Here is a 115,343-nt window from a genome sequence, read left to right as displayed (position 1 = left end):
GACTGTAACCGAAGGGTATAACCAACTGGTAGTGAGAGTTAATAAAGGCATTGGTCGCGGAGATAAACGCACTCAAGTGAAGTCGGCACCGTATATTATCGATTTGGATCTCGGAGCAGGTAAGCTTTATATCGACATGCCTGCGTTTAGAAAGGAGCGCCAAGCAGAGAAGCTATTTGAGCAAGATAAAATGGACTGGAAAGTGAACCTCAATGGCCAGTCGATCAAATACACTCAATACAAAATGCTAGGTAAGAAAGGAGCCTTCCCGTACTCAAACCTTGATGAGCAACTTTTGGAGTACAATCAAGCCAATGGCATCTATTTTGTAAATGGCAGCAAAGTGGACTTATCTACAAATGAATTGATTGAAGCTGGTGGTGTGAACCACGATAACCGCCAAGTGACGTCCTCTATGACTAGAGCAAAGATTGCTTACCTAGAAATGTCTGATACGGAGCGTCAAGAATTTAAAAAATGGATTAAACAACAATAGTAGTTATAACTAAATGACTTCAATATACATCGTTGATATGACGTTAAAGCAACGAACAAAGTGTCATTACAGGTTCTTTTAGAGTTGTTTTGAGTTATTTGGGTCTATTTCCAGCGAGAAAACATAAAACCAGACGCTTGTCTGATTTTATGTTTTTTTATCTCGCTTTATTCTAGAGAGTGATTTCTTTCCATTCTCCAGGCTGAAGACCCTCTAAAACAATATTTCCCATTGAGTGACGTACCAAACGTAGTGTTGGGAAACCGATGTGTGCGGTCATACGGCGGACCTGACGATTTCTTCCTTCAATAATGGTAATGGCAAGCCAAGTTGTTGGTATATTAGTGCGAAATCGAACCGGAGGTGTTCTTTCCCAAATCGCTGGCTCTGACATGATTTCAACCTGGGCAGGTAATGTCATACCGTCTTTGAGCTCTACGCCTTTACGTAGCTTATCTAACTCTTCTTCTTGTGGGGCACCATCGACTTGTACCCAATATGTTTTCGGTGACTTTGATTTAGGCTGCGTTAGTTTGGCCTGCAATACACCATCATTAGTGAGCACCATTAGGCCTTCACTGTCACGATCCAACCGACCCGCTGCATAGACGCCTTTGACAGGAATATAGTCCGCTAAAGTCTTACGTCCATCGCCATCAGTAAACTGACTTAGCGTGTCGTAAGGCTTATTAAAAATAATCACTTTACGATCTTTAGGATCGATCTTGGATCTGTGGTTTCTGGTTGAGCGAGTAGGGCGACGCCCTTTTGGGGCCAGAACTTCTTGACCACTGCGCGAGGCAGAACGTTTAAAATGGCTGGTTTTTGAATGGTGATTACGATGACCTTTTTCATGGCCTGGACGAGGTGACATGTTAACTACCCTACAAAAATGTAAATGAACTGTGTTTGAAAGTTTTAAGTTTTTCTATGATCGGATATGATTTGCGCGCCTAAAACTAACAAACGCGCATAGAATGATAGACTATTTCGTGTTATTTGTTTAATTATATCAGTGCACTTATGGATTCAGAGCCCAGAGCTTCAAACGACAACAAAGAGTGCGAACCGCATGTGGCGTTAGTAAGAAGAATGTACTGCTAACGCGCAGTAATGCGTCAATAAACCAACTCAGACGCTGAGTTGATCAGCCAACAAGTTGATTAAAATAGGGAAATTTCATGCCTACAGAAAAACCTACAATTATCTACACCATCACTGATGAAGCGCCGGCGCTAGCAACTCATTCATTACTACCAATCATTCAATCGTTCACAGCATCGTCTGGCATCAATGTAGATACTCGTGATATTTCACTAGCAGGTCGAATTATCGCTAACTTCCCAGAGCATCTAAAAGAAGAGCAGCGTATTGGCGATGCGCTCACAGAGCTTGGTGAATTGGCTCAAACACCAGACGTGAACATCATTAAACTTCCTAATGTTTCTGCTTCACTCCCCCAGCTAAAAGCCGCAATCAAAGAGCTTCAGGCAAAAGGTTACGACTTACCGAACTATCCAGACGAGCCAAGTACGTACGAAGAAAAAGCGATCAAAGCGGCTTACGACAAGATTAAAGGCAGTGCAGTTAACCCAGTACTTCGTGAGGGTAACTCAGACCGTCGTGCGCCACTTTCTGTTAAGAACTACGTGAAGAAAAACCCACACTCAATGGGGGCGTGGTCAGCCGATTCTCAATCACATGTATCAAGTATGTCGGGTGACGATTTCTTCGGTAGTGAAAAGTCGACAACCATCTCTGGCGCAACAGAGGTTAAAATCGAGTTCGTCGGTACTGATGGCGCAGTTAAAGAGTTGAAATCTGCTTTCCCATTGCTAGATAAAGAAGTCATTGACACTTCAGTAATGAAGAAGAAGGCGCTGGTTGAATTTTTCGAAAAAGAGATTGAGGACGCGAAGTCAAAAGACGTGCTTCTTTCACTACACATGAAAGCGACCATGATGAAGGTGTCAGACCCTGTTATCTTTGGTCATGCTGTTAAAGTTTACTACAAAGAGGTATTTGATAAATACGGTAAACTATTCGAAGAGCTTGGCGTTGATGTGAACAATGGCATTGGTGACGTTTACTCGAAAATTGAGACACTGCCAGCAGAGCAGAAAGCAGAGATTGAAGCTGCAATTCAAGCCGTTTACCAGACTCAGCCAGAACTCGCGATGGTTGACTCTGATCGCGGTATTACCAACTTACACGTACCAAGTGACATCATTGTTGATGCCTCTATGCCAGCGATGCTTCGTTCTTCTGGTCAAATGTGGGGACCAGATGGTAAGCAGAAAGATGTCAAAGCGATGATTCCTGATCGTAGCTACGCAGGTATTTACCAAGCGGTTATCGACTTCTGTAAAGAGCATGGTGCCTTTGACCCAACAACAATGGGTAGCGTGCCTAACGTTGGTTTAATGGCTCAAAAAGCGGAAGAATATGGTTCTCACGACAAAACATTCATCCTCGATGCGACAGGAATTGTTCGCGTAGTCGATACAGCGGGTAACGTTTTATTAGAGCAAGCGGTTGAAGAAGGCGATATCTTCCGTATGTGCCAAGTTAAAGATGCCCCGATCCAAGATTGGGTGAAACTTGCGGTTACACGTGCACGTGCAACGGGTGTTCCAGCCGTCTTCTGGTTAGATGAAAACCGTGCACACGATGCTGAGCTAATTAAAAAAGTAAACGCGTACTTACTTGATCACGATACTGACGGCCTAGAAATTAAGATCATGTCGCCTGTTGACGCTTGTAAGTACTCACTAGAGCGCATGAAAGCGGGTCTAGATACGATTTCTGTCACGGGTAATGTTCTGCGTGATTACCTAACAGACTTGTTCCCAATTTTAGAGTTGGGTACATCTGCTAAAATGCTATCTATCGTTCCATTGATGAACGGTGGTGGCTTATTTGAAACAGGTGCTGGCGGCTCTGCTCCGAAGCACGTCCAGCAAGTCGAAAAAGAAAACCACCTTCGCTGGGACTCTTTGGGTGAGTTTTTGGCACTTGCTGCATCGTTAGAGCACCTGAGTGTTGCAACAAATAATCCTAAAGCACAAGTCTTGGCGGATACGTTAGATAAAGCGACGGGTGAGTTCTTGGACAACAATAAGTCCCCATCACGCAAAGTGGGTGAGTTGGACAACCGTGGTAGCCACTTTTATCTAGCGCTGTACTGGGCGAAAGCGCTAGCAGAGCAAACTGATGATGCCGAGCTTGCTGCAGAGTTTGCACCAATTGCTAAGTCTTTGGCTGAGAACGAAGAAAAAATTGTTGCAGAACTGAATAATGCTCAGGGCGTGAAAGGTGAGCTAGGTGGGTACTATTTACTTGATAAGGCACTTGTCTCGAAAGTGATGCGCCCTAGCGAAACGTTTAACGCCATCATCAACAAATAACGTTGATTGAACACGTCGGGCGCGGCGTGTTTTTTAAGCTTTAAAAAAGCAAGAAACCCGCTTAACTGGCGGGTTTGTTTTTTCTCTTCATAACGTGAAATCGACGTTGCGAGAGCGATTATTTGGTTTGGCCTTCGATTGGTACGACGCTGCTTGCGTGGCAACCTTTCGGACCTTGTTCAACCTCGTATGAGACTTGTTGGCCTGCTTTCAGTGTACGATAACCGTCCATCTGGATAGTTGAGTAGTGGGCAAAGATATCCCCTTCTTCTTCTTCTGAACAGATAAATCCAAATCCTTTGGCATTGTTAAACCACTTTACTGTACCTGTAGTCATGCTTTACATCCCTCATGCATCTTTTACTGATTTCGTTACAACAACCAAGTTATACCTTTAACTTGGTACTACCATTGCCAGCGGTCGCTAACAAACGTCTACTAGTTAATGAGAAATCACATTCACCAAGCTGCTTTAAAACAAATTGATCCAAAATGATGATTTATGCATCAACACCTTCCACTGTAGTCAATGAAACCATGTAGTCAATATCCCTAAGCCACAAACAGGAACATAATTGAAAACGAATCACAGTTGATATCAACAACTTTCCAAACAGTTTTTTAGGTATACGCCGAGGCTTAGTCAATTAGCCTGCAAAGAGGGAAATAGTCAAAAAGCCATACTGTTCGAGTTGCTTATGCTAGTGAAATCATCTGACTGAATAAAAATGAAGTTTGTATGATAATCAACCGATTTTCAGTGATGAAGTGTGAGCTAAGGCAGGGAATTAGTTTGAGTGTTGATCTGATTCAAAATGATAAAAAAGTAAGTATTTCATGAGTAGAAGTTTATGGCTTGTCGACAAGAATCTTTTATTTGCGCCCCCGTAAGACGTGCATTAATCTTTATATTAGGTAGTAACTTTTATCTATCAAAGTTCGAATTCGGTGCCACGCCTACTACACCCTACAGCATGCTTGTGTTAGATTGTTTTTATAGGTCAAAAACATCAACCCTTTGATACGATATCTTTGAATTGCCATGAGTAAAAATTTTGAATGGGTAACTCCAGACTCTGATCTTCTGGAGAAAGAAAGTACAAAAGTTCAGCCACCCAAGCTGTATAACGTTGTACTCAACAATGATGACTATACACCTATGGATTTTGTCATAGAGGTACTTGAGCGATTCTTTTCACATGATATTGATAAAGCGACTCAAATCATGCTTAAGATCCACTATGAAGGAAAGGCAATCTGCGGTACATATAGCGCGGAAATTGCCGAAACCAAAGTAGCGCAAGTGACGATGTACGCAAGGGAAAATGAACATCCGCTACTTTGCACTATGGAGCAAGCGTAGAAGAAGACTTGCTCGAGCTACCCAAGTTGTTTTTTCGGGAGGTACGTATGCTAAATAAAGAACTAGAGTCAAGCCTTAACGGTGCATTTGCTCGTGCGAGAAATAAACGCCATGAGTTTATGACTGTCGAACACCTCCTACTTGCATTGTTAGAAAATGATGCAGCCCAGGAAGCCCTTCTAGCTTGTAAAGCGGATCTTGACGCTTTGCGCAACGAGCTCGATATATTCATCGATCAAACAACACCGCTCATCCCTGATAGCGATGAGACGCGTGAAACTCAGCCGACCTTAAGTTTCCAACGCGTACTACAACGCGCTGTGTTTCATGTACAGTCGTCTGGTAGAAATGAAGTAACAGGTGCAAATGTGCTTGTTGCTATTTTTAGTGAACAAGAGTCGCATGCTGCTTATTTGTTAAAGAAAAATGACATCTCCCGTTTAGATATTGTTAACTTTATCTCCCATGGTATTACCAAAGCGTCAGGTGCAAGTGAAGACCCTTCTTCAGACTCATTCAGTTCAGAAAGTGTCGAGGAGGCAAACTCAGAGGAGCGCTTGGAGAGCTTTGCTACAAACCTTAACCAAGTAGCGAAAGATGGAAATATCGACCCACTTATTGGTCGTGATAAAGAGTTAGAGCGTACGATTCAAGTTCTTTGCCGTCGTCGTAAAAATAACCCTCTGTTAGTAGGTGAAGCAGGGGTTGGTAAAACGGCGATCGCGGAAGGTCTTGCTTGGAGAATCGTAGAAGGACAGGTCCCTGAAGTCATTCAAAATAGTGTGATTTACTCCTTGGATATTGGTTCGCTGCTAGCCGGCACCAAGTACCGAGGTGATTTTGAAAAGCGCTTTAAAGCGATCTTAAAGCAGCTTGAAAAAGAGGAAGATGCGATTCTGTTCATCGATGAAATTCATACTATCATCGGTGCGGGTGCGGCGTCTGGTGGGCAAGTTGATGCTGCAAACCTGATCAAGCCACTGTTGAGTAGCGGTAAATTGCGTTGTATCGGTTCTACTACCTATCAAGAATACAGCAACATTTTCGAGAAAGAGCGCGCGTTGTCCCGTCGCTTCCAAAAGATTGACGTTGTAGAGCCTTCATTGGATGATACAACTAAAATTTTGATGGGCTTGAAGCCGAAGTATGAAGCTCATCATGAAGTACGTTACACCAATAAAGCACTACGTGCTGCGGTAGAACTTTCGGCGAAATACATCAATGAACGCCATTTACCAGATAAAGCCATTGATGTCATTGATGAGGCTGGCGCTCGAAGCCGTCTTGCTCCGGCTAGTCGCCGTAAAAAAACGGTTGGTGTTGCTGATATCGAAGCGATGGTTGCCAAAATGGCGCGAATCCCAGAAAAGTCGGTTTCTTCTTCAGATAAAGATATCTTGAAGAATCTAGATAGCAAGATGAAGATGCTAGTATTTGGTCAAGACAACGCAATTGATGCGCTGTCAGAGGCCATCAAACTGACACGTGCGGGTTTAGGTGTGGATAACAAGCCTGTTGGCTCATTTTTGTTTGCAGGTCCTACAGGAGTTGGCAAAACCGAGGTGACAGTGCAGCTTTCGAAGTTACTAGGTATTGAGCTACTGCGTTTTGATATGTCTGAATATGGCGAGCGTCACTCTGTCAGCCGCTTGATTGGTGCGCCTCCTGGTTACGTGGGTTATGACCAAGGTGGTTTGTTAACCGATGCCGTGATCAAACACCCACACTCGGTCGTTCTTTTGGACGAAATCGAAAAAGCACACCCAGATATCTTCAACCTATTATTGCAAGTAATGGATAATGGTACGTTGACGGATAACAATGGTCGTAAAGCAGATTTCCGCAATGTGATTCTTGTGATGACGACTAACGCCGGGGTAGCAGAAACAGAGAAGAAATCGATTGGTTTGATTCAACAAGATAATAGCCATGATGCGATGGCGGTCATTAAGAAGGTGTTCACACCTGAGTTCCGAAATCGTTTAGATAACATCATTTGGTTTAATAGCCTAGATGAAAGTGTTATCCACCAAGTTGTCGATAAGTTTATTGTTGAACTTCAAGTTCAACTGGATGCGCGTGGTGTATCGATGGAGGTATCACAGGACGCTCGTCATTGGTTAGCGCATAAAGGCTATGACAAAGCCATGGGCGCACGACCAATGGGACGTGTAATCCAAGAGCAGCTTAAGAAGCCGTTGGCCAACGAATTGCTGTTTGGGTCATTGGTTGATGGTGGTACTGTGAAGGTAACACTTGTTAACGATACACTTAAGTTTGAATACTTAAATGAGAAAGAGACTGCAATACACTAATTGCATGATTCAAATTAAAAAAAAGCGTGCGAGTAATACCGCACGCTTTTTTTGTACTCATTTTTTAATTACCTATTCACATCATCTCCGTTTGAAACAACTTGATAAAAGTATAAGTAACTTATTTGTAGGACGAGATTTTTGCTCCGCAAGTTTTTGCCAGTACCTGTAACTTGTATTAACGTTATTGGTATTACGTATCGTTTTGGCAATGTTCTGTTTTGCCCACAAATAAAAAACGGAGCAAGTAGCTCCGTTTTTTATTTGCATCCGAAAATCAGAAATTAACGAGCGCGGAAGACGATGCGGCCTTTTGTAAGGTCGTATGGAGTCAACTCTACAGTTACTTTGTCACCCGTTAGGATACGGATGTAGTTCTTACGCATCTTGCCAGAGATGTGAGCTGTCACAATGTGACCGTTTTCAAGTTCAACACGGAACATAGTGTTTGGTAGAGTGTCAAGGACAACGCCTTGCATCTCAATTACGTCTTCTTTAGCCATTTAATCCTCTTTAGAAATTAGGCAATATTAGCGAGCTCTATTTTGCCGCTAAATGGTAATTATGTAAAGTTGAGGCGTATTCTACCCTCGCCAACGCTGATTTACTAGCCTTTGGTGGGGTTGAAAGCGCGTTTTATAGTTCATTGCTGGACATTCATCAATCTGATAACCCAAATATAGCCATTGTTGCTTGTTTTCTTGGCAGTATTTTATCTGATAAAGCACGGCTAATGTGCCAAGTGATAACGAGTAATCTGGGTCAAAAAAAGTGTAGAATGCACTTGAACATTGCTCCATTACGTCGGTTACAGCCACCGCAAGTAATTGGTTTGATTCATCATAAATATGTAAGAATAAAGTGCTTAGCCAGTTGGTTTGAGCAAAACGAGAAAACTCATCGCGTTGAGGCGGGTACATGGTCCCATTTTTGTGTCTTTTGCAAATATAACGGCTGTAAAGATCAAACCATTCCGGATCCAATTGGTGCTTCATTTCCCAACGGAAAGCCTGTCCTTTTCTAAGCAGTCGCTTTTGGCTTTTTGATAGCGCTACGTCAGGGATAGAAACACGAATGGGTTGGCAAGCGTTGCAATGTTCACAGTGAGGCTTATAGATTGTATCGCCACTACGACGAAAACCGTTTGCCAGTAATAATTGATAATTCTGTTCGGTATGTAACCCTGCGTCAAGCGCAACAGCTACACGCTCTTGACGTTCGGGCAAGTAACTACAGGGATGATTATTAGTTAACCCAATTCTAATTTGTTGTAGATCCGTGCTCATACTGAATCCTGCAAAACTTGAGGCTCAAAGGTACCTGATGTGGTTTGTTTTTCTCTTAAAGATAGTAGTTTTTGCATGAAATCGTCTCGCTCAATTTCAAAAGCTCCAAGCGAAGCCAAGTGAGGGTTCATTACCTGACAATCAATTAATTGACCCTTCTTTGATGCTAGGTGGTTGCATAAGTGCCACAAGGCGATTTTTGATGCGTTATCTTTCAGACTAAACATTGATTCGCCGCAGAAGAGTTGGCCGACGCTGATGCCGTATAATCCACCAATTAACGAATTGTCCTGCCATACTTCTATTGAGTGACAATGACCAAGTTTTGCTAGTTCAATGTAGGAGGCTTGCATCTCTTCGTTGAGCCAGGTTTCCTCCGCTGGACGCGTTGATGAGCACAACTTGATTACATGTTCTGTGGCAAAATTGATAGTTACTTTGTAGCCATGCCTTCGCAGACATTTTTTCAGGCTTTTTGACGGCTTGAACGTCATAGGGTCAAATACCGCACGAGGAGAAGGGCTCCACCAGAGTATAGGTTCACCAGGACCATACCAGGGAAAAATTCCTTGGTAATAGCCATTTAGTATTCTCATGGGAGCTAAATCGCCGCCAAACGCGAGTAAACCATTTGGATCACCGAGAGCTTCATATGGTGAGGGAAAGCCGAACTTATCATCGAGTTCAGTTAAGTAAATTGCCATAAGAAGTCGTTACCAACATTAGAGCCTGAGGAGCTTATGATGACCCACTCAAGAAATATCGTGAAAGTATGGTCTTGGATCATACTGTTTTTGCCATTTTTCGCCAATGCAGCATACGAAAGAAATGTTGCCAAACCCGTTAATCAAGTTGTTTATGGAAAGGTTGACTCTGTTCGGTATATCACTCAGCAAGAAGTGGTTCAATCGAAAAATAATGGTTGGAAAACGCTGCTTGGCGCAAGTATCGGTGGGTTAGTCGGAAATCAATTTGGTGGCGGAACGGGTAGGGAAGTAGCAACAGCCGTTGGTGCATTAGCTGGAGCCGCAGTCGCACAGAACCAAAGCAACTATCAGTATGCGGTGGAATACAAGCTAGTTGAGTTGCTCATTAAAGTGAAGGGAGACAAACTCATCAACGTTATTCAGGATCTGGATAAGAGTATGTTGTTTAGCCGCGGTGACGAGGTGCGCATCTTGTATTTTGATGACGGCGTTCGCGTGGATATAGCCTATTAACTCGATGCTTGGAGGACGAATAAGTTGCTGACTAATTATTCATAAATTAGCGTAGATTTGTTCTGGTTTTGTCGTGTTTTTTTGGGTAGTCTGAATTCACGAAAAATGGTTTAGCCCTTCTATAAAATAGCGTATTGGGGCACAAAGGATTATCAACTTTTAATGGAAAGCTTAACGTTACAACCCATCAACAAAATCCAAGGGGAAGTTAACCTTCCTGGCTCTAAAAGTGTTTCTAACCGAGCGCTTTTACTGGCTGCTTTAGCCCAAGGCACCACCCGGTTGAAGAACCTTCTGGACAGCGATGATATTCGTCATATGCTAAATGCACTTACGACACTTGGTGTCCAGTATCAGTTATCTGAAGACAAAACCGAATGTGTCGTAGAAGGTCTTGGTCACCCTTTTTCAGCATCACAACCTGTGGAGTTATTTTTAGGGAATGCTGGAACAGCCATGCGGCCATTGGCAGCCGCTTTGTGTTTGGGTGAAGGTGAATATGTGTTGACTGGCGAACCTCGTATGAAAGAGCGGCCGATCGGTCACCTCGTTACAGCTCTGCAAGAGGCGGGGGCAAATATCGAATACCTTGAAAGCGAAAACTTTCCACCACTAAAAATAGTAGGTACTGGCCTAAAAGCAGGCACTGTTTCTATCGATGGTTCTATTTCTAGCCAATTTTTAACGGCTTTCTTGATGTCTGCACCATTGGCAGAAGGCGAAGTCCGGATCCAGATTGAAGGTGAACTGGTATCAAAACCATACATTGATATCACCTTACACATCATGAAACAGTTTGGTGTTAAAGTTATCAACAATGACTACCAAGAATTCATTATTCCTTCAGGTCAGCAATACATCGCACCAGGTAATTTCTTAGTCGAGGGGGATGCTTCTTCAGCGTCTTATTTTTTGGCTGCTGCCGCGATTAAAGGTGGGGAAGTTAAAGTCACTGGCATTGGTAAAAATAGCATTCAAGGTGATATTCAATTTGCCGATGCACTAGAAAAAATGGGTGCTAAGATTGAGTGGGGTGACGATTATGTGATTGCTCGTGCTGGTCAGTTAAAAGGCATCGATATGGATTACAACCATATCCCTGATGCGGCGATGACGATTGCGACAACCGCACTGTTTGCTGAAGGTACCACTGCTATTCGCAATGTGTACAACTGGCGTGTCAAAGAAACCGACCGTTTGGCGGCGATGGCGACTGAGTTATGTAAAGTTGGTGCAGAAGTCGAAGAAGGTGAAGACTACATTATTGTTAAGCCTGTTCCAAAACTGAAGCACGCAGCTATCGACACATACGATGATCATCGCATAGCAATGTGTTTTTCATTGATTGCTCTGAGCGATACACCTGTAACGATTAACGATCCTAAATGTACCTCGAAGACGTTCCCAGATTATTTCGAAAAGCTTACGTCACTTAGTTGCTAAGTGTATAAGCTTAAAAAAGCCAGAGCTATCGAGCTCTGGCTTTTTGTTTCAGACGATCATTTTGTTATTTCTTCAGGGTAAACTCTTTTGAAAGGTGGTGAGCTAAGAATTTAAACATGTTGAATGCTGCAGTGCTATTGGAGGTTGGTAAGCCCTTATCATCAAGGAAGTATTCCCCCTTAAATACCAAGACACCGTCCTTTTCTACTACGCTTGTGGCTCGCATACCTTCGATATAGTCATCGTGTTCTTGGATGATTTGGTTAGCGATTAAAAGAAGGTCGAATTCTTCAATAAATTTTTTATTAGACATAACATTATCATCATTCATTACACATTAATTATGAGGAAGTATACCCATAATTAACAAGGATTTGCATGCTTAATTTAACATCGTGAGTAAGCCTTGGTTGGAGTAAGTTTTATAGACAAATTACGCGGACAAAGTGTCTGCTTTTTAAAGCATTCCAAGGTTCGATTGTATGTACAAAAAACTATTTTGTGATGAATAACAAAATTTATTGTATTAGATTAGCGATAGTAAAGTTTGCCTGTTTAGATATGCCGCTCAATACCATTCAGAACTCTGTCTCTTTGAAGTACAAAGACGATGAATTGTCAACCAATCGGATCTGAATTTCAAAAAAGCAGTTGATCTTCTTTTCATCTCGCACAATAGTAAAAAAGAAGCAACGAAATATAACATTATGCGGGTGGCCTCTAAAAGGTTTCTACCCGCATTATTATGAAGGACGTTAGAGTCAGTTATGGGTAAATCACTCGTTATAGTGGAGTCACCAGCCAAGGCAAAGACGATAAACAAGTACCTTGGTAAAGACTTTATTGTTAAGTCTAGTGTTGGTCATGTGCGTGATCTGCCTACGGCTGGTCAAAGCACTGGTGAGAAAAAAGCCGCAGCCATCTCAACAAAAGGGATGAGTCCGGAAGAGAAAGCACGCGTTAAAAAAGAGAAAGACCGTAAAGCGTTGATCAAAAAAATGGGGATTAACCCATATCATGACTGGGAAGCGAACTATCAAATCCTTCCGGGCAAAGAGAAGGTTGTCAACGAACTGCAAAAACTCGCTAAAGATGCAGATTGCGTTTATCTCGCGACCGATTTAGACCGCGAAGGAGAAGCTATCGCATGGCACCTTCGTGAGATCATCGGTGGCGATGAAGAGCGATACAAACGAGTTGTTTTTAACGAAATTACAAAAAATGCCATTCAGCAAGCATTCCAGACACCAGGTGAGCTGAATATGGATGGTGTTAACGCACAACAAGCACGTCGCTTTATGGATCGTGTTGTTGGCTTTATGGTTTCTCCATTATTGTGGAAGAAAGTTGCGCGTGGTTTGTCGGCAGGGCGTGTACAATCTGTAGCGGTGAAGTTATTGGTTGAGCGTGAACGCGAAATCAATGCATTTGTACCAGAAGAATTCTGGGATATTCACGCGAATACCAAGACCAAAGATAACGCTGATTTCAAACTGCTTGTTGCTCAGAAAGATGACGCAGCGTTCAAGCCTGTTAATGAGGCGGAAACACAAGCAGCGATGTCTGTGCTTGAAAACGCGAGTTATGAAGTATGTAAGCGTGAAGACCGTCCGACAAAGAGTAAGCCTTCTGCACCTTACATCACGTCTACGCTTCAACAAGCAGCAAGTACACGTCTAGGTTACGGCGTTAAGAAGACCATGATGCTAGCTCAACGTCTCTATGAGGCGGGTTACATCACATATATGCGTACAGACTCGACGAACTTGAGTGCTGAGGCTGTGGATGCCGTACGAGACCTCATCAGTTCTGAATTTGGAGATAAGTATCTCCCAGCAAGCCCGTTGAAGTACGGCAGCAAAGAAGGGGCGCAAGAAGCGCACGAAGCGATTCGTCCTTCAAATGTGGGTGTTAAAGCAGAAGACCTACAAAGTGTCGATGCTGACGCACACAAGCTTTATTCATTGATCTGGAATCAGTTCGTGGCGTGTCAGATGACACCAGCAGAGTATGACTCAACGACTATCAGCGTAAAAGCAGCGGAATATACACTTAAAGCAAAAGGTCGCATTCTTAAGTTTGATGGTTGGACTCGTGTACAACGTCCAATGGGCAAAAATGAAGATACAATTCTTCCTGCGGTTCAACTTGGCGATGAGCTAAAGCTAGAGTCACTTGATCCTAAACAGCACTTTACAAAACCACCAGCACGCTTCACAGAAGCGGCCTTGGTGAAAGAGCTTGAAAAGCGTGGTATTGGTCGTCCTTCGACTTACGCATCGATCATCTCTACGATCCAAGATCGTGGCTACGTAAAAGTTGATCAGCGTCGTTTCTATGCTGAAAAAATGGGTGAAATTGTTACTGACCGTCTTGATGACAGCTTTAACGATTTAATGAACTATGACTTCACGGCACGTATGGAACAGAAACTGGACCAAATCGCGGAAGGTGAGGTGAACTGGAAAGCGGTTCTGGATAACTTCTTTGCTGACTTTACTGGCGATCTAGAAAAAGCCGAGCGGGATGAGTCAGAAGGCGGTATGAAGCTAAACCACATCGTCATGACAGATATTGAATGCCCGACTTGTAGTCGTCCTATGGGGATTCGCACGGCTTCTACTGGTGTATTTCTCGGTTGTTCTGGTTATGCGCTACCGCCGAAGGAGCGTTGTAAAACCACGATCAATCTAGGCGATGAAGATGGCGTTATCAATGTACTAGAAGAAGACGTTGAAACTGCGGCTCTTCGTGCTAAGAAGCGTTGTCCTATCTGTGAAACGGCAATGGACGCCTACCTGATTGATGACAAGCGTAAGATGCATGTTTGTGGTAATAACCCGAACTGTGAAGGCTACCTTGTTGAATACGGTGAGTTCAAAGTAAAAGGTTACGATGGCCCCGTGGTTGAATGTGACAAATGTGGTTCAGACATGGTGCTTAAGAACGGTCGCTTCGGTAAATACATGGATTGTACCAGTGAAACCTGTAAGAACACTCGTAAGATTCTAAGAAACGGCGAAGTGGCGCCACCGAAAGAAGATCCGGTACACTTCCCAGAGTTACCATGTGAAAACTCGGATGCTTACTTTGTTCTTCGTGATGGTGCCTCAGGTCTATTTATGGCGGCAAGCAACTTCCCGAAATCTCGTGAAACTCGCGCACCGCTAGTGTCTGAGCTGGCTCGTTTTGAAGATCGTTTACCAGAAAAGTTTAAGTACTTAGCGACAGCACCACAAGAAGATCCGGATGGTCGTCCTGCGATTGTTCGTTTTAGTCGCAAGACAAAAGAGAACTATGTACGCTCTGAAGAGAATGGTAAGCCAAGTGGCTGGACAGTACTCTTTGTCGATGGTAAGTGGGAAATTACAGATAAACGTAAAAAAGCGAAAGCATAGAACACGTTAATAGAATAAAAAGGAGACAGTGGAATCACTGCCTCCTTTTTTTATTTTTATAATTTACCTTTAGAACCTCTGCCCTTAAACCGCTCTTTCCACATCAAGCTGAGTACGGAGGGTCAAAGCCCTTTTTATGTAAAAATCGTCGTCGAAAATTTTCTGTCACATACCTGTTATATATTCAATGAAAAGACACAGTCGTATGGTTAAAGCATTCGTTAGTCGTTCTCAGAATGTAATCGGTTGCTTTATCCTTATGTGACCAAGATATCGTCTTGAATAAGTAACTTTTGCATGGAACACAGAATGGCGTATTTAAAATTGTAATTTAGGGACTGGTTAGATAATTTGTTATAAGAACTAGTGCAATTGTATGCATTGTTTGCGTCAAGAAATATAAAGATAATGGATGCTCGCATACTGGAAGTGCCATAGCTCTTTTATCCGCATTGTAAGAGTTCTGAGAAACTCAGGATGTGGGTGCAACAACGTATTCGCTTGACTCCCCGAGTAATACTCATTCAAGTGAATACCAAATCCAAGCTATAACGATATGGAGAACAACAAATGGCTGGTGTTTTGGGAATGATTCTTGCTGGCGGTGAAGGCTCTCGTTTGAGACCTTTAACGGAATCTCGCAGTAAACCTTCGGTACCTTTTGGTGGTAGCTACCGATTGATTGATTTTGCTCTAAATAATTTTGTAAATGCGGATCTCATGCGCATTTATGTTCTAACTCAATTTAAATCGCAATCCCTGTTCCATCACTTAAAAAAAGGCTGGAACATTAATGGTATCACTGACCGTTTTATCGATCCTATTCCTGCCCAAATGCGTACAGGTAAGCGTTGGTACGAGGGAACTGCGGATGCTATCTATCAAAATTTACGTTTTATGGAGCTAGAAGAGCCTGAGCAAGTGTGTATTTTTGGCTCAGACCATATCTATAAAATGGATATCAAACAAATGTTGAGCTTTCATGGCGAGAAACAAGCATCGTTAACGGTATCAGCACTGCGTATGCCGCTCAAAGACGCCTCTCAGTTTGGTGTGATTGAGGTTGATAGCGAAGGTCGCATGATAGGCTTTGAAGAGAAGCCAGTAAATCCCAAGTCGATACCCGGTGACCCTAATCACGCACTAGTGTCGATGGGCAATTACGTCTTTGAAGCGAATATTTTGTTCTCTGAATTAATAGAAGATGCAGACAATGAAGCGTCATCTCATGATTTTGGTAAAGACATTATTCCGAAGTTATTCCCTCGTGGGGATGTGTTTGTGTATGACTTCAGTACCAACAAAATAAGCGGTGAGAAAGAAGAAGTGTATTGGCGTGATGTCGGTACTATCGATGCATATTGGGAAGCGCATATGGACTTGCTGGCGAAAGATGCGCCGTTCTCTTTATACAACCGCAAATGGCCACTTCATACATATTACCCGCCACTTCCTCCTGCTACATTTAAGGATTCAGATAACGGTCGAGTTCAGTTCATAGATAGCTTGGTATGTAATGGGAGTTATGTACGAGGCTCAAGAATAGAAAAGTCAGTGCTCGGTTTTCGCAGTAATATTGCATCGGCTTGCGATATCAGCGAATGTATACTTCTTGGTGATGTGAAAATTGGCGAAGGCTGTGTTTTACGTCGTGTTATTGTCGATAAGGATGCCGATATTGCTCCTGGAACTCAAGTTGGTGTGAATCTCCAAGAAGATAAGAAACACTTCCATGTGTCAGAGGAAGGGATTGTCGTCATTCCTAAAGGAGCGCGAGTTGGCTACTAGCAATCTGTCTATTCTGTTTGTCGCGTCTGAAGTTGAAGGGTTGATAAAAAGCGGAGGGTTGGCTGATGTAGCCAAGGCTCTGCCTGAAGCCCTTCAAAGTCTTCAGCAAGATGTAAGAATTATCATTCCTGCGTACAGCAGTATCGAAAAGTTAGCAGATGCCGAATTGGTACTAGAAACGCAGTTAACATCTTGGCCACACACACAGTATCGAGTTTTAAGGATTATGCTTGGTGATAACCCTGTCTACCTGATTGATTGCCAACCTTACTTTGACCGTGCTTCGATGTATGCTGAGAATAATCAAGCCTACCCAGACAATGGTGAACGCTTTGCCTTTTTCAGTGCAGCTTGTTTAGACATGCTCCCTAAGGTGGGTTTTCAGCCAGACATTGTACATGCCAATGATTGGCATACAGGGTTGGTTCCATTTTTATTAAAACATCGATATGGCGAAGATCCGTTCTTTGCTAATACACGCAGTGTTATTTCTATTCATAATGCGGTGTTCAAGGGAGTATTTAGTTATGACGATATACAATGTCTTCCGGAGTTTCACTGCCGAAATGTGCCAGATGCTGCGGTGAGCGCAACACATATCACCATGCTTAAAGCAGGAGTGATGAGCGCGGATAAAATTAATGCTGTTAGTCCGACTTATGCACAAGAACTAAAAACTGAGCTTGGTAGTCATGGGATGGCTTGGGAGTTCCAGCAGCGCGCGCAGGACTTAGTTGGCATCTTGAATGGCTGTGATTACGGTGCGTGGAACCCCGAGACCGACGTGTATTTACCAGTGAATTACAGCGCTAATGACCAAAGTATGGCCAGAGGCAAGAGTGCTTGTAAAAAAGCGCTGCAGCAACGTGTAGGTCTCATAGAAAAAGACTGTGCAGTGTTTGGTATGGTCTGTCGTCTTACCCAGCAAAAAGGAGTTCACTATTTATTGCCAGTATTGGCGGACTTTTTGAAGCATGATGTACAATTAGTCGTCGTTGGAACTGGTGACCCTGTTCTTGCTGCACAGTTAAAAGATGTCGCTGCGTTATTTTCGGAAAAGCTCGTGTTTGTTGAAGCGTATGACAACGAGCTGGCACATTTAGTGGAAGCCGGTTCAGACTTCTTTTTAATGCCCTCAGAATTTGAGCCGTGCGGTTTGAATCAAATTTATAGCATGGCTTATGGCACATTGCCGATTGTCAGAGGGGTTGGGGGGCTAAAAGACAGTGTAAATGATTATGATGTTGATCCTTCTCACGCGACAGGCTTTGTTTTTTATGAGCCAACGCCTCAGGCGTTATTGCTGATCATGTTGAGAGCGCTGTTACTTTATGCTCAAAACCCTCCTGAAGTAAAACGAGTTCAATTACATGCAATGCAGCAGGACTTTTGTTGGAGAAAGGCCGCAGAAGCGTATTTGCACCTTTATCGCTCGGCGTTAAATTGATGCGAGTTTACTTTAAATTATAATAAAGGCACTGATTAAGGTGCCTTTATTATCTTGATTAAACGGAGTGTGGTAGGATGACATTTTGCTCAATAGTACGATTTTTTATACCGGAATATGACTCAGCCGCTACTTTTTCATAAAACCTATCTGCACCCTACGAGTAATGAGTGGGTCGTATTCGTGCACGGTGCGGGGGGCAGTTCCTCAATTTGGTTTAAGCAAATCAAAGCGTATAAGCAACATTTTAATCTGCTGCTTATCGATTTAAGAGGTCATGGAAAGTCAAACCAGTTACTGAAAGAGCTGATTAGGAATCGTTACACCTTCACTGAAGTCACTCAAGACATTTTAAAGGTCTTAGATTACCTAAAAATCCAGTCTGCGCATTTTGTCGGGATGTCTCTCGGTACCATTATTGTCCGTAACTTGGCTGAACTTTCATCGAGTCGCGTGCGTTCAATGGTGCTTGGAGGAGCGATCACGCGACTCAACACCCGTTCGCAAATACTCGTTAAGCTTGGTAACTTTTGCAAGCATATCTTGCCCTACATGTGGCTGTACAGGTTGTTTGCTTATATCGTTATGCCGCAGCGAAACCAGCGTGAATCTCGACACCTTTTCATCCGTGAGGCTAAGAAGCTTTGTCAAAAAGAGTTTAAACGCTGGTTTATTTTGGCTGCAGATGTCAACCCGCTAATGAAATACTTTAAAGATAGAGAACTGCTAATCCCCACTCTCTATTTAATGGGAGAACGGGACTATATGTTCATTCAACCCGTGAAAGAGATGGTTGCGGCGCATAAGTTTAGTGTCTTACGTGAAATTCCGAATTGCGGACATGTTTGCAATGTTGAACGCCCTGAAGACTTCAATCAGTACTCAATCGCATTTATCAAGCAGCAAAGCTTGGCGGTGTAGAGTTAAATTATGAAACGAGAGAGCAGGAGAGAGTGCTAAGGTTCCCCTATTTGATGCCCACATTGCCAACAGGCGCCAAATTGCCCTTCATTCACTTCTAAACACTTGGGGCATTGCCAATCAGGGTATTCATGTCGGCATGATTGTTTTTGGTATGCTTCCACAATTGCGATTGCTTTTAACTTTTGTTCAGGAGCAAGTAACCAAACATAAGGGTCCGTATCATCACTAAATGGCAATTCTCCTTTTAGACCGAAAATACCTTCTCCCCGAACTTCGCAGGAGATTTTTTCGCTTTTTAGCAATTCACATACAATATGTGCTTCTGCAGGGTTCTTAGCGATAAATATCTTCATTAAGAGCTTCCATTTTGTTGGTTGGGTATTGGTCTTACCTTATTCATAACCCATTTAGCGATAATTGGAAATAGTCCCAATAATGCGAATGACACTAAGACAGCGGGAGAGATGATGCCAGATAACGTTTCAATCGTGGCTAATTGAGTGCCTGCATTTAAGTAAACGGCCGTTCCTGGCAGCATGCCAATTTGGCTCGTCAGATAGAACCGGCCGACTGACATTGGCGTTAACCCCATTAGCAGATTAATCAAGAAAAAAGGGAATACAGGGATTAAGCGAAGAGAAAATAGATAAAACGCACCGTCCTTTTTAACGCCTTGATTAATAGCAGTGAGCTTTCCTCCAAATTTGATTTGAACCCAATCATGCAATAAGTAACGACTACTTAGAAATGCAATGGTCGCCCCCATTGTGCTGGCAAAAGAAACCAGTAATAAACTTGCCCAAAAGCCAAAGAGAGCCGCACCAAGCAAAGTGACAACTGTTGCACCAGGAATGGAAAATGCTGTAATGAGGATGTAAGCGAAGAAGTAAACTGCCGCAGAAAACACGAAGTTTTGGTCGATGTAAGCGGTCAGTAGTTGTTGTTGTGCCTTAGCATTTTCTAGGGTTAGGTATTGACTGAAGTTCACACCTAAAAAGATGATTAGCGCTAATAGGGTAAGACCTAAAATCAGTTTCTTATTCATATTTTTTGCTCCACTTGGGTATGCTTTATAAGACAGATTTTAGTCCGAAAAAATTTCACAAAAAAACCGCAGTGTTATCTGCGGTTTACTCTATGGTTAGCGATTTATTTCTATTGAAGGTCGCTAATCAACTCGTCTCGACGAGTTTGAGGAACTACACTCCAATGAGTGCCGTTTATAGCACCTTCTAGTGCCCAGAGGAGCTCAATGCTCACAGCGGCGGAGTGTGTGTCTATTATCGCTTTGTAGGCATTAAGCGCACCTTCTTCTTCTAGCTTTTCTACCGATTCGATGCCAGCTTTCTTTAGCATTCTTTCAGTAGCTAGACGCAAATTAGGCAAGTCTTTCAAGCGGTTAGGTTTACTTGTCGCTTGTTGCTTTTTTTCCATTTTTGCATTTTCTAAGGATTGCTTTGCTACTTCAACTAAGTGGTCGTTTGATCTCCATAAGTCGCTGGAAATCGCGTAGTACTTAGTTACGACTGGAAAACCACGCTTTTTATAAACGTATGGTTTTAGCCCTTGTTTCTCGAAATCAGATGAAGTCTTTTGGTCAGCTCGTATATGAAGTTGATTATTCACAACTAGTGCGAACATCGTATCATCGGCGAAAAGACCAAAGCCACCAAACATCGAGCGCGACTTGATCGTACCAAGTGCCTCAAATAGCTTCATAGAGTCTTTGAGTATCGGTTTATCCATGATGTGTTATCTCGGTGTAATTAATATTACGCCACCAAAAATCAGGTCCGAGAGGTTAGCAAATACATGCAGACACAATGTCAATAAAGGGTGAACTCATTATATGCATATTTGCCATCGGTAACCCCGCTACCTTCCATCGTATACGATGGTTCAGGCCGGAGGCTTTGCGTCCCATCCTTTCGGATGGTTTGCCCTGTGCGTGACAGTTGGATCATACTTCGTATATTGAATTAACATCACACTTTACGCCTAAAAGTGTGATGTTGGTTCAGTAAAAATGTGAGTTAGTGCATATTTGTGCATATTCAAGAAGAAGTTTGACTCTAAAAGAATAAGAAGGGCAAGACTGAGTCACATCCAAATAAAACAGCAAGTTATCCTACTATTAACGATTTTATAAGCAAGAAAATGTGTTGTAAATGTTATTTTTTATTAAAAAACAAGCGCCCGGAAGAGCGCTTGGAGCCAGTGTTATATATTAAAGCTAATATCAGTTCATTTTTTTCACAGTATTTCGAATGACAAGCTCAGGCTGCATTTCGAAAACACGTTTTTCATGTTCTTTATCTTTGATTCGCTCAAGTAGAATTTCGAATGCATTTTTACCTACACGACGCTTCGGTTGGTGAATAGTCGTAAGTGGTGGTGAAAAGTACTCCGCCAATTCAATATTGTCATAACCAATGACAGATACATCATCAGGTACTTTAATGCCATTTTGTTGTAAACGACTCATAAGGCCCAGCGCCATAGTATCGTTGAAACAGAAAACGGCTGTTGGACGCTTGTCCATTGCCGTTATTTGTTCTGCAACCAACACGGCGGTATCACACTCAAAGTTGCCCTCTAGAATCCAATCTTCGTTTATGGGTAACTTTGCTTCTGTCATTGCGCGGCGAAAACCAGCAATGCGCTCCTGACACGCGAGTTTTTCAAAATGACCACTTAGACAAGCGATATCCGTATGGCCGTTGTCAATCAGGTGTTTGGTTGCAATGTAGCCACCTTCTTCTGAATTATCCATAATCTTATCAGCTTGAGAGCTTTCTGGACCCCAGTCCATTACGACCTTAGGAATATCAGCATGACGGTCTAACATCTGTTTTAGCTCTTCCGTCAGGTCAGAACACATCACTAAGATACCATCTACACGTTTCTCTGCTAGCATGCGGATGTAGTCGCGCTGTTTCTCGTAAATGCCACCTGTATTGCATAAGATCAGAGTGTAACCTTGGCGGTAACAGTAGCTCTCAACCCCGTCAATTACTTCAGAGAAAAATAGGTTGGTGGACTGAGTCACTAACATGCCAATAGTGCGAGTTGAGTTGCATTTTAAGCTGCGAGCAACCGCGCTAGGTGCGTAGTTAAGCTCATCAACGGCTTTCATTACTTTTTCTTGAGTTGTTTCGGCAACGAAACGTGTCTTGTTGATAACGTGAGAAACAGTAGTCGTAGAAACGCCGGCTAAGCGAGCAACGTCTTTTATAGTGGCCATAAATGGTGTCCTGTATCGAGCTACTTAAAAATGCCGTGATGGAGTGTCTCAATACCAGTATCGTTTTCACACTTAGCGTTATAAACGCTCATGTTGAGTGTGTTTGGCAGAGGTTATCCTAAGAGCGGCAAAAAAGTGTGTAGCAACTGGTCGATGAGTTCTATTTTTTTTCTATATGGTGATAAATCGTCATCAGCCCATTAAGAAAACACAAAAACCGCTATATTTTAGCGGTTTACATATAAATCATATTTAATCGTTTGCGCTCACATTTTAGCTCTATGTGGGCTGACTAGCAATGCTTTCAACCAGTGTTTTGTGTATTTGAAGTCACATTATGACTGCTAAGTAACCGGGTGTTTTTGCGTTAGATTAAAAGCAAACGAATAATCTACCAAGCATCTTGAAGTCATTGCGAATATGGGAAGCCCGATTTGAGGGCTTCTTAAAACAGGCGGCGATTATTCACCAAGAAGGTAAGTGCTGTCCAGTTTACAAAATGCAATTAATAGTTGCGCAACACTTGAGTAGAAACCGAATTCATCGAGCTGCTTACATTTTTGTCCAAATTGTGGCAGCCAAGACATCAACTGTTGTTGAATGAAGCAGTTTTGTTTAACAAACGCTTTTTCCATATGTTTGTCTTGTTCTAGTTCATTAGAGCGGATGATCATGTTGCCTAAAAAGTCGAGCTCAACGGCTAAGTGATCGGCTGGCTCTTTGAGGTTAACATCAACCTGAACGCCAAATTCACTCATTAATTTTTCCATCTCTTCCGCTGGTTTGTCATTGAGTAAGCCTGATTCACCAATGTACATTGAAGCGTAAGGGAGGGCGCCGTATTTTTCCGTCTTCAAGAACAGTTCGCAAAAATCTGCGGCAAGCTCTAGTTGTGCGTCTTGACGATCTTGTAGGCGATTCAATGCGTTAACAAGACTGTCAACAGCAGGTTTAAGGGATTCATTTTCACCTAAACCCGCTAAAAAACTGCGAATTTCAACACTGTGGTAGGTTTCCAATTCTTTATCTGATAGTTCTTTGGCGAACAAGCTCGAAAACCACCAGTAAATTTCAGCGCGTTTTTCATTAAAAGCTTTCACTTCTTGCATTTTTGGGCTCCTGAATGATGCTTTAAGTCGTGCACCATAAGGTCAATTAGGGATATTTCCTAAGTGTAATCAATTAAAATGAATAGCAGTAACTATAATTGTTATGTTTTATAGCAAAAAATGTTCATTTGTTAATGGTGGTGGGTAAGTTTGTTTTGAATCAATAAAAACGCTAAATCTTGCTTTTTAATGTATCTATGACTAGAAATGTTACTAGTTATGAATAGAATACGTCTTGGATAATAAGAAGACAGAAGTGGTGTAAATGAGCTATCACGTATTAGTCGTAGAAGATGATGTTGTAACGCGTAGTAAGCTTGCGGGATATTTCCAAAATGAAGGTTATCAAGTTAGCGAAGCAGAAAGTGGCGCAGAGATGCGCGAAGTTCTGCAAGCGGGTGATGTAGACCTTATCATGTTGGATATTAACCTGCCGGGTGAAGACGGCCTGATGCTTACTCGCGAACTACGTAGCCAGTCGGATATTGGCATCATATTAGTAACAGGACGCACGGATAGCATTGACAAAATCGTAGGTCTAGAAATGGGCGCTGACGATTATGTGACAAAACCTTTTGAACTCAGGGAACTCTTGGTTCGCGTTAAGAATCTACTGTGGCGTATTTCAGCAGCCCGTCACGGTAGTAATAAAACGGCAGAAGCCAATGAGGAACACATTGTTCGCTTTGGAGAATGGACATTTGATATTCAGCGCCGTGCACTAAGCCGTAATGGCGACCCCGTGAAACTGACCAAAGCGGAGTATGAACTTTTGGTCGCGTTATCGTCGTACCCGAATCAGGTGTTAAGTCGTGAGCGTATCTTGAATATGATTAGTCATCGAGTGGACGCGCCGAATGATCGTACCATTGACGTTTTGATTCGACGTATGCGAGCTAAGATGGAGTTTGATCCAAAGAACCCACAGATTTTCGTGACGGTTCACGGAGAAGGCTATATGTTTGCTGGGGATTAATTCTCAGGTGCAGAGAAGAAAAGGAGAGTATTCGCTCTCATGACGTTCAGCTAAGTCAATAGTTGTCAAAATAATTGAACGATCCTTTGTGTATGTAAAAATCCGATAAACAGTGTTTATCGGATTTTTTATGCACGTTTCCCAAGTTCAGCATCGTCAATTAATGGTGGTCTAACAAAGTAAACTTCAGCGGATTGACTAATCGCTGAGCTGATTGAAGAGACTAACTGATAGCTTAATCTAAGGCATAATACTCGTTGAGCGAAACGCTCTCTCAAAGGTAAAGTTGTTCAAACACTCGGAAGGCACGATAAGCCAGTAAATGAAAAATTGCCCCTCAATCGAGCAAAGTTGGCCTCGACTCCCAGTGAGGTTATCGTGCGTCTCATATCGTGAATAAAAACGAAAAGTAAGACGATGTATTGACTTCAATTATATAATACGCCAAGGAGGAATCTGAGTGGTGCTACATTGCTATATTTGTGCCATTCATGTAATTTCTTAAAAAGCTCACTGAATATATATATACCCAAACGATTCCAAGTTACAGAGCCAGAGTATTACCAGTGATTTTTCCTTAATCAAAGTAACCTAGCGGAATAGTCCCCATTTCCAAGGCCATTTTCGTTAAACCATTTACCACGAAATTATCTGGGTATATAACCTCGTGGTATACGCATCGGTTTAGAATAAAACAATAATCATCCAGAATTTAGGTAGTAGTATGTCCGGAGTGTTAAATACGGTTGATCAGCGTACAAACTTAGTTGGTGAGAACCGACTAGAGCTTCTGCTGTTCACTTTAAATAGTCGTCAATTGTTTGCTATTAATGTGTTCAAAGTCAAAGAGGTGATTAAGCTTCCACCGTTGACCAAGCTTCCTAGCTCTCACTATAACATTCGTGGTGTAGCCTCCCTAAGAGGTGAAGCGGTGCCTGTCATTGATTTACGCGGTGCTATTGGCTTCCCTGCTTTGCGTGGTGAAGCGGAAGAAGAAAATCTGATCGTGACTGAGTACAATCGTACTGTTCAAGGTTTTTTGGTGGGTTCAGTTAAGAATATTATTAATACCGCATGGACAGAAATTCAGCCGCCACCGTCAACATCTGGTCGTTCTAATTATCTAACGGCTATCACCCAAGTCAGAGATGCTGATGCTTCTCAGATTGTTGAAATTATTGACGTTGAAAAGGTATTAGCGGAAATTGTGCATTACGATGTCACGATTTCAGCCGATATTTTAGATGAAGAGCTTTCTCAAGCAATGGTCGGACGTAATGTTTTAATTGTGGATGATTCTTCTACGGCTCGTAATCAGGTTCGCGATACGCTTTCCCAATTGGGCATGAACATCATCGAGTGTCGCGATGGCCTAGAAGCGCTGACGGTTCTAAAGCGTTGGTGTGATGAAGGTAAGGATGTTGAAAAAGAACTACTGATGATGATTACAGACGCGGAAATGCCGGAGATGGATGGTTACAAACTTACTCACGAAGTTCGTAATGACCCTCGAATGTCAAAATTATTCATCACATTAAATACCTCACTAAGTGGCAGCTTTAATGAAGCGATGGTGCAAAAAGTGGGCTGTGATCGTTTGATTTCTAAGTTCCAGCCCGACTTATTAGTTGAAGCAGCACAAGATAGACTGCGGCTTGTTCTTGTAAATGATGCGAAATAGGCTTTAGGTATAAAAGGGAGGGACAGCCTCCCTTTTTTCAAGAACTTCTTTCACCATTTAGTTCTTTTTGAGTTGAGCTAAGCTGGGTTCTGCGCTCGGGCAACATTTACTGCCTCTTAAATCAATTGCACGAGGTTAGTTAGGTAAGGGGGATCACTTACGTTTCGGCTGTGCATCGATGCATTGACCGTTTACATTTGTCACTGAAGGATCCATAAGGTGGAGATACAGTGGCATAATATCCAGTGGTGTTTTTAGAGTATTCGAATCTTCACCTGGGTATGCTTTTTCACGCATACGGGTACGGGTTGCACCAGGGTTAATCGCGTTAACACGGACTGGTGTATCACTCAGCTCGTCAGCCAGCACTTGCATCATGCCTTCTACAGCAAATTTAGAGATTGCGTATGCGCCCCAGAAAGCACGGCCAGAATGACCAACGGTTGACGAGGTAAACACGATACGACCCGCTTCTGATTTACGCATCACAGGCAGTAGTGCTTGAGTCATCAAAACTTCCGCTTTCACATTGATCTGCATGATGTCATCGAAGTCTTCTTCGTTGAGCTGCTCAAATGGGCACAACGCACTCAGTACACCCGCATTGTGTAGTAGCCCATCCAAGCGACCAAATTGCCCCTCAATAGTTTCCGCCATATCAATGTAATGTTGTTTCGTTGCGCCTTTTAGATCAAGAGGAATGATAGCGGCTTGTGGGTAGCCAGCTGCTTCAATCTCATCATAGAGAGATTCAAGATTTTGAACATTTCTGCCTAAGAGAATAACAGTGGCGCCGTGCTCGGCGTAAGAAAGCGCGGCTTGACGGCCGATGCCATTACCAGCACCAGTAACAAGAATGACTTTACCTTTTAGGGCATCAGCTGAAACAGAGTAGTTCACGGTGATAAATCCTTATTATTGTAAGAGGGTCCATGATAGTTAATTGACGCTAAAAACGTCTGTTCTTCAATGGAAAATCTTGGTAATCGTGACGAGATGGTTACAATACACCAATTCATGTGTTATACCAATTCCAGAACTTTCGTTAGGTATGTTATCCGAACGCTATCAATCAGAACAAGTGGTTACAAAACTCGTTGCCTTCTCGCTGATGTTTCTGCGTAACATAACGACGTAACCTAGAATGAGATAAAGGAGCTCTCGTTGGAATTTTTATTAAATTATGGTCTATTTTTGGCCAAAATCATCACGGTTGTTGCCGCGATAATTGTTCTACTCATTATTGTGAAATCGGCTGGTGGCAAGTCGGGTGCAGCGAAAGGGGAGTTAGAGATTACCAATCTTTCGGAACAACACAAACAATCTGTTGAGCAGTTAGAGCATCACTTACATGACGATGCTTTCATTAAGGCGCGCGATAAAGCCGTCAAGAAAGAAGAGAAAGAGAAAAACAAATCTCGTGAAAAAGAGATCAAGCAAGCGAATAAAGAGGGGGCACTAGATAGCAAGCGTGAACCTCACTTATTCGTTCTCGATTTTAATGGCAGTATCGATGCGAAAGAAGTGAACTCATTACGAGAAGAAATCACTTCTATTCTTGCTGTCGCACGTGAAGGTGATGAAGTGTTGCTTCGTCTAGAATCTGGCGGTGGTATGGTTCACGGTTACGGTCTCGCCTCTTCTCAACTTGACCGTATTAAAGCCGCTGGTCTTCCTCTGACCATCTCTGTTGACAAAGTTGCAGCAAGTGGCGGTTACATGATGGCATGTGTAGCAGATAAGATTGTTTCTGCGCCATTTGCGATTGTGGGCTCTATCGGCGTTATCGCGCAAATTCCTAACTTCAACAAACTGTTGAAGAAGCATGACATTGAGTACGAACAATTAACCGCAGGTGAATATAAACGCACGTTAACGATGTTTGGTGAGAATACCGACAAAGCGCGTGATAAATTCAAGCAAGAGCTTGAAGAAACACACGTTTTGTTTAAAGACTTCATTCGTGAGCGTCGTCCGAGTCTAGACCTAGATAAAGTAGCCACTGGTGAGCACTGGTTTGGTAAACAAGCAAAAGAGCTGGGTTTAGTCGACGACATCACGACATCTGATGATATTGTCGTTGAAGCATGCAAAGAGAAAACCGTACTCGCTGTGCATTATGTTCAAAAGAAAAAACTGGCAGACAAGCTAGCAGGTGTCGCGGGCAAAGTCGCTGACAGCGTGATCTTAAAGCTGGCAGAGCGTGGTCAAAAGCCGATTGTTTAAACGAATTTAACCGCGATTGAATTTGTAAACGGCGAGGAGAAACTCTCGCCGTTATTCGTTGAGCTTTAAGCCACTTTATAAATCCAATTACGTATTGGGTGGATGTCTTACACGACATTTTTCCTCGCTCCAAGAGGCGATTGCACGTATAATGTGCGCCTCGAAAACCGAGCGAATTGCTGAAAAATTATAGGTGGAGAAGAACATGTCCTCTCAAACTCCGGTTGTAACCGTAGATGGACCTAGTGGTGCAGGTAAAGGCACTTTGTGTATGTTGCTAGCGGAAAAGCTGGGATTCCAACTTTTAGACTCTGGTGCGATTTATCGTGTACTTGCCCTTGCTGCGATTCATCATGGTGTTGACACTGAGTCAGAAGACGCGCTTGTCCCATTGGCAACACACCTAGACGTTCAATTTGTCGCTGAAGGTGACCTAGTTAAGGTGATTTTAGAAGGCGAAGATGTATCAAGTGAACTTCGTAAAGAAGAAACGGGCATGGCAGCGTCTAAAGTAGCGGCACTACCACGTGTTCGCGAAGCACTGTTACGCCGTCAGCGTGCCTTTGAGGCTGCTCCGGGCCTAGTCGCTGATGGTCGTGATATGGGGACAATTGTATTCCCTGCAGCACAAGCGAAAATTTTCCTTGATGCGAGCGCTGAAGAGCGTGCAAATCGACGCCTTAAACAGTTGCAAGAGAAAGGGTTAGATGTTAAGTTTCCTGACCTTTTAAGCGAGATCCAAGAGCGTGACGATCGAGATCGTAACCGCCCAGTGGCGCCACTACGCCCTGCAGAGGATGCGCTTGTGCTAGATTCTACGTCGATGACTATCGACGAAGTGGTAGAAAAGGCACTACACTATATCGAATCGAAGCTAGCTGAGTAATGATACTCGGCTAGACTAAGAGCGTTGGTCGCAAGGATGATGACTGGCGAATTTAATAACCCCATGCGGTAGGATACCCGTGGACGTTTAATTTATTGAAGATTAACTAAATGACTGAATCTTTTGCTCAACTCTTTGAAGAGTTTCTAAACGAAACAGAATTCCAACAAGGCAGCATCGTTAAAGGTACTGTAGTCGCTATCGAGAACGGTTTCGTTCTTGTTGACGCTGGTCTTAAGTCTGAATCTGCTATCCCTGCTGAACAGTTCAAGAACGCTGCTGGCGAACTTGAAGTTGAAGTTGGCGCTGAAGTAGATGTAGCTCTAGACGCTGTTGAAGATGGTTTCGGTGAAACTCAACTTTCTCGTGAGAAAGCTAAGCGTCACGAAGCTTGGATCGTACTTGAGAAAGCTTACGAAGAAGCTGAAACTGTTGTTGGTATCATCAACGGTAAAGTTAAAGGCGGTTTCACTGTTGAACTAAATGGTATCCGTGCTTTCCTTCCTGGCTCTCTAGTAGACGTACGTCCAATCCGCGACACTGCTCACCTAGAAAACAAAGAGCTAGAGTTCAAAGTTATCAAACTTGACCAAAAACGTAACAACGTAGTTGTTTCACGTCGTGCTGTTATTGAATCTGAAAACAGCGTTGAGCGTGACGAGCTTCTAGAAACTCTACAAGAAGGTTCTGAAGTTAAAGGTATCGTTAAGAACCTTACTGATTACGGTGCGTTCGTTGACCTAGGTGGCGTTGACGGTCTTCTACATATCACTGATATGGCTTGGAAGCGCGTTAAGCACCCATCTGAAATCGTTAACGTTGGTGACGAGATCCAAGTTAAAGTTCTTAAGTTCGACCGTGAGCGTACTCGCGTATCACTAGGTCTTAAGCAACTAGGCGAAGATCCATGGGTAGCAATCGCTAAGCGTTACCCAGAAGGTCACAAACTAACTGGTCGCGTAACTAACCTAACAGACTACGGCTGCTTCGTTGAAATCGAAGAAGGCGTTGAAGGTCTAGTTCACGTTTCAGAAATGGATTGGACTAACAAGAACATCCACCCATCTAAAGTTGTTAATGTTGGCGACGAAGTTGAGGTTATGGTTCTTGAAATCGACGAAGAACGTCGTCGTATTTCACTAGGTCTGAAACAGTGTAAAGCTAACCCATGGCAGTCATTCGCTGAAGCACAAGCTAAAGGCGACAAAGTTACTGGTAAGATCAAGTCTATTACAGACTTCGGTATCTTTATCGGTCTAGAAGGCGGCATCGACGGTCTAGTTCACCTATCTGACATTTCTTGGAATGTTGCTGGCGAAGAAGCTGTACGTGAGTACAAGAAAGGCGACGAGATCTCTGCAGTTGTTCTAGCGGTAGACGCAGAGCGTGAGCGTATCTCTCTAGGCATCAAGCAAATGGAAAATGACCCATTCAATGCTTACGTTGCTGATAACAAGAAAGGTACTCTCGTTAACGCTACTGTAACTGCAGTTGACGCTAAAGGTGCTACTGTTGAAATCGCAGAAGGCGTTGAAGGTTACATCCGTGCATCTGAAGTATCTCGCGACCGCGTTGAAGATGCTGCTTTAATCCTAAGCGCTGGTGATGTTGTTGAAGCTAAGTTCACAGGTGTAGACCGTAAGAACCGTGTAATCAACCTATCTATCAAAGCTAAAGACGAAGCTGAAGAGCAAGAAGCAATGGCATCTGTTAACAAGCAAGATGAATCTTCTTTCGGTAACGCAATGGCTGATGCTTTCAAAGCAGCTAAAGGCGAATAATATACTCGCTTAAGCAAAAAAGGAGCCGCAAGGCTCCTTTTTTATATTTGAGCATATTTAAGTAGTAATACTAATGACGGTAAACTATCTTAATAAAAGGCATTTCCTCATTGCGCATTTTGCGTGAAATTTGTCTGGAATTGTTAGCAAGTGTTTGTTGGAATTAGTATTACTTACTATAATAAGTGATAAAGATACTCAAAGAGGGCAACTATGACTAAGTCTGAACTGATTGAAAGACTCTGTGCTGAGCAAACACATTTATCAGCGAAAGAGATAGAGGATGCTGTAAAAGATATTTTAGAGCACATGGCCTCTACGCTAGAGAGTGGTGATCGTATCGAGATCCGAGGCTTTGGTAGTTTTTCTCTTCATTACCGTGAGCCTCGCGTAGGTCGTAACCCTAAAACAGGCGATAAAGTGGAATTGGAAGGTAAATACGTTCCACATTTCAAACCAGGTAAAGAGCTTCGTGAGCGTGTCAATATTGGCTAAGGCACTCTTATTAGTTTGCAGAAAAAGCGGCATACTTTTTTGTATGCCGCTTTTTTTGTAATATGCCCAAACAACATCGAAGTCATGACCCAGCGAGAATATTTTACTTGTATTGGCTCTGACCGTTTTACGAACAGGTGTCGACACTCAAATAATTTTAACTTCTAGGCGTGTCTATAAACTAAGCATCTTGAGGTTACTTGGGTATAGATTATTGCTAATATACGTAGTCTGAAGAATTATTTTCCTGCATAATCTTACCGACTTACTCCTAGAAGGGTGATGTAACATGAAAATTATAAAAATCGTTGTTGTTTTAGCTCTCTTTTTAATTGCATTGGCATTAGGTTCGCAAAACCAAGAACTTGTGACCTTTAATTATCTTCTAGCAAAAGGAGAGTTCCACTTATCCACATTATTAGGCGTGGTATTTGTCGTTGGTTTTGCTTTAGCATGGATGATCTTGGGTAGTCTCCAACTAAAGACTCAGCTGCGAGTTCGTCGTTTGAAAAAACAACTGAAAAAATATGAGCCTGCTGAAGCGGAAAAAACGGCGAATAAGTCAGCCATCGAAAAACAGGCATAAGGATAAGGCTTTACTTTAATGCTTGAACTACTCTTCTTGTTATTGCCTATAGCTGCTGCATATGGCTGGTACATGGGACATCGCAGCGCTCAGCAAGACAAGCAGAAGCAATCTCATCAAATTTCTCGTCAATACATGACGGGTCTTAATCTGCTTCTTTCTGATCAATCAGATAAAGCCGTAGACCATTTTATTGAATTGCTCCAAGTTGATAACGAGACAATTGATACTCACCTTGCGTTGGGTAATCTCTTTCGTTCTCGTGGAGAAGTAGACCGTGCAATTCGAATTCACCAAAACCTCATTTCCCGCTCAGGGCTAACACTGGACCAGAAAAACCTCGCGCTTCAGCAACTAGCGAAAGACTACATGGTTTCTGGCTTTTTAGACCGTGCAGAAAGAATTTTTGAACAACTAGTCGAAGAGCCTGATCATAGAGAAGGGGCGCTTCAGCAGCTTGTTACCATTTACCAGCAAACGCGTGAATGGGAAAAAGCGATTTATTATGCTAATCAGCTAGCGAAAATGGGCAATAAACGCTCGCGAATACGTGCAAATATCGCGCACTTTTGGTGTGAGATTGCCATGCTAGATCAAGCTGATGGTAATACTAATAAAGCCATGCAGCATTTTAAAAAGGCGTTATCAGAAGATCCTAAATGTGTGCGAGCGAGTATTTCTCTAGGTCGAATTTATTTAGAGTCTGAAGATTACAAGCATACCATCAAGTACCTAACAGGTGTACTTGAGCAAGATAAGGACTTCATTAGCGATGTGTTACCTACCATTGCGGAATGCTACCACCATCTAGGGCAAGAAGATGAACTGGTCGAGTTTCTAAGGACCTGCATTGATAAAAAAGCAGGAGTGTCTGCTGAATTAATGCTGGCACAGTTGGTGGCTCACCATGAAAGTATCGGCTCTGCGCAAGAGTTGCTTACTAAACAGTTACTTAAGAATCCAACCATGAAAGGCTTTTATCGCCTGATTGATTATCATATTGCAGAAGCAGAAGATGGTCGTGCGAAAGACAGCCTTTCGACCTTACAAGCGATGGTTGGAGAACAGTTAAAAGTGAAACCGCACTACCGATGTCGGCAATGTGGCTTTTCTACTCATTCTCTTTACTGGCATTGTCCTTCCTGTAAAGGATGGGGGACGATCAAGCCAATCCGAGGATTGGATGGTGAATAGCTTTGATGCAGCAGGCAGGCTCTCTGTCCGCTGCATTTTTTTAACCTTTTATTTAACAAGAACCAAAATAATTAGGAGATGAAATGATCGACCAAAAAGTTATTGTCGCACTGGATTATGATAACCAAGCAGATGCGCTTGCGTTTGCAGATAGAGTTGATCCTGCGTCATGCCGTCTAAAAGTAGGCAAGGAAATGTTTACGCTATTTGGTCCTGATTTCGTACGTGAGCTTCACAAGCGTGGTTTTTCTGTATTCCTGGATTTAAAATTTCACGATATCCCAAACACATGTTCTAAAGCAGTACGTGCGGCCGCTGAACTAGGCGTATGGATGGTGAACGTACATGCCAGCGGTGGTGAGCGAATGATGGCGGCTTCTCGCGAGATTTTAGAGCCTTATGGTAAAGATCGCCCGTTGCTGATAGGTGTGACGGTATTAACCAGCATGGAACAGAGTGACTTGGCAGGTATTGGTTTGAATTTTGCACCTCAGGAGCAAGTGATTCGTCTGGCAACACTGACGAAGAACGCAGGTCTTGACGGTGTCGTATGTTCAGCGCAAGAGTCGTCATTACTGAAGAGCGAACTTGGTCAAGACTTTAAGTTAGTGACACCAGGAATCCGACCAGCAGGCTCTGAGCAAGGTGACCAGCGCCGTATCATGACGCCAGTGGACGCTATCCAATCCGGTTCTGATTACCTTGTTATTGGCCGTCCTATAACGCAAGCTGTTGAACCTGAAGAGATATTAAAGTCAATTAATGAAAGCTTAGCGAATATGTAATTGACCTTTAATCCTCTAGTAAAGGTGAAGCATTAGTGCTTCACCTTTTTCATTTCTGAAGGGCGCATTTTAGTCAATTATTAGGTTTGTATTCTATTATCTTAAGTATACGGCTAACACGCCGTTTCCCTTGTGTTGATCTTAGCTCGGAAGCAAAAAGGAAGAAATATGGCTAAAAAACGGCCATTACCAGTGCTCGCAACATTGACTGCTGCCAGTTTTCAACTGAATGCGGCAGAGTTGCCGGTTGGTATTGAATGGATTTCAAATAACAATGAACCCCTGTTTGCGTCTGAAAACGCCTTACGTGGTGGTACCTACCGTACTTATATTTCAAGTTTTCCGCAGACGTTACGTAGCGTTGGCCCTGATGCGAACTCTGGTTTGCGTCAATACCTGATGGACGGCTCGCCAAAACTTGCTCAGCGACACCCAAATACTGGGAAATGGATACCTCAACTCGCTAAGTCATGGGCATTCGAAGAAGATAACAAAACGGTTTTCTTTAGACTTGATGACACGGCAAAATGGTCTGATGGCGAAAAGATTACCGCAGATGATTATGTTTTCATGATGAAGTACTACAGGTCAAAAGACATTATTGACCCGTGGTACAACGACTTCTTCACGAACAGCATTGTTCGCGTTGCAAAGATTGATGACTACACGATCAAGGTGAATCTTGCTGTTGCTCAAAGCCATGATTTACTGATGGTGATGATCAATATGCCGAGTAATGGTTTTCAGCCTCGTCCGGAACACTTCTTTGACGGTGAAAAGGACGCCAATAATGATGGTATGCCGGATAACTTCGTCCGAAAATTCAACTTTAAAGCTGAGCCAACGGCAGCGCCTTACTATTTAGACAAAGTGAAGAAAGGTAAGAGTGTTACCTTCAAACACGTGGGCGAAGATTGGTGGGGGTATAACAACCGCTACTATAAAAACCGTTACAACGTAGAAAAAGTCCGCATTAAGGTGATTCGCGATCCTGATATTGCGATGAAGCATTTTGAGAAGGGAAGTCTTGATTATTTCGAAATGGTACTACCAAACTTTTGGCATGATAAGACCGATAGTGAAGTGTATAAAAAAGGCTATATCCAAAAATACTGGGGCTTTAACGAAGCACCACAAGGGGCTGGTGGTCTTTGGATGAATACAGCAATGCCGATGTTGGATAACCTAGAAGTGCGCAAAGGTGTTATGGCAGCAACCGATTATGACGGCATGATTGAAAATATCATGCGTGGAGATTATTCACGCAAGCCACATGGACTCGGTTTTGGCCACGGCGAATATGATGCTCCTAACCATACGCCGCCTAAGTTTGACGCTGATGCAGCGGTTAAACATTTCGAAAAAGCGGGCTTTGACAAAGTGGGCGCAGATGGTATTCGTGTCAACGGCAAGGGCCAACGCTTGAGCTTTGCTATCACCTATGGATACAATTCTTGGACACCGCGTATTGCGTACCTGAAAGAACAAGCAAAACTCGCGGGTCTTGAGTTCACGTTAAACTTGGTTGATGGCTCATCGGCGTTTAAATACATTCTTGAGAAAAAGCACCAGTTAGCGTTTTTGAATATGGGTTCTGGTGAGGTCCCAGCATATTGGGAGTACCTACACTCTGATAATGCGAATCGACCACAAACGAATGCTCATACCAACTACAGCAGTCCTGAACTGGACAAGTTGATTGAAGCCTACGACTCTGAGTTTGATCAGGAGAAGCGTTACGAGCTATCGCATCAAATCCAAAACTATGTCAGTAAAGCAAATATCATCGTTCCTGGTTACATGGTGCCTTATTCTCGAGTTGCCCATTGGCGCTGGGTTAACATTCCTAAAGATGGCATGACTAAAGCGACAGAATGGGTGCTTCACCCAATGGATATCGGCAATTTCTGGATCGACACCAAAGTAAAAGAAGAGACGGAGGAAGCGATGGATGAGGGTAAAACCTTCCCAGAGACAACGGTCATTGATGATCGCTACAAGTTGTAACTCCACAACTTAGCAGCGACAAAAATGAAAGCCTCGGAAAAGGGAAGCAACTTGCTTCCCATAAATTGATATTGAACTTAAATTTGTTTGGCAATGTCCGATGTCAAACTGTCCAGCCCGACGGATAAAGCGTCGACGAGTGCTTCATAGCCTTCCTCTTTTAGAGGCTGAGAGATTTGTACTGGCGCACTGTTTTCCACCTTACCTTCAGCATTAATGAGTAACCATTCGCCCTCAATTTCGACATTACCTTTGTAACTGCCATTAAACTTATTTAACGTAAGTTGGAGTGTTGCTTCATCGCTTTGATCCAACAGGTTGTTCATTTCAGTCGGCCAGTAATGGGGCTGTTTTTGGCGTAGATCTGCGACGATTCGTTGAGTGATTTGCTCAGAAATGCTCTGCGCCCATTGATTGTGTTTCGCCTGAATAACTTGCGTTTCAGAGGTGCGATAAACGATACCATTCTCGTTCAAATAACTTGCCAATTGCACTGGACGAACAACTAATGCAGGGCGCTGCGCAATATCAGAATTACTCAGTGTTACAGCTTCCGCCTTAGGTAGAAGGTACAAAGCCCCTTTAGTTTCTGGAGCGCTACTGCAACCTGTAAGGCCGACCAATAGTGCGATAGACAAAAAGAATACTCGTTTCATTATTTTTGGCCTTTAACTGGGGTTGGGTCACTGATTTCATCTTCTCCAAATACAAGAGAGTTTGGCTTTTCGTTTAATTGCTTCAGTACAGGTTTAAACTCCGTCATCACACTTTCTAGCTTTCTGAGCGTGGTTTCTATTTCACTGTACAGGGTTGAGTTTGGTCCATAGCCATCGAGTGTTTTTTGCAACTGCTGCAAGCTTTGGCGAATATCAGCAGGGATCTCTTGAGTGTCTTTTTGACTTAAAAGTTTATCAATACTGTTCGCAACGCGCTCTACTGAAGCCAACGTTTTCTCCGAAGTTTTTAGTGTTGAATTGAGAGAGCTTAGTGTTTCTTCCATTGGTAAGGTGTTAATCTTATTGAGGAAGTCATTCACTTGACGTTGAACCTGAGCAAAACCACCGCGCATGGTCGGGAATACTTCCAAACCTTCAAACTCGCTTGGTACATATTGCTCATCGTCGGGATAAAAATCGGCATCAATATAGAGAGCGCCAGTCAACAAGTTGCCCGTTTTTAAGGTGCCACGAAGGCCTCGCGCAAACTCCTTTTTCAGTTTTTTCTTGAACATCGGCAAGGATTGGGGTTGTAAGTCACCGTATACCCGTCCTAACTCAATGCGCACCAATATAGGGATCTTTTTCGCAGATAAGTTTTCTTCTGGCGTTGGTAAACGCATAGGCACTTTCGTGACAGTACCAATGCGAAGACCACGATATTCTACAGGCGCTTTACGTTTAAGACCGCGGACAGACTCATCAAATAACATAACAAATTCAATGTAGTCGTCGTACATCCCTTCACGCAGTTGTTTAATATCGTCATACAAGCGGAAGTTGGTCATGTCGTCTGTGAGCCGTTCGCCAGATTCAATACCCGGGATCGTATCAAAGGTTACGCCCCCGGTTAGCATGCTTTCTAGTGAGCCGAACTTGACCTCAAAGCCTTCTGAATTTAACTGCAAATCTACGCCGGAATTCAACCAGAACTTGGTACGAGTACGAATTAAACTGTCGTACGGTTTAAACACAAAGAGTTGATAAATGGCTCGACGAGTATCCACATCAAAGCGAGTTTTTTCGACGCGGCCAACGGTAAAACCTTTATAAATCACAGGGTCACCAACGCTAAGTTTACCGGCTTCACGATGCGTTAATACAATCCGTAACCCTTCTGCATCTGGCGAGGCTACGGGAGGGATGTCTAACACCGTAAACTGTTCTTTTTCGACCTGAGAGCTACCGGGTTGCAATTGGATATAAGCACCAGAAAGCAATGTCTCCAAACCAGAAATACCATCACGACCAATACGAGGTTTGACAACCCAGAGCATGGTGTCATCTCGTAACATGCGCTTTGCGTCTTTGTTCATTTGCGCTGTCGCGATGATGTGATCGTAGTTTTCACTTAATGTGACGTCAGTGATCAGTCCTACTTTTACGTTCAGAGCGCGGATTTCGGTCTTGCCGACTTCAATGCCTTCTGCGGTTGGTAGCTGTAAAGTAATCTGTGGGCCTGTACTGTCGATGTATTGAAACAGCATCCAAGCTCCCATTGCTAGCGCGAGGATTGGAACGAGCCAAATGGCTGAAATCTGCTGTTGCGGTTTGATCTGAGCGGTTACGTTGTTCTCATCACTCATATTTTGTGTTCTCTTTTAAGTTATCTGATATGGGTTCCTGCACTTCGCTTTGTGGTAATGGCCATAACAAACGTGAGTCAAAAATCATTGCAGAAAGCATAGTAAAAATGACCACTGCAGCAAAAGACAGTGCGGCAGGGCCTGGATAAATGGCCATTAAGTTCTGTAGTTGAACCAGTGCGACTAAAATGGCGACGACAAAAATATCGATCATTGACCAACGACCAATAAATTCAGTGAGGCGGTATAGTTTTAAGCGCGAGATACTCTCTTCAGGTGGAAGGTATTGCGCTCTTTGGGCGCTAAAATACAGCCAGGCGAGCGCGAACATTTTAGCAATCGGAATAAACACACTGGCGAAGAAGATCACCATTGCAATCGGGTAAGAGCCGAGGTGCCATAGCAAAATGACCCCTTCCATAATGGTTGAGCCTTCCGATTGACCAAGGCTAACGGTATACATCATTGGGTAGAGATTTGCCGGAATATAAAAAATGATTGAGGCGAACAATAAAGCCCATACTTTTTGTAAATTGTCTAAGGGGTTGTATTTATGAATCGGACTTTCACAACGAATGCAGTGTTGACGTTTTTTATCTTCAATAGGATTAAGTTGATGGCACGTATGGCAACCAATGTGATTATGGTCATGGTGGGTATCACCTTCTTTTACACTAGGTGGTGTGATGGCTGGAATAAAGTGCCCCCAAAGCCAATTTTTATCGACCATCGAGATACACTTCACCACTAACAGAGCATAAACGCAGAACGCCCAGAATGAGCTGCCCATACTAATATCGGCCAAAGACGCGATTTTAATTAAGCTCACCAAAACGCCAATTAAGAACACATCGACCATCAACCAAGGTTCGACCCGAAACAGAAGCCGACATAAGACTTTTGCCATCCTTTGCTGCCGTTTAGATGGCGTATGCTTGCGTGTTTTTAGAGCTTCAAAATGGAGAAATAAAATTAATCCTACGTAGATAGCGGGCAACACGACGACAGTGGCCAGTAGTAGGATGCCAAGAAGCGCATTTTTAAATTCTGCCAGCATTTTTGCTGCGTGTAGCAACGTGATTTCTTGTGATAGCCCTTGCACACTAAACGACATAAAGGGGAAGGCGATACTGAGTAGCAGCATAATCAAACATGCGGATGAAACCGCAATCACGCTTTGATAGGGCTTGGCATTAATTTTTGTCAGTGAATGCGCACATCGAGGACACTGAGCTTTCTGTCCCAGATCAAGTTCAGGAATGCGAACGACAAGGCCGCACTCTTCGCAAGAAATTAACTGACGTGAATTAGGTTGGATACTCATCGGAAAGGTTTTGGGTTCATTTGCCTTAAGAATACTCTGTTTTCACTAGGCACGCTTGTTTTGTCTTTCTTTAGGGAGGAATAGCAAAGCCTGCCCAGAGGCTCTGGGCAGGGAGTTGGCGGTTTTCTAGTCTACTGTTCCGCTATCAAATGCGTTCGAGCCTAACTGTTTTCCGTTAAGCGTTTTTCCGTAATAGCCTTGATGCTGGTGGTACTTCTCTGCGTTCGCGTCGACATTGCCTTTAAAGCGAGGGTCTTGAGGACGTTCGTGACTATTAACATACGCGGCGACATCCCATGCTTCTTGCTCGGTTAGTTGTACGCTTTTTCCAAGTGGCATATTTTCGTAAATAAAGTAAGCCGCGGTATTAATGCGGTGCATACCAGCGCCCCAGTTGTAGGCATTTTCACCCCAAAGCGGTGGAATATACGAATGCCCATCACGGCCTTTGATGCCCGAACCATCGGCGCGATGACACGTCTCGCAGTTATTTTTATACACTAAAGCGCCTCGTTCAGGCGATGGAGCTTGAGCTGGTGCGGCGATTTTTGGGTAGCCACGTCCAGTAAGATTACTGCGTTCTTCGATTGGTAGTGCTTGGGCAATTGCATCTGGTAATGGGAAGTTTTCCGTTTTGCCACCCACTTGTAATGCTTTAGCATCTAATTCAGGAATGGGCTCATCACTCATGCCATGACCATCAAGTAGTGCGCCCATTGACAGCCAATAAGCGTAAGCGCTAAGCGCAACAATTTCTGGTGAGTCGTAAGCCGGTGCTTTGCCATTCATCGAGTACTCAAAACAGCCTTGAATTCGGTCTGCATAGCTGTTGACGCGATCATTTTTCTTACGATAAGCCGGGTAGGCCATGTACGCTGCCCACAACGGCGCTGCGTTAGCTTTGCGTCCAGCTTCCATGTGGCAGTTCACGCAGTTTTGTTCATTGCCAATATATTGCCCGCGCATTTGTTGAGAATTCACAAATAACGAATAGCCGCGTTTTACTTGTTCACCAAATTTCGTATTGGGAATGGTACTGAGAGCACGAGGTTGTAAATACTCACCATGATTTTCTTTTTTAACGGCAGGTAATTCTGTTTGTCGGTCGGGTAATTGATCGTTCGCCATCGCAGCAACAGAAAGGATAGGGAGTACTAACAAAGAATAGAAACGTTTCATATCTGCTCCTAGTAACGTAATGAGGCAAAGTAGTAGGAAAGGTTTTCGATCTCTTTGTCAGTGAGATTCTTCGCGATTGTGCTCATCATATTGAGAGGATCACCACTGCGAGTGCCGTTTTTCCATGCCATCAATTGTGCTTTTAAATAGTCGGCATGTTGGCTGGCGAGGCGGGGGAACTTGTCGACCCCCATACCGCTTGCGCCATGACAAGTTGCACACGCAGGAATATTGCGGTTCCAATCTCCTTGGAAAATCAATTGACGATAAGGGTTGCGAATATCAGCTTGGTCTCCGCGCTGCTCAGGATTAGTGAATTCGTAGCTTGGCAGGCTAGCGAAATATCCCATCACTGCTTTACGGTCATTGGGATCGCTGAGTTCTTTAGCCATGCCTTGCATGACGACATTTTGCCGTTCCCCGCTGAGGAATAGCTCGATCTGAGTGTTGAGATAGTCGGCGTTTAATCCGGCAATCATAGGGGCGATGTTGGCTTGACCCATACCATCTTTACCATGGCATCCACTACACGTTTGGGCTTTTTCTGGAATTGATGAGGCGCTCGCGCCCATTGTGGTCGACAGTAAACAGGCCGTTACCACAGGAATAAATTTTGACATGCTGACTCACTTTGCTGTTTTTATTTATATTCCCAAATGGCTTCAAGATGCTTGGTTCAGCGAAGGTGGCTCGGATTACACACGCGACAATGATGTGACGATTTGTGGTACTAAATCCAGCGTCGTTAACAAAGTCTGCGGGCCAAGATAACGCTCTTTATCCTGCCTCTTGAAGTCACTTGGGAATAAGATTGTCGGCTTTGTCAACAAGTAAGGGTATTGTGGATTTCCACATATTTAGAAAGTCAGGGTAAACGCGAGCCCTTATTGGCTTACTGCTTAGATTATAGATTATCCCCAATAAAAAACGATAAAGGGCAGCTCAAATTCGCTGCCCTTATTTGCTTTGTTACGCTTTGAAGATTTTTGCGGGTAAGGATTGACGTGCGGCGGCACCGACGACCCAGTCGAGTAAAACGCCTTTTCCTTCTCGGGTAGGGTCAACCAAACCAATGTCGTTAATGTTTACGCCGTCTTGGCTGCGCGTTTGCACGGGCTGCTTTTGCTCTCCAATCCAGTGTGAACGCTGTCCTAACTCCGTATGTCCAAATCCGTGCTCAAAACCGAGAGTGCCTTGGCGAATACCACTGACCACCATCGCGAGAGCTTTAGTACTGGCTGACGGAGTTTCGATAATAAACTCGTCACCGGTTTCAATACCTGCGCGTTCTGCGTCGATAGGGTGAATATAAACTGGGTTAACTCCTTTGATGGAGTTTAACCTTGGCGATAAATTCGATACTGCACTGTGAATGTTGGACTTAAAGTTGGTTAAACTGAACGGCCATTCTGAACTTGGATATTGCTCATCTAACGGTGTGCCATCGGCCAGCTTTTGTGGGTGCCAGGTTGGGCAGCCAGTATAAAAATGACCCGTCATGGTGTTTCTTGCACTGCCGACGGTCTCATTCCAAATCGCGACAGGGCGTGTCCATTTATGTTTCATCTGTTCGCCTTGATATGCCTCGGTTGCATTTTCAAAGCGACCGCCGCGCGCAAAAATAAACGCCACGCGTTTCATTTCGTCGGGGGTTAATGTTTTTTGCATACTTGGGATCAAACGCTCCAAACCTGACCACGCAATATCTTCGGCGGACACTTCATGTACCCCGCCTTTTACGTAAGCCAAGTTAGCCGCAGAGCGTAAGTAGAAATCTTCCGCACTATGAAGTCCGTGCCAGTTTCCTTGCGCGTCTTGAATGGCGTTATCGCCAAATCCGCCTAATTGCATTTTCTTCGCAACATCAATCAGGAAGTTTTCTAAGCAGATACTGCGACCATCGACGGTTTTCTCTGTACGAGCGTCAACAATTGGCCAACGAGCGGTGACGGTTTTCACTGGCACACCATGCCAAGGAGTTGCCATTCCCCAGCTTTCGTAGGTCACGGTATCCGGTACGATGTAATCAGACAAAGCGGTGGTTTCGTTGATGAACGCGTCGACTGAGACAATCAATCCTAATTGCTTTGGGTCTTTAAGCTTGTCTTCTAACAACGTTTTTAAGCCGGGTACACCATACATCGGGTTCGCCATATGATTGATCCACGCTTTTACACGATATGGATATCCGTCAATGGCCGCAGATAAATGCTCAGTAAGCAGAGGCGCGGCGAACGGGTACCAAGGGGCGCGAGTCGGGTAAGGAGATTCGCCTGCTGCGACACGACGTTGATATTCACTGGTTTTATGGTACGGAAATTTGCTACGCGAAAGGAAGACGCCTTTCGGGCCAACCTTGCCGGCAAATTTGGTGAAGTCATAGCGAGGCCCATTGCCAGAAGTCGGGTATCCTCCCGCCTTTGCCATCGCGCCACCTTTCATGTTGATATTACCAATCAAGGCGTTGAGCATCATAATGGTAAATGAGTTATAGAAACCGTTCGTGTGCATGTTGCCACCGTGGGTATCGACAACCGCTTTGGTACCGTGGCTGGTGAATCGTTTTGCTAACTCAATGATTTGTTCCACCGCGATGTCACATTGTTGGCTGTAAAAGTCCAAACTGTATTTGAACGCCTCTTCTTTGAGTCTTTGCAGGGAAGATTTAACTTGAACGTCACCCGATGCCAGTGTCACGGTTTTATCGACAAACAGTGCCGCTTCATCAGTTTGGGTATGAACACCAAACTCACCGCTTTGTTGATCGACAATAACATACGGGTCAGAATCAGACAGTGCTTCGCCTTCAAACGCCAGTTCAAGATCGGACGCACGCAAGAACGTGCCGTTTCTAGGGTGCTGCTCATCGCTTATCACCAAATGCGTGGCATTACACCAGTGTGCTGTTCCCGCTCGCTTCATGGCGTTAGCGCCCGGCTGAGATAAAAAGATTTTATTGTAGCGTTGGTTGTCAATGATCCACTGGATCATGCCAAGCACTAGTGCTGAGTCGGTGCCAGGTTTAATCGGTATCCAGCGGTTGTTGTCACCGGCCGCTAAACTAGATGAGCCTGCAGGTAAGCTTGGAGTGATGATGGTGTATTCCAACTCGCCTTCAGTTCGCGCCTTCGCCAGTTGACGAGCCTGACGCTTAAATGGGTTGCCCGCGTGGGCTGGCGACATACCAATGAAAATGATGTATTCCGCGTTGTCGAAGTCAGGCTTTAAATGGGCGAACTTTTTCAAGTCATTCATAAATGCGCCGCTGCCAGCACGGAACGCATAGCCGCAGTAAGATCCATGGTGACCAAAGTTACGTGTACCATAGCTGTTAAAAGCGAAGCGTTTGAAGATGTCGTCTCGGCCTTCGTTCCCTGCGTTAGTCATTAACAACTGGTTCGCTTTCGGGCCATATTCTGGGCTGTCTGGATCCACGGGAGCGTTTAAATCTCGAATAGTACGTAGACCGTCAACATGACCCTCACCAAAGAGATCGCCACCTTCGACGACTTCGTCTACTAATTGCTCATAACTAATTGGGACCCATTTACCTTCGCCTCTTTTCCCAACACGTTTCAGTGGTTGGGTTATGCGATATGGACTGTTACGAATTTCTAACATGCCATTGCCACGAGCACAGGCGGTTGAGCGCCCTTCGAGGCCAGACTCACCCGCCATACTCAAATACGCTTCTTTTACTGGGGTCTCAAACGGAATGTGTTGCTGGTGAGAAAGCGGATGATATGGGTTGCCGCTGATACGCAAAATTTCGTCACTGCGGTTATCAACGCGAACACGCAAACCACACAGCGACCAGCAGCCAAAACACATTGAGGGTGCAACACGCTGGTTTGGGTTTGGGATCAGATTGCCCTTGTTATTGACTTTGTATTCTGGCTCAAGGGAGTTGCCGTGGTGAATGTCACGAGTCTTTTTACCTGCGGTGCCTTCAAGTGCACCTTCGACCATGTGTTTGGTGGTTGTGGCATAACCTGCAGCGAATGCGCCAAGCCCACCCACAGCAAGGCCTGATTTCAAAAACTGACGGCGTTTGTTATCCATAATGAAATCCTCTTCGATTAGCGTTCAGTTAAGGTGAATGAAGTCGCGTTTGCTTCGGTGTTCTTTTTAGGCTGAATCAGTTCTGAGCCGAGTAAAGCCAATGCAAGCCACAACCCGAGCATGCCTACAATGCCTATCCAGCCGTTACCATCCATGGATAGTTGGTATGGATAAAGTCCTGCATCGTATTTGGCGATAGTTTGTACTTCCATGATCGTGACCCAACGAACCAGCCAAGCACTGGTTAAAGCAACCAACGATATGCAAGCAACCCCCATAGTGCGTCGCAAGCTCGTCGATGTAATGGCGGAGGTTTTATTGTCACGTAGTGTGATAAGCGTGAGTAATACGCAACCTAAGGTGATAAAAGTGAGTAGGGCAATGTGACTGACCCACTGCTCGCTTGAGTAGAGAGAAAAGGTCGCGTTATTAGAAGCCCAAATCGGCAGGAGTATCAGAGTCAACACGCCGCTAATGACTAACGCTTTTCTGAGTAAGTTAGTATCACCCGCAGTGAGGTTTTTTGACTGTTGAGGTATCAGTAGCCAAATCAGCAAAGCAAAGCCGATAGCGCCCATAAATGCGGTAACGAACCAAAGAATGGGTGATGCTGGTTGATGCCATAAAGAACGTGATTGAACGATGGCAATTTCAGCCCCGGTATAGAGTGCGATGCTTAGGCCAGAAAACACGGTTACCCCAGAGACCATAAGCATGGTTCTGCGTGTGATTGCCCACTCACCGAGTGACAATTTCGATAACAGCGGCAATATTTTTCCCGGTTGATGGCGCAAAGCCATAAGATCATGACGCAGATACAACCACGCGGTTATGACTGCTAAACCAGAAAAAACAGGCAAAAAGAGTGAGCCTAAAGACATCCAAGACCATGGCGTGATATGGGCGTAAAAATGCCACGCACGTCCGGGTTGGTGCAAATCCCCGGTTAAAGCCAGTGGACCGACAATAGCACCGATGGCTAAAGTCAGCACCAAGGCGACACGAAGTCGATGGCTGGTATGTTGTTCAAACAGCAAAGCAATTAAGAACAAAATAGCGGCAGCGTAAGCCGAGCCGATGTAGAAGAAATACTGCACAGCCCACGGTAGCCAAGCCATTGCTTGAGGTTGGATTAACACTTCAGTGATGTTCATGCGTGTTCTCCTTGTGGGTCGTAAATGGCGGGTTGCGCATCGACAGGGTGAGTAAAACGTTCATCCATTCCGATATAAAACACATGTGGCTTAGTGCCTTCGTTGGGTTTAAGCACTTTGATGTCATCTTGATGCTTCGCAATTAAGTGGCGAATTTCGCTGGTTGGATCATTTAAATCACCGATAACGCGAGCACCACCGACACAGGTTTCCACACAAGCAGGCAGTAAGCCTTGCTCTAAACGGTGTGCACAAAAGGTGCATTTGTCTGCGGTTAGGGTTTCTTCGTTAATAAAGCGAGCGTCATAAGGGCACGCTTGCACGCAGTATGCACAGGCCACACAGCGGCTGTTATCGACCATGACGATGCCATCTTCACGTTGAAACGTGGCTTGAACAGGGCAAACCGGCACACACGGCGGATTATCGCAGTGGTTGCAGAGGCGAGGCAGCATAAAGGCTTTGGCTTCTTTAGTGGCCTTGGAACCATCATCTAGGATGACTTCATACTGTTTCACCGTGGTACGAAATTGGCCGATAGGCGCTTGGTTCTCAATACTGCAACCCACGGTGCAAGCTTGACAGCCGACACATTTCCGTAAATCAATGACCATGGCATAGCGTTTGCCGACCTGTCCTTTTCGGTCGGCGGATTGGTTATTTCGAATAACATTTCCCGCGGTTGCGGTACCAATACCAGCGACGGGGATCAGCGCCGCACCGGCTGTGACGGCGCTGAGAAAGCGACGTTTGGTGGAATCCATAACTCACCTGCTTAGTTGTATTTAATCTGACTGACTGCATCCATTGTGAGAAATGCGTCGTGATGCTGATATAGTGGATTTCCACATACCCAGACCAAAGTTGATCTAAAACAAATGTGGTTTACGCTGCGTTGCTGCTATCCTTGCGGCACACTTTCGACGGAACGATTTGATTCATCATGAAAAACGCACCGCCGCTGCTTCAGTTTTTGATTCTTTGCTTGGCTGCATTTTCGCTTGTGGCTCAAGCTACCTCTACCATTCAAGGCCCACAGCACGACGTTAAGCCGCAAGCCGACATCGGCGTTTTAGCGATACGTGGCCACCTTTACGCAGAGCAGCGATGGCAGCCAACCATCGATTGGTTAAATCAGCAAATTACTGATGTGCATTTTGTGCTTCATCCGCTCAATTTGGATGAGATGGGAGAAGCGGTGAAGTTTCAAAGCATGGATTTCATCTTAACCAACCCTGGCCAAGCCGTTCGATTGGGTCGGCAATATGCGCTTTCTTGGATGGCGACACTGACCAGTCGCGCGCCGAAAAACTCGAATTACGGCATTGGTTCTGCGTTAGTGGTGCGTGCTAACTCTTCTTATCAATCATTGCAAGACGTCATGGGATTGCCAGTGGCTGCGGTCTCGGAAAAAGCTTTTGGGGGCTATCTGACGTTGCGTTACCAAATCGTAGAAATGGGACTCGATCCGAACGATTTTTTCGCGGATGTTCGTTATCTCGGTTTCCCTATTGATGCAAACTTGTACCAGTTGCGCGATGGCAATGTTCAAGCTGCCGTCGTTCCGGCTTGTTTATTAGAACAGATGCAAAGGGAAGGGCTGTTACAGCCAGACGGTTTCCGGGTTTTGAACCCACAGTCAAGCGAACGGTCATCTTGCGCCGTTTCAACGTCTCTCTATCCCAATTGGTCGTTTGCTAAAACAGAGCGAGGCGCTTCGCTACTGGCGAAAAGAGTGGCGCAGCAATTGCTCGCCATGCCGCCGGAACATCCTGCGATTATCGCCGCAGGCGCATCGGGATGGACCTCTCCCGTTAGCTTGTTGACGATTGATAAGCTTTATCAGGCATTAGATCTTCACCCGCTACAACAACCTTGGTGGCAAGACGCTTTACGTTGGCTACGCACCCATCAGGAGTGGGCATGGGCATTGTTCATTTTTGTGATTGTGTTAAATGCTTACCACTTTTGGCTTGAGTACCGCTTCAGCAAGAGTAAGCAAGCGCTTGAACAGACTTCATTGCGATTGAAAGAAAAAAGCGAACAGCTCGAGCATTCACAACGAGTGGCTATCGTCGGAGAAATCGGCAGCAGCCTTGCCCATGAGCTGAATCAACCGTTGGCGGCGATTCGCAATTACAGCGAAGGCGGCCTGTTACGCTTGGCCAAGAAACGTCCGCATCAAGATATTGTACCCGTGCTCGAAAAAATACAGGGACAAGTAGAAAGAGCCGATGCGATTATTCAGCGTTTAAGAAACTTAATCCGCAAACGCAGTGTCGAAAAAGCGCCGTGTAACATGGATGTGTTAATTGAAGACACGATAGAGTTGCTCCATTTTAGGATGCAAAAGCAAAATGTATCTATGGTGACCACGACAGAGGGAAAGACTCGTCCCTTATTGGCGGATGTGGTTGGGGTTCAGCAAGTGTTGGTCAATGTGATCAGCAACGCCATTGATGCTTGCGTCGACTTTCAAGAAAAATATCACATGTCAGATTATCAAGGTAAAATCGCGCTTCATACTGACTATCAAGCTAAGCGACTCTGTATTCGAGTGTTGGATAATGGTACGGGGTTAGAGCAAGACAACCCAACGCAAGCTTTTGTGAGCAGTAAACAAGAAGGGCTTGGGCTCGGCTTGACGATTTGCCGTGATGTGATGGAAATGCACGGGGGAGAGTTGGTTATCCAATCAGCCAAGCCTCATGGTTGTTTGGTTGAGCTTGTCTTTCCGTATCAAACCGAGGGTCGACAACCCTAATGCCTTAAAAGGAACATTTGATGAGCAATAGTGAAAATCCGCTGCCAGTATATGTGGTCGATGATGATGAATCAGTACGTGATTCGCTGGCATTTATGTTAGAAGAACATGATTTTGAGGTGACGACGTTTGCTGATGGACGCTCTTTTCTGGATGAAGTCGATGTCCATCACGCGGGTTGTGTGATTCTGGATAGTCGAATGCCTAACCTGCGTGGTCAACAAGTGCATCAAATATTGAATCAGGCTAATAGCCCGTTAGCGGTCATTTACTTGACGGGGCATGGTGATGTGCCAATGGCGGTTAATGCATTGCAAGCTGGCGCAGTGAACTTTTTCCAAAAGCCCGTCAAAGGTGATACGTTGGCGCAAGCGATTATACAAGGTCAGGCGCAGTCGGTATTAAGCTTTAATATGGCCGAAGCGAAAGCCGCTTACGCATCGTTAACGCCACGAGAGAAAGATATCTTGCGTTTGATTATTGAAGGAAAACGCAACATTAGAATTGCCGATGAGTTGTGTATTGCGATGCGGACGGTAGAAGTGCATCGTGCGAATTTGCTGAAAAAATTCTCAGCGAAAACGGTGGCAGAACTGGCGTATATTTACGGTAAACTAGCACTTTGATGATGTGTGAATAACCATAGTCAACTAACCTCAAGAGGTTTGGTTCAGTAAGAGTAACGTGGTTGACAGGCGCGGCCACGATTTGAACCCTGTATCTTGATGCCATTAGGCATATACAACTTGAGCTTTACGGCAACTTGGGTATTATCTTCAACGTTTTTCTCTGTTTCTGATTGATTATGAGTTTATTGACTTCACGATATAATTCGTCCAACAAACGGGCGAAATGGCTACTGGCTATGATTGGCTGGGTCGTTGTCGTGTGTTTGATGCAAAACTCTGGCTTGGCATCATCATGTTCAATAAATTATGAAACGATCTCGCCTTCGATGTTAGTGGGGGATGACGCTTATGTCGTCCAAACAGATAAAGGCAAAGACTTGAGTCAATGTGAGCTGTCTGAAAAGTTAATCCAGTTTGCTCAGCACCAACTTGAGGCGTTCATTGTTGTATTATTCGTTGGGATTTTGGTATCCGCTATTTGGCGCGGTAGTGTTGTTACCCGCGCAAGGCAATGGACGGAACCAATTCGATACAAGTATCGAGTCCATCTAACTTTTTGTGTATTCCGAGAATGACAAGTGATTTCTGACCAATGCCGTCAGCCACGTATTACATTTGTTTTTTAATTAGGAATCACTATGAATCACACGACAACAATGATTCGAACAACGTCGATATTCATCATGACGTTGGTTTTGAATCTATTTTCTCTCCAACTTTTTGCTCAGACACCCGATACCGGTTGGATGACCAATCCTCAGCACCCGCCTGTCAAAACCCGCTTCGTATTGACAGGCCAGCAAGATCCACAGGCAAAAACACTCACTGGCTATTTGGATGTGCAGTTAACGGGTGATTGGAAAACCTATTGGCGATCACCCGGGGAAGGGGGGATCGCGCCGTCTATTGATTGGCAAAACTCAAACAACCTAACCAAAGTGGATTGGCAATGGCCGTATCCTCAAAAGTTCGAATTATTGGGTATAGAAACGCTCGGTTATAAAGGCGATACCTTGTTCCCGATGACGCTGCATATTGAAGATATGTCCAAACCGGTCAAACTTGATGCAGTGTTAACCTTGTCTTCCTGCACCACCATTTGTGTGTTAACGGACTATCCAATGCAACTGACGTTTCACCCTTCAGAGTTAAACATCGATGAAGACGTGATGTTCAGTTATGCCCAGGCCGTGAGTCGCGTCCCGCAATCTTCACCATTTGTTGACGTCACACAAACAAGTTGGGATGCGGCACAATCAAAATTGCAAATCAAGCTAACGAACACGCAAGGTTGGGATAATCCGCAAGTGTTGGTCGATGGTGTCGATGAAGCAACTCGCGACTACAGCTTCAAGTTGGAGGCTATTGATCAAGAAGGCGATAGCCTAACGGCGAATTATGTGGTTGATACGTGGCTTGGTGATGTGGAACTTAATGATCAGTCTTTATTCGTCTCAATCAAAGATGCCAACCTGCTGGTGGAAGAAGTCACGCAAGCAAAAGCAGAGCCGATAGCCGCGTCATTACCGACGACTTCTTTAGCGAGTGTATTTTTATTGGCACTCCTAGGTGGATTAATTTTGAACATTATGCCTTGTGTCCTTCCGGTGCTTGGCATGAAACTCAGCAGTATCGTAGCGGCACAAGGGGTTGAGCGTCGTCAAATCCGTACGCAATTTATTGCCTCGTCATTGGGGATTCTTACCTCGTTTTGGCTACTGGCTGGCTTTATTTTAGCGTTAAAGCTGACCGGCAACGCCATCGGTTGGGGAGTTCAGTTCCAAAGCCCTTGGTTTTTGGGGGGGATGGTAGTCGTCACCAGTCTATTTGGCGCCAATATGCTAGGGCTGTTTGAAATTCGTCTTTCATCTGATACCAATACTTGGTTGGCGTCAAAAGGTGGTAACTCTCTGATCGGCCACTATGTTCAAGGCATGTTTGCCACGTTACTTGCGACGCCTTGCTCTGCGCCATTTTTAGGCACCGCCGTCGCCTTTGCATTGGGTGCAGATGTGCTGACGCTGTTTGCGACATTTACTGCGCTAGCTTTAGGCATGGCCCTGCCTTGGATTTTGGTTGCGGTTTTCCCGAGCATTGCGTTGAAGTTACCAAAACCTGGCCAATGGATGCATGTCGTTAAGATAGTGTTTGGCGTCATGCTGTTGGCAACCAGCGTTTGGTTGTTGTCTCTTATGGCGAACCACGTTCCGGTGTTATGGGTGGCTTTAATTGCGGTGGGCGCCTTGATAGTGATGATGGCTCGGGTAAAGCGAGTATACGGCGATAAGGCGTTTGCAGTCTCAAGCATCGCGTCGTTGGTGATCATTGCAGGTGGCTTATTGCTTGGCAGTGTCACCGCGAATCAGTGGGCGAAACCGCTTCCTGAGGATCTTGCGTGGCAAACATTGTCTGACGCGACAATTGAAGAACATGTCAATAATGGACGGGTGGTATTTGTGAATGTGACTGCAGATTGGTGCGTGACATGTAAAGCGAATAAGATCGGTGTCATTTTGCAAGATCCCGTTTATTCGTTATTACAAAGCCCTAATGTGGAACCATTACAAGGCGACTGGACACACCCAAATGACTCAGTGACAAACTTTTTACGATCGCATGGGCGTTATGGTGTGCCATTCAATATCGTATATGGTCCAGCGGCGCCTGAAGGTATCCCTTTACCCGTGATTTTGACTGACAACCTTGTGATCAAAGCCATGCAACAGGCGAACGGGGAGACGAGTCTGTGAACGCAGAAAAAAAACGCAAGTCACTGAAGTACTGGCTTGGTCAGGTGCTGCAAATGGTACTCATGATCACCGTGATATCGGTTGCCATCGATTGGTACCGCACCAAAGATATTCCTAAAGAGCAGGCACCGCCGTTGAGCGCAGTTATGACGAATGGTGAATACTTAGATGTGATTGCTCAAAGTCATGAAGCGCCTGTGGTCGTCTATTTTTGGGCGACATGGTGCCCAGCATGTAAGTTTGTTAGCCCAAGTGTCAGCTGGCTTAGCGATGATTATACTATTGTTGGTGTTTCAGGAACGTCTGGGCCAGATCAGCGCGTTGAACAGTTTATGCAGTCAAAAGAGTATCGTTTTGACAACATAAACGATCCCAAAGGCAAAATAATGCAAGCATGGAAAGTGAATGTCACACCAACGCTTTATATTTTGAAAAATGGCAAGGTATCTTCCATCACCACCGGCGTGACCACTCCTGTCGGAATATTGGCAAGAATTTGGTTGGCTCGTTAGTTCGCTGACACGTCAAATTGGAATATGGGCAAGAATATCAGAATATGCGTCAGCGAGGATGATTGTACAGTTGCATTACAATAGCACTGGCGTAACAACTGGCTCGACATTGGCCGCAACCATTGCATAGTTCGTGATTTAAGTGTGGCAGTTTATCGGCTTGAATAGAGATCGCGTTCTGTGGACAAGCAGAGGCACACTGCTGACACTCCATCTGCAGGTAGTTATTACAGTTTTGAGTAAAGTGCGGACGTAAGTTGATATCTATTGTCATAGCAGTATGGAGTGCATCAGTAGGGCAGGCTTTGACGCACTCACCACATAAACTGCATTCATTATAATCGAGGTTAAGTTGAGCGAGTTGATCGCCTAGTTCTATAACACTGTTCGGGCAAGCCTTTAAACAGTCACCACAACCATCGCACAGACGTTCAAATAAAGCCTCGTCCACAGCCTGAGGTGGACGAGCTACTGAGCGAGGAGTGATCTCTGACTGTTGAACCTGTTTTACTGGTTGCCGAAAACGAGTCAGAAAACCACGTCGACTATTATCAATCGATTCGTTCATCTAAATATATCTTCTTTTGCGACACATGAATGCTTTGTTTTTGAAGCAAAAAGTTTAGCCATCCCAACACATCTTTAGCTAATAATTGATAAAACAAGTTTGGTGCTTTGTCACTCAGCTGTTCTAGGTAGGTTTTCCCCCAAGGCATCAAGTGTTGACCAATTAGCTCGTGCGCGGCGGCGTTGGCGTTGCCTTGCTCAAGCAAATACGCGTAGGCTAATAGCATTAAACCGAACTGATCTTCCGGTTCACGTTGTTCTGAGTCTAAGGCGATGCCGTGTTGTTGTAAGAATAGGCGATATTGAGTATTTGACGCGCCAAATAAGACTTGTTCTTTGTCTAAGTACACTGACCCCCAAGGTGGAATCGGCATGAATCCCATCCCTTCGAATAACACGCTAAAGTCATGTTCAAGTTGTTCTGCATCCAAAGCTGAAAGTGCAATCAGCGTTTCATTTTGAAGAACATTTTCTGAGACTAGTGCGCTAACCAGTTCGATAGTTTCGGCTTTATTACGCTTGTGGTAGAACAATGTTCCCAAAAGCTTCCCAGTATTGATAATGTTTTTCATTTTGATGCTCTAATCTCGCGAAGTGTTTAGACATTCTCCAGAATATTGCTGAGAATTCACCTCAAAAATGAAAGAAAGTGACAATTTATAATAAAATTCATACTAACTTTGACATATATCAATAGAGATTGTGGTCGTTATTTTCTTAGCACGTCATTACCCCTAAAGTGTTATCGGTAAGCAATGTTAAGGCATATAATTATGACAAAAAATAAACAGCAATCTGATTTGATGAACTTGACTCGTCGTGGGTTCATTAAAGCCACTTCTGCGGTGGGGAGTGCAGCTGCTTTGGCTAGTGGTATCAGTTTACCATTTAAATCCAGCCCTGCTAATGCTGCAGAATCCGTTACGAGTGACGAGAAGGTCGTTTGGAGTGCGTGTACGGTTAACTGTGGTTCGCGCTGCCCGCTACGCATGCACGTGCAAAATGGAGAGATCAAATACGTTGAAACCGACAACACAGGTACAGACGTTTTTGGTGACAGCCCACAAGTAAGAGCGTGTTTGCGTGGCCGTTCAATGCGCCGCCGAGTGTATAACCCAGACCGACTTAAATACCCAATGAAACGGGTTGGCAAACGTGGTGAGGGTAAATTTAAGCGTATCAGCTGGGAAGAAGCTTACGATGAAATTGCGACCACGATGCAACGTCTTATCAAAGATTACGGTAATGATTCTATCTACCTAAATTACGGTACGGGCACGCTTGGCGGTACGGTGACTAAATCTTGGCCGCCGGCATCTACGTTAATCGCTCGCCTGATGAATTTATGTGGTGGCTATTTAAACCACTATGGTGATTACTCTACTGCGCAGATAGCGGAAGGTCTCAGTCACACCTACGGTGGCTGGGCGATGAATAACTCCTTCTCTGATTTGGCAAATGCGAAGCTTAACATTCAGTTCGGTAATAACCCGGCTGAGACGCGTATGTCAGGTGGTGGTTTGATTCACCACTATGTCGAGAGTAAAAACAAGTCTAATGTCAAAACCATTATTATTGACCCACGTTATACCGATACAGCCGGCGGCCGTGAAGACCAATGGATCCCAATCCGTCCATCGACCGATGCAGCGTTAGTCGCGGGATTAGCTCATGTCATGATCACTGAGAATTATGTCGATCAGGCTTTCTTAGATAAATATTGTATTGGTTACGATGAGAAAACGCTGCCAGCTTCAGCACCAAAAAACAGTGATTACAAGTCCTACATTTTAGGCTTGGGTGACGATGGCGTTGAGAAAACGCCGGAGTGGGCTTCTAAGATCACCGGCATCCCTGTCGACACTATTATCAAGTTAGCTCGTGAAATGGGCGCGAATAAACCCTGTGCGATTCATCAAGGTTGGGGTTTACAACGTACCGCTAATGGTGAATTGGCATCACGTGCAATCGCTATGTTGTCACTACTGACGGGCTCTGTTGGGGTCACGGGTGGCTCGACGGGCGCGCGCGAAAGTGACATCAATATTCCTTTTGTTCGTTTCCCTAAAGTTCCTAATCCAGTAAAAACCTCTATTTCCATGTTCTTGTGGACCGATGCGATTTATCGTCACCATGAGATGACAGATAAAACTGACGGTGTGCGTGGCGCCGAGCGTTTAGCTAACCCGATTAAGATGATCTGGAACTACGCGGGGAACTGCCTAGTAAACCAGCATGCGAATATCAATAAAACGCACGAAATTTTACAAGATGACAAAGCTTGTGAAATGGTTGTGGTTATCGATAACCACATGACTTCTTCCGCGAAATACGCCGATATTATCTTGCCGGACTTAACCACCTCGGAACAGGACGATTGGGCGATGGACGGTAAAGCATCGAATGCGCCTTACTTTATCTATGCACAACAAGCGATAGAACCTCAGTTCGAAGCAAGAAGTATCTATGAAATGTGCTCCGAGATAGCTAAGCGTATGGGGGTTGGTCAAGCGTTTACCGAAGGTCGAACACAGCAAGAGTGGGTTGAGCATTTGTATGCAGAAACTCGCAAGCAAGATCCTTCTCTGCCAACTTTTGAAGAGATGAAAGAACTGGGGATTTATAAGCGTCAATACCAACGTGATTACATCGCCTATCAAGATTTTCGTAATGATCCTGAAGCGAACCCGCTTTCAACCCCGAGTGGTAAGATCGAAATCTACTCTGAGACACTAGCGAAAATTGCCCAAGAGTGGACGCTAAAAGAAGACGAAACGATTCACCCACTGCCTGTCTATGCAGACTCGTTTGAGGGTCACAATGATCCACTGGCGGCTAAGTACCCATTGCAGCTAACAGGGTTTCACTTTAAAGCGCGTTGCCACTCTACTTACGGTAATGTTGCTTTGCTTAAAGCAGCAGCGCGTCAGGAAGTATGGATTAACCCTATCGATGCTCAGGCTCGTGGAATCAAAAATGGCGATATGGTGAGCATCTTTAATGATCGTGGTGAAGTGCATATACCAGCCAAAGTGACGCCACGTATTTTGCCGAATGTCGTTGCGTTAGGCGAAGGTGCCTGGTACGCGCCTGATGGACAAAAAATCGATCATGCTGGTTCGATTAACGTATTAACCACCCAACGACCTAGCCCACTAGCGAAGGGTAACCCTCAACACACCAATTTGGTGGATATTCAGTTAGCGAACAAAGCATAAGGTAGGTCAGGATGAAACAATACGGCTTTTACATAGATTCAAGTAAATGCACAGGTTGTAAAACTTGCCAGCTTGCTTGTAAAGATTATCGGGACTTGGATGTGAAGCGTAATTATCGCCGCGTATATGAATACGCTGGCGGTGGCTTTGTCCAAGATGGGGATACGTGGATTCAAAATGATGTCTTCTCTTACTATTTGTCTATCGCGTGTAACCATTGTACAAATCCAGCGTGCGTGAAGGTGTGTCCGTCAGGGGCAATGCATAAACGAGAAGAAGATGGCTTAGTGGTCGTCGATGAAGACATTTGCATTGGCTGCCAACACTGTAGCAATGCCTGCCCGTATGGCGCACCACAGTTCAATGCCGAAAAAGGACACATGACCAAGTGTGATGGTTGTTATGAACGTGTCGCGGAAGGTAAACAACCGATGTGTGTTGAATCATGCCCACTGCGTGCGCTCGAGTTTGGTGAAATCCATGTGTTGCGAGAGAAGTATGGTGTCAACGCTGATGTGGCACCATTACCATCATCACATCTTACGTTGCCAAATATCGTGATTAAGTTAAATAAGAATGCTAAACCAACGGGCGATACCACTGGTTTCCTAGCTAACCCGAAGGAGGTTTAAGATGATTTTCCATGAGTATTCTTTAATCTTCTTTACGGTATTAGCGCAAATGGCGGTTGGCGCTTATCTACTGATCAGTGCTCGCTCGTTAGTCATGGGGTTCGATGAAGAGAAAATTAATAGTTACAAAGTGCCGATGTTTGCTTTATGGGCGATCATGGGCCTCGGGTTTCTATTCTCGACGACTCATTTGGGATCACCATTAAGAGCATTTAATTCGTTTAACCAGTTGGGTTCGGCTTGGTTATCTAATGAGGTGTTCTTTGGTGCGGCTTTCTTTGCTGTAGGCGGACTACAATGGCTGCTATCCGTATTGAAGAAAGGTGGCGCGGGCGCTCAAAAAGTCCTTATGATTGGCGCAATGGTGCTTGGCTGTATTTTTATGTATTCGATGATCAATGTATACATGATTAATACGGTACCAACTTGGTTCAATATGTACACACCATTAAGCTTCGTGATGACCATGGTGGTTTGTGGCTTGCTGTTATCACAATTGGTGATCGTTTCAGCTAAAGACAGCCGCTTCTCGGTCGATCGCAATATGGTTATCCTTGCGATTGTCGCGGTCGCGATTAGCTTGATAGTGATAGTCGGTAAAATGAATCTAGTCGGCGACATCCAAAGCTCTATTGTTAAGGCGTCAGATCTAGTGAATGGTCTAGGAAGCTACCTTGCTATACAAGTAGGACTTCTGTTGGCAGGCCTATTTATCTGGGTATTACCAATGGTGAATAAGTCGAGTGTTAATCCAGTAAACTTAACCGTGGCTCTGGTATTGATCTTAGCATCAGAGCTGGTAGGTCGTGGTCTGTTTTACAGTCTACATATGACGGTAGGGCTCTAATAAACCCTGGCCATACGCTTAGGCATAACAATATAACCCCTTCGAGGAAACTCGAGGGGGTTCTTGTTATGTGGCGTCCTTTTCTCCCCCAATGCTGGTTGAAGAGTGTGAGCAACCGTCATCTTTTTCATGTTTTTTATTCCAACATTATGGAGTCTGATACATTATCTTTACTCAACTAATTGGGTACTATTTGTTGTGGTCGATCAACATAGGAGATAGGAATGTTATCGAGAGAAAGCACCGGCTTAATTGTGGTAGATGTTCAGGGAAAGCTTGCTACATTGATGCATGAAAGTGATGCACTGATTGAAAATATCACCAAACTCGTTAAAGGTGCCAAAGCGCTGAAGTTGCCTATTCTTTGGCTAGAGCAAAACCCAGAAAGGTTGGGGCCAACGGTGGAGCCAATCCGTGAAGTGCTTGAAAAAGAACATTTGCCTATTACTAAGTACACATTTGATGGAGGCAAAGAGGCAACGTTTAAGCTGGCTGTAGAGAATGCAAACGTCGATACGTGGTTAGTTTGTGGTATTGAAGCGCACATTTGTGTTTATCAGACCGCGAGCGCTTTGCGTCAGTTTGGGTATCGTGTTGAGTTGGTGACCGATTGTATTTCTTCTCGTACCTCGACAAATAAAGCGTTGGCACTTGCGAAATTAACCGCGCATGGCGTGGTGTTAACGGGGCTGGAAATGTGCTTATATGAGATGGTAGAAGATTGTCGAGCTCCAGAATTTAAAGAGATCCTGACGCTGATTAAATAATCACTTACCACTAACGGCGCATCAAGTGCCACGTAACTTGTCGGTTACTCGAACTCTCGTTGATATCTTGGCAACATCGATTCGTTGCCAAGTAACCCTCCCTGATGAATATAGATCAATGTTTTGTCACTATTCTCTTCCAACCACGGGGTTAGGCACTGCCACATATATGGGTCGTAAAGCAGATCAAATTCGAGATCGGTTTGCTCATAAAGCGCTTTCCAAGTCATGTAATCTTCTTCGTATAAACGACCGAAATGGTGCTTGTTGCGCGCTGTTAAAACGGTCGGATGACTACGTTCATCGAGTTGGTTGAACTGCTCTGTTAAGTAGCTGGCGTCTCCCACACAAGGGCAAGTGAGTACTTCGATACCATGTGGGCTTAGATGTTTGTGAAGATACAAGGCGGTGGTACCTGTGCCGGAAGGCAGTGCTACAGCAAGTTGCTGTTTACTTCTAACTCGCGTCCAATCAAGAATCTCTCGCGCTAACTGTTTGATGCCTGATTCTGCAAGGTACGAACGTCCTCCCTCAGGAATGAACAAAGTCGAATCATCCAGTCCGCGAACTTGAGTAATGTACTCACTAGGATGAAGAGGGCTGCCAATGTCTTGCAGCGCGGTGATTTGCATGCTTAAGTCGAGCGCACCGCGATAGTTACCGATGGGGAGGCTTTTCAGCCAAGGTGGAATGCGGTGAACATAAAACTCAAACGCCCAACCTTTAATTTTGGCTAAGGCCGCCAATGAGAACATAGCGTTAGATTGAGCAGACCCATAGCTTATCAAGGTCGTGATGTGCGGATTTTGTTCTTCCATTAACGCCATAAACTTGCGCGCTTTGTTCCCAGAAAAATGAGAGTGGAGCATGTCATCACGTTTTAGAAAAAACGTATGTCCATTAAAGCGATGTTGGGTGATGGGGCTTTCTGAGAGTTTCATATTGATTCTGACGGAATGAACCGTGTCACCTTTGCCAGTTGAAAGGTGGCACAGTTTACCCGTTATTGAATGAAGGTTGTAGGAGTTTTCGCTTTAGGGTTGTGTTTGCGGATCTGATTCGGTGCTCTCAATGGACAGATCAATGCTCGCTTCGCAGCCCCCATTGGGATGTGTATTAAGGGTGAATTGCCAACCATAACGGCGACACAAATCATCTACGATCATCAGGCCTAAACCATGGCCTTCCGCATCAGGAATTGCAGAGAAGCCTTCGCCCTCATCTCGAACGTACAGCGCGCTATCTGTCATCGTAATATGAATGGCTCCCGCAGACGTGACTGCAATGGCATTGCGAATTAAATTACTCAAGATAATATTGAGTACCGCAGTGGTCGCCTTGGTTCGCGGATGGCCTAATACGCAGATGTTAAATGTGAGCGACTTTTGATCCGCTTGCGCTTGGCTGAGTGCGACAATGTGATGGAGCTCTTGCTCGGATATCATGCGAGTGGGGTTGTCATTGGCATTCCGCTCATACCGAACGAGGCTTAACAGCGCATCGACCATTGTCGACATTTGCTCTGTTGCACCTTGAATACGACCGATCTGACGCTCTTGAAAGGGAGTGCTAGGACCTCTCGCTAGCATGCTGCTTGAGCCTTTCATTACCGTTAAGGGGGTTCTCAGTTCATGACTCGCATAGCGCGCAAAGGCCTGCTCCCGCTTTATCACTTGATTGATTCGGCTTCGATACTCGTTGAGCTGATTGGCTAGGGCTTGAAACTCATTGGCTGAGCCGTCAGGAACAACGAACTTTTGAGTAGTGTCGCCTTGATGTCTATCTAATTGGGACTTTAGCGCACTGACTGGCTCGATTAAACGCTGAGACAATCTCGATAAGAGAGCACCGAAAATGAGCAGTAGTCCCGTGACAACCGCCAGTACTATCAAGATGACATACACAAATTCGGTGGAGGTGATCTCTATTTCATCGATGAGAGAAATTAAAATAATTGGATGTTCTTCGCCATCATGCGTGTAGGTGCTCATGTAAATCATGCGGGTGTCTGGCTCGTCAGCGACCTCTGCGAGAAAGTAATTTTTATCTTGAATAAAGGGTTGATAGATTTCAGGAACCAGACTGATATCGTTGTAAGCGGTGGTCAGCAAGTCGAGTTTTATCATGCCATCACTTGGGTGGCTCCGAAAATGCTCAATGGCTTCTTTCTTGTCGATCATAATTCGTCGTTCACCGACACGATCTTCTGACCAAAGCAGGGCGCCACTGACCAGAGCAAAACAGAGTAGACCAATCACAATCGATACCAACAAGAAGAACAGTTCCAAGCGTCCGGTCAGAGTTCTCGTGTTGTTAAATAAACGACGAATCACGCTTTCGACTCCAAGCGAAAGCCAACTTTGGGAATGGTTTTCAACAAATGTTCTTTGAATGGCTTGTCGAGCTGGCCCCGAAGTTGATAAATGTGGCTACGCAGTACGTCGTTATTTGGCTCATCTTCTTGCCATAAGCGAAAAGCGATCGCTTCACGCGTGACGACGTCAGGAGCGCTCTTCACCAGCATTTCCAGTATCGTATAAGTAGTAGGGTTTAATGCCAGTAGTTTGTTCTGACGATAAGCCTGATGTGTTTTTTGATCGATAAACACTTCGCCGTACTGAAGTTTGGTCGAGGCAACCGTGCCGTGGTAACGCTTTATTAATGCGGTCATACGCGCTTTAAGAATATCGAGGTCGAACGGTTTTGTTAGGTAATCGTCGGCACCATGCTGGAAGCCTTTCAGCATGTCGTCACGGCTATCGAGCGCAGTCAGCATCAATACTGGCGTGTTATTGCCCGCATCTCGTAGCTTGTTACACAGCGTTAGGCCATCCATGCGCGGCAACATAAGGTCAAGCAAAATGATGTCGAAAGCATTATCCATCGCCAGTTTTAAGCCTAACTCACCATTATCTGCGTAATCGAGTTGCATGCCAGCACACTCAAAATAATCGAACAACATTCCCGCTATTTCACGATTATCTTCCACCAAAAGTACACGCTGCATTTATTCTTATCCAATTTCGATACATTCGACTGTCAATCTTAACGAACATTATTCACTACTGGTGTGAAAAAGTTGTCGACAATGATTCTTTTATCGTTGTGTCTGCGTTCAATGTGTAACCAAAATACAGTAGTGAGGGTTCATGTAAATGTGAAACTGCTTTTTTCACTATCTATCAATTAATCCTGATGTATACGCACTAGAATTGCGGTGGTGGCAGAAGAGGTGATGGATATCATGTCGTCATCGGTGGACATCAACAACGAACTAACGACGAAGACCAGTGATCTTCATGGTGAGATGAGCAAGTTTAAGCTTGCTTAGTTAAACGAGTTTGTATCCTTCATATAACCTAACAGAGCTCGCTGCCGACAAGGTCGTTGAGATAAAAGTCGGGTAAAAATAAAAAGGCTCCAGAATTATTTCTGGAGCCTTTTTATTTTTGTTGGCTGGTTAATTCTTAGTGAATTAACGACGTTTTGGCTTATGCTGGCCAGTTGGTTGTCCTTGACCTTGTGGGCGACCTTGTCCTTGAGATTTGTTACCAGCAGGGCGATTTGCACCTTTGCCGTTCGGACGTTGAGCATTGTTATTTGGTCGTTGCCCGCCTTGTACTTTACCTGAACTGTTACGGTTACCTGATGCTTTTTCATCACGTGAGCCGCCTTCTGGGCGTTTGTTTAAGTGGCCACCGAACCCCGGTTGATTTTTGGTGTGTTTAGTCGCGAAACGGTTTGCACCGTGACGGCCTGACTTACGGCGTTGTGCGGGGGTTTGGGAACCCATATCTTCCGCAGGTACTAAACAGGTCGGTTTATCACCGATGAGGTGTTTTTTACCCATGTTGGCCAGTGCCTCACGGATCATCGGCCAGTTGGCTGGATCGTGATAACGCAGCAGGGCTTTATGTAGACGGCGTTGACGCTCACCCTTAGCCACTGGAATATCTTCACGTTTTTTGTACTTCACACGTTTCAGAGGGTTTGTCTCTGAGTAGTACATCGAGGTTGCGTTACACATCGGCGATGGGTAGAAGTTTTGTACTTGATCACACTCGAAGTTGTTCTTCTTCAGCCACAGCGCAAGGTTTAGCATGTCTTCGTCTTTTGTGCCTGGGTGTGCAGAGATAAAGTAAGGGATTAAGTACTGCTTTTTACCTGCTTCTGCACTGTACTTCTCGAACATCTCTTTAAAGCGATCATACGTGCCCATGCCCGGTTTCATCATCAGATCCAGAGGGCCTTTTTCAGTATGTTCCGGTGCGATCTTCAAGTAGCCTCCAACGTGGTGAGTCACCAACTCTTTCACGTATTCGGGAGACTCGATCGCAAGATCGTACCGTACGCCGGATGCGACCATCACTTTCTTCACCCCTTCTACTTTACGCGCTTCGCGGTATAGATCGATGGTGTGTTTGTGGTCTGTATTTAGCTTGTTACAGATGCCCGGGAATACACAAGAAGGACGACGACAGTTCGCTTCCGCTTTTGGATCTTTACAGCCCAGACGGTACATGTTTGCAGTAGGGCCACCAAGATCGGAAATCGTGCCGGTAAAGCCCGGAACTTTGTCGCGAATTTCTTCAATCTCGTTAATGATTGACTCTTTAGAGCGGTTTTGAATAATTCGGCCTTCGTGCTCGGTAATGGAGCAGAATGAACAGCCACCAAAACAACCACGCATGATGTTCACCGAGGTTTTTATCATGTCATACGCTGGAATTTTTGCTTTGCCATACATAGGATGAGGAACACGTGCGTATGGCAGGCCAAACACAAAGTCCATCTCTTCGGTTGTTAACGGGATTGGTGCTTGGTTTACCCAAAGTTCGCGATCGCCGTGGCGTTGGAGCAAGGCGCGGCCAGAGTATGGGTTGGTTTCCAAGTGCAACACACGGCTGGCATGGGCATACAGAATACGGTCATTTCTTAGCTTCTCGAACGAAGGCAAGCGAACCGCGGTAGTTGCTGCATCATGACGTGATGGACGAATCGTGATTGGCTGTGCAACTGGCTCATCTTTCTTGGTTTCACATTGAGTTTCTACTTCGTATGGGTTCTTGGGTACGAACGCTTCTTTGCGTGGCTTCTCAATGCGAGAAGAATCGATGATCGTGTAACCTTCTGGCGCGGCTGGCAAGTTCACGGCCGTACCACGAATATTCGTCATGGTGCTGATATTTTCACCATTTGCAATGCGATGCGCTACTTCTACAAGCGCGCGCTCAGCGTTACCAAAGAGCAAAATATCGGCTTTCGCATCAAACAGTACCGAACGGCGAACTTTATCTGACCAGTAATCGTAGTGTGCAACACGGCGTAGGCTGGCTTCGATACCACCTAAAACAATAGGCACTTCTTTATAGGCTTCACGACAACGCTGAGAGTAAACCAAAGTCGCGCGGTCTGGGCGTTTGCCCCCTTCGTTATTTGGTGTGTATGCATCATCGTGACGAAGTTTTTTATCTGCGGTGTAACGGTTGATCATGGAGTCCATGTTACCCGCAGTGATCCCGAAGAACAGGTTTGGTTGACCAAGTTGCATGAACGCATCTTTATTTTGCCATTCAGGTTGAGCAATGATACCGACTCGAAAACCTTGTGCTTCTAAAAGACGGCCAATGATAGCCATACCAAAGCTCGGATGATCCACGTAGGCATCACCCGTTACAATAATAATGTCACAGCTATCCCATCCTAGGGCATCCATTTCTTTGCGGCTGGTCGGCAAGAAAGGTGCCGTACCAAAACACTCGGCCCAGTATTTTTTGTACTCATGAATAGGATTGATGTTATTGGTCATATTTTGTTCTCTGTTCCGGGGAGCGCGAATTATAGCGATTTGAGGATCAGGTATCTATACCAAACTCATCTATTCAAGCTTAGTTGATCGACTTTTATTTGGTTTGTAAAAGTATCAACGCTATATCGGTGGCTTTCTGTTTAATATCACCTTGAAAGTATTATGGTTATACCGTGAGTCGTGAACATGAGTCTGATTAAAAAGGGGTGAGGGCTGTGAGTGATGTAAAATAAAAGGCACATTGTGTTTAGGTGGTTTGACGATGGGTGATTTGCTATTATCGCCGTCCCAAAACGACTTTTGAGCTCGCATTCAATATGATTCAACAATTGCTGGTTACTTTCCCTCCAATGTTATTTGGCGCACAAGCGCTACTGACTTTGCTTTTGATCAAAGGCGATATCTGTCCGGGTCAACGAGGTCGTTTGCACAAAATGTTACCTGCCGTGGCGGTATTATGGTTGGCCGTTGCCTCACTGCGTATTGAAGCTTTTATGGTCGTATTTGCGATATTCTATTTTTATTCGCAGGTTCAAACAAAGAAAACGCGCGATAAGGGACCGTTATGGGCAATGCACCTAGCTAACGGTTTGGCCTTTGCGTTTGTGAGTATCCAAGTGTTTGAACAACCGAGTTGGCCTGCCGCGATTGCCATGGCTCTCATGGTGTTGTTTCTCGGGGCGTCTTTTTCTCAACTGCTTCTTACGATTGCACGCAGTCGTTTACAAGCTTTTCACCAAATTTTGCCCGTCGCGGGGATTGTGTCAGGTATGCTTTTAGTGATTGCTACGCTATTTTCTTCTTACCAGCTTGATGAAGCGACACTGAACGCCGCGACGCAGCCGATTCTATTATCTTTGGCCATGTTGATTTCTGCTATCATCGTTTGGTGCTGGCATATTTTTACTCATAAGGCACCAGAAAAAATACAACTGAGTGTGGCCTTGTTGCTTGCTTTATCATCAATGACGAGTCTACAAGGTCTATTTTCACTCGCTGTTTAAGGCTATGTTGACGGCATGATTTAAGACCAGCCTCACTTTAAATTTACCCAATTATGTCTACGCTGTATGTATAGTTGTCGAAGAGGAGTGTCGCGATGGATTTAAGCAATGTAGGTAATCTAGACAGCATTATTTTACTAGGTATCGTCAACGAAAAACTGCGCTTGGAGTGTGACAGTTTTGACGAGTTAGTCTCAGTTTATGAAATGGACGTAGAATCGGTCGTGGGCAAGCTTGATACGCTCGGTTATCAATACGACCCACTTACCAATCAATTTAAAGCGTATGAACGCTAACCCATCTTAGAGCTAAACTCTTAAGCCATCTTGATCCCGTCAAGGTGGCTTTTACATTGCAGTCTTGCGGTTGCGAAGAAGGCCTGTAAATAACGTTTGTCTTTTTCTGAGTTGCGTGTTGCTGCAAATAAACGTCGCCAGAGTCCTTTGCCAAAAGGTTTGCTGGTGATAAGTCCTTGGCGAGAAAATTCAGAAATTGCCCAGTTTGGTAGTGCCGCTACGCCTAATCCAGCTGATACCATTTGTACTAACATCAACGTATTGTCGGCTTGCTTCCATTTGGCTGGCTCTACGCCCGCAGGTTGTAAGAAGTGTTTAACCACATCCAACCTTTGCTTTTGAACAGGGTAGGAAAGCATCGTTTGATCGATAAGATCTTGCGGTTCAATGACATCCTTGTCGGCCAAAGGATGGCGGGTGGATGTGATCAAACGCATTTCGAAATCGAATAAAGGCTCGTAGTGAACTTCTGAGCGTGGTTGAATGTCGGAAGTGATGACCAAGTCGAGCTCGCCAGTTAACAAAGCAGTAAGGGGCTCGAAACCAAAGCCGGATGAAAAATCTAAGGTCACACTTGGCCAAGCCAGTTGATACTCTCTTAATGCTGGCATCAACCACTGGAAACAAGAGTGGCATTCAATCGCCATATGCAGCCGACCGTTCACATCCTCCTTCAGGCTTGCTAATTCATTTTCTGCTTTCGCTAGCTTCGGTAAGATCTCTTCCGCGAGGCGCAATAGTATTTCGCCCTCAGAGGTAAATTTGACTGGTCGAGTCTTCCTAAGAAAGAGTTGTCCGCCAATGCGAGATTCCAGATCTTTGATTTGGTGAGACAGCGCTGATTGCGTCAAGTGCAAGGCGGTGGCGGTAGCGGTCAAAGAACCGGTATCCCTAAGCGAAGTCAGTGTCCGTAAATGTTTTAGCTCTATCATGAATCCCTTTCATCCTTTGTGGTTCGCCATGAACAACTCTAACTTAACGATAAAAGGTGGATATGTAAACGTCTAGACGTCTATTGTCTTGACCTAATTGCGAGTGAGATCGGGCAGTATGAATTTTTTTAATAAACGAGTTGAATAAATGGACATTGTTCAAACCGTGTTTAAGAGAGATAGTTTAGCCATCCAGACGCCTTTTTAAATGGAGAAAGGTGCTCTGACCAAACATACTGAATAAGGAATAGGGACATGGCGACAACAACGCACATACTAGGTTATCCACGCATTGGTGAAAAACGAGAGCTTAAATTTGCCCAGGAAAAATACTGGCGTGGTGAAATTGATCAGGCTGAATTAAAGAAAGTAGGGGCGGATCTGCGTGCTAAAAACTGGCAGAAGCAAACGGATGCAGGGTTAAGCTTTACCACCGCAGGTGACTTCGCTTGGTACGACCATGTACTCACCACAACGTTGCTTTTAGGCCACGTGCCAAAGCGTCACGCAGATGGTTTCCCTGATCTTGATACTTTATTTAAGGTTGGTCGCGGCCAATCCCAAACCGGTTGCGGCTGCGCAGGTGCCGCTGCGTCTGATATGACTAAATGGTTCAATACTAACTACCACTATATCGTGCCAGAGTTCAGTAAAGACGATGTGTTCGAAGTCAGTTGGCCTCAGTTGTTTGAGGAAGTGAACGAGGCGGTAAAGGCTGGTCACAAAGTTAAGCCAGTTTTGCTTGGCCCATTAAGTTACCTATATTTGGGTAAAGAAACCGAAGAAGGTTTTGACCGTTTAACCTTGCTACCGCGATTGTTAACCGCATATCAAGCGATTTTGGCTAAATTGGCAAATCAAGGGGTTGAGTGGGTTCAAATTGATGAGCCAATCTTGGCTCTTGAACTTGAGAGCGAGTGGGCGGACGCTTTTAAGTTGGCTTACCAAGTGATGCGTAGCGATGTGAAAGTGCTGCTCACCACGTACTTCGATGCGGTGACCGACACTTTAGACAAGATTGTTGATCTTGCTGTCGATGGCCTACATGTTGACCTATCTTCAGCGCCCGATCAACTAAACGAAGTGGTGGCTAAACTACCTAAAAATTGGGTGTTATCTGCTGGAGTCATCAATGGTCGCAACGTTTGGCGTTCTGATCTAAGTGCACAACTTGCGCGCTTACAGCCAGTAAAAGACAAGTTAGGTGATAAACTTTGGCTGGCAAGCTCATGTTCTTTACTGCACAGCCCAGTAGACTTAGAGCTTGAAACGGCACTGAGCGAAGAAGTGAAGAGTTGGTTTGCCTTCGCAAAACAGAAAGTGACAGAAGTGGCCTTACTTGGTAAAGCACTAGATGGTGATCAAGATGCCATTCTGGCTTGTGATGCTTACAGTCAGCCAATCAAAGCGCGTCAGACGGCAACGCATGTGAACAAACCTCAAGTACAAGCGCGTCTAAACAGTATCACGGCATCACTTTCAGAGCGCAATGCTCCGTATGCTGAGCGTGCCGCACATCAAGCTGAAGTATTAGGTTTGCCATTGCTGCCAACAACGACCATTGGTTCTTTCCCACAAACCGGAGAAATCCGAGTTCAGCGTGGTGCTTATCGCTCTGGCCAACTTTCTGAATCTGATTACATTGATGCTCTCAAAGGACACATCGCAGATGCAGTGAAACGTCAAGAAGCGCTTGATCTGGATGTACTGGTACACGGCGAAGCTGAGCGTAATGACATGGTCGAATACTTTGCAGAAAACTTAGCTGGCTTCCAAACGACGAAATTTGGTTGGGTACAAAGCTACGGCTCTCGCTGTGTTAAACCTGCTATTGTGGTTGCTGATATTGAACGCGAAAAGCCAATAACAGTTAAATGGTCGACCTACGCCCAGTCTCTGACCAGCAAGCAAATGAAAGGCATGCTCACAGGTCCAGTGACGATTTTGTGTTGGACATTCCCACGTGAAGACGTCACTCGTCAGAAAATTGCTCAACAATTGGCATTGGCGCTACGTGACGAAGTGTCTGATTTACAAGATGCGGGTATCAATATAATCCAGATTGATGAACCAGCCATTCGTGAAGGTCTACCATTCAAAAAACGCGATCACAAAGCATACCTACAGTGGGCAGTGGATGCGTTTAAGATCTCGGCTGCAAGTGCTCAACCAGAAACACAAATTCATACCCATATGTGTTACAGCGAATTTAATGAGATCATTGACTCTGTGGCAGCATTAGACGCAGATGTGATCACGATTGAAACTTCGCGATCAAATATGGAACTACTGAAAGCATTCGAAGCGTTTAACTACCCGAATGCAATTGGTCCTGGTGTGTACGATATTCATTCACCCAATATTCCGACGGAAGAATGGATTGAAGGATTACTTAAAAAAGCGGCAGAAAAGATCCCGGCTCAGCGTCTTTGGGTTAACCCAGATTGTGGGTTAAAAACGCGTAACTGGGCAGAAACGGAAGCGGCGTTAGCAAACTTGGTATCAGCCGCTAAAAAGTTACGTACTGAGCTGGCGTAACCGAGAATGGCGAAGACGAAAAAGCGGAGAATGATATCTCCGCTTTTGAATTTTGGCGACAAGTGCTTGGTCACATTATCTAGCCTTCACCGCTGATTATTTGTGTCCTAGTAAAAGCGAATGGCGGCGATTATTTGAGCTGAGCACAGGTTTGCCCTGACACTAACTCATCCGCCATTAATTGACCGCGAGAGTTACGAACTTTAATCCGATACATCAAGCCCATATCAATTTGTTTACGAATCTCTGGGGCGCTGCAGTAAGTATAGATACTGGTATTAAGTACTTGGTCTAGTGGTTTGGCGCCTAACGCACCGTCGTTATAAATCATCATCATCTCTACAACATTCTTGTTAGAAGAGACTCTCATGATTTGCAATGGTCCATACTTCAGCGGTAATCCAGCAGACAGTACCCCCGCTCGGTTCGATGCCATAAGCTCTAACTGGCGTTGAACATCATTGTTCGATGAACAGCCAATGAGCGCGGCAAAAACGAGGAAAAGACACAGTAATTTTTTCATAAATTAAAACACTTTTTTGAACGGTTTTACGATCACATTATCGTAAACACCTACCGCAACGTAAGGATCGGCTTCTGCCCATGCTTGGGCATCTTCTAAAGAAGTAAACTCAGCGATGACAGTCGAACCAGTAAACCCAGCTTCTCCAGGATTATCAGAATCGATCGCTGGCATTGGACCAGCAGTTAGCAGGCGTCCTTCATCTTGCAGTTTTTGCAAACGCTGTAGGTGTTGAGGGCGAACGCTCATGCGTTTTTCCAACGAGTTCTCGACGTCCTGAGAAAAGATGACATACCACATAGCATAGTTCCTTAATTAATAGGGTAACGTGTTAATTTAACGAATTTTTTGTGTCTCTCACAAGTGAACAGTGGCAAATGTGAGGTTCTCTTTGGTCAATAAAGTTGTGAAAAGATTAATTCTGAACCGGGCGTGGTTTACCTTCACTGTCGATGGCTACGTAGTTGAACGTGGCATCGCATACCATGAATCTATCGCCAACACCTTGTTCTTTAACTGGCTTTACCCATACCTCCAAATCAACGCTCATGGATGTGCGACCAATCTTGGTACACTCGCCGTAACAGCAAACCACATCGCCCACACCAACCGGTTTTTTAAAGGTAATACTCGAAACGGATACGGTAACGACACGACCAGAAGAAATTTCTTTTGCTAGAATTGCACCAGCTAAGTCAAGCTGAGACATTATCCAACCACCAAAAATATCGCCATTAGCATTGGTGTCAGCGGGCATTGCAAGGGTACGAAGGAGTAGCTGACCTTTCGGAGAGTTAAATTCTTGACTCATAATGACATCCTAAATCTTAGAGGGCGCTCAAATAAAGCGCCAATACGGTTTGTACCTAAATAACCACATATACTGGAGTTGCGAGAGTGGTCTGTAAAAGCATTAATATGCAGACCCCCTGCATTATGTATTATCTGTTTTATTGGTACGTTGAACAAAACAGCGACCTTCGGGTCGCTGTTTTGAGTAAATTGGCGCAGATTATAGCAAAACTGAGTTTTTAATCATCTACGACACATCGGACGGGTTGTCTTTTTGTTCTTTTGGCATGTGCTTATAAATGTAAAAGCCAGTCGCAATCATGTAGGCAAACGTGGCGATCAGTAAGCCAAATACTTTGAAGTTAACCCAAACGTCTAGTGGCAGCTTATACGCTACATAAATGTTCAAGCCTGCGCAGAATGAGAAAAAGCCCACCCATGCCCAAGTAATGCGCGTCCATATTCGTTCGGGAAGGGTGATTTCTTTACCAAGCATACCTTTTATTGCTGATTTTCCCATCGAGTGGCTGACAGCTAAGCCAATCGCAAACACAGCGTAAACCAGCGTCACCTTCCATTTGATGAAGTTGTCATCGTGCAGAAAGATGGTCATACCGCCAAAGATAGCCACCATAGCAAATGTGATTAGCTGCATCTTTTCAACTTTTTTATACAGTACAAATGTCAACACAACTTGAATTGCGGTTGCGGCAATAAGTGCGCCAGTTGCAATGTAGATGTCATACATCTTGAACAGAGCAAAGAAGACAATGAGTGGAATAAAATCAAGGATCTGCTTCATAATGGCAAAATTACCTAGTTATTGAGTTGTTGACAGTCTAGCGGAATTTAACGCAATGTGAATACTTCGAAACCATTGGATAAAAGCGGTCGTGATATGGGCGATAGCTTATGCTTAGCACGCGTTTGGGTTTATTTTATAGAGTGGCGTAATATAAAGCATAGACAAAAAAGCCGCTCGTAATGAGCGGCTTGCGTGTTTTGATTAGCGCTTAAGCTTCTTGCTTTTTAAGCTCAACCTCGGCAGCTTCTTCTTCAACCATAGCATCAACAATGACCGCACAGGCCGCATCACCAGTGATGTTGAGCGCGGTACGAATCATGTCGAAAATACGATCAAGTGCAAACAGTAGTGGAAGGCCTTCGATTGGGATACCTGCCGCCAGTAGTACCGCCACGACTAAGAAAGAAGGACCAGGAACACCAGCTTGACCAACCGCACCTAATGTAGAAGTAATGATGATCGCAATGTAAGCGCCCATACCTAGGTCGATATTAAATAGCTGTGCAAAGAAAATAGCGACTAAACCGTAGTAGATTGCATTACCCGACATATTGATGGTCGCACCCAGAGGCAGAACAAATGACGCTGTTGAATTTTTCACGCCGAGCTCTTTCTCACAAGTGTCCATTGTCACAGGTAATGTTGCCATCGAAGAGGCAGTTGAAAGTGCAACTGCTTGTGGCTTCTTCATTGAAGAGAGGAATTTCTTCGCTGAAGTTTTGGTAAACACGTGAACCATTGCTGGGTAAACAATAAAGCCAAAGATCAGGATTGCTGCGATATAAACAACGAACAGTTTGAACACAACCATCAGCGCGCCAAAACCAAACGTACCCACTGCTTCTGCCATCAAACCAAATACGCCTAGCGGTGCAATGATCATAACCTTGTTGATCATCCAAACCATTGCATCGACGATGCAGTTAACACCATTGATAATTGGCTCACGTCGCTCTTTTGTTTGCTTGGAAATGGCAATACCAAAGAACATACAGAAAACAAGAATTTGCAGGATGTTCGCTTCATTTAGTGATTGAAAAACGTTGGTTGGGATCATACCTGTGATGGTGGCCCAAAAAGTAGGTAGTTCACCTTTTGAAGCGTATTCTGCAGAGAACATGCCTTCAACACCGGAAACGTCGATGCCCATGCCCGGTTGGAATACTTCACCCATGAATAGCGCAAGCGCAACGGCTAAGGCGGATGTTAAACCAAAATAGCCTAAAGTGACTAAGCCAACTTTACCAGCTGACTGGCTGTTACCAAGGCCTGCTGCACCTGAAATCAAAGCGACAGCAACCAAAGGGATAACCAGCATTTTGATTAAACTAATAAAGATAGCGCCTAAAGGAGCAAATACAGTCGCATCATGACCCATAGCAGCACCAACGGCTGTGCCCACAATCATGGCGATAACGACTTGTACGCCAATGTTATTTAGTAAACTCTTTTCTTTTAACACTTACATAACCTCCGTGCTAATAAAATGTAAAATCCTAAAATTACCCACTACCCAATAATTGTTTTGTGGATAATTATCTCGTCTTGCTTTGTACACTTTTCATTTACAATTGGCAATATGCAGCAGGGCGTTATTGATGAATTAATCGATGCTTTATTGATTGGTGCTAATTTTTTGCTCAATAGCAATCGTTTGCTATTGATTTTTAGTATTGGTTTTGCTGTTGATTATTCTTTTGGATGATGATGTGCTTTTGTGAAAAAACACATTAATGGGCATGAAGCGTTCAACCTGAATTCTATGAACTAGCACGATAAATTTGATCGACATTTGTAATAATGAGCTTATGGGCTCGAATTTTTCTGATTTGGCTAGATGAAATGTTAATCACTTTACATTCTGAGCGCTTGGCCAATTGTAAGCGTTATGTTAACGGGTGATTTGAAAGGTGCTGGCATTGAATGGCGATGATAGTGGAATGGGTCATTGAGTTGAAAAAAAACGCCCACTCACGTGAATTAAGCAGGCGTTTGGTGTTTTATTACATCAAGAATTTTTTACTTCTGTGTGGCTGCTTTCATCATGGAAATAAACCCAGCCAGTTTGTCTAACATGATGTGAGGCTGATCAATATTTTTTTCAATGATCTTAACGACAGCGGAACCTGAGATGACACCTGCAGCGCCTGATTCTAATGCTTGTTTCACTTGGGCTGGCTCTGAAATACCAAAGCCGAGTAATGCAGGGGGGGCATTGTATTGGTTCAGTTTCACCAGTAGATGATCAACCGGCATGTTTGCTTTTGTCTCTGTACCTGTAACACCGGCACGAGAAAGTAGGTAAGTGTAACCCCCACCCAGTTCAGAAACTTGTTTTAGTGTTTCGTCACTGGCGGTAGGTGGTGCAATGAAGATAGGGTGAATCCCAAACTTCTGCGCGGCGGCAACAAACTCTGCACTTTCATTGGTTGGTACGTCTGCAATCAGAATGGAATCAATGCCAACTTCTGCACAACGTTCGTAGAAGTGCTCGATGCCACGTGAGTAAACCAAGTTGGCATACATCAATAGACCAATTGGGAGCTCTGGGTATTTTGCGCGAATTTTTTCGATCTGTTCAAAACAAATCTCGGGCGTGGCTCCGGTGTCCAGAGCGCGAATGTTTGCGCCTTGGATTGTTGGACCGTCTGCCAGTGGATCAGAGAATGGGATACCGAGCTCTAGTGCGTCAGCGCCAGACTCAACTAATGTTTCCATGATCTTGTAAGATTGCTCTGCGTTTGGATCGCCGACGGTGACGAATGGTACGAATGCCCCTTGGTTTTTTTCGTTTAGGCGCGCAAACATCTTCTCATAACGACTCATTGGATGACTCCTTTTTCTTCTAAGATGGCGTGTACAGTGAAGATGTCTTTATCACCACGTCCAGAGAGATTAACGACCAATAGCTGTTCTTTTTCTGGGTTCTCACGTGCCATGTGTAATGCATGTGCTAGCGCGTGAGCCGATTCAAGTGCAGGGATAATGCCTTCGTTACGTGCAATTTCTTGGAACGCTTCTAGAGCTTCATCGTCTGTCACGTTATCATATTCCGCGCGACCAATAGCGAGTAAGTGCGCGTGCTGAGGGCCTACAGATGGGAAGTCTAGGCCTGCTGACACAGAGTAAGACTCTTCAACTTGTCCATTGGGATCTTGCATCAACGGTGATTTCATACCAAAAAAGATCCCCGTTTTACCGTGCTTGAGTGGTGCGCCGTGTTGGTCGGTGTCAATGCCTTTACCTGCAGGCTCAACCCCAATTAGACGAACGTTTTCCTCTTCGATAAAGTCAGCGAACATACCAATAGCGTTTGAGCCACCACCCACACACGCGATAACAGCATCAGGAAGACGACCTTCACGAGCCAGGATTTGGTTCTTGGTTTCTTCCCCAATCATGCGCTGGAATTCTCGAACAATGGTTGGGAATGGATGAGGGCCAGCTGCCGTACCCAGTAGGTAGTGCGCATCTTCATAGGTGGCAGACCAGTCACGTAGTGCCTCATTACATGCGTCTTTCAGTGTTGCAGATCCTGAGTGAACAGGAATGACTTCGGCGCCCATTAGCTTCATACGGAACACGTTCGGGCTTTGACGTTCGACGTCTTTTGCGCCCATGTAAACACGACACTTAAGCCCAAGCAGAGCACATGCAAGCGCCGTGGCCACGCCGTGTTGACCCGCTCCCGTTTCTGCGATGATTTCATTTTTACCCATGCGTTTTGCTAATAGGGCTTGGCCCAGCACTTGGTTGGTTTTGTGCGCACCGCCATGAAGGAGATCTTCGCGCTTGAGGTACAGCTTGGTTTTCGTACCTTTTGTTAGGTTGCGAGTTAGAGTTAAAGCGGTTGGGCGACCTGCATACTCTTGAAGAAGTGTCATAAATTCGCTGCGAAATTCTGGGTCTTCCTGTGCATCGATAAATGCTTGTTCTAGTTGATCCAGTGCTGGCACTAGTATTTGCGGAACGTATTGACCGCCGTATTCGCCAAAGTAGGCATTCAATTTTGCCATGTGATACTCCTTCTCGTAATTTTTAGTAGTTGCGAATGGCATTAAATGCGGTTTGCAACTTCTGTGAATCTTTTTTACCTGGTGCACTTTCAACACCAGAATTTAAATCTAACCCCAAGCACCCTAATGCCGCTGCTTGGCGCACATTCTCTGGTGACAACCCTCCTGCCAGCATGATTTGGCTGGGATCGCCGATCAGTGACCAATCGAACATTTGACCTGTTCCACCTGTTTGGTTACCTACTTGGGCATCTAAAAGGTGACGATTGATGTGGTCAGCAAGCAGTGCTGGTTTTGCATCGGTGACGCCGTAAGCTTTCCAGATCTCAACGCCTGCTGGTAGTTCCACTTTAAGTTGGTTTACGTAAGTTTGGTCTTCTTGACCGTGCAGTTGTACCGCTTTTAAACCTAGTGAGGTAACCACAGAAGCAACAAAGTCGATGTCATGATTTTGGAATACCCCGACGTAATGGAGAGGTGCGCCACTCATGGTTAGGCGTGCGCTTTCAAGGTCAACAGCCCGTTTGGATTTTTCAACGAAAATCAACCCACCAAATACGGCGCCTGCTTGGTACGCTTTGGCGGCATCATCAGGGTGAGTTAGGCCACACACCTTGTTTTCACCTAGTGTCACTTTACGTATCGCAAGCTCTAGGTTGTCTTCCGCCATCAGGGAACTGCCAATCAAAAAGCCATCGGCGTATGCCGCTAAATCACGAACTTGTTGGTGGGTGTAGATACCGGACTCCGAAATGACAGTTGCCTCTGGTGCAAGCTTGCGAATAGTCGGTGCCAGTTCTTTGGTTCGGTTCAAATCGGTACTGAGATCACGCAGGTTACGGTTGTTGATGCCGATCACTTGAGCGCCTAATTTAACCGCGCGGTTTAGTTCTTCTCGGTTGCTGACCTCGGTTAGGATGCCCATGTTCAGACTATGGGCTGCTTCTTCTAAAGCTTGGTATTCTTGGTCGTTAAGTACGGAAAGCATCAGTAAGACGGCATCGGCACCGTAATGACGAGCGAGGTATACTTGGTAAGTATCGACCATAAAGTCTTTACACAATACGGGTTGTTTTACCTGTTTGCGTACTTGTGGCAGAAAGTCGAAGCTACCTTGGAAGTATTTTTCATCAGTTAAAACAGAAATCGCGTCTGCGTGGTGATTATAAATTGAAGCGATGTAGTCCAAGTCGAAATGATCACGAATCAACCCTTTTGACGGGGACGCCTTTTTACACTCGGTAATGAACACGGCTTTTTCGCCACTCAGCGCATCATAAAAGCTGCGGTCAGATGGGAGCAAGTCCGACTGAAAAGTACTCAAATGTTGTGAGGCTTTACGTTCTGCGACCCATTGATATTTATCTCGCACAATTTTGGCAAGCACTTCCGCCATTTCAGCTTCCTTTTTCGAGACGTGTTCGGATAAGTTGTCAACTTGTTGAGTGTTGAGAGCAGTCATCTTCATCAATTCCTTAGGCGTGTGCGGCAAGTCGGAGTAATAATTGGTAAGCCTTACCAGAATTCATCGCCTCTAGCGCTTGTTGCGTGTTGGCTTTCAAATCCTCGTGGCCGAATAAACGCATTAATAATGCAACGTTCACCGCTACCGCGCCCAATTGTGCGTTGGTGCCTTTACCTGTCAGAATGTTGGTGATGATGGCTTTATTTTCTTCAGGGTCACCACCTTTAATCGCTTCCAGCGGGTGCGCATCTAAACCAAAATCTTTTGGCATTAGCGTGTATTCGGTGATCTTGCCGTCTTTGATTTCGGCGACGGTCGTTGCGCCGTGAATTGCAACTTCGTCCAACCCACTACCATGCACGACAGCGGCGCGCTTCATACCCATTTGTAGCATGGTTTCTGCAATAGGACGAACCAGTTCTTCACTGTAAACACCCATTAACTCGAGATTGGGGCGAGCAGGGTTTATCAATGGACCAAGAATGTTAAAGATAGTGCGTGTCTTCATGGTTTGACGTACAGGCATCGCATGACGAACCCCCCCGTGGTATTGAGGAGCGAATAGGAATGCGACCCCAATATCATCGACGGCTTTACGAGTATCTTCAGCGGTCATTGCTAGGTTAATACCAAATGAGTCGAGAAGATCAGAAGACCCCGACTTGCTTGAAACACTGCGGTTACCGTGTTTGGCGATTTTTAGACCACACGCAGCGGCGACAAATGCCGCAGTGGTTGAAATGTTAATGGTGTCATGACCATCGCCTCCGGTGCCGACGATGTCAGCGAAATCGTAGTCTGGACGTGGGAATGGATTTGCGTTTGCCAGCAGCGCTTTTGCTGCGCCTGCGATTTCATCTGGTGTTTCGCCTTTGATTTTTAATGCGGTTAGAACGGATGCCATCAAAATAGGATCTAGCTCACCACGAATGATAACGTCGAACAATTGTTGACTTTCTTCTTGAGTCAGTGACTCTTGTTCGTATAACTTATTGATAATTGATTCCATAATGCCTCTGCCCATTTCCTTATGTGTTGTCATTCTCTAGTGCCCATTCGATAGCATTCGCTAACAAGGTAGCGCCGTACGTTGTCATAATTGACTCTGGATGAAACTGGAACCCACATACTTTATCTTCTTCATGCACAACCGACATGGTTAGACCATCGACTTCAGCGGTAACCGTTAAGCTATCTGGGATGTGCGTTGCCACCAAAGAGTGGTAACGGGCTATTGCGAGTGGTGATGGCAAATTAGCGTAAGTCGCATGGGTTTGGTGTTCCATCATAGAGACCTTTCCGTGGATAATTTCGCCAGCACCAGTCACGATGCCACCGTACGCTTCAACAATCGCTTGGTGACCAAGACAAATACCGATCATTGGAACTTTGCCTTTCATGAGTTGAATAAGCTCTGGCATTGAGCCTGCTTCTGACGGTGATCCAGGGCCGGGGGATAACAGAACCACAGGGTTTTCAAGCTCCTTCACCGCTTGCTCGATGGTTTCTGCTGGGATGTTGTTTCGGTAAATCTTGACTGAGTGACCTAGCGAGCGGAACTGATCCACAAGGTTGTAGGTGAAAGAGTCAAAATTATCGATGAATATGATGTTGGCCATGTCTGTCTGCTACTCCTTGTTCGTGTCAGGTAAAGAGTGTGCCGCTTGAATAGCAGAGATTACCGCCTGAGCTTTACCACGCGTTTCGTCCGCTTCGGATTGCGGGTCGGAATCAAACACCACACCAGCACCGGCTTGAACTTGTGCTATGCCGTTTTCAACATAAGCAGCGCGAATGACGATACAAGTATCGAGTGTGCCTTCACCTGTTAAGTAGCCTACAGCGCCGCCGTAGCTGCCTCGACGCGCGCCTTCAACGTCACGAATCAACTGCATTGCACGAATCTTAGGCGCCCCCGTTAATGTGCCCATATTCATGCAAGCTTGGTAAGCGTGTAGTGCGTCCAGGTCTTCACGAAGTTGACCAACCACACGAGACACCAAGTGCATCACATGGCTGTAACGATCGACTTTTAATAAGTCGGCCACGTGACGAGTACCAGCCTGTGCAATACGAGCCACATCGTTGCGTGCGAGGTCAACCAGCATCATATGTTCTGCGTTTTCTTTTTTGTCGCTACGTAGCTCCAGTTCAATACGGCTATCTAGGTCAAAGTCAATGTCACCATTTGGGCGTTTACCACGATGGCGTGTCCCCGCGATGGGGTAAACCTCAACTTGGTTGGTCTCGGTTTCGTACTTCAATGCACTTTCTGGTGAGGCCCCAAATAAAGTGAATAGCTCATCTTGCATGTAAAACATGTAAGGGCTTGGGTTGCTCTGTTTTAGTTCTTTGTAAGCGGCGAGTGGAGAAGGGCAAGCTAGCGTGAATCGGCGAGAAGGCACCACTTGGAAAATATCGCCTTTCACTACGTACTCTTTTAGTTGACGAACGATCTGACAAAAGTTTTGGTCAGTAACACTTGGTTGTACCGCAATATTGGTTAATTCACGTACGCTTGGAAGGTACTTTGGGGACGTACATTGTGAACGGATGGTGGCAATGCGATTTTCTAAGGTTGTTTTCTGTGAATCATCGACAAAGAGAGTGGCTTGCAGTTGGCAAGATTGCTTTTGATGGTCAACCACCAACAAGGTTTCCGCCACATAGAAAACGTAATCTGGACATTGATTGGTTGTTTCTGCATTACCAAGCGGTTCAAAGTTCGCCACTAAGTCATACGCGAACAAGCCACCAAGGAAGAGTGCGTGTTTGCCGTGATCTGAAATATCAAAGCTGTGTTGGACTAAGCGAAGCGCATCAAACGAAGAGGCTTCACGTAGACGAGAGTCTTCATCAAGGGTATCGCCTGGCTGAGGGAATGTGAGTGTGAGTGTTTCGCCATCAAATTCATTCGCAATTTCATGGCGCACGTTGTGGTTCAGGTGTGTCAGTAAATTTTTGCCGTTATCGGTGAGGGCGTGCATGGTGACGTTATGACCGTAACAAACAATACGAACAGCAGAGTCGACGATTAAAAGGGATTTTAGATTCCGTTTTGAATCGATTTCAGCAGACTCTAAAAGCAAGCTATCTGTCTTGTTCTCACAAATGGTATGGAATAAGCGCGTTGGATCTTGAGTATAAGGAACAGAAGCGTTTAACACTTCTATGTGTCCAAGTTTTTTAATTTCTATGGCCTTGTTCACAAGACCTCCTTGTTGCTGTTCAAATCTTCCTAGAATACATAGTCGCATAAAGCAAACGTTCTCCCAATCAAGAGTTATCCTTATCCGGTAAATCTTAAGGCAGTGAAATGTGAGTAGAGCGACAAAATAAAAAAGCCCGCTGAAGTAGCGGGCTTTGTAACGTTTGTTTCTTTAAATTAGAAGTATACGTTTGCCCACCAAGAACTTGTCCAAATGCGCCACCAAGCAAGTTCTGATGAACTTGTCTTATCCAGACAAATCGTAACTTTCGCTTTTTGGTTTTGGTTAAATTCTTGTAACATGGTAAACCTTAAATGATGCACTTTGTATTTGTGTACTAGTTAACTAGTGCGGGAGTGAAAAGTCAACCCCAAAAAAGCTTTAAAACGACAAAAATATGAGAATTGATTTACATAGCCACACCACAGCCTCGGATGGTCGGTTTGATCCTAAAGACCTGGTAGATAGGGCGCTGAGTTTTGATATCGAGTTTTTGGCGATCACAGATCACGATACGGTTGACGGATTAGCGTTGGCTAAGCAGCACGTGAAGGACAATAACTTGCCAATTAAAATTATTAATGGCATTGAGATATCAACGGTCTGGCAGAATAAAGATATTCATATCGTCGGTTTGAATATTGACCCTAAAAATTCAGCTTTGGTTACGCTAATAGAACAGCAGCAAAAGCACCGTATTAAGAGAGCTGAGCTGATTGCAGAACGTTTGCAAAAGGTGACACGTGAAGGTGTTTTAGAAGAAGTGCAGAAAATTGCGGGCGATGCGCCAATTACGCGTGCGCATTTTGCCAAATGGTTGGTAGACAATGGTTATGCGAAAACCATGCAAATGGTCTTTAAAAAGTATTTAACGCGTAATAATCCGGGGTATGTGCCGCCTAATTGGTGCACGATGGAAGAGGCGGTCGACGCCATTCATAAGGCTGGAGGTCTGGCTACATTAGCGCATCCTGGCAGATATAAGTTGACAGCGAAGTGGATTAAGCGTCTTCTCGATGCGTTTGTAGAAGCTAATGGTGATGCGATGGAAGTAGCGCAGCCGCAGCAAGCGCAACAAGAAAGGCGCAACTTGGCTGATTATGCTATACAATACAACCTATTAGCGTCTCAAGGCAGTGATTTCCACTATCCATCACCTTGGATGGAGTTAGGAAGAAACCTCTGGTTGCCTGCAGGCGTAGAACCAGTTTGGAAAGATTGGGGGATTGATCCTTCGCTGGCTATTGCTCAGTAAAACGACTTCAATCTCCAAATAAGAATATAGAGTCGAGAGGCTCGATAATGAGGAATTACAATGAGCCAGTTTTTTTACGTTCACCCAGAAAACCCACAGGCTCGCTTGATTAATCAAGCAGTAGCAATCATTCGCAACGGCGGTGTCGTGGTTTACCCTACGGACTCAGGATACGCACTTGGCTGTCAGTTGGAGAACAAACAGGCGCTAGAACGTATTTGTCAAATCCGTCGTTTGAATGACAAACATAACTTCACCTTGTTGTGTCGTGATTTATCGGAGATTTCTCTGTACGCGCGTGTGGATAATATTGCATTCCGGCTACTGAAAAATAATACGCCGGGTCCATACACTTTTATCTTTAAAGGGACGAAAGAAGTCCCTCGTCGTTTGATGAACGCCAAGCGTAAGACGATCGGCATTCGTGTGCCTGATAATCAAATCGCGCTGGATCTTTTAGAAGCGCTAGGCGAACCCATGATGTCTACGTCGTTGATTCTCCCTGGTAGTGACGTAACGGAATCAGATCCAGAAGAGATTCGCGATAAACTTGAGTATGCGGTTGATGTGATTCTTAGTGGTGGCTACCTTGGCGAGCAACCAACAACCGTTATCGATTTTAGCGACGGTGAGCCTGTTGTGGTTCGTCTGGGTTCTGGTGACCCCAGCCCTTTTGAATAAGCGATAAGAAAGAGAAGAAAAAGGAGGCGATGTGCCTCCTTTTTTGCGTTTGAGGTGCTAAGGTTTTTTCAAGTCTTAACCAACTCAATTAAAATCAAAACGAAAATATAGATATTTTTTATTTCATTTTAACTGGTTTAGTGAGTAAGCAAAGGACGGTTGATTGGTTGAGATCTAAAGTCGCAGAGAACGGCGATTTTATACGTAGATTTGGCTTGGTAAATAGCGTGGATTTCGTTTACATTAAGCAAGAAAGTTACGTATAATGCCTGACCCAAAATCCCACGAGGTGGGTAATTAGCAAAATACAGACCACTCTTGGTCTAGACGTCTGTGAAGACGACACATAGGTAGATAAATGAGCGAAAAGTTACAAAAAGTATTAGCACGTGCTGGTCACGGTTCTCGTCGTGAGATTGAATCGTTAATTAAATCTGGTCGCGTAAGCGTGAACGGTGTAGTGGCTAAACTTGGTGAAAGACTTGAAGATGAGAGCAGCGTGATTCGTATCGATGGTCACATTGTATCTGCAAAGATACAAGAAGAAGTGATCTGTCGTGTCCTGGCGTACTACAAGCCGGAAGGTGAGTTGTGTACTCGTCACGATCCAGAAGGCCGTCGTACAGTTTTTGATCGCCTGCCAAAGATTCGTGGTTCTCGTTGGATTTCAGTTGGTCGTCTGGATGCGAATACTTCTGGTCTATTGCTTTTCACTACAGATGGTGAACTGGCAAACCGTCTAATGCATCCAAGCCGCCAAGTTGAGCGTGAATACCTAGTGCGAGTGTTCGGTGAAGTAACTGAACAAAAAGTTCGTAATCTAGTGAAAGGTGTCGAACTGGAAGACGGTGTAGCTCGCTTCGAAGATGTTGTGTATGCAGGTGGTGAGGGTATGAACCACACTTTCTACGTAGTGATCAACGAAGGCCGTAACCGCGAGGTGCGTCGACTATGGGAATCACAAGAGTGTACTGTAAGTCGTCTAAAGCGTGTACGTTATGGTGATATTTTCCTTGATAAGAAATTGCCTCGTGGTGGTTGGATGGAACTTGATCTGAAAGAAGTAAACTACCTGCGTGAGCTTGTAGAGCTTCGCCCAGAGAAAGAGACCATGCTTGACCTTAGCAAAGACAATACGTCTCGTAAGCGTGAACGTGCACGTAGTCAAAAAATCCGTCGTGCAGTTAAGCGCCACGAAGAACGTGTGAACACGCCTAAGGGCCGTAGTAATAATCCTGCTCGCCGCAAGCCAAAGAACAACGCTGGTGTAACAGGCGCACGTAACAAACATCGTTAATTGATAGTGAAAAATAAATATTAGAAAGGCTTGCCCAGTGGCAGGTCTTTTTCTTATCTATTGTTAGGTATAAGAACAGAATGCCAAGCGAGATACAAAGAGCAGTCGCTTCCAATAGATAAAAAAACACCAGCGCGAGGCTGGTGCTGTTATTCACGGCAAAGGGAATGTTAATCGCGTTTCCAAAGAATATGGCAGAATTTATGCTCTGGGTCTCGGCTGATTAGCATACGAGCAAATACGTCATCAAGTACGTCACTTTCCTCGTTTACTAAGCCAATTCGTACTTCTGCATACTCTTTTTTGTCGATCTCGAAGCCGATATGCTCCACCCAGTCTTCGCCTGTTTCAACAAGCTCTGCGGCACCACGATCTTCAAATTGCGCAGTAAACAGAATTACATCAGCAGGCTCTAAATTATCAGGGGCCATTTCAAGGAAAATGTCGTACGCGGCGTCGATGGCATCGTCGTAAGAAATTAAATCAGGCATGCTTATGCTCGGCTCATGTATTTACGTTCAGTCGTGTTGATCACCACACGGTCACCCGTTGCGATGTATTCAGGGACTTGAACCACAAGGCCAGAAGCGAAACGGGCTGGCTTGGTACGGGCAGATGCTGATGCCCCTTTGATTGATGGGTCCGTTTCTTCAATCACTAACTCCACTGAAGCAGGAAGTTCTAAACCAACGGCAGAACCGTTAATTAAAACCACATGGGTACCTTGGGTGTCTTCGTTGATGAACAGTAGGTCATCTTCAATTTCGTTATGTTTGAAGGTGTATTGAGAGTAATCTTCGTTGTCCATGAAGATATGCTCGTCGCCATCAGCGTAAGAGTACATAACAGCACGCTTGTTCATTTCTACTGTCTCAACAACGTCATCTGACTTGTAGCGTTCATCTACGCGTGCGCCTGTGTTGAGATCTGCACAACGCATTTTATAGATCTTAGCGCCGCCACGACCACCAGGAGTCGTTACTTCGATGTCTTTGACTAGCAGCGTTTTACCATTCGACTCGATGGCGAAGCCTTTTTTGATTTCACTTGCCTTTGGCATTGTATATTCCTATTCATACTTATTAAGCAAAACTCGCTGATTATAGCGCTAAGTTAACCACCTAGCATTAAAATTTATCGTAGAAAGTTGCCCTCACTCCCATCATTAAACGCATCATTGGGCTTGATTCAGACCCTATGGTGGGAGAACATATTACGTATCGTCTTTTTATAACCTGAGATCACGTTTTCACTCATGTCCCTGCCCGTTATTGACCCAAAGCAGCCTTTTCAATCAGAATTTTCTCCTTTAATCAGAGAAGCCATTACTTGCCTTAAAGGTGGGCTTGGGCGAAATCTGCATAGTGTCTATGTTTATGGCAGTGTCGCGAGAAAAACAGCCGTTGCAGGAAAATCGAATTTGGACTTAGTCGTCGTGACCAAGTCGTTATTTGAAACTGACCGAGTAACCTTGTTCAATACGATTAAGTGGCGTGCGCAGCAAAGTCACCCTCAAGTCAACGGTGTAGCCATTCGTACAGCATTGGTTAGCGAAGTCGCCAATCTGGATAGTATCTTTACGTGGGGGTTCATGCTCAAACATTGTTGTGTTTGTGTATACGGTGATGATTTAGCCGATTGTTTTGGTGATTATGTCCCGAGTTGGGAAATCGCCAAACATTGGAATATGGATATAGAAGATTGGGTTATTGTCTATCGAAAGAAAATTGCCCAAGCAAAGACAGCAGAAGAGCAAGGGATAGCTCAGGCAGTGATTGCGAAAAAATTATTGAGGGCATCTTACTCATTGGTTATGTATCGAGATAAACGCTGGTTTGACGATCCTATTCAGTGTGGTGAGGTCTTTTTGACTTATCATCCTGAAAAGCAACTAGAGATAGAGCGGTTAGGGATTTTGCTATCTGGCCGCGCGATCCCTAAACGTTCTGTTATTGGTTTAATCGACGCGTTTGGTGGTTGGCTGGTCAAGCAATATCAGAAAACTGAATTTCGCATCGGTTAAAACAAACCCATTTGCGGTGCTGAAAGCCGATCAAAATTGGTTCCGATAAAGGGTAAAATTGCATCAGCCACAGGTTTTAACTGTTTATCAATATAATGTTGATAATCAATAGGACTGTTGAGGTACTCGTAAGGCTCAGGACCGTTTATTGTGATGATATATTCGATTTTGCCTCGATTTTGATATTGTAGCGGGCGCCCCAGTTTGGTGTTTATTTCATCGGCTAAACGTGCCGCGCGAACTTGCGGTGGGATATTCTTTTGGTACTCATGCAGCTTTCGGCGTAGACGTTTTTGATAGACTAATTGTTCGTCAAACTCACCGTGGTTGGTCTTTTCAACGATCTCACGAACATAGTTACTTGGGTCTTCACCGTGGAAAACCATATTGTAAAGTGTGTTTTGAAACTTTTGTGCTAATGACGTCCAGTCGGTCCGTGCGCTTTCAAGCCCTTTAAAGATAATACGCTCATGTATTCCTTCGCCTATTAATCCAGCATAGCGCTTTTTAGAACCGGTTTCTGCACCACGAATGGTTGGCATAAGAAATTTACGGTAATGAGTCTCGTATTCGATTTCCAACATTGAAGTGAGGTTGTATTCCTCGCGTAGATGTTCATTCCACCAAGTATTGATGTACTCAACGAGTTGGTGTCCGACTTGATCTGCGTCTGCTTGACGGTAGGCGCCATTTAAAGAAACGAAAGTGGAATCTGTATCGCCGTAAATCACTTGATAGCCTTGATCTTCGATCAGTACTTTGGTTTGCTTCATGATTTCATGTCCGCGCATCGTGATGCTGGATGCGAGGCGAGTATCGAAAAAACGACACCCTGATGAGCCTAATACACCATAAAACGAATTCATGATGATCTTAATAGCTTGAGAAAATGCTTTTTCGTTGTTCTGCTTGGCTACATCACGCGCAGCCCAAAGTTTTTCGATCATTTTAGGTAAGAAGTGCTTAGTTCGGTGAAATTGCCCACCGCGAAAACCCGGTACGGCTTGATACTCTTCTTTGCCAATTTCTAGTTGTAAGCCTTCAATGAGGCCCATTGGATCAATCAAGAATGAACGAATGATAGAAGGGTATAGACTCTTAAAGTCCAACACTAATACGGAGTCATACAGGTTCGGTATTGAGTCCATTACGTAGCCACCAGGACTAGCTATCCAGTTTTCTGGCTGTAAGTTGGGAGCAACGTACCCAGCACGATGAATCTGCGGTAAATACAAGTTAGTGAACGCGGCGACAGAGCCACCGATGCGGTCAAGTTCAACCCCAGTCAGGCGAGAGCGTTCAATCGCAAAATCGAGTAGGTGAGTGTGGTCGAAGATCTTATTCACCAATACACAATCTTGCAGGTTGTATTTGGCAAGAGAAGGCTTATCCGAACGGTACATGCGATTGATCTCATCCATACGGTCATGCACATTGTGAATTTGTTTGCCTTCACCTAAAAGTTCTTGAGAAACCGACTCAAGCGACCAAGAGCGAAAGTGATAGGTTGCCGTCTTCAGTGTGTCGATGCCGTCCATCACTACTCGCCCGGGAATAGAAATAAAACCTTGCTGGCTTTGAGCAGAACTACGAAAAAAACTCGCTTGGTCGGCTCTTCCTAACATGAGCTTCATACTATGCCATTCTGCGCGTTTATGAAGCAGACGGAAGTCGAAGTCAATGACGTTCCAACCGATAATGACATCTGGATCAAATCGTTTAAACCAGACGATTAACGCTTCGAGCAAAGCTTTCTCATTTTTAACCCATTGTATTGCAGTGTTTGCAGGTTCTGGCTCTCCGACCATAATGACCCGTGAATCGATAGGGCTGTCCAATCCGATAGAGTAAAGGATGCCTTTTTCAGAACACTCCAAATCGAGAGAAACCACATGCAAAGATGGAATATACTTACCCTGACGACATTGCGTTTGTGTCACTTTAGTGTGATTCGACTTGGTTTGAAATTGACCGGTAAACTCAATGCTGCCTTTTATAAATCGTTCCATTAAGAAGCGATCTGCGAGCTTGATGTCAGTTTCTAGAGTCAGTATGTTTTCTTTGGCTAAGAGATTGGAAAGCGTGTGAGATTCTTTAATCGTGTGACAGTAGCAAGCACTCAGAAGAGTCAGGTCAAAACTCGCGAGCGCTAAAGGCTTGAGTTCTACTTGGATATTGCTGTCGTTAGCGATGGATTTAACTTGAGTCTGTTTATCTTGTTCGATAAAAAAGACAGGCTTTTCTTCCTGTATCATTAAATTTGCGGGTCCATTCTCTGTGGAAACCCAAAGATCAATTTGAGTTTTTCCTGAAAAGTCCCGAGCTTGACGGGTTAGTAAAAAACCTTGCTGAACTGTCAACGACACACTTCCTATAGAACTAAAAAAGGCTACGTCGTGTAGCCTTTTACTTAATAGAGGATATTAGCAAAAACTCAGTAGTAAAAGTATCCGGTGAGGCTTGCTGAGGTATTTTCTCGAGACCAATGTTGGTATTCGAGTTCGCCACGAATCGCCCAATTTCGACTAAGAGTCCAGTTCCAGCTGGCAGTCACTTTCGCATTTTGATCTGTATGTGAATCCAACAGGTGCAAATATTGACCTTGAATGCCGATGCGATGATTGATGCTAGCCTGCCATAGGATGCCTGTCTCGACGCCTGCACCGAGAGTAAGGTCATAATTCGTTAACTCACCTCCACTTATTTCGCCAGAGATGAGAGTGTATAAGTGGAGTTTGTCGGATTGCCCCCACGCTTTACCAGCCCCACCTTGCGCAAACCACCGTCCAGCGAGCTTGTTCTTATCAGGCATGCGATCGAAACCGCTGCGGATATTCCAAGCCAAACTGTCAAAAACTTTGTTACCTGGTGCTAAAGCCATGGCATCCAACATATGTAGCTTTTCTAACCTTGAATTTGCATTTTGGTCAATGCTAAAAGCCGTGTCTAGAAAGCTAATCTTTGCACCTGGAATAAAGCCAGCTTGCGAGTCGAGTAAGTCATGGTAAGCGGCGCGCCATTGAAAGTTCACGCGATTGCTGGTGATGTCATTATATTGATAAGTTAAACCAGCACGAGCAGAAGCGTGCCCTTTTTCAGGTGAAACTTTTGGAGCAAGGACGGGAGAAAATGGCGAGTCTGTTTTAATTCGACTGCGTTGGTAGAGAAGTTGAGTAAGCTGTCTGGCGGTAGGATCTCGTTCAAGCCCTTCATCATAGAGTTCATAATTGAGCCACTCATAGGCAAATTCTAAAATTGCAGCGCGCTCTTCAGCGGTAAACTTTGTTTCACTAGGATACTCGCCTTGCTTGGCTTTGATAGCCGCCTCAAACAGCTTTTCATCGATTTCATTTAATTGGTGGAGTAAGCGAGTTCCAAAAGCAGCGCGGTATTTAGGCTCATCTAAAAGGCCATTGTTCGCAAGTGTTTCGACCGTATCTGATGGGATTGCATGACCTGGAAAGTCATCGACAAGAGAAAGATCATCTCGTGTAAGCTCCAAAAGAGCAAGCAACTGATAAGAGCAGTTTTCATCAATAAAGTAGTAATCAAACTCGGCTTTTTGCATTTCCCAGAGATGTAATAGAACTCGATTAACTTCGTCCTCAGACAAGTTGAGTTTGTACTCCCATATGTCACGAGACTCAATATCGTTGTATTCACGTACTTTGCGATAATATGGCATCACGGTAAATCGCCCAGGGTAACTACCTGTTAAGCCTTTCAGGGCATAAAGTGCTGCGTTGTCATCGGTTTGAGGCTCGGCCGCAAAGTTCACTGCAAAAGCAACCAGTTCTTTATGTCGTGTTTGATCTTTAGCATCTACCCTCAGTAGGGTATGGCCAAACATTGAAGATGGGTTATTCATAAATGCAGTAGGAAAGACTAACGTCATGCCCGCAGGGTTTAGCACTGCTTTCCAGTCTTCCATCTTTGGACAGTTTAAGACGGCCGAGCGTCCTTGTTGCTTTTCTAGCCATGTAAAGCGAGCAGGGTAGTGACAACGCATTTCAGCTTGAGTCGCTTCATCTGCGTGATAAAAAGCGTTAAATGATGCGACTAACTCAGCTTTTGGATTGGTTTTTCCTTCGTCAGAGAGGAAAAAATCTGGCGAGTCGACAGTACTTTTGTAGTGGCTGAGTGTTGCTGGAAGATAATGGCCTAATTTTAGCCAGTACGAGGTTTGTGCAAGCTGTTGAAAATCTAAGCTGTTAGCTTGTACAGACAAGGATGGTAAAAGTACGCTTGATGAAATGAGCAGAAAGCGTGTGCAAAAAGAGAGCTTCATTGAATACCGCAAAAAATTGACATTAAAAAAGTGCCCAAACGGGCACTTTTCTTTTATATAACGGAACAAGCGCTTAGATAGTGTAAGTCGCTAGTGCGTTGTTTGCCGCAACCAGATTGTTTAGGTTAGCGAATACTTCTTGTGAAGTCACATTCTCAGACTTGAATACTTTCGCAAAGTTTTCTTGAGCCATTTGATTGAATGCTGCTTTGTCAGCTTTTTGGATGCCCCAAACTTCAGAAAGAGTAGCAAGAGTTTCTCCTTCACCTTTCGCAATATCGCGAGCTAGGTTGTCCATGTTGCCATCGATAAATAGCGCTAGTTTTTGAGCTGATGTGATTGTGCCATTACCGTCACAACCTAAAGTGCCGAAAGTAATACCAAATGTTTGGTTACCGGACGTACCGTTAGTCGTTGCTCCCAATACCTTAAACACTTTGCCTGATTTTCCATCGAAAACCATAGTACCTAAACCACAACCGATTTCTGAATCCGCTAACGCAACGTTAGAAAGAGGAAGAGTTGCTAGTGCTGCCACTGCTAATAGCTTTTTCATTATATTTTCCTGATATTTAAGAAGTTATATCCAATTTTTGATTGCAATATAATTGCGGCGGTGATTTTAATGAAACGATTTGCATTTGCAAATGTTATTTCATTGGATGTGTTAATTTGGTTTATATATGAGAGGCCAGTTCCTATACAAACCTTCAAAACAGTAACTTATTGATAATATTGTTAAATATCGATTGGGCGTTGTGACAAGTTTTAAGCGATACTCGTTGCTAATAAGCGCTAAGCTGGGAGAGGGGCCGTTTTTAAGTTCAGTTAAATTGAAATGTATGATGATTTTTACGCGGCTAGTTTTGTGGTAGATATGCAAATTCAGTCTGACTGACCAGATATAAAAATAAGTTCTTGCTAAACTTTGCGTTTCAGCACATATTCATATAAAGCAATTTTTTGTCGATTACGTTATTATATAGGCAATCATGCTGATATCCACATTTAACAATGGTTATGTGGGTGCAGAACCAATACAAAGTGTGGAGATACAAGTTTGATAAATGTTTTCCTTGTAGATGATCACGAGCTGGTTCGCACAGGGATACGACGTATTATTGAAGACGTCCGTGGAATGAACGTAGCAGGAGAGGCTGACAGCGGTGAAGAAGCAGTAAAATGGTGTCGCAGCAATCATGCTGACGTTGTTTTAATGGACATGAATATGCCAGGAATTGGTGGTTTAGAAGCCACTAAAAAAGTTCTTCGTGTAAATCCAGATGTAAAAATCATCGTACTAACCGTTCATACAGAGAATCCGTTTCCAACCAAAGTGATGCAGGCTGGTGCGTCTGGTTATTTAACCAAAGGTGCAGGTCCTGACGAAATGGTAAACGCGATTCGTGTGGTTAAGAGTGGGCAGCGTTACATCTCCCCAGAGATCGCGCAGCAAATGGCCTTGAGTCAATTCTCTCCAGCTTCTGAAAACCCATTCAAAGATCTATCTGAGCGCGAATTACAGATCATGCTAATGATCACAAAAGGTCAAAAAGTAACGGATATTTCTGAGCAACTTAATTTAAGTCCAAAAACAGTCAATAGCTACCGCTATAGATTGTTTAGTAAATTGGATATTAATGGTGACGTTGAGTTAACACACTTAGCGATCCGCCACGGAATGTTGGATACCGAGACCTTATAGTGTGACTCCTCCCTTCGATTCGGTTTCCTTTCTCAAGACAGTAACTCATCAGCCCGGCGTTTACAGAATGTACAACGCCGAGGCTGTTGTTATTTATGTAGGCAAAGCCAAAGATCTTAAAAAGCGCCTTTCCAGCTACTTCCGGCAAAAGGCAGACAGTGAAAAAACGCGTGCGCTCGTCAGTAATATCGCCAAAATTGATGTCACAGTGACTCATACTGAGACGGAAGCACTGATCTTAGAGCACAACTACATTAAGCAGTATTTGCCGAAATACAATGTTCTGTTACGCGATGACAAGTCTTACCCGTACATTTTTATCAGCGGTCACAAGCATCCAAGGTTGTCGATGCATCGTGGGACGAAGAAACGGAAAGGCGAGTACTTTGGTCCTTATCCTGATTCTGGAGCGGTGCGTGAGACTTTACATTTACTGCAAAAGATTTTTCCTGTGCGCCAATGCGAAGATACCGTATATGCGAACCGTACCCGTCCTTGTTTAATGTATCAAATTGGCCGTTGTGCAGGCCCATGCGTTGACACCATTATCTCAGATGAGGAATACGCGGAGTTGGTCGGATTTGTGCGCATGTTTTTACAAGGAAAAGATCAACAGGTACTTAAGCAGTTAATAGAGAAGATGGAAGTGGCGAGTCAACAGTTGCGTTTTGAAGAGGCGGCTAAGTTTCGTGACCAAATCCAAGCGATTCGACGTGTCCAAGAACAACAATACGTATCGGAAGACAGCATGGACGATATGGACGTACTCGGTTTTGCTCTAGAAAATGGCATCGCATGTATTCATATATTGATGATTCGGCAAGGTAAAGTGCTCGGTAGTCGGAGCCATTTCCCTAAAATCCCACACAATACCAGCCAGCAGGAAGTTTTCGATAGCTTTTTGACGCAATACTACTTGAGTCAAAATGAAGCGCGTACTATTCCTTCTCGCATTATTTTGAACCCAGATTTAGCTGAGGATATCGTCCCAATTCAAAAGGCATTAAGTGAAGTTGCTGGTCGTAAGGTTCACTTTCATATATCGCCAACGGGCTCACGGGCGCGCTACCTGAAGTTGTCCAACACGAATGCATTGACCGCGATTACTACAAAAATCAATCATAAGATGACGATCAATCAACGCTTCCATGCACTTCGTGAAACATTGAATATGGAGTCGATTGCTCGCATGGAGTGCTTTGATATTTCCCATACCATGGGGGAAAGTACGATAGCATCTTGTGTGGTCTTTAATAGTGAAGGCCCAGTAAAGCAAGAATACCGTCGTTACAATATTATGGGAATCACAGGAGGTGATGACTATGCTGCTATGGGGCAGGTGCTGGAGCGTCGTTATTCGAAACAGTTGGATGTGGAGAAAATCCCAGACATTATTTTTATTGATGGTGGTAAAGGCCAGTTAAACCGTGCGCACGAAATTATTTCTCGTTATTGGGGAGATTGGCCAAAGCGACCGGTTATGATTGGTATTGCAAAAGGCGTGACGCGAAAACCTGGTTTGGAGACCTTAATCACCGTAGAGGGGAAAGAGCTTAATTTACCGAGCGATGCCCCTGCGCTTCACCTTATCCAGCACATTCGTGATGAAAGCCACAATCACGCAATTGCGGGACACCGAGCAAAGCGGGGGAAAACTAGGCGCACGAGCGCTTTAGAAGGGATTGAAGGTGTTGGTCCAAAACGGCGTCAAGTTTTGCTTAAATACATGGGGGGGTTACAAGAACTTAAACGAGCAAGTGTTGAAGAAATCGCCAAAGTACCGGGAATTAGTTACTCTTTAGCAGAAATTATTTTCCAAGCATTGAAACAATAAGGAAAATCCCGCAACATTAACCCGCAATGTGTAAGAGAATAATAAAATGCGTTTGAATATCCCGAACATTCTGTCTCTTCTTAGACTGTTCTTAATCCCTGTTTTTATGGTTGTTTTCTATCTACCTTATTCGTGGGCACCTTTTGCAGCAGCAATGGTGTTTTGGGTAGCGGCTTTTACCGACTGGTTAGATGGCATGTTGGCTCGTAAACTTGGCCAAACTTCACGTTTTGGGGCGTTTATCGATCCGGTCGCAGACAAAGTGCTGGTGGCAACAGCATTGATCTTAATAACAGAACACTATCACTCTATTTGGGTGACTATCCCTGCCGTAACAATGATCGCCCGAGAAATTATTATCTCTGCATTGCGAGAATGGATGGCTGAAATAGGGAAGCGAGCTAGCGTTGCGGTATCGTGGGTTGGCAAAGTGAAGACAGTTTCACAAATGTTCGCTCTATGGGTATTGGTATGGCGCTATGATGATTGGATGGTTTGGCTTGGCTTTGCTGCCCTGTATGTGGCAACCTTCTTGACGTATTGGTCGATGATTCAATACTTAGCTGCCGCAAAAGATGATTTGTTGAACGAAGAGCATCATTAAATAGAGATGTTCTAAAGCAGGCTAATGAGCCTGCTTTTTTGTATTTATCACTTCAATGTGATCTAAGTCTTGTTTTTCATGGTTGGAGCCTTTCAAGTCATTGAGCCATCCGATTATGAAGGCTTAAGTAGGTTCCTCTCTCTATTGGCGGGGTAGGACATAGTGAAAACTCTATGATAAACAAGTGTATTTAAGAGTGTTTTAGTAGTAAAACTAAACAATCTACTGCCTCTCGAACAAAATCTAGTCAAACGATTTAAAAAAATAAAAATAGTGTTGACTCGATCGCTCGAATCCGTAGAATGCATCCCGTACCCAAGAGAGCAATGCTTAAACGGGTGTTGATAAGAAAGTTTATTTTCTTATAATGAGGCGCCTTGGCAGAGTGGCTATGCAGCGGATTGCAAATCCGTGGACCTCGGTTCGACTCCGGGAGGCGCCTCCATTATTCTTTTGAGAGTGAATGGCTTTCGAAAATAAACGCGACACTAGCTCAGTTGGTAGAGCGCAACCTTGCCAAGGTTGAGGTCACGAGTTCGAACCTCGTGTGTCGCTCCAAATTTTATTGATATGGCGTTAGCGGTATCAGATGGTGTTTTACTTTTCTGTAAAGGCATCACAAAGAATATTTGTGTGCCCTGGTGGTGGAATTGGTAGACACAAGGGATTTAAAATCCCTCGACGTTCGCGTTGTGCCGGTTCAAGTCCGGCCCGGGGCACCATCTCATATTAAATGCGACACTAGCTCAGTTGGTAGAGCGCAACCTTGCCAAGGTTGAGGTCACGAGTTCGAACCTCGTGTGTCGCTCCAAGTTTAAGGCCCAGCATGAAAATGTTGGGCCTTTTTTGTGTTTCTTCAAATCTTAAATTTCTTCTCCGTAATGGATTTCGTTAAGCACTGAGCCCCTTTAGCTCATTAACTCACATTCTTGTTAATTCTAGCCATAGTCACGTCACTCCAAGGTCATACCCATCGGCTAGTTTAAGTTTGGTCAATCAAGGTTCTGTGAATAAAGACTCACGCTTTAGGCAAAGCCGTGACGTGAATACCAGCGCTTTTAAATGCCTTGGATACTGAAAATAATGTTCTACGATTAAAGATTGGCATATTCATAAGCCGTTTTTGGTTCACAGCGCTGATATTTTAGGGAGATGTGTTTAAATAACAGGTGTTTGAGAAAAGAAGAAAAGCGTGGTGGATGAGTACGAATGTTAAAATCTCACTAAGGGGAGACTTTGTTGTGATTTACATCACTGTTACTAATATGGAAAATCGTTGCCAGAAGATTTTATTTTGTGATAAATTCGCGCGCAATCTCGGAGCGTAATTAACAACGCTTGATCTCTGGGGGATACGCGTAGTGACCATTCAAGCTGATTGTGACACTGCGTAGGGTAGGTATCGGCAAAGCCTTTTGTCGATAGACGGGATACTAATGCTGTAAACGCAGCATATTAATGGGAAACCCAACATTGAAATCTTTGAATAAACACACACTAATCAGCTTCATACTGCCGAAATGTCCTGTTTTACAAAACGGGTGCATTACGGAACCTTGATTAATCCCTTGACATATAAAGTCACAAGCACCGTGGCGGATGCTCTGTCTTTGTCATTTATGTACTGACAAATATGGAGGGGGATTCACACCTCCTGTAACTTCATTCCAATGATTATTAATACAGGATATAGAATTATTATAATTCAAGGGATTATGTAGTATGAGCACTGCCTTTGAAGTCGATAGCAATATCGCAAACATTTTTTCGTCTCAGGTTCCTATCGTTGAGGGGACGTATGACTTAACGCCAGATCAAGTATTGATTGATCAGGCTGAGCATGAATCTGAAGTACGTTCTTATCCACGTCGCTTGCCGATAGCAATCAAACAGGCCTTTGGTTGCTTGGTTGAAGATACACGTGGACAGATCTTTTTAGATTGCCTTGCGGGGGCGGGCACTCTAGCTTTGGGGTATAGCCATCCTGAAATCAACCAAGCTCTGAAAGAGCAATTAGATTCCGGTCTGCCATATCAGACGCTAGATATTGCAACATCAGCAAAAACGACGTTTATTCAATCTGTTAAATCTTTTCTTCCTCAAGAGCTTAGCGAGAACAGCGTTATCCAATTTTGTGGCCCGTCTGGAGCCGATGCAGTTGAAGCCGCGATCAAGCTCGCGAAGCAGACTACTGGCCGCAACACCATGTTTGCTTTTCGTGGCGCATATCATGGTATGACTAACGGCACAATGGGCATGATGGGCAACCTAGGTACGAAAGCGCGTCGAACGGGTTTAATGTCAGACGTCCACTTTATGCCTTTCCCATACAATCTGCGTTGTCCTTTTGGACTCGAGGGTGATGAAGGTGCGAAAGCAAGTATTCGCTATATCGATCGCCTGCTAAACGATGATGAATCGGGCATTATGAAGCCTGCTGCGATCATCGTTGAGCCAGTGCAAGGAGAGGGTGGTGTGGTGCCTGCACCAGCATTCTGGCTACAAGAGCTTCGCCGTATTTGTGATGAACACGGTATCTTATTGATCTTCGATGAGATCCAATGTGGTGTTGGCAAAACTGGCTACAACTTTGCGTTTGAAGAATCAGGCATTGTTCCAGATATCCTGTGTTTATCAAAAGCTATTGGCGGTGGCTTACCAATGTCGCTATTGGTTATCAACAAGCAGCATGATGCTTGGAGCCCGGGCGAACACACAGGTACGTTTCGTGGCAATCAGTTAGCCATGGTCTCTGGTGCGAAAGCCTTAGAAATTATCCAGCGTGACAATCTGGTTGAGCATGCCAATATTGCGGGCCAGTACTTGCGCTACGGTCTTGAGAGCATTCAAAAGCGCGTGAACTGTATCGCAGAGGTACGTGGCAAAGGCTTGATGCTTGGTGTGGAGATTAAAAATCCAAACGGTGAGCTCAATAAATTTGGCGAACCTCAAGCGGATAGTGAACTCACTCTTTCCATTCAACGCGCAGCACTTGAGCGTGGCTTGATCGTTGAGAAAGGCGGACGTGAAGGCGCAGTAATTCGCTTCCTTCCTCCTCTTATCATCTCGTTTGAGCAAATCGACTTTGCTTTACGTGTATTTGAAGACGCGATTTTAGCCGCTGGCGGTAGTCACATCGAAACTCAGCCACAAGATGAATGGAAGAAGCATTTCATCCACACTGGAGCGTTGGGCAGCAATGAGTTTGCTTCGGTGATGAATCACACCACGACTGCAATGAAATCAGTGTTTGAACAGGTTGCTGCACCATACTCAGGTATGGATCCAAAAGCATTGGAAGCAGCGATCCATGCTGTTGATCTTGACAATAAAAATGCGCCTCTCAAAACGGTTATTGATGATGCAGCCGAGTTGGTCGCGAAAAACGCGATTTTTACTCAACATCCAGATTGTATCGCTCACCTTCATACTCCACCGTTGATGCCTGCTATTGCCGCAGAGGCAATGATTGCGGCTTTGAACCAATCAATGGACTCATGGGATCAAGCTTCATCAGCGACTTATGTTGAACAGAAAGTTGTGAACTGGCTATGCGATAAATACGAGTTAGGTGAAAAAGCGGACGGTATCTTCACGAGCGGCGGCACGCAAAGTAATCAAATGGGTTTGATGCTTGCGCGTGATTGGATTGCTGACAAACTCAGTGCACACTCAATTCAAAAGCTTGGCCTTCCTGAATACGCAGAGAAGCTGCGTATTGTATGTTCGAAAAAATCCCACTTCACGGTTCAAAAATCAGCGTCTTGGATGGGATTGGGTGAAAAAGCGGTTATGACCGTCGATGCTAATGCCGATGGAACGATGGATGTCACTAAGTTAGACGAAGTTCTCAATCAGGCAAAAGCAGAAGGTTTGATCCCATTTGCAATTGTCGGCACAGCGGGCACAACGGATCACGGTGCTATTGATGACCTAGACTTTATCGCCGATATGGCAGCGAAACATGACATGTGGATGCACGTCGACGGTGCATACGGTGGAGCTCTGATTCTAAGTAGCCAAAAAGCCCGTCTGAAAGGTTGTGAGCGTGCACACTCCATCAGCGTAGACTTCCACAAGTTGTTTTACCAAACCATCAGTTGTGGCGTGCTGTTGGTGAATGACAAGTCTAACTTTAAATTCCTGCTTCATCATGCAGACTACTTGAACCGCGAACACGACGAACTACCGAACTTGGTGGATAAGTCTATTGCTACAACTAAGCGTTTTGATGCGCTAAAAGTGTTTATGACGATGCAAAGCGTGGGGCCAAAAGCCCTAGGCGATATGTACGATCATTTACTTGGTCAGACGCTTGAAGTTGCGGACATGATTCGAGATAACAAACACTTTGAGTTGTTGGCTGAACCATCACTATCTACGGTTCTGTTCCGCGCGACACATGAATCAGCGGATCTTGATGAACTGAACAAAACGTTGCGCTTAGAAGCGTTAACACGCGGTATCGCGGTATTGGGTGAAACCATTGTCGACGATAAAACCGCGCTTAAATTTACGATTTTGAACCCGTGTCTGACGACGGCGGACTTTGAATCTTTGCTCTCAAAAATCAATACGCTAGCGGCAGAGCTAGTTTAACAAAGGTAACGGAAAACTATGGCAATTCTACAGATTGGTGCAGGCGGCGTTGGCTGGGTAGTTGCACATAAAGCAGCACAAAACAACGACGTTCTGGGTGATATCACAATCGCATCACGTACCGTAGGTAAGTGTGAGAAAATCATCGAATCGATTCATAAGAAAAACAATCTGAAAGATTCAACTAAGAAACTAGAAGCTCGTGCGGTAAACGCGGACGACGTAGATTCTTTAGTTGCTTTAATTAAAGAAGTACAGCCTGACCTAGTGATCAATGCAGGTCCTCCTTGGGTGAACATGTCTATTATGGAAGCATGTTACCAAGCTAAAGTGTCATACCTTGATACATCTGTTTCGGTTGATTTGTGCTCTGAAGGCCAACAAGTACCTCAAGCTTACGATTGGCAGTGGGGCTACCGTGAGAAATTTGAAGAGGCGGGCATCACAGGTATTCTTGGTGCCGGTTTCGATCCGGGCGTAGTCTCGGTGTTTGCCGCATACGCAGTGAAGCATCTGTTCGATGAAATCGATACTATCGACGTAATGGATGTAAACGCAGGTGACCACGGTAAGAAGTTCGCAACTAACTTTGACCCAGAAACGAATATGCTTGAGATTCAAGGCGATTCGTTCTACTGGGAAAACGGCGAGTGGAAACAAGTACCTTGTCACTCACGTATGCTTGAGTTTGAATTCCCGAACTGTGGGTCACATAAAGTGTACTCAATGGCGCACGACGAAGTTCGATCTATGCAAGAGTTCATCCCAGCGAAACGTATTGAGTTCTGGATGGGGTTCGGTGATCGTTACCTAAATTACTTCAATGTAATGCGTGACATCGGTCTACTAAGCCCTGATCCACTAACGCTTCACGACGGCACGGTTGTTCAACCTCTACACGTGCTTAAAGCGTTACTGCCAGATCCGACATCACTAGCTCCTGGTTACACTGGCCTAACGTGTATCGGTACTTGGGTTCAAGGTAAGAAAGACGGTAAAGAGCGCAGTGTGTTCATTTACAACAACGCTGATCACGAAGTCGCATACGAAGACGTTGAGCATCAAGCTATCTCATACACTACGGGTGTACCTGCGATCACTGCGGCTTTGCAGTTCTTCCGTGGCAAGTGGGCAGACAAAGGCGTGTTCAACATGGAGCAGCTAGATCCAGACCCGTTCCTAGAAACCATGCCATTTATTGGTCTAGATTGGCATGTTCAAGAACTGGAGCCAGGACAACCTGTTATCCATAAATTGAAGTAAGAATTTAGCGACTCTTATTTGTACGTTTAAGCCGATGCACTTGCGTCGGCTTTGTTCGATTTTATCGTGCCTTTGCTAAGGCGAAGGGACGTAAGGTATCAAAATGCAACAGAACGAACTAAAAACGCCATACTTCATGATCAATGAAGACAAGCTGATTGAGAACCTAGAGAAAGCAAAACAGCTAAAAGACATCTCTGGTGTGAAGCTTGTATTAGCACTGAAGTGCTTTTCAACATGGGGTGTATTCGACATCATCAAGCCTTACCTAGACGGAACAACAAGTTCTGGCCCGTTTGAAGTGAAGCTTGGCTACGAAATGTTCGGTGGTGAGACACACGCATACAGTGTGGGTTACAGCGAAGATGACGTTCGCGATGTGGCGGACATCTGTGACAAGATGATCTTTAACTCTCAGTCACAGCTAGCGGCTTATCGTCATATTGTCGAAGGCAAAGCATCGATTGGCTTGCGCCTAAACCCAGGTGTGAGCTATGCAGGGCAAGACTTAGCAAACCCAGCTCGTCAATTCTCTCGTCTTGGTGTTCTGGCTGATCACATCAAACCGGAAATTTTTGATGGTATTGATGGCGTAATGTTCCACATAAACTGTGAGAACAAAGACGTGGATGCGTTTATCGGCTTACTCGATGCTATTTCAGAGCAGTTTGGCGAGTACCTAGATAAGCTGGACTGGGTAAGCATGGGTGGCGGCGTGTTCTTCACATGGCCGGGGTACGACATCGAGAAGTTGGGTTTAGCGCTTAAAGCCTTCTCAGAGAAACACGGCGTACAAATGTATCTAGAGCCGGGTGAAGCGATCATCACTAAGACAACCGATCTTGTCGTAACTGTGGTTGATATTGTGGAGAACATGAAGAAGACCGCGATCGTGGATTCGGCGACAGAAGCCCACCGGTTGGATACGCTTATCTACAACGAGCCAGCGTCCATTCTAGAAGCATCCGAAAAAGGCGAGCACGAGTATGTGATTGGTTCATGTTCTTGTCTTGCTGGGGATCAGTTCTGTGTGGCGAACTTCGAACAGCCTCTCGAGATCGGCCAACGTTTACACATTTTGGACAGCGCAGGCTATACCATGGTTAAGTTGAATTGGTTTAACGGTTTACGTATGCCTTCGGTTTACTGTGAACGCTCGAATGGTGAGCTTCAAAAGCTGAACGAATTTGACTACTCTGATTTCAAACGTTCACTTTCTCAATGGGCAGTTAAGTAAGCGATATATTATTGATGCTAATAAAAAAGAGCAGCGTGTGGCTGCTCTTTTTTATTTTATCTGGCTGTAACTAGCTTTCAAGAATCACTCGCGTATCTTCACTTAGGGATTCTAGCTCGTTCGCAACGTCGTCAATCTCTAGTTCACTCGGCAGTCTAATTGCCATCTTGGCGCTAAATAGGCTCGAGCTGACACCACCACCGCTAGCAATAAATACACGTTGACAATCCATGTCTAAAATAGAAATTCCTTGCTTATCAAGGATATGAGTGATTTCGTTCACGATGCCAGATCTGTCATTAGCATCGAGTCGAAGTTGGAAAATGGTATCTTCATTGTGTGAGTAGGGCTCTGAATCAACAAACTTAACCACTAGGGTTTGACAAGAAGAGAACGCCTCTTTAACGATGTCAGCATTTTTTTCAGGAAGCTCAACTTTGATAACGCCCGCGACTTGATCTTCTATAAAGTTAACTTTACTGATCAGCCATTTACCTCCATTTTCATGAGTGACTGCAGCAAGCTGTTTGATGGTCGCAGGTGACGCTTGACCGACAAAGTTCACGATAAATACAGTGTTCATATGTCCCCTCCTAGAATAAGGTTCCGGTGCAGTGCGTATAAACTAAACGTACTGCTTAAGTTATTGGAATAAATCCTTTTATTCAGTGTAGGTGTTAGAAGGGAGTTATGCTTGATGAAAGTCAATTTTCACACTAATTCGTGATGTAAATGATCAAAATAATGCGCGGGACATAAAAGAGCAGCCAAGTGGCTGCTCTTCATCAAGATGATATCAACACGCTTAGAACGTGACCTTTAGTTCGACACCATAAAACTGGCTGTCATAGTTTGCGCCTGCATCCATCGCAAATTTTGCGACGTCTTGATTTCCAAACCAAGGTGAGGAGTTGAACTGTAACTCAGCACTACCGCCCCATGCATCTGTAACCCAATAGTGAATGTGGCCTACAGGGTTGAGGAGGAAGAGTGAAACATCACCTGCCGTTTCAGAACCCATCACCTCCCCACCAGTAGCAATAATATCTTGCTCTGCGGTTATCATCATCTCACCGACAATGGCACCAAAAAATGGAGTGATGAAGATATCTTGCCATGACGGGACTTCTGCAAATGCTTCAACACCGTATTCCCAGAAGAATGTCGACATGGTTGCAGAGTATAAAAACGATTCAAATTCGTTGTAGCCAGAGTGGCGCGCAGCAGTATAGTAAACCCCACCAAAATAAGGATGCATGACATAGTTAAGGAAGTGTTCATCGCGATCCCAAACAGGGCCGCTGGATACGTTGTCTTTCCACTTACTGCCTAGCTGGCTCATGTCGCGGTCTTCCTCATCCCATTTGGTAATGCTTTCTGGTAAAAAAGTCATCATCCCGACGGTTGCAACGCTAAGACCAAGAATCGTATAGGTTTGACCCATCAGGTAATCCCAATCTTTGTCTTGAGGAACGATTAGATGCTTAGGTTGAAGACCTGCATCAAGGTTTAATGAATCACCGTTATGCTGTTCAAAAGCGAGACTATGATTTTGAGCTTCGAAGGTGTACAGAGTCGTTGTTTCGCAGTAACCTGAGAGGCAATCAGGTGTGTTAGAAAACCCTGCATGACTGGTCAGGCCATACTGGCTTGCGTTTGCAAGCGCTGACGAAGTCAAGAAAAGGCCAGTTATAGTCTTCTTGAGCATGGATGATTTTGACACAAAGGTCTCCGAGTTAGTGGGTGTGATGATCGGGCTCACAATTATCTCTTAAAACATCAACCATTTAAATACTTGACCTTCATTTAGCCCTAACAAATCTCTCAGAGATCCGTCTAATAAAAAAGAAAATGGTAGATACCCAACAAGTAACCTCAAGATACCAGTGTTAATGTTCTGAATCCTGTAACTTGGTGTCACTGAGGTATTAGCACCACGATCAAATACAATTATGCTTATATTCAGGAGTCAGTTTTGAAAATAGCAATGCTTAGTACCGGTGAGGAAGTGCTTCACGGTGATATTATTGATACCAATGCAGCTTGGTTGTCGAGCTTGTTTTATCAGCATGGATTTGGTTTAACAAAGCGTTCAACCGTCGGTGACAAGCAGTCGAGTTTGATTGAAGAATTCTTAATGCTGAGTTTTAACAATGATGTTGTTATCGTTAATGGTGGCCTTGGACCAACCTCGGATGATATGAGTGCCGCTGCCGCCGCAAGAGCGGCAGATTGTAAACTCGTGCTATTCAAAGAGTGGCTGCAACGTTTAGAAAATCTTTATGCTAAACGTGGTATTCCAATGCCCGATAGCAATTTAAAACAAGCTATGCTACCAGAAACAGCAGAGATATTAGACAACCCAATAGGTACCGCATGTGGCTTTAAAATGCTAATTAACGATGCGGTTTTTTACTTCACACCAGGTGTTCCCAGTGAGTTTAAATTGATGGCGGAGACGCAAGTTCTGCCCGATTTAAGAAGGTTGTTTCCTGAGGTGGAAGGTGCTTGTTGCAGTCGTATTTACACATTTGGTTTATCCGAGTCCGTTATTTCGGATAAACTCGATCAACTTAAACTCCCTCAAGAATACGAGTTGGGTTATCGTTCTTATCTTCCTTTTATCGAAGTCAAACTGTTCGGTCCCGTAGATCAATTGGAGCAGCGTTTAAAGCTGATGCAAATTATTAATGGGCACTTAGAAACGAATACGGTCAGTATCGATGTACCTATGGTTGAGCATGCTGGCCAGTTGTTGGTTGATAAGGATTTAACGCTATCAGTATCAGAAAAGAGTAGTGGAGGGTATTTAACCTATTGGTTGAATGGTGACAAGAATGCAGAAAAGCAGTTTGGACATGGTTGGATATTATCAAATCATACGCAAGCGATTAATGATAATGGTGATCCATTAGCTGCAACTTTTGCTTTGGCGGGCGCAACGCGTGAAAAGTGTGCGACTGACTTATCTCTGGTGACTGGTCAAATAGATCAAGGAATATTCTCTATTGCGTTATCGACTCCGTCAGGCGAGTGGGGGGCGGTGTATAAGCTATCTAAAAAGTATCACCGAGATGATCAAGTTAAAGTTATCAGCACGGCCGCACTTGATCTGCTGCGCCGCTACTTGGAGCGTAAACCGATGTTTGCGCATTATGCGTTTTTAGAAAGAATAAAAGAGATGCACATCCCAAGCAGTGCGCTTTAGCTAACATGCTCAGCATCGTCGTTAAATAAACAAAAAGCCAAGGCAATGCCTTGGCTTTTTTCGGCTATGTTTTTACAGTGCTTGTTATGCGCGCTTTTCTTTCATCGCATAATTAACGCCGCTGAGTGACAAGTTAGATTTCGCTTTACAGATACAAGGCAGAATTTCATCACCTTGTGTGTAAGCCATTGCAAAACCAACATACTCAATTTCACCAGACACTAATTTGCAGCGACAAGCACCGCAGTGGCCATCGCGGCAATTATATTCTGGTAGTAAGCCTACTTGCTCCATAGTTTCCAAAATCGTATTGGAAGGATTGGATTCGATGCTTATCAGTTTGTTGATTTTGATCGTTGGCATTACAGCTCAAACCCTTCAAAGTCGTCCACACTTACTTGATTGTCAATTTGGCCCACAAGGTACGAGGAAATCTCTTAATGTTCACATAGAAAACTTTGACACCAAGAAAGGACGCTACTACTTTCAATGTATGGTTGAAGTTTTGTGAGTAGTTATCTACATGCCAAATGTCACGACTAGAAAGGTGGAACTTAAGTATGCAGTAGACAAATTGGGCAACCGAGCCTCAGAGTCTATCTTGGAAATTCCCTTTGAATATGATGCTGGCTCATTCTTAGACCTAATACTGACATACAGAAGAAAGCACCCGAAGTCATATAGATCGTCACAGGATTCATGTCTACGATTTTTGATATGTAACCTAACTGAACATGAAGAGCTGAGTTTCTTTTTGTCTAAAGCTTCAGAGGTGACACTGGAACAGTTGTGTTCACATAGAGCGTCACTATATCAACTCTTTATAGATAAAAACCTTCCATTATCTTATCCGACAGCACTATGCACTCTATTAACAAAGACAAATGCAAAACTAAAGTGTGGTCGGCCAGTTAGGACTTGGCCTAGGTTCAGAAGTAAGCAATCGGCTTCTAATAAAGCGAGACAGATACAAGAAAAAGACACTTTGTGGGAGGTATTGAAGAAACTTGATAGCACTGAGAATGCAAAAGAGAAGTCTCAAGGCGAAATAACATTGATCCACAAATCATACTTAAATGCAGCAGTTCATGATTTAAAATCTTATGAATTAATTCTCCAAAAAACGGAGCCGTTTTATAATAAATATAAATCTGACTTTCCATCTTACTATTCAAGAAAGATTATTTTAAATGTTTGCAATAGATTATCGCTTTCAAGAAGTATCGCAGGTTCAAGATTTCATCATTTTCACCCTTTAATGAGAGGGACTCTACCACCTAGAGTACTCTTAGCGGCACTTGTAATATTAAAGATTGAATATCCACTAAATACAGATGTATATTTAGACTTGACTGAATGTAATCTCACATTTAATCGAACTAGTGTAATTTTAGACGGCGCTATAAAAAATAAAACGTCTAAAGAATTACCTGCCCATACATTTACCAATCGAGAGCGTGACTCGTGGCTAGCTTGGAAGTTGTTACAAACACATTTTGAAAAAACGAAACAGATAATTGTACATTACGACATAAAAATGCGTAGAGAACAGCATCTTTTCGATTGGGTTTCAACAAGAAATGGAAGTCGTAATAATCCTTTAATCAGGTTTAACCTAAATAAAGATTTTCAATACTTGGTAAATAAAAGTTATTCTTTATTCATTGAAGAACACTCCCTAGAAAAAATAACGCTAGATGGATTGCGTAATTTAGTAGCCACCAAGCATTTCTTAGATGATGCGACAGTGGATGAAATTAAAATACTTTTAGCTCATGCAGATAGAAGAACGGCAGAGCATTACATTGAACAACATATCACCAGTGCATTTCTTCGTCATAATATATTGTGTTTTATGCGTGAATTTGAAAAGGCAAGTATAATTACAGTTGAAAGCAGTGAGCTATTTAATGTGGAAGTTACTACTGATACTAAAGGATATTATGAGATCGGAGATGGATCATCATGTATAAATCCCTATGACTCACCAGACTCACACCAAAGCAAAGGTGATCTTTGTAACGGAAAGTATTGCCATAGTCAGTGTAAAAATAATCGTATTGTTCTAAATCGCCAATCGATTTATCGGGCATTACTGAAGCGAGAGTATTATCGTAGTCACTATTTTTTCATGATTAGTAATAAAGAAAAATTTGAAGCATTCGAAGCTGAAAAAGTGGTTTTTAATGCATTGCTATGTGTTTTTATTCAACAGGAACGTCCAACTATTTATCGTCACTTTATGGAGATAATAAACAATGTTGAATCTAAAAAGGAAGATAAATAATGGTAGCATTAAATAATATTGATATTGTTTATATTGGCGGTGATAAGAAACAGCAAATAATATCTATTTTTAATGAAGAAATAATTATAAATAATCGCTTTCTCCATTTGATTAATAATGACGATCAACAAATTGTACTTTCTTTAAGTAGTGGAATAGAAGGAGCAATGAAAGAGAGAAAGTACATTCTATCTGACTATTATATTCCGTATCGTGGTGAATCTGTCCCGATAACTCAAACTCCATTTATTTTGCCTCTTTTAAAGCACCTTAATATGCTTGTTGATACTTTTCCTCCGACTTCTAATCAATCACATAAAAGTTTTCAGGATAATGTTAGAATATCATTACTTTGTATTGAATATTTTTCGATAAATGGATGCACTAGTATTGAATCCGTAGGAGAACGTTTAGTTAAAACATTCAAAGAAGAAATAATAAATGGTTGGTATAGTGCCTTAAAAATAAAGCAGAGATGGGATGCTCTTACCAATGAAATTCGTTCGAGAAACTGGTTTATAAAACGTAGCGAAATATCAAAAAAAAGCGGGTCTGATTATGCCTTTAATTTAATGGAATTCCGTCAATGTCTTGGTTCAGCAATATTTGGTCGAGGTTTGAATGATATCCCAGATGAAATAGTTGAAGAAATGGTATTGCCAGAGAAACTAAGAACACCTTATAAATACAATGGAAATATCACTTCAGAGCATGGATTTTCTTCACGATATTTTTTAGATTCTTTCGTTACAATCAATAGTTTGTTTTTTTGTTCAGGCTTAGACAAACCAATTTCTAATCCCGAAGTTCTTTCAAACGAAATGGCAACTAAAGAGCCTAGTCGAACTAAAATGCCGAGCATTTTCGAAGTCACCAGTACTATTCGTTTTCTTTATCAAGTGGTTGCACAGCATCAAACTATTGCTAAATCGCTTGTCGATGTCAAGAATATGTAATCGTTCACCAAGGTAACTTGACTCGATATTAACGGGGGGAACAGCCTATAGATCAAAGATGTTGGGGTACGGTCTCTTCGCCACAACAGCCGTGATGATCTCACTCAACACTGACATTGCCGACAAGCCACGTTTTTTGCAGGTTTCGATGAGGGTATGTATCCTACTGCGGAATTTATCGCCTGCATCCGAGGTCGTTCCGAAGCTGATTTTCCTTTGGATTACAAAACCTCTAATACATCGCTCAGCTTCATTATTGGTTAAGGGGATTGACACTATCTTGAGGAAAACCCACAAGCTCTCTCTATGTTTGAGCAGTAACTTGCATCGCCCCCGATATCGCTTGACCATGACATCAGTCCCTTTGCTCAACCAATGATCGAACGATTTCTGCAACCTACGCATTCTTCGTAAGTATAGCGCATAATTTAACTCATCTTGTTCATAACGATGCCGAGTATGGAAAATGGCGTTCGTCAGCAAACAAAGATGTCTGCCAATATAAGCGGTGTGGCCACCGCCACTATAATCCGCCATTTGCTGAAGGTTACGCTTCACATGTGCCCAACATAACTGATGACGGTCTGCGGCTATCCAGTTATAGCTAGGGCACTGGTCGCTGACCACAATGCCTGCATAGTCTTCATCAATGACCTTTTTCGCTGATGAGGTCGAGCGCGAATAAAGTATTTGCTCATAGACAAGGTCATCACTTGCCACTAACCAACACCAGCGAAGGCTTTGTTCATCATTTCTGTGATGAGAGGTCTCGTCAGCATGAATCAAAGGCGCTTTCTTTAATGCTTGTTTTATCGCTTGATGTAATGGCGTTAGCATTGAAGCGACTTTCGTTTGAGCTTCGCTGATCGCGCCAACTGAAAAGGTTGTGCCAAGCTGTTCTTTGAGAAGAGATTGGATTTTTCGAACACTGAGGTGATATTGCCCCGCAAGAACCCCAATGTAACTTAATAAGTTAGGCCCTATAATCCCTTGTGATGCATCGTCAGGCTTTTGAGCCTTGACGGCTTCTTTGCAGTGCCGACATTGACCTGAAAATAAACGGTATTCGGTGATATCGACAGTGGGCTTGGGAATATCAAAGACTTGGTGTCGGTAGTAAGGGCCGTCATGAACATCAATGTCAGACTGTTCGCAACAAGGACAACTATCAGGGAAGCAATCAATAATGATATCCGTGTCTTTTAACGGGGAAAGTTTTCGTTGATGCCCTGTGTGGCCTTTTTTAGCTCCTCTCGAATTGCGACCACCAGAGCTTTCATCTTTTTTCGCTCATGGCGATCTTTAGGACTGTCTGATGAGGGCGATTTTGAAGAGTTTTTGGAGCTAGTGGTAAGCTTATCTTCATAGTGCCTGAGCTGCTCCCACAGCTCATCAATAAGCACCTTAGCCTCATTCAGATCAGAGACTTTAGGTGGTGCGTCTTGGTATTTAGGAGCTTTTTTTCTAGTCATATAACTATGATGAAGCTCAAAAATGATCACTCAATACCTAAAGTGGGATCAAGTGCTAGAGGTCACAGTTTTTATGTCAATAGGGTTTGGTGAACACTTACAAGAATATAATTCTCGCTCCTGAGCTGGGTAAATGTAAGAGACAAAGTGCTCTTGAAGAGGTGATTTTTGGACAGAACTTCGTTCAAATAGGTAAAAGGCAACTCGCTATTGTTGGTTATCGTCAATTGAGAGAATCGACAAAAGAAAAGGCTACTAATAAATTCGGAAATGACTTAATTTCTCTTGGAGAAGCATACAAGATTTTCATAGCTGCTATTGCTAATTTATCGCTTATCTATACAGGATGGCGGTTAGAGGAAATTGTTAATAAAAATATTGGCATTAAGAGTGAAAATTTTAAGTTAGATACCATTTTTAACCTGACTGAAATATATAGATATATACAGAAGGAGGGAAAGGAAATTACAAACCGAGAGAAAGCAGTCGTGGGACCGTTTGTTGGTCATTTACTGAATTTACTAGATGAAGTAAATGAAAGAGTAGCAGTAAATTATGAACCAAATACGCCATTATTTTCCCCTAAATTAGCTAGTGTAGACTCTGCTAATACTAGCCTCGCAATTGAATATGCTGGATCAACAATGCAGCATAATCCTCTAAGGGCATTAGCTTTGGAAGAAGGCATCAAAATACCAACCCCTAAGCAATTACGTCGTTATTTTGCTGTTGCTTACTTTTATCAATTTGATAATCCTTACCTCTTAGCATTGTCAAAGCATTACGGACACGGTTCAATTGAAACGACCGAAATTTATGTCACAGATGCAGACTCTAGATCGATTGCTAAAGATATGAGAAATACCATTCCAGTTAAAATGCTCCCTTCTCGTTCCGATATGGACGATAGCCAATTTCGAAAAATTTTTAATGATGCTCGTGATAGTAAACTACGTGACCTAGTCAGTAAAGCGCTTGAAGAAAAGTCTCATGGCGGCTTTCAAGCAACATGTCGAGCGATGTTTAAAAAACTATACAGTGATGTAGAGTTTAAAGAACTGACGAAAGACGTTCAGGAGAAAGCAGCAGAAGATATTGCAGTTAATCTTAAAAATAAAGGGTATTCAGTCGAAGTATTCTATCATGCTAATTGTACCAATTCGGAAAAAATTGCCAATTATTCTGATGGTAATTGCGTTAATAAGACTACTGGCGATATTGAGAGACAGCATGCGGAAGCCACCTTATGTAAAGGCTGTGCATTTCATGACGTACAGACGCAACATATTGAGAATCTGAAAGTTGAACGTGACCGATTAAATGAAGAGTTAGACGATAGCTTTGACTTAAATGAGGTTTTTGGAGGTGGAAAAACGCTTCTAGAAATCAAACAAATTAAACAGAGTGTCAGTGAATTAGATCGAATTATTGAACTATATGAACAGGAGTCAAACATTGTGTAAAGTCAATTGCCGAGAAGAGCATGCTCGTGAAAATATTGTTAACAAAATAAATTTGATAAAGAACTGGTCTTCTAATGGTATCCCCATTAAAAAAGATGCCGATGGAAATGAGCTTTATATTAAAGGCGTTCCTCGTTTATATCGTATACCCGTAACGAAGGATGCCTTTAGGCGATGGAAAGACGTAAATTATCAAATTAGTTCAACCAATGATACTACATTTAAAAATTTTTTTAACACATCATCTAATGACTTCACTCTAACTCAATTAGAGTCAGAATTGAAAAAGCTGAAATTAAAATTTGAAGACCAATTATCGATATTTACTAAGTCAGGAAAGAAAGCTTTAGAGGAAAAAATTGCAAACCAAAATAAATTAATTAAAGTTCAAAATGATGAAATAGCTGACTTGATACTAGAACAATCAGAATTAAAAGGACAAATTTCAGATATCATGGAGCAAATACGTGATATTGAAATCTTCTTTGAAGCGAAGATCACAGCAAAAGATAAGGAGATCAAGAGACTCAACGACACACTTGGGCGTTTTCGTTCTTTGAAGGAGGTGCCGAATGGCTAAGACAAATGTAGAACGCGGCAAAGAAAATGCTCAAACACTACGTCAATACATAGAACAGAATGATACATTCCCCCTTTACCAAGGACGCTTAAATAAGCGCAAGCTGGTACTTGAACTTGGTTTGGGTGAAGCAGCTTTACAAAATGAAGATATAAAAGAACAACTAAATCAACTTGCAGTAAAGATTGCACAAGGAAATAGTAAAAAGTTACATCAGAGAAGAATTGGTGATGATAACAGTCATACAATTAGCCAGTTGCGTAAGTTGGTTGATTCACTTACGAAAAAGTTAGCATTATCAGAAGCTAAGTTAGATGAATACCGCCGTGCAGAAATCAGTCACTCTCACTTAATCAAAACAGGTAAGTTCATCCGACAAAAACCAGAATCTGAGGAATAGTGATGAAACAAAAGCTTTTTGTTGCTACAGGAGAACTTGAACAATGCGAAGGTACTGTTGAATCGATTCCATTTAGTCACGACGATTCGTATATTTTAAGACTTCGTCTTAATGATAATTCAAAAATTTCCGCTGTTATCGATTATGGACTGCTACTTGGTCCACCCATAGTTGTCGGCGAACACCTTAAACTTAAAGGTGAGTTCAAGTACAGCATGCAATTTGGTGATCAGCTTTATACTGTTGAAGTAAATCGTAAAACAATAAATAGCAGCAGTAATCTTGTTAAAGAATGGATTGCTCGGGACAGAAATATTCCTGGTGTCGGCATTGCCTCGGCACAGAAACTCGTAAGTACGTACGGAAATAAACTAATCGGCATACTAAATAGGCAAGATGTTGAACAAATTATGTCCGATACAGGTATCCATCCAACAAAAATTATCACTTTAATCGCTGCATGGAAGAAATATGATCAGGAACTAAGGACAATCAACTACTTAGTTGAAAGCAGTTTCCTTATGCTCTTTCCAAAAAATGTAATTAGTGCATGGGGTGATAATTGTAGAGAAATTTTAGAACGTGACCCTTACTACTTAAGTGCTTTTCTGCCTTTTGAAAAGCTAGACACTTTTGTGCAGACAAACTGGAATATCTGTAAAAATGACCAAAGAAGGTTAGTGGCTTGCGCTGAAGATATTTTGTACCGAAGCTACCAAGAAGGTGGGAATACAGCAATGTCTGCTAATGATCTTGACACAAAATTACGACAGAAAACTAAATACGGTATCGATACAATCACAGATAGCCAAGATGCATTCTATGTACATGAAAATGGCCTCGTACAATCTACAGGTGCATTTATTATGGAGTCTTACGTTGAACTTCGGCTAAATGAAATTGCAAGAACTCGTTTGTTTCCTCGTACATTTTCGGAAGAAAAACTTGAGTATTATCAACACTATTCTGGTTTTCCATTACACGCGAACCAGATAAATGCGATAAAAAACTCTGTGATTAATCCTGTGAGTATTATTCAAGGTGGCGCTGGAACAGGGAAGACAACTGTTATTGAAGCTATTATCGAGCAATACAGAGACACTGAACGGGAAGTTGTTTTGTTAGCACCGACTGGTAAGGCCGCGTTACGCATGCGAGAAGCCACAGGGAGGAACTCACAGACCATTTGTAAATTTGTTAGTGAGACAACTCGCTTTGGTCGAACTAGCCACTATCAAGGAGCCATTATCATAGTCGATGAATCTAGTATGATAGATCTACCGACCATGTATTCTTTGTTGTCGAGTATACCAAACAACATCAACTTAATCATGGTAGGTGATAATCGACAGCTCCCGCCTATAGGAGCTGGTTTAGTTTTCCAACTTTTGGTGAAACAAAATTGGATACCGCAAGCTAAACTGACTGTTACTCAGCGGCAGAAACTAACAGCGGGTATTCCTGATATGGCTCAAAAAATCTTGGATTACGAAGTACCTGAGTTTGAGCCGATGAAAAAAATTATGTTTGAGGGGGTTAGTTTCAAGCATGATTCTGATTTACAAAGCACGATTACTAATGCAGCGAAACTCTATGTAGCCATTCATTCTAGAATTGGTGACTCGATTAATTATGATTTGCAGTTGATTGCTGACACGAAAGCCACGGTAGCAGAGCTAAACAAGGAAGTTCAGAATATGCTTAATCCAATTTCTGGTGATGATTACGTTACGAAAGCGATTTATCAGCCTGATAAGACGATGTTTGTGGCTGGAGATAAAGTTGTATTTAATGAAAATAATTATGAGAAGAATTTGACTAATGGCGTTGTTGGAACAGTTTTAGAAGTATACCCTCAAGGTAAATTCTATGGGGTTTCAGGAGAAGTGGTCAAGTATGCGATAAAGATTAAATTTGAAGATATTGAAGATGATGTGTACTTAACTGAAACCGAATTTTATACACAAAAAATAAGCCTTGCTTACGCTGTTACTGCGCATAAAAGTCAAGGAAGTCAATTTCACACAACTATTATTGTCGCTAACTCCACATATTTGGTTGATAATTCTTGGATATATACAGCTATTACTCGTGCTAAACATGCATGTTATCTACTGGGAGATGAGGAAGTTTTTAGAAATGGAATAAAGACTGAAACACAGGCTTTAAAACGATTGACAGGAGTTGCTTTTGCTAAACATCATTAAAAATAACTCTTCTACATTATCTTCGAACTCATGTATTCGGGTTATTTACTCTAGGAAATCAGGCCGCGATTATCCCATTTTTATGGTGAAGATCATCGGGTGATACGTGATGTTACGTTTACAGTGCTTGCTCTGTTTCCAGATGGAGTTTCAATTGATTCATCAAGTCATGACCGAAATTGGATTTATGAAATTAAGCGGTTTTTATCCTATTTAATGGAGAATGATATACCTCTAGCAAGATGTAATGACAAGGTGTTGGAACTATATCGAGGTATAATGTTAGTGAAAGCCATAAAGAGTAAAAGTGGCAAGGCTAATGAATATAAAGCGAAACGAAGCGTTAATGTTTATTTAACATATATATACAAGTTTATCGCAAAGTACTATGAATTAGATCGAGTGGCTAGGCCTTTTTTGATTGGCTGTACAGATGACCATAGAATTAAATCAGGGATGTTTAACCATGAGGGAACAAGGCTCGATAGCTCTAATAAAGACAAAGAGCTAAAATTCTATCCTCTACTATTCAAGATTGCGAATGCATCGTCAACCCTCAACCCTCAAGATATACCTACTGATGCTGAATATTTCGAATTGTTAGAATGTATTGATGAAACAGCGAAATCTTCATTTGTTAAAAATAGAGACAAACTGCTTGTAAATATTGCTAGACATAGTGCATTCAGACGAATCAGTTTGAATAGCTTAAATGCTTCAGATTTTACTGACAATGTTATCCATCAAGCTGAGTCTGACGGCACTGCTCCCATCACTCCTAAAAAGCAAAAGTTCGGATATGGTAAGTCATTCGATCTTGATTATTCACTGCTTTTACAAATTCAATCTTACATTAACCATTCGTTGAAGCCTTATTTGGAATCAAAAGAATTATTGGCTAGTTGGGATGGCGCACTCTTTGTTAATACTACTGATGGTTGCAGAATGACGAAGAGGTATATGACACAAGCTATATCGAAATACTGCCGTAAATTGGGCTGGAAAAAAGGGAAAGTTATACATGCACTCAGGCACTTATTCGCGTCTAGTGAGTTTGAAGATGAGTATGAAAAGCAACTCCAAATTGGTGATAAAGATCCAAGTAGAGCAATGCGAGCTGCTAAAGTTCATTTGAAAAACAAGCTCGGGCATAATAGTCTTGCATCACAAGAAGCTTATCTAGTCTCGGCTAGGCTTCGTGAATCTAAAGCGTTTGAACAGAAAAAGCATGAAGCGGAAAAAGTTGAAGTTGCTTACCGAGCCAAACAGCAAAGAGAGCACCAAGAGGTTGAGAGCAAGCTGGAATTGTTAAAGAATAATCCTCATTTAGATATAGACTTTTTTTAAGAGAACGTTATATGAAAAAACACCTGCTAATAAAGCTTCTTTTCTGACGGTTGTAACTTGCTCATGTAACGCTAGTTAACTTCTCTTTTGGCAAGGAAATTGGTGCGTTGATTAAGTTATTGATTATACTTATTTATTGGTGTACATCGTCTACTTTAATCATTTCCTCAATATGATTTGGATCTTCAGAAGGTAAGAGATCGTGTATTGAGCAGTCTAAGTGGGCAGCCAATATGTAAACCTTTTCCAATGTTATTCTCTGTTCACTCCGCTCCAGTATGCCGACTAACTTCTTGTTAAAACCGCACGCTAAACTAAGTTTCTCTTGGGAAATTTTTTTATGGTTCTCTGGGTATGTAGCTTTTTTGCAAACTCGCGCACTATCTTATTCATTTTTATGGATTTTAATTTTTAGATACTTCGAGATGAAGTTGTTTTCAGATTTACCTCCTTTTTCCTACGTTGATCTTTCTATTTCAACCCA

At 43.8% G+C, this 115,343-nt stretch carries 99 protein-coding genes, 4 tRNA genes, 1 pseudogene, 1 riboswitch and 1 other annotated feature (1 of these 106 running past the window's edge); of the genes and pseudogenes, 54 read left to right on the top strand and 50 right to left on the bottom strand.

All coding sequences use genetic code 11. The annotated features are described in order from the left end of the window. On the top strand, positions 1-496 hold the 3' portion of the coding sequence (locus ATG66_RS14635; RefSeq protein ID WP_098416021.1) for a DUF2057 family protein. 167 nt of this gene lie to the left of the window's left edge; the window shows 496 of its 663 coding nt (coding positions 168-663); the start codon falls outside the window, past its left edge; the stop codon is at positions 494-496. A gap of 172 nt (positions 497-668) precedes the next feature. Here ATG66_RS14635 and ATG66_RS14630 read toward each other — a convergent pair whose 3' ends face one another. Beyond that, entirely contained in the window at positions 669-1,370 is a 702-nt protein-coding gene (locus tag ATG66_RS14630) for a pseudouridine synthase (protein WP_098416020.1), read from the bottom strand. 307 nt (positions 1,371-1,677) lie between these two features. Here ATG66_RS14630 and ATG66_RS14625 point away from each other — a divergent pair, with 307 nt between their 5' ends. Next, positions 1,678-3,903: an NADP-dependent isocitrate dehydrogenase gene (locus ATG66_RS14625; RefSeq protein WP_098416019.1), complete on the top strand. Its 2,226-nt coding sequence runs from the start codon at positions 1,678-1,680 to the stop codon at positions 3,901-3,903. A gap of 118 nt (positions 3,904-4,021) precedes the next feature. Here the strand turns inward: ATG66_RS14625 and cspD are convergent, their stop codons facing one another. Beyond that, positions 4,022-4,240: a cold shock domain-containing protein CspD gene (gene cspD / locus ATG66_RS14620; RefSeq protein ID WP_098416018.1), complete on the bottom strand. Its 219-nt coding sequence runs from the start codon at positions 4,238-4,240 to the stop codon at positions 4,022-4,024. 705 nt (positions 4,241-4,945) lie between these two features. Here cspD and clpS point away from each other — a divergent pair. Both clpS and clpA read left to right on the top strand, forming a co-directional pair. Continuing rightward, a complete protein-coding gene (clpS, locus tag ATG66_RS14615) occupies positions 4,946-5,266 on the top strand; it encodes an ATP-dependent Clp protease adapter ClpS (protein WP_098416017.1) in 321 nt (106 codons plus the stop codon). A 47-nt stretch (positions 5,267-5,313) separates the two neighbouring features. Further along, positions 5,314-7,581, top strand: a complete 2,268-nt coding sequence (clpA, locus tag ATG66_RS14610; RefSeq protein WP_098416016.1) for an ATP-dependent Clp protease ATP-binding subunit ClpA — start codon at positions 5,314-5,316, stop codon at positions 7,579-7,581. A gap of 284 nt (positions 7,582-7,865) precedes the next feature. Here the strand turns inward: clpA and infA are convergent, their stop codons facing one another. The 3 genes from infA to aat form a co-directional block, all read right to left on the bottom strand. Beyond that, a complete protein-coding gene (gene infA, locus ATG66_RS14605) occupies positions 7,866-8,084 on the bottom strand; it encodes a translation initiation factor IF-1 (RefSeq protein WP_098416015.1) in 219 nt (72 codons plus the stop codon). Between the two features lie 81 nt (positions 8,085-8,165). Next, a complete protein-coding gene (locus ATG66_RS14600) occupies positions 8,166-8,867 on the bottom strand; it encodes an arginyltransferase (RefSeq protein WP_098416014.1) in 702 nt (233 codons plus the stop codon). Further along, a complete protein-coding gene (gene aat, locus ATG66_RS14595) occupies positions 8,864-9,571 on the bottom strand; it encodes a leucyl/phenylalanyl-tRNA--protein transferase (RefSeq protein ID WP_098416013.1) in 708 nt (235 codons plus the stop codon). Before aat ends, ATG66_RS14600 begins: the two co-directional genes overlap by 4 nt. Positions 9,572-9,610: 39 nt before the next feature. Between aat and ATG66_RS14590 the strand changes: the two genes are divergently transcribed. Continuing rightward, positions 9,611-10,087, top strand: coding sequence for a glycine zipper 2TM domain-containing protein (locus tag ATG66_RS14590; protein WP_098416012.1), 477 nt, complete (start codon positions 9,611-9,613; stop codon positions 10,085-10,087). Between the two features lie 162 nt (positions 10,088-10,249). Further along, a complete protein-coding gene (gene aroA / locus ATG66_RS14585; protein WP_098416011.1) occupies positions 10,250-11,530 on the top strand; it encodes a 3-phosphoshikimate 1-carboxyvinyltransferase in 1,281 nt (426 codons plus the stop codon). A 64-nt stretch (positions 11,531-11,594) separates the two neighbouring features. Here aroA and ATG66_RS14580 read toward each other — a convergent pair whose 3' ends face one another. After that, positions 11,595-11,843 (bottom strand): YciN family protein, encoded by a 249-nt coding sequence (locus ATG66_RS14580; RefSeq protein WP_098416425.1) that lies wholly within the window; start codon positions 11,841-11,843, stop codon positions 11,595-11,597. A gap of 454 nt (positions 11,844-12,297) precedes the next feature. Here ATG66_RS14580 and topA point away from each other — a divergent pair, with 454 nt between their 5' ends. The 4 genes from topA to ATG66_RS14560 all read left to right on the top strand — a co-directional run bounded on the left by topA (position 12,298) and on the right by ATG66_RS14560 (position 19,084). Next, the gene (gene topA / locus ATG66_RS14575; RefSeq protein WP_098416010.1) at positions 12,298-14,928 is read left to right on the top strand and encodes a type I DNA topoisomerase; all 2,631 of its coding nucleotides are present in this window, start codon (positions 12,298-12,300) and stop codon (positions 14,926-14,928) included. Positions 14,929-15,498: 570 nt separating this feature from the next. Beyond that, positions 15,499-16,716 carry a glucose-1-phosphate adenylyltransferase gene (gene glgC, locus ATG66_RS14570; protein WP_098416009.1) on the top strand — a complete coding sequence of 406 codons (1,218 nt, stop codon included), beginning with the start codon at positions 15,499-15,501 and terminating at the stop codon, positions 16,714-16,716. After that, positions 16,706-18,163: a glycogen synthase GlgA gene (gene glgA / locus ATG66_RS14565; RefSeq protein ID WP_098416008.1), complete on the top strand. Its 1,458-nt coding sequence runs from the start codon at positions 16,706-16,708 to the stop codon at positions 18,161-18,163. The genes glgC and glgA overlap by 11 nt, the downstream gene beginning before the upstream one ends. A 117-nt stretch (positions 18,164-18,280) precedes the next feature. Next, complete coding sequence (locus ATG66_RS14560; protein WP_098416007.1) at positions 18,281-19,084, top strand: alpha/beta fold hydrolase; 804 nt, start codon at positions 18,281-18,283, stop codon at positions 19,082-19,084. Between the two features lie 35 nt (positions 19,085-19,119). Here ATG66_RS14560 and ATG66_RS14555 read toward each other — a convergent pair whose 3' ends face one another. The 5 genes from ATG66_RS14555 to torD form a co-directional block, all read right to left on the bottom strand. Beyond that, a complete protein-coding gene (locus tag ATG66_RS14555) occupies positions 19,120-19,440 on the bottom strand; it encodes a putative signal transducing protein (protein WP_098416006.1) in 321 nt (106 codons plus the stop codon). Continuing rightward, positions 19,440-20,132 (bottom strand): TVP38/TMEM64 family protein, encoded by a 693-nt coding sequence (locus ATG66_RS14550; protein ID WP_098416005.1) that lies wholly within the window; start codon positions 20,130-20,132, stop codon positions 19,440-19,442. Before ATG66_RS14550 ends, ATG66_RS14555 begins: the two co-directional genes overlap by 1 nt. A 110-nt stretch (positions 20,133-20,242) precedes the next feature. Next, the gene (locus ATG66_RS14545; protein WP_098416004.1) at positions 20,243-20,833 is read right to left on the bottom strand and encodes a TfoX/Sxy family DNA transformation protein; all 591 of its coding nucleotides are present in this window, start codon (positions 20,831-20,833) and stop codon (positions 20,243-20,245) included. A 116-nt stretch (positions 20,834-20,949) separates the two neighbouring features. Next, positions 20,950-21,039: riboswitch (cyclic di-GMP riboswitch) on the bottom strand. A gap of 287 nt (positions 21,040-21,326) precedes the next feature. Further along, positions 21,327-22,331, bottom strand: a complete 1,005-nt coding sequence (purR, locus tag ATG66_RS14540) for an HTH-type transcriptional repressor PurR (protein ID WP_098416003.1) — start codon at positions 22,329-22,331, stop codon at positions 21,327-21,329. A 461-nt stretch (positions 22,332-22,792) separates the two neighbouring features. Next, on the bottom strand, positions 22,793-23,440 hold the full coding sequence (gene torD / locus ATG66_RS14535; protein ID WP_098416002.1) for a molecular chaperone TorD: 648 nt from the start codon (positions 23,438-23,440) through the stop codon (positions 22,793-22,795). 265 nt (positions 23,441-23,705) lie between these two features. Between torD and torR the strand changes: the two genes are divergently transcribed. Further along, positions 23,706-24,416, top strand: coding sequence for a two-component system response regulator TorR (gene torR / locus ATG66_RS14530; RefSeq protein WP_098416001.1), 711 nt, complete (start codon positions 23,706-23,708; stop codon positions 24,414-24,416). Positions 24,417-25,140: 724 nt separating this feature from the next. Continuing rightward, positions 25,141-26,097 (top strand): chemotaxis protein CheV, encoded by a 957-nt coding sequence (locus ATG66_RS14525; protein WP_098416000.1) that lies wholly within the window; start codon positions 25,141-25,143, stop codon positions 26,095-26,097. A 153-nt stretch (positions 26,098-26,250) separates the two neighbouring features. On the opposite strand, the gene ATG66_RS14520 is transcribed toward ATG66_RS14525, so the two are convergent. Continuing rightward, positions 26,251-26,997 carry a YciK family oxidoreductase gene (locus ATG66_RS14520; protein ID WP_098415999.1) on the bottom strand — a complete coding sequence of 249 codons (747 nt, stop codon included), beginning with the start codon at positions 26,995-26,997 and terminating at the stop codon, positions 26,251-26,253. Between the two features lie 264 nt (positions 26,998-27,261). Here ATG66_RS14520 and sohB point away from each other — a divergent pair, with 264 nt between their 5' ends. From sohB to ATG66_RS14480, 8 genes are all read left to right on the top strand, one after another. Beyond that, a complete protein-coding gene (sohB, locus tag ATG66_RS14515; RefSeq protein WP_098415998.1) occupies positions 27,262-28,323 on the top strand; it encodes a protease SohB in 1,062 nt (353 codons plus the stop codon). Between the two features lie 205 nt (positions 28,324-28,528). Beyond that, the gene (gene cmk / locus ATG66_RS14510) at positions 28,529-29,209 is read left to right on the top strand and encodes a (d)CMP kinase (protein ID WP_098415997.1); all 681 of its coding nucleotides are present in this window, start codon (positions 28,529-28,531) and stop codon (positions 29,207-29,209) included. A gap of 110 nt (positions 29,210-29,319) precedes the next feature. Next, positions 29,320-30,990, top strand: a complete 1,671-nt coding sequence (gene rpsA, locus ATG66_RS14505; protein WP_098415996.1) for a 30S ribosomal protein S1 — start codon at positions 29,320-29,322, stop codon at positions 30,988-30,990. Positions 30,991-31,203: 213 nt separating this feature from the next. Next, entirely contained in the window at positions 31,204-31,485 is a 282-nt protein-coding gene (ihfB, locus tag ATG66_RS14500; protein ID WP_011080796.1) for an integration host factor subunit beta, read from the top strand. Positions 31,486-31,774: 289 nt separating this feature from the next. Further along, the gene (locus ATG66_RS14495) at positions 31,775-32,071 is read left to right on the top strand and encodes a LapA family protein (protein WP_098415995.1); all 297 of its coding nucleotides are present in this window, start codon (positions 31,775-31,777) and stop codon (positions 32,069-32,071) included. A gap of 18 nt (positions 32,072-32,089) precedes the next feature. Further along, positions 32,090-33,265: a lipopolysaccharide assembly protein LapB gene (gene lapB / locus ATG66_RS14490; protein WP_098415994.1), complete on the top strand. Its 1,176-nt coding sequence runs from the start codon at positions 32,090-32,092 to the stop codon at positions 33,263-33,265. An 83-nt stretch (positions 33,266-33,348) separates the two neighbouring features. Continuing rightward, entirely contained in the window at positions 33,349-34,050 is a 702-nt protein-coding gene (pyrF, locus tag ATG66_RS14485) for an orotidine-5'-phosphate decarboxylase (RefSeq protein ID WP_098415993.1), read from the top strand. Positions 34,051-34,218: 168 nt separating this feature from the next. Further along, positions 34,219-36,057: an extracellular solute-binding protein gene (locus ATG66_RS14480; RefSeq protein ID WP_098415992.1), complete on the top strand. Its 1,839-nt coding sequence runs from the start codon at positions 34,219-34,221 to the stop codon at positions 36,055-36,057. 77 nt (positions 36,058-36,134) lie between these two features. On the opposite strand, the gene ATG66_RS14475 is transcribed toward ATG66_RS14480, so the two are convergent. The 8 genes from ATG66_RS14475 to dsrO form a co-directional block, all read right to left on the bottom strand. Further along, positions 36,135-36,713, bottom strand: a complete 579-nt coding sequence (locus ATG66_RS14475) for a PqiC family protein (RefSeq protein ID WP_098415991.1) — start codon at positions 36,711-36,713, stop codon at positions 36,135-36,137. Beyond that, a complete protein-coding gene (gene pqiB / locus ATG66_RS14470) occupies positions 36,713-38,359 on the bottom strand; it encodes an intermembrane transport protein PqiB (protein WP_098415990.1) in 1,647 nt (548 codons plus the stop codon). Before pqiB ends, ATG66_RS14475 begins: the two co-directional genes overlap by 1 nt. Continuing rightward, the gene (locus tag ATG66_RS14465; RefSeq protein WP_098415989.1) at positions 38,352-39,683 is read right to left on the bottom strand and encodes a paraquat-inducible protein A; all 1,332 of its coding nucleotides are present in this window, start codon (positions 39,681-39,683) and stop codon (positions 38,352-38,354) included. The genes pqiB and ATG66_RS14465 overlap by 8 nt, the downstream gene beginning before the upstream one ends. 126 nt (positions 39,684-39,809) lie before the next feature. Beyond that, positions 39,810-40,862, bottom strand: coding sequence for a c-type cytochrome (locus ATG66_RS14460; protein ID WP_098415988.1), 1,053 nt, complete (start codon positions 40,860-40,862; stop codon positions 39,810-39,812). Positions 40,863-40,870: 8 nt separating this feature from the next. Continuing rightward, on the bottom strand, positions 40,871-41,434 hold the full coding sequence (locus ATG66_RS14455; RefSeq protein ID WP_373560852.1) for a c-type cytochrome: 564 nt from the start codon (positions 41,432-41,434) through the stop codon (positions 40,871-40,873). Positions 41,435-41,831: 397 nt separating this feature from the next. Continuing rightward, a complete protein-coding gene (locus tag ATG66_RS14450) occupies positions 41,832-44,924 on the bottom strand; it encodes a tetrathionate reductase subunit A (protein ID WP_098415986.1) in 3,093 nt (1,030 codons plus the stop codon). 17 nt (positions 44,925-44,941) lie between these two features. Further along, positions 44,942-46,078, bottom strand: coding sequence for an NrfD/PsrC family molybdoenzyme membrane anchor subunit (gene nrfD, locus ATG66_RS14445; RefSeq protein WP_098415985.1), 1,137 nt, complete (start codon positions 46,076-46,078; stop codon positions 44,942-44,944). After that, complete coding sequence (gene dsrO, locus ATG66_RS14440) at positions 46,075-46,842, bottom strand: sulfate reduction electron transfer complex DsrMKJOP subunit DsrO (protein WP_098415984.1); 768 nt, start codon at positions 46,840-46,842, stop codon at positions 46,075-46,077. Before dsrO ends, nrfD begins: the two co-directional genes overlap by 4 nt. A 179-nt stretch (positions 46,843-47,021) precedes the next feature. Here dsrO and ATG66_RS14435 point away from each other — a divergent pair, with 179 nt between their 5' ends. The 5 genes from ATG66_RS14435 to ATG66_RS14415 all read left to right on the top strand — a co-directional run bounded on the left by ATG66_RS14435 (position 47,022) and on the right by ATG66_RS14415 (position 52,733). After that, on the top strand, positions 47,022-48,842 hold the full coding sequence (locus tag ATG66_RS14435; protein WP_098415983.1) for a sensor histidine kinase: 1,821 nt from the start codon (positions 47,022-47,024) through the stop codon (positions 48,840-48,842). A 20-nt stretch (positions 48,843-48,862) separates the two neighbouring features. Next, positions 48,863-49,468, top strand: a complete 606-nt coding sequence (locus ATG66_RS14430) for a response regulator transcription factor (protein WP_098415982.1) — start codon at positions 48,863-48,865, stop codon at positions 49,466-49,468. A gap of 179 nt (positions 49,469-49,647) precedes the next feature. Then, positions 49,648-50,046, top strand: coding sequence for a hypothetical protein (locus ATG66_RS14425; RefSeq protein ID WP_098415981.1), 399 nt, complete (start codon positions 49,648-49,650; stop codon positions 50,044-50,046). A 63-nt stretch (positions 50,047-50,109) separates the two neighbouring features. Next, positions 50,110-52,221, top strand: a complete 2,112-nt coding sequence (locus ATG66_RS14420) for a protein-disulfide reductase DsbD family protein (protein ID WP_098415980.1) — start codon at positions 50,110-50,112, stop codon at positions 52,219-52,221. Further along, positions 52,218-52,733: a protein disulfide oxidoreductase gene (locus ATG66_RS14415; RefSeq protein WP_098415979.1), complete on the top strand. Its 516-nt coding sequence runs from the start codon at positions 52,218-52,220 to the stop codon at positions 52,731-52,733. Before ATG66_RS14420 ends, ATG66_RS14415 begins: the two co-directional genes overlap by 4 nt. Positions 52,734-52,782: 49 nt before the next feature. Here ATG66_RS14415 and napF read toward each other — a convergent pair whose 3' ends face one another. Beyond that, positions 52,783-53,301, bottom strand: coding sequence for a ferredoxin-type protein NapF (gene napF, locus ATG66_RS14410; RefSeq protein ID WP_098415978.1), 519 nt, complete (start codon positions 53,299-53,301; stop codon positions 52,783-52,785). Beyond that, on the bottom strand, positions 53,285-53,872 hold the full coding sequence (locus ATG66_RS14405; protein ID WP_098415977.1) for a molecular chaperone TorD family protein: 588 nt from the start codon (positions 53,870-53,872) through the stop codon (positions 53,285-53,287). Before ATG66_RS14405 ends, napF begins: the two co-directional genes overlap by 17 nt. A gap of 201 nt (positions 53,873-54,073) precedes the next feature. Between ATG66_RS14405 and ATG66_RS14400 the strand changes: the two genes are divergently transcribed. The 4 genes from ATG66_RS14400 (at position 54,074) to ATG66_RS14385 (ending at position 58,764) form a co-directional block, all read left to right on the top strand. Continuing rightward, a complete protein-coding gene (locus tag ATG66_RS14400) occupies positions 54,074-56,518 on the top strand; it encodes a DmsA/YnfE/YnfF family dimethyl sulfoxide reductase (RefSeq protein ID WP_098415976.1) in 2,445 nt (814 codons plus the stop codon). Positions 56,519-56,529: 11 nt separating this feature from the next. Further along, positions 56,530-57,150: a DMSO/selenate family reductase complex B subunit gene (locus ATG66_RS14395; protein WP_098415975.1), complete on the top strand. Its 621-nt coding sequence runs from the start codon at positions 56,530-56,532 to the stop codon at positions 57,148-57,150. A 1-nt stretch (position 57,151) separates the two neighbouring features. Then, on the top strand, positions 57,152-57,997 hold the full coding sequence (locus ATG66_RS14390) for a dimethyl sulfoxide reductase anchor subunit family protein (protein ID WP_098415974.1): 846 nt from the start codon (positions 57,152-57,154) through the stop codon (positions 57,995-57,997). 224 nt (positions 57,998-58,221) lie between these two features. Further along, a complete protein-coding gene (locus ATG66_RS14385) occupies positions 58,222-58,764 on the top strand; it encodes a hydrolase (protein ID WP_179885694.1) in 543 nt (180 codons plus the stop codon). A gap of 44 nt (positions 58,765-58,808) precedes the next feature. Here ATG66_RS14385 and ATG66_RS14380 read toward each other — a convergent pair whose 3' ends face one another. From ATG66_RS14380 to ATG66_RS14365, 4 genes are all read right to left on the bottom strand, one after another. Next, positions 58,809-59,705 (bottom strand): 1-aminocyclopropane-1-carboxylate deaminase/D-cysteine desulfhydrase, encoded by an 897-nt coding sequence (locus ATG66_RS14380; protein ID WP_098415972.1) that lies wholly within the window; start codon positions 59,703-59,705, stop codon positions 58,809-58,811. A 93-nt stretch (positions 59,706-59,798) separates the two neighbouring features. Then, positions 59,799-61,097, bottom strand: a complete 1,299-nt coding sequence (locus tag ATG66_RS14375) for a sensor histidine kinase (protein WP_098415971.1) — start codon at positions 61,095-61,097, stop codon at positions 59,799-59,801. Further along, the gene (locus tag ATG66_RS14370) at positions 61,094-61,771 is read right to left on the bottom strand and encodes a response regulator transcription factor (protein ID WP_098415970.1); all 678 of its coding nucleotides are present in this window, start codon (positions 61,769-61,771) and stop codon (positions 61,094-61,096) included. Before ATG66_RS14370 ends, ATG66_RS14375 begins: the two co-directional genes overlap by 4 nt. Positions 61,772-62,239: 468 nt before the next feature. Beyond that, positions 62,240-64,573, bottom strand: coding sequence for a YgiQ family radical SAM protein (locus ATG66_RS14365; RefSeq protein WP_098415969.1), 2,334 nt, complete (start codon positions 64,571-64,573; stop codon positions 62,240-62,242). Between the two features lie 317 nt (positions 64,574-64,890). Between ATG66_RS14365 and ATG66_RS14360 the strand changes: the two genes are divergently transcribed. Next, positions 64,891-65,577 carry a hypothetical protein gene (locus ATG66_RS14360; protein ID WP_098416424.1) on the top strand — a complete coding sequence of 229 codons (687 nt, stop codon included), beginning with the start codon at positions 64,891-64,893 and terminating at the stop codon, positions 65,575-65,577. Between the two features lie 95 nt (positions 65,578-65,672). After that, entirely contained in the window at positions 65,673-65,873 is a 201-nt protein-coding gene (locus tag ATG66_RS14355; protein WP_098415968.1) for a DUF4250 domain-containing protein, read from the top strand. 20 nt (positions 65,874-65,893) lie between these two features. On the opposite strand, the gene ATG66_RS14350 is transcribed toward ATG66_RS14355, so the two are convergent. After that, positions 65,894-66,805 (bottom strand): LysR substrate-binding domain-containing protein, encoded by a 912-nt coding sequence (locus ATG66_RS14350; RefSeq protein WP_098415967.1) that lies wholly within the window; start codon positions 66,803-66,805, stop codon positions 65,894-65,896. A gap of 255 nt (positions 66,806-67,060) precedes the next feature. Between ATG66_RS14350 and metE the strand changes: the two genes are divergently transcribed. Then, entirely contained in the window at positions 67,061-69,343 is a 2,283-nt protein-coding gene (metE, locus tag ATG66_RS14345) for a 5-methyltetrahydropteroyltriglutamate--homocysteine S-methyltransferase (RefSeq protein ID WP_098415966.1), read from the top strand. A gap of 130 nt (positions 69,344-69,473) precedes the next feature. Here the strand turns inward: metE and ATG66_RS14340 are convergent, their stop codons facing one another. The 12 genes from ATG66_RS14340 to ATG66_RS14285 all read right to left on the bottom strand — a co-directional run bounded on the left by ATG66_RS14340 (position 69,474) and on the right by ATG66_RS14285 (position 80,455). After that, the gene (locus ATG66_RS14340; RefSeq protein ID WP_098415965.1) at positions 69,474-69,866 is read right to left on the bottom strand and encodes a GspS/AspS pilotin family protein; all 393 of its coding nucleotides are present in this window, start codon (positions 69,864-69,866) and stop codon (positions 69,474-69,476) included. A 3-nt stretch (positions 69,867-69,869) separates the two neighbouring features. Beyond that, positions 69,870-70,166 (bottom strand): YciI family protein, encoded by a 297-nt coding sequence (locus tag ATG66_RS14335; protein WP_098415964.1) that lies wholly within the window; start codon positions 70,164-70,166, stop codon positions 69,870-69,872. Between the two features lie 115 nt (positions 70,167-70,281). Beyond that, the gene (yciA, locus tag ATG66_RS14330) at positions 70,282-70,677 is read right to left on the bottom strand and encodes an acyl-CoA thioester hydrolase YciA (protein ID WP_098415963.1); all 396 of its coding nucleotides are present in this window, start codon (positions 70,675-70,677) and stop codon (positions 70,282-70,284) included. A 228-nt stretch (positions 70,678-70,905) separates the two neighbouring features. Then, positions 70,906-71,460, bottom strand: coding sequence for a septation protein A (locus tag ATG66_RS14325; RefSeq protein ID WP_098415962.1), 555 nt, complete (start codon positions 71,458-71,460; stop codon positions 70,906-70,908). A gap of 211 nt (positions 71,461-71,671) precedes the next feature. After that, complete coding sequence (locus ATG66_RS14320; RefSeq protein WP_257145755.1) at positions 71,672-72,925, bottom strand: dicarboxylate/amino acid:cation symporter; 1,254 nt, start codon at positions 72,923-72,925, stop codon at positions 71,672-71,674. 557 nt (positions 72,926-73,482) lie between these two features. Further along, positions 73,483-74,289, bottom strand: a complete 807-nt coding sequence (gene trpA / locus ATG66_RS14315; RefSeq protein WP_098415961.1) for a tryptophan synthase subunit alpha — start codon at positions 74,287-74,289, stop codon at positions 73,483-73,485. Continuing rightward, a complete protein-coding gene (gene trpB, locus ATG66_RS14310; RefSeq protein WP_098415960.1) occupies positions 74,286-75,479 on the bottom strand; it encodes a tryptophan synthase subunit beta in 1,194 nt (397 codons plus the stop codon). Before trpB ends, trpA begins: the two co-directional genes overlap by 4 nt. Before the next feature lie 22 nt (positions 75,480-75,501). Further along, positions 75,502-76,941, bottom strand: a complete 1,440-nt coding sequence (gene trpCF, locus ATG66_RS14305) for a bifunctional indole-3-glycerol-phosphate synthase TrpC/phosphoribosylanthranilate isomerase TrpF (RefSeq protein ID WP_179885693.1) — start codon at positions 76,939-76,941, stop codon at positions 75,502-75,504. A gap of 13 nt (positions 76,942-76,954) precedes the next feature. Beyond that, entirely contained in the window at positions 76,955-77,953 is a 999-nt protein-coding gene (gene trpD, locus ATG66_RS14300; RefSeq protein ID WP_098415958.1) for an anthranilate phosphoribosyltransferase, read from the bottom strand. A gap of 19 nt (positions 77,954-77,972) precedes the next feature. Beyond that, positions 77,973-78,563, bottom strand: coding sequence for an aminodeoxychorismate/anthranilate synthase component II (locus ATG66_RS14295; protein ID WP_098415957.1), 591 nt, complete (start codon positions 78,561-78,563; stop codon positions 77,973-77,975). Positions 78,564-78,572: 9 nt separating this feature from the next. Beyond that, a complete protein-coding gene (locus tag ATG66_RS14290) occupies positions 78,573-80,153 on the bottom strand; it encodes an anthranilate synthase component 1 (protein ID WP_098415956.1) in 1,581 nt (526 codons plus the stop codon). 126 nt (positions 80,154-80,279) lie between these two features. Next, positions 80,280-80,383 (bottom strand) — a sequence feature (Trp leader region). Next, complete coding sequence (locus ATG66_RS14285) at positions 80,330-80,455, bottom strand: Trp operon leader peptide (RefSeq protein ID WP_098415955.1); 126 nt, start codon at positions 80,453-80,455, stop codon at positions 80,330-80,332. (Overlaps the previous feature by 54 nt.) Positions 80,456-80,550: 95 nt before the next feature. On the opposite strand from ATG66_RS14285, the gene rnm reads away from it, so the two are divergent. The 3 genes from rnm to rluB all read left to right on the top strand — a co-directional run bounded on the left by rnm (position 80,551) and on the right by rluB (position 83,386). Next, positions 80,551-81,408: an RNase RNM gene (gene rnm, locus ATG66_RS14280; RefSeq protein ID WP_098415954.1), complete on the top strand. Its 858-nt coding sequence runs from the start codon at positions 80,551-80,553 to the stop codon at positions 81,406-81,408. Positions 81,409-81,468: 60 nt separating this feature from the next. Beyond that, positions 81,469-82,089: an L-threonylcarbamoyladenylate synthase gene (locus ATG66_RS14275; RefSeq protein WP_098415953.1), complete on the top strand. Its 621-nt coding sequence runs from the start codon at positions 81,469-81,471 to the stop codon at positions 82,087-82,089. A gap of 358 nt (positions 82,090-82,447) precedes the next feature. Next, positions 82,448-83,386 carry a 23S rRNA pseudouridine(2605) synthase RluB gene (gene rluB, locus ATG66_RS14270; RefSeq protein WP_098415952.1) on the top strand — a complete coding sequence of 313 codons (939 nt, stop codon included), beginning with the start codon at positions 82,448-82,450 and terminating at the stop codon, positions 83,384-83,386. Positions 83,387-83,556: 170 nt separating this feature from the next. Here the strand turns inward: rluB and ATG66_RS14265 are convergent, their stop codons facing one another. Together ATG66_RS14265 and efpL are read right to left on the bottom strand one after the other, a co-directional pair. Beyond that, a complete protein-coding gene (locus ATG66_RS14265; RefSeq protein ID WP_098415951.1) occupies positions 83,557-83,877 on the bottom strand; it encodes an HI1450 family dsDNA-mimic protein in 321 nt (106 codons plus the stop codon). A gap of 2 nt (positions 83,878-83,879) precedes the next feature. Next, positions 83,880-84,446, bottom strand: coding sequence for an elongation factor P-like protein EfpL (efpL, locus tag ATG66_RS14260; RefSeq protein WP_098415950.1), 567 nt, complete (start codon positions 84,444-84,446; stop codon positions 83,880-83,882). A gap of 195 nt (positions 84,447-84,641) precedes the next feature. Between efpL and ATG66_RS14255 the strand changes: the two genes are divergently transcribed. Then, the gene (locus ATG66_RS14255) at positions 84,642-85,409 is read left to right on the top strand and encodes a nucleotidyltransferase (protein WP_098415949.1); all 768 of its coding nucleotides are present in this window, start codon (positions 84,642-84,644) and stop codon (positions 85,407-85,409) included. Here ATG66_RS14255 and ATG66_RS14250 read toward each other — a convergent pair. From ATG66_RS14250 to ATG66_RS14240, 3 genes are all read right to left on the bottom strand, one after another. Then, positions 85,406-87,769 carry a DNA polymerase II gene (locus tag ATG66_RS14250; protein ID WP_098415948.1) on the bottom strand — a complete coding sequence of 788 codons (2,364 nt, stop codon included), beginning with the start codon at positions 87,767-87,769 and terminating at the stop codon, positions 85,406-85,408. The two genes, ATG66_RS14255 and ATG66_RS14250, sit on opposite strands and share 4 nt — an antisense overlap. A 74-nt stretch (positions 87,770-87,843) precedes the next feature. Further along, positions 87,844-89,697 (bottom strand): Lnb N-terminal periplasmic domain-containing protein, encoded by a 1,854-nt coding sequence (locus tag ATG66_RS14245; protein ID WP_098415947.1) that lies wholly within the window; start codon positions 89,695-89,697, stop codon positions 87,844-87,846. A gap of 73 nt (positions 89,698-89,770) precedes the next feature. After that, positions 89,771-90,253 carry a DUF3015 family protein gene (locus ATG66_RS14240; RefSeq protein WP_098415946.1) on the bottom strand — a complete coding sequence of 161 codons (483 nt, stop codon included), beginning with the start codon at positions 90,251-90,253 and terminating at the stop codon, positions 89,771-89,773. Between the two features lie 504 nt (positions 90,254-90,757). On the opposite strand from ATG66_RS14240, the gene uvrY reads away from it, so the two are divergent. From uvrY to nspC, 10 genes are all read left to right on the top strand, one after another. Then, on the top strand, positions 90,758-91,402 hold the full coding sequence (gene uvrY / locus ATG66_RS14235; protein ID WP_098415945.1) for a UvrY/SirA/GacA family response regulator transcription factor: 645 nt from the start codon (positions 90,758-90,760) through the stop codon (positions 91,400-91,402). 1 nt (position 91,403) lies between these two features. Further along, the gene (gene uvrC / locus ATG66_RS14230) at positions 91,404-93,236 is read left to right on the top strand and encodes an excinuclease ABC subunit UvrC (RefSeq protein WP_098415944.1); all 1,833 of its coding nucleotides are present in this window, start codon (positions 91,404-91,406) and stop codon (positions 93,234-93,236) included. Between the two features lie 46 nt (positions 93,237-93,282). After that, positions 93,283-93,840, top strand: coding sequence for a CDP-diacylglycerol--glycerol-3-phosphate 3-phosphatidyltransferase (gene pgsA, locus ATG66_RS14225; RefSeq protein WP_098415943.1), 558 nt, complete (start codon positions 93,283-93,285; stop codon positions 93,838-93,840). Positions 93,841-94,211: 371 nt separating this feature from the next. After that, positions 94,212-94,285 (top strand) — tRNA-Cys (locus ATG66_RS14220). Between the two features lie 37 nt (positions 94,286-94,322). Continuing rightward, positions 94,323-94,398 (top strand) — tRNA-Gly (locus ATG66_RS14215). 77 nt (positions 94,399-94,475) lie between these two features. Next, positions 94,476-94,562, top strand: a tRNA-Leu gene (locus tag ATG66_RS14210). Positions 94,563-94,575: 13 nt separating this feature from the next. After that, positions 94,576-94,651: transfer RNA gene (locus tag ATG66_RS14205), tRNA-Gly, on the top strand. Between the two features lie 911 nt (positions 94,652-95,562). Beyond that, entirely contained in the window at positions 95,563-98,439 is a 2,877-nt protein-coding gene (locus ATG66_RS14195; protein ID WP_098415942.1) for a pyridoxal phosphate-dependent class III aminotransferase, read from the top strand. 18 nt (positions 98,440-98,457) lie between these two features. Beyond that, on the top strand, positions 98,458-99,702 hold the full coding sequence (locus ATG66_RS14190; RefSeq protein WP_098415941.1) for a carboxynorspermidine synthase: 1,245 nt from the start codon (positions 98,458-98,460) through the stop codon (positions 99,700-99,702). A gap of 103 nt (positions 99,703-99,805) precedes the next feature. Continuing rightward, positions 99,806-100,939 (top strand): carboxynorspermidine decarboxylase, encoded by a 1,134-nt coding sequence (gene nspC, locus ATG66_RS14185; RefSeq protein ID WP_098415940.1) that lies wholly within the window; start codon positions 99,806-99,808, stop codon positions 100,937-100,939. Between the two features lie 70 nt (positions 100,940-101,009). Here the strand turns inward: nspC and ATG66_RS14180 are convergent, their stop codons facing one another. Further along, positions 101,010-101,522: a glycine cleavage system protein R gene (locus ATG66_RS14180; protein WP_098415939.1), complete on the bottom strand. Its 513-nt coding sequence runs from the start codon at positions 101,520-101,522 to the stop codon at positions 101,010-101,012. 222 nt (positions 101,523-101,744) lie between these two features. Beyond that, complete coding sequence (locus ATG66_RS14175; protein ID WP_098415938.1) at positions 101,745-102,647, bottom strand: DUF3943 domain-containing protein; 903 nt, start codon at positions 102,645-102,647, stop codon at positions 101,745-101,747. A 267-nt stretch (positions 102,648-102,914) separates the two neighbouring features. Between ATG66_RS14175 and ATG66_RS14170 the strand changes: the two genes are divergently transcribed. After that, on the top strand, positions 102,915-104,147 hold the full coding sequence (locus tag ATG66_RS14170; RefSeq protein WP_098415937.1) for a CinA family nicotinamide mononucleotide deamidase-related protein: 1,233 nt from the start codon (positions 102,915-102,917) through the stop codon (positions 104,145-104,147). Between the two features lie 84 nt (positions 104,148-104,231). Here the strand turns inward: ATG66_RS14170 and yfaE are convergent, their stop codons facing one another. Together yfaE and ATG66_RS20680 are read right to left on the bottom strand one after the other, a co-directional pair. Further along, positions 104,232-104,510 carry a class I ribonucleotide reductase maintenance protein YfaE gene (yfaE, locus tag ATG66_RS14165; RefSeq protein ID WP_098415936.1) on the bottom strand — a complete coding sequence of 93 codons (279 nt, stop codon included), beginning with the start codon at positions 104,508-104,510 and terminating at the stop codon, positions 104,232-104,234. Further along, a pseudogene (locus ATG66_RS20680) lies at positions 104,510-104,584 on the bottom strand (ribonucleotide-diphosphate reductase subunit beta); the annotation flags it as partial. The gene yfaE and the pseudogene ATG66_RS20680, both read right to left, overlap by 1 nt. 317 nt (positions 104,585-104,901) lie before the next feature. Between ATG66_RS20680 and ATG66_RS14160 the strand changes: the two are divergent. Then, positions 104,902-106,434, top strand: coding sequence for a hypothetical protein (locus tag ATG66_RS14160; protein ID WP_143699708.1), 1,533 nt, complete (start codon positions 104,902-104,904; stop codon positions 106,432-106,434). Then, positions 106,434-107,390 (top strand): hypothetical protein, encoded by a 957-nt coding sequence (locus tag ATG66_RS14155; RefSeq protein WP_098415934.1) that lies wholly within the window; start codon positions 106,434-106,436, stop codon positions 107,388-107,390. The genes ATG66_RS14160 and ATG66_RS14155 overlap by 1 nt, the downstream gene beginning before the upstream one ends. Positions 107,391-107,435: 45 nt before the next feature. Here ATG66_RS14155 and tnpC read toward each other — a convergent pair. Then, positions 107,436-108,862, bottom strand: a protein-coding gene (gene tnpC / locus ATG66_RS14150) for an IS66 family transposase (protein ID WP_098414497.1) whose coding sequence is annotated in 2 segments (ribosomal slippage) — positions 107,436-108,670 and positions 108,670-108,862 — 1,428 coding nt in all. Because the reading frame shifts where the segments join, the coding sequence is not laid out codon by codon here. An 89-nt stretch (positions 108,863-108,951) separates the two neighbouring features. Between tnpC and ATG66_RS14145 the strand changes: the two genes are divergently transcribed. From ATG66_RS14145 to ATG66_RS14125, 5 genes are all read left to right on the top strand, one after another. Next, positions 108,952-110,325: a site-specific integrase gene (locus ATG66_RS14145; RefSeq protein WP_098415858.1), complete on the top strand. Its 1,374-nt coding sequence runs from the start codon at positions 108,952-108,954 to the stop codon at positions 110,323-110,325. Beyond that, positions 110,318-110,905: a hypothetical protein gene (locus ATG66_RS14140; protein ID WP_098415857.1), complete on the top strand. Its 588-nt coding sequence runs from the start codon at positions 110,318-110,320 to the stop codon at positions 110,903-110,905. The genes ATG66_RS14145 and ATG66_RS14140 overlap by 8 nt, the downstream gene beginning before the upstream one ends. Further along, a complete protein-coding gene (locus tag ATG66_RS14135; RefSeq protein WP_098415856.1) occupies positions 110,898-111,305 on the top strand; it encodes a hypothetical protein in 408 nt (135 codons plus the stop codon). Before ATG66_RS14140 ends, ATG66_RS14135 begins: the two co-directional genes overlap by 8 nt. A gap of 2 nt (positions 111,306-111,307) precedes the next feature. Beyond that, positions 111,308-113,512 carry an ATP-dependent DNA helicase gene (locus ATG66_RS14130; protein WP_098415933.1) on the top strand — a complete coding sequence of 735 codons (2,205 nt, stop codon included), beginning with the start codon at positions 111,308-111,310 and terminating at the stop codon, positions 113,510-113,512. A gap of 99 nt (positions 113,513-113,611) precedes the next feature. Then, positions 113,612-114,859, top strand: a complete 1,248-nt coding sequence (locus tag ATG66_RS14125; protein WP_143699707.1) for a site-specific integrase — start codon at positions 113,612-113,614, stop codon at positions 114,857-114,859. Between the two features lie 133 nt (positions 114,860-114,992). Here the strand turns inward: ATG66_RS14125 and ATG66_RS14120 are convergent, their stop codons facing one another. Continuing rightward, positions 114,993-115,193, bottom strand: coding sequence for a helix-turn-helix domain-containing protein (locus ATG66_RS14120; protein WP_257145766.1), 201 nt, complete (start codon positions 115,191-115,193; stop codon positions 114,993-114,995). Between the last annotated feature and the right edge of the window lie 150 nt (positions 115,194-115,343).

It is taken from the genome of Vibrio sp. ES.051, from assembly GCF_002563795.1.
In the GTDB taxonomy this organism is placed as follows: Bacteria; Pseudomonadota; Gammaproteobacteria; order Enterobacterales; family Vibrionaceae; genus Vibrio.
Note: the sequence above shows the minus strand (reverse complement) of the source record. Positions and strands in the feature narration are given on the sequence as shown.

Excerpts from the sequence above, each read along its gene's own strand:
- ATG66_RS14630 (WP_098416020.1), bottom strand. The coding sequence starts at position 1,370 with ATGTCACCTCGTCCAGGCCATGAAAAAGGTCATCGTAATCACCATTCA.
- ATG66_RS14625 (WP_098416019.1), top strand. The coding sequence starts at position 1,678 with ATGCCTACAGAAAAACCTACAATTATCTACACCATCACTGATGAAGCG.
- cspD (WP_098416018.1), bottom strand. The coding sequence starts at position 4,240 with ATGACTACAGGTACAGTAAAGTGGTTTAACAATGCCAAAGGATTTGGA.
- clpS (WP_098416017.1), top strand. The coding sequence starts at position 4,946 with ATGAGTAAAAATTTTGAATGGGTAACTCCAGACTCTGATCTTCTGGAG.
- clpA (WP_098416016.1), top strand. The coding sequence starts at position 5,314 with ATGCTAAATAAAGAACTAGAGTCAAGCCTTAACGGTGCATTTGCTCGT.
- infA (WP_098416015.1), bottom strand. The coding sequence starts at position 8,084 with ATGGCTAAAGAAGACGTAATTGAGATGCAAGGCGTTGTCCTTGACACT.
- ATG66_RS14600 (WP_098416014.1), bottom strand. The coding sequence starts at position 8,867 with ATGAGCACGGATCTACAACAAATTAGAATTGGGTTAACTAATAATCAT.
- aat (WP_098416013.1), bottom strand. The coding sequence starts at position 9,571 with ATGGCAATTTACTTAACTGAACTCGATGATAAGTTCGGCTTTCCCTCA.
- ATG66_RS14590 (WP_098416012.1), top strand. The coding sequence starts at position 9,611 with ATGACCCACTCAAGAAATATCGTGAAAGTATGGTCTTGGATCATACTG.
- aroA (WP_098416011.1), top strand. The coding sequence starts at position 10,250 with ATGGAAAGCTTAACGTTACAACCCATCAACAAAATCCAAGGGGAAGTT.
- ATG66_RS14580 (WP_098416425.1), bottom strand. The coding sequence starts at position 11,843 with ATGTCTAATAAAAAATTTATTGAAGAATTCGACCTTCTTTTAATCGCT.
- topA (WP_098416010.1), top strand. The coding sequence starts at position 12,298 with ATGGGTAAATCACTCGTTATAGTGGAGTCACCAGCCAAGGCAAAGACG.
- glgC (WP_098416009.1), top strand. The coding sequence starts at position 15,499 with ATGGCTGGTGTTTTGGGAATGATTCTTGCTGGCGGTGAAGGCTCTCGT.
- ATG66_RS14560 (WP_098416007.1), top strand. The coding sequence starts at position 18,281 with ATGACTCAGCCGCTACTTTTTCATAAAACCTATCTGCACCCTACGAGT.
- ATG66_RS14555 (WP_098416006.1), bottom strand. The coding sequence starts at position 19,440 with ATGAAGATATTTATCGCTAAGAACCCTGCAGAAGCACATATTGTATGT.
- ATG66_RS14550 (WP_098416005.1), bottom strand. The coding sequence starts at position 20,132 with ATGAATAAGAAACTGATTTTAGGTCTTACCCTATTAGCGCTAATCATC.
- ATG66_RS14545 (WP_098416004.1), bottom strand. The coding sequence starts at position 20,833 with ATGGATAAACCGATACTCAAAGACTCTATGAAGCTATTTGAGGCACTT.
- purR (WP_098416003.1), bottom strand. The coding sequence starts at position 22,331 with ATGGCCACTATAAAAGACGTTGCTCGCTTAGCCGGCGTTTCTACGACT.
- torD (WP_098416002.1), bottom strand. The coding sequence starts at position 23,440 with ATGCAAGAAGTGAAAGCTTTTAATGAAAAACGCGCTGAAATTTACTGG.
- torR (WP_098416001.1), top strand. The coding sequence starts at position 23,706 with ATGAGCTATCACGTATTAGTCGTAGAAGATGATGTTGTAACGCGTAGT.
- ATG66_RS14525 (WP_098416000.1), top strand. The coding sequence starts at position 25,141 with ATGTCCGGAGTGTTAAATACGGTTGATCAGCGTACAAACTTAGTTGGT.
- cmk (WP_098415997.1), top strand. The coding sequence starts at position 28,529 with ATGTCCTCTCAAACTCCGGTTGTAACCGTAGATGGACCTAGTGGTGCA.
- rpsA (WP_098415996.1), top strand. The coding sequence starts at position 29,320 with ATGACTGAATCTTTTGCTCAACTCTTTGAAGAGTTTCTAAACGAAACA.
- ihfB (WP_011080796.1), top strand. The coding sequence starts at position 31,204 with ATGACTAAGTCTGAACTGATTGAAAGACTCTGTGCTGAGCAAACACAT.
- ATG66_RS14495 (WP_098415995.1), top strand. The coding sequence starts at position 31,775 with ATGAAAATTATAAAAATCGTTGTTGTTTTAGCTCTCTTTTTAATTGCA.
- lapB (WP_098415994.1), top strand. The coding sequence starts at position 32,090 with ATGCTTGAACTACTCTTCTTGTTATTGCCTATAGCTGCTGCATATGGC.
- pyrF (WP_098415993.1), top strand. The coding sequence starts at position 33,349 with ATGATCGACCAAAAAGTTATTGTCGCACTGGATTATGATAACCAAGCA.
- ATG66_RS14480 (WP_098415992.1), top strand. The coding sequence starts at position 34,219 with ATGGCTAAAAAACGGCCATTACCAGTGCTCGCAACATTGACTGCTGCC.
- ATG66_RS14475 (WP_098415991.1), bottom strand. The coding sequence starts at position 36,713 with ATGAAACGAGTATTCTTTTTGTCTATCGCACTATTGGTCGGCCTTACA.
- pqiB (WP_098415990.1), bottom strand. The coding sequence starts at position 38,359 with ATGAGTGATGAGAACAACGTAACCGCTCAGATCAAACCGCAACAGCAG.
- ATG66_RS14465 (WP_098415989.1), bottom strand. The coding sequence starts at position 39,683 with ATGAGTATCCAACCTAATTCACGTCAGTTAATTTCTTGCGAAGAGTGC.
- ATG66_RS14460 (WP_098415988.1), bottom strand. The coding sequence starts at position 40,862 with ATGAAACGTTTCTATTCTTTGTTAGTACTCCCTATCCTTTCTGTTGCT.
- ATG66_RS14455 (WP_373560852.1), bottom strand. The coding sequence starts at position 41,434 with ATGGGCGCGAGCGCCTCATCAATTCCAGAAAAAGCCCAAACGTGTAGT.
- ATG66_RS14450 (WP_098415986.1), bottom strand. The coding sequence starts at position 44,924 with ATGGATAACAAACGCCGTCAGTTTTTGAAATCAGGCCTTGCTGTGGGT.
- nrfD (WP_098415985.1), bottom strand. The coding sequence starts at position 46,078 with ATGAACATCACTGAAGTGTTAATCCAACCTCAAGCAATGGCTTGGCTA.
- dsrO (WP_098415984.1), bottom strand. The coding sequence starts at position 46,842 with ATGGATTCCACCAAACGTCGCTTTCTCAGCGCCGTCACAGCCGGTGCG.
- ATG66_RS14435 (WP_098415983.1), top strand. The coding sequence starts at position 47,022 with ATGAAAAACGCACCGCCGCTGCTTCAGTTTTTGATTCTTTGCTTGGCT.
- ATG66_RS14430 (WP_098415982.1), top strand. The coding sequence starts at position 48,863 with ATGAGCAATAGTGAAAATCCGCTGCCAGTATATGTGGTCGATGATGAT.
- ATG66_RS14425 (WP_098415981.1), top strand. The coding sequence starts at position 49,648 with ATGAGTTTATTGACTTCACGATATAATTCGTCCAACAAACGGGCGAAA.
- ATG66_RS14420 (WP_098415980.1), top strand. The coding sequence starts at position 50,110 with ATGAATCACACGACAACAATGATTCGAACAACGTCGATATTCATCATG.
- napF (WP_098415978.1), bottom strand. The coding sequence starts at position 53,301 with ATGAACGAATCGATTGATAATAGTCGACGTGGTTTTCTGACTCGTTTT.
- ATG66_RS14405 (WP_098415977.1), bottom strand. The coding sequence starts at position 53,872 with ATGAAAAACATTATCAATACTGGGAAGCTTTTGGGAACATTGTTCTAC.
- ATG66_RS14400 (WP_098415976.1), top strand. The coding sequence starts at position 54,074 with ATGACAAAAAATAAACAGCAATCTGATTTGATGAACTTGACTCGTCGT.
- ATG66_RS14395 (WP_098415975.1), top strand. The coding sequence starts at position 56,530 with ATGAAACAATACGGCTTTTACATAGATTCAAGTAAATGCACAGGTTGT.
- ATG66_RS14390 (WP_098415974.1), top strand. The coding sequence starts at position 57,152 with ATGATTTTCCATGAGTATTCTTTAATCTTCTTTACGGTATTAGCGCAA.
- ATG66_RS14385 (WP_179885694.1), top strand. The coding sequence starts at position 58,222 with ATGTTATCGAGAGAAAGCACCGGCTTAATTGTGGTAGATGTTCAGGGA.
- ATG66_RS14380 (WP_098415972.1), bottom strand. The coding sequence starts at position 59,705 with ATGAAACTCTCAGAAAGCCCCATCACCCAACATCGCTTTAATGGACAT.
- ATG66_RS14370 (WP_098415970.1), bottom strand. The coding sequence starts at position 61,771 with ATGCAGCGTGTACTTTTGGTGGAAGATAATCGTGAAATAGCGGGAATG.
- ATG66_RS14365 (WP_098415969.1), bottom strand. The coding sequence starts at position 64,573 with ATGACCAATAACATCAATCCTATTCATGAGTACAAAAAATACTGGGCC.
- ATG66_RS14360 (WP_098416424.1), top strand. The coding sequence starts at position 64,891 with ATGATTCAACAATTGCTGGTTACTTTCCCTCCAATGTTATTTGGCGCA.
- ATG66_RS14355 (WP_098415968.1), top strand. The coding sequence starts at position 65,673 with ATGGATTTAAGCAATGTAGGTAATCTAGACAGCATTATTTTACTAGGT.
- ATG66_RS14350 (WP_098415967.1), bottom strand. The coding sequence starts at position 66,805 with ATGATAGAGCTAAAACATTTACGGACACTGACTTCGCTTAGGGATACC.
- metE (WP_098415966.1), top strand. The coding sequence starts at position 67,061 with ATGGCGACAACAACGCACATACTAGGTTATCCACGCATTGGTGAAAAA.
- ATG66_RS14340 (WP_098415965.1), bottom strand. The coding sequence starts at position 69,866 with ATGAAAAAATTACTGTGTCTTTTCCTCGTTTTTGCCGCGCTCATTGGC.
- ATG66_RS14335 (WP_098415964.1), bottom strand. The coding sequence starts at position 70,166 with ATGTGGTATGTCATCTTTTCTCAGGACGTCGAGAACTCGTTGGAAAAA.
- yciA (WP_098415963.1), bottom strand. The coding sequence starts at position 70,677 with ATGAGTCAAGAATTTAACTCTCCGAAAGGTCAGCTACTCCTTCGTACC.
- ATG66_RS14325 (WP_098415962.1), bottom strand. The coding sequence starts at position 71,460 with ATGAAGCAGATCCTTGATTTTATTCCACTCATTGTCTTCTTTGCTCTG.
- trpA (WP_098415961.1), bottom strand. The coding sequence starts at position 74,289 with ATGAGTCGTTATGAGAAGATGTTTGCGCGCCTAAACGAAAAAAACCAA.
- trpB (WP_098415960.1), bottom strand. The coding sequence starts at position 75,479 with ATGGCAAAATTGAATGCCTACTTTGGCGAATACGGCGGTCAATACGTT.
- trpCF (WP_179885693.1), bottom strand. The coding sequence starts at position 76,941 with ATGACTGCTCTCAACACTCAACAAGTTGACAACTTATCCGAACACGTC.
- trpD (WP_098415958.1), bottom strand. The coding sequence starts at position 77,953 with ATGGAATCAATTATCAATAAGTTATACGAACAAGAGTCACTGACTCAA.
- ATG66_RS14295 (WP_098415957.1), bottom strand. The coding sequence starts at position 78,563 with ATGGCCAACATCATATTCATCGATAATTTTGACTCTTTCACCTACAAC.
- ATG66_RS14285 (WP_098415955.1), bottom strand. The coding sequence starts at position 80,455 with ATGTTACAAGAATTTAACCAAAACCAAAAAGCGAAAGTTACGATTTGT.
- rnm (WP_098415954.1), top strand. The coding sequence starts at position 80,551 with ATGAGAATTGATTTACATAGCCACACCACAGCCTCGGATGGTCGGTTT.
- ATG66_RS14275 (WP_098415953.1), top strand. The coding sequence starts at position 81,469 with ATGAGCCAGTTTTTTTACGTTCACCCAGAAAACCCACAGGCTCGCTTG.
- rluB (WP_098415952.1), top strand. The coding sequence starts at position 82,448 with ATGAGCGAAAAGTTACAAAAAGTATTAGCACGTGCTGGTCACGGTTCT.
- ATG66_RS14265 (WP_098415951.1), bottom strand. The coding sequence starts at position 83,877 with ATGCCTGATTTAATTTCTTACGACGATGCCATCGACGCCGCGTACGAC.
- efpL (WP_098415950.1), bottom strand. The coding sequence starts at position 84,446 with ATGCCAAAGGCAAGTGAAATCAAAAAAGGCTTCGCCATCGAGTCGAAT.
- ATG66_RS14255 (WP_098415949.1), top strand. The coding sequence starts at position 84,642 with ATGTCCCTGCCCGTTATTGACCCAAAGCAGCCTTTTCAATCAGAATTT.
- ATG66_RS14245 (WP_098415947.1), bottom strand. The coding sequence starts at position 89,697 with ATGAAGCTCTCTTTTTGCACACGCTTTCTGCTCATTTCATCAAGCGTA.
- ATG66_RS14240 (WP_098415946.1), bottom strand. The coding sequence starts at position 90,253 with ATGAAAAAGCTATTAGCAGTGGCAGCACTAGCAACTCTTCCTCTTTCT.
- pgsA (WP_098415943.1), top strand. The coding sequence starts at position 93,283 with ATGCGTTTGAATATCCCGAACATTCTGTCTCTTCTTAGACTGTTCTTA.
- ATG66_RS14195 (WP_098415942.1), top strand. The coding sequence starts at position 95,563 with ATGAGCACTGCCTTTGAAGTCGATAGCAATATCGCAAACATTTTTTCG.
- ATG66_RS14190 (WP_098415941.1), top strand. The coding sequence starts at position 98,458 with ATGGCAATTCTACAGATTGGTGCAGGCGGCGTTGGCTGGGTAGTTGCA.
- nspC (WP_098415940.1), top strand. The coding sequence starts at position 99,806 with ATGCAACAGAACGAACTAAAAACGCCATACTTCATGATCAATGAAGAC.
- ATG66_RS14180 (WP_098415939.1), bottom strand. The coding sequence starts at position 101,522 with ATGAACACTGTATTTATCGTGAACTTTGTCGGTCAAGCGTCACCTGCG.
- ATG66_RS14175 (WP_098415938.1), bottom strand. The coding sequence starts at position 102,647 with ATGCTCAAGAAGACTATAACTGGCCTTTTCTTGACTTCGTCAGCGCTT.
- yfaE (WP_098415936.1), bottom strand. The coding sequence starts at position 104,510 with ATGCCAACGATCAAAATCAACAAACTGATAAGCATCGAATCCAATCCT.
- ATG66_RS14155 (WP_098415934.1), top strand. The coding sequence starts at position 106,434 with ATGGTAGCATTAAATAATATTGATATTGTTTATATTGGCGGTGATAAG.
- ATG66_RS14135 (WP_098415856.1), top strand. The coding sequence starts at position 110,898 with ATGGCTAAGACAAATGTAGAACGCGGCAAAGAAAATGCTCAAACACTA.
- ATG66_RS14130 (WP_098415933.1), top strand. The coding sequence starts at position 111,308 with ATGAAACAAAAGCTTTTTGTTGCTACAGGAGAACTTGAACAATGCGAA.